The 115,343-nt window shown below is 47.6% G+C and carries 90 protein-coding genes (2 of these 90 running past the window's edge); 38 read left to right on the top strand and 52 right to left on the bottom strand.

What is annotated here, in order from left to right:
• Positions 1-646, top strand: the 3' portion of a protein-coding gene (locus H6G50_RS01770) for a SpoIIE family protein phosphatase (RefSeq protein ID WP_190712649.1). It extends 4,718 nt beyond the left edge of the window; the window shows 646 of its 5,364 coding nt (coding positions 4,719-5,364); its start codon lies beyond the left edge, outside the window; its stop codon occupies positions 644-646.
• A 46-nt stretch (positions 647-692) separates the two neighbouring features.
• On the opposite strand, the gene H6G50_RS01775 is transcribed toward H6G50_RS01770, so the two are convergent.
• On the bottom strand, positions 693-1,589 hold the full coding sequence (locus H6G50_RS01775; protein ID WP_190712651.1) for a BadF/BadG/BcrA/BcrD ATPase family protein: 897 nt from the start codon (positions 1,587-1,589) through the stop codon (positions 693-695).
• Entirely contained in the window at positions 1,586-2,569 is a 984-nt protein-coding gene (locus H6G50_RS01780; RefSeq protein ID WP_190712653.1) for an alpha/beta hydrolase, read from the bottom strand. Before H6G50_RS01780 ends, H6G50_RS01775 begins: the two co-directional genes overlap by 4 nt.
• Positions 2,570-2,788: 219 nt before the next feature.
• Between H6G50_RS01780 and H6G50_RS01785 the strand changes: the two genes are divergently transcribed.
• The 3 genes from H6G50_RS01785 (at position 2,789) to H6G50_RS01795 (ending at position 4,782) form a co-directional block, all read left to right on the top strand.
• Entirely contained in the window at positions 2,789-3,769 is a 981-nt protein-coding gene (locus tag H6G50_RS01785) for a hypothetical protein (RefSeq protein ID WP_190712655.1), read from the top strand.
• A gap of 10 nt (positions 3,770-3,779) precedes the next feature.
• Positions 3,780-4,043 carry a hypothetical protein gene (locus H6G50_RS01790; protein ID WP_190712657.1) on the top strand — a complete coding sequence of 88 codons (264 nt, stop codon included), beginning with the start codon at positions 3,780-3,782 and terminating at the stop codon, positions 4,041-4,043.
• 295 nt (positions 4,044-4,338) lie between these two features.
• Entirely contained in the window at positions 4,339-4,782 is a 444-nt protein-coding gene (locus H6G50_RS01795; protein WP_190712659.1) for a SufE family protein, read from the top strand.
• 36 nt (positions 4,783-4,818) lie between these two features.
• On the opposite strand, the gene H6G50_RS01800 is transcribed toward H6G50_RS01795, so the two are convergent.
• From H6G50_RS01800 to H6G50_RS01820, 5 genes are all read right to left on the bottom strand, one after another.
• Positions 4,819-6,126: an ABC transporter substrate-binding protein gene (locus H6G50_RS01800; RefSeq protein ID WP_190712661.1), complete on the bottom strand. Its 1,308-nt coding sequence runs from the start codon at positions 6,124-6,126 to the stop codon at positions 4,819-4,821.
• Between the two features lie 52 nt (positions 6,127-6,178).
• On the bottom strand, positions 6,179-6,805 hold the full coding sequence (locus tag H6G50_RS01805) for a Uma2 family endonuclease (protein WP_190712663.1): 627 nt from the start codon (positions 6,803-6,805) through the stop codon (positions 6,179-6,181).
• A gap of 69 nt (positions 6,806-6,874) precedes the next feature.
• Positions 6,875-8,224, bottom strand: coding sequence for a serine/threonine-protein kinase (locus H6G50_RS01810; protein ID WP_190712664.1), 1,350 nt, complete (start codon positions 8,222-8,224; stop codon positions 6,875-6,877).
• Between the two features lie 37 nt (positions 8,225-8,261).
• A complete protein-coding gene (locus H6G50_RS01815) occupies positions 8,262-8,675 on the bottom strand; it encodes a DOMON-like domain-containing protein (protein WP_199302654.1) in 414 nt (137 codons plus the stop codon).
• 119 nt (positions 8,676-8,794) lie between these two features.
• Complete coding sequence (locus H6G50_RS01820) at positions 8,795-9,895, bottom strand: aminoglycoside phosphotransferase family protein (protein WP_190712668.1); 1,101 nt, start codon at positions 9,893-9,895, stop codon at positions 8,795-8,797.
• Between the two features lie 317 nt (positions 9,896-10,212).
• Between H6G50_RS01820 and H6G50_RS01825 the strand changes: the two genes are divergently transcribed.
• Together H6G50_RS01825 and H6G50_RS01830 are read left to right on the top strand one after the other, a co-directional pair.
• The gene (locus H6G50_RS01825) at positions 10,213-10,710 is read left to right on the top strand and encodes a 2TM domain-containing protein (protein ID WP_190712670.1); all 498 of its coding nucleotides are present in this window, start codon (positions 10,213-10,215) and stop codon (positions 10,708-10,710) included.
• A gap of 99 nt (positions 10,711-10,809) precedes the next feature.
• On the top strand, positions 10,810-11,505 hold the full coding sequence (locus H6G50_RS01830; RefSeq protein ID WP_190712672.1) for a hypothetical protein: 696 nt from the start codon (positions 10,810-10,812) through the stop codon (positions 11,503-11,505).
• A 133-nt stretch (positions 11,506-11,638) separates the two neighbouring features.
• Here H6G50_RS01830 and ndk read toward each other — a convergent pair whose 3' ends face one another.
• Complete coding sequence (gene ndk, locus H6G50_RS01835) at positions 11,639-12,088, bottom strand: nucleoside-diphosphate kinase (RefSeq protein WP_190712674.1); 450 nt, start codon at positions 12,086-12,088, stop codon at positions 11,639-11,641.
• A gap of 521 nt (positions 12,089-12,609) precedes the next feature.
• On the opposite strand from ndk, the gene H6G50_RS01840 reads away from it, so the two are divergent.
• Positions 12,610-12,753: an isochorismate synthase gene (locus H6G50_RS01840; RefSeq protein WP_190712676.1), complete on the top strand. Its 144-nt coding sequence runs from the start codon at positions 12,610-12,612 to the stop codon at positions 12,751-12,753.
• Positions 12,754-13,103: 350 nt separating this feature from the next.
• Here H6G50_RS01840 and polA read toward each other — a convergent pair whose 3' ends face one another.
• Positions 13,104-16,022: a DNA polymerase I gene (gene polA, locus H6G50_RS01845; protein WP_190712678.1), complete on the bottom strand. Its 2,919-nt coding sequence runs from the start codon at positions 16,020-16,022 to the stop codon at positions 13,104-13,106.
• Between the two features lie 209 nt (positions 16,023-16,231).
• Positions 16,232-17,221: a phosphotransferase gene (locus H6G50_RS01850; protein WP_190712679.1), complete on the bottom strand. Its 990-nt coding sequence runs from the start codon at positions 17,219-17,221 to the stop codon at positions 16,232-16,234.
• 282 nt (positions 17,222-17,503) lie between these two features.
• Here H6G50_RS01850 and H6G50_RS01855 point away from each other — a divergent pair, with 282 nt between their 5' ends.
• Positions 17,504-17,941 carry a ferritin-like domain-containing protein gene (locus H6G50_RS01855; protein ID WP_190712681.1) on the top strand — a complete coding sequence of 146 codons (438 nt, stop codon included), beginning with the start codon at positions 17,504-17,506 and terminating at the stop codon, positions 17,939-17,941.
• 231 nt (positions 17,942-18,172) lie between these two features.
• Here the strand turns inward: H6G50_RS01855 and ftsH4 are convergent, their stop codons facing one another.
• The 4 genes from ftsH4 to H6G50_RS01875 form a co-directional block, all read right to left on the bottom strand.
• Entirely contained in the window at positions 18,173-20,053 is a 1,881-nt protein-coding gene (gene ftsH4, locus H6G50_RS01860; RefSeq protein WP_190712683.1) for an ATP-dependent zinc metalloprotease FtsH4, read from the bottom strand.
• 72 nt (positions 20,054-20,125) lie between these two features.
• A complete protein-coding gene (locus H6G50_RS01865; RefSeq protein ID WP_190712685.1) occupies positions 20,126-24,271 on the bottom strand; it encodes a PAS domain S-box protein in 4,146 nt (1,381 codons plus the stop codon).
• A 245-nt stretch (positions 24,272-24,516) separates the two neighbouring features.
• A complete protein-coding gene (locus H6G50_RS01870; protein ID WP_190712687.1) occupies positions 24,517-25,818 on the bottom strand; it encodes a hybrid sensor histidine kinase/response regulator in 1,302 nt (433 codons plus the stop codon).
• A 599-nt stretch (positions 25,819-26,417) separates the two neighbouring features.
• A complete protein-coding gene (locus H6G50_RS01875; RefSeq protein WP_190712689.1) occupies positions 26,418-28,625 on the bottom strand; it encodes a DEAD/DEAH box helicase in 2,208 nt (735 codons plus the stop codon).
• A gap of 317 nt (positions 28,626-28,942) precedes the next feature.
• On the opposite strand from H6G50_RS01875, the gene H6G50_RS01880 reads away from it, so the two are divergent.
• The 5 genes from H6G50_RS01880 (at position 28,943) to H6G50_RS01900 (ending at position 34,006) form a co-directional block, all read left to right on the top strand.
• Positions 28,943-29,119, top strand: coding sequence for a hypothetical protein (locus tag H6G50_RS01880; RefSeq protein ID WP_206756557.1), 177 nt, complete (start codon positions 28,943-28,945; stop codon positions 29,117-29,119).
• Positions 29,120-29,183: 64 nt separating this feature from the next.
• Positions 29,184-29,750, top strand: coding sequence for a photosystem I assembly protein Ycf4 (locus H6G50_RS01885; protein ID WP_190712693.1), 567 nt, complete (start codon positions 29,184-29,186; stop codon positions 29,748-29,750).
• A 116-nt stretch (positions 29,751-29,866) separates the two neighbouring features.
• Positions 29,867-30,511 (top strand): peptidylprolyl isomerase, encoded by a 645-nt coding sequence (locus H6G50_RS01890; protein ID WP_199302671.1) that lies wholly within the window; start codon positions 29,867-29,869, stop codon positions 30,509-30,511.
• Positions 30,512-31,014: 503 nt separating this feature from the next.
• Complete coding sequence (locus tag H6G50_RS01895; RefSeq protein ID WP_347239857.1) at positions 31,015-32,124, top strand: beta-ketoacyl-ACP synthase; 1,110 nt, start codon at positions 31,015-31,017, stop codon at positions 32,122-32,124.
• A gap of 415 nt (positions 32,125-32,539) precedes the next feature.
• A complete protein-coding gene (locus tag H6G50_RS01900; protein WP_190712700.1) occupies positions 32,540-34,006 on the top strand; it encodes a RecQ family ATP-dependent DNA helicase in 1,467 nt (488 codons plus the stop codon).
• A gap of 423 nt (positions 34,007-34,429) precedes the next feature.
• Here the strand turns inward: H6G50_RS01900 and H6G50_RS01905 are convergent, their stop codons facing one another.
• Positions 34,430-35,230 (bottom strand): PEP-CTERM sorting domain-containing protein, encoded by an 801-nt coding sequence (locus tag H6G50_RS01905; RefSeq protein ID WP_190712702.1) that lies wholly within the window; start codon positions 35,228-35,230, stop codon positions 34,430-34,432.
• Between the two features lie 240 nt (positions 35,231-35,470).
• The gene (topA, locus tag H6G50_RS01910) at positions 35,471-38,173 is read right to left on the bottom strand and encodes a type I DNA topoisomerase (protein ID WP_190712704.1); all 2,703 of its coding nucleotides are present in this window, start codon (positions 38,171-38,173) and stop codon (positions 35,471-35,473) included.
• A gap of 163 nt (positions 38,174-38,336) precedes the next feature.
• Between topA and H6G50_RS01915 the strand changes: the two genes are divergently transcribed.
• Positions 38,337-38,822 carry a M67 family metallopeptidase gene (locus tag H6G50_RS01915; protein ID WP_190712706.1) on the top strand — a complete coding sequence of 162 codons (486 nt, stop codon included), beginning with the start codon at positions 38,337-38,339 and terminating at the stop codon, positions 38,820-38,822.
• A gap of 41 nt (positions 38,823-38,863) precedes the next feature.
• Here the strand turns inward: H6G50_RS01915 and H6G50_RS01920 are convergent, their stop codons facing one another.
• Complete coding sequence (locus H6G50_RS01920; RefSeq protein ID WP_190712708.1) at positions 38,864-39,421, bottom strand: hypothetical protein; 558 nt, start codon at positions 39,419-39,421, stop codon at positions 38,864-38,866.
• Positions 39,422-39,713: 292 nt separating this feature from the next.
• Between H6G50_RS01920 and H6G50_RS01925 the strand changes: the two genes are divergently transcribed.
• The 4 genes from H6G50_RS01925 to H6G50_RS01940 all read left to right on the top strand — a co-directional run bounded on the left by H6G50_RS01925 (position 39,714) and on the right by H6G50_RS01940 (position 44,841).
• Positions 39,714-40,976, top strand: a complete 1,263-nt coding sequence (locus H6G50_RS01925) for an ATP-binding protein (protein WP_190712709.1) — start codon at positions 39,714-39,716, stop codon at positions 40,974-40,976.
• Positions 40,977-41,113: 137 nt separating this feature from the next.
• Positions 41,114-42,199: a tellurite resistance TerB C-terminal domain-containing protein gene (locus tag H6G50_RS01930; RefSeq protein ID WP_190712711.1), complete on the top strand. Its 1,086-nt coding sequence runs from the start codon at positions 41,114-41,116 to the stop codon at positions 42,197-42,199.
• Between the two features lie 763 nt (positions 42,200-42,962).
• The gene (locus H6G50_RS01935) at positions 42,963-43,598 is read left to right on the top strand and encodes a PEP-CTERM sorting domain-containing protein (protein ID WP_190712713.1); all 636 of its coding nucleotides are present in this window, start codon (positions 42,963-42,965) and stop codon (positions 43,596-43,598) included.
• Positions 43,599-44,208: 610 nt separating this feature from the next.
• Positions 44,209-44,841: a PEP-CTERM sorting domain-containing protein gene (locus tag H6G50_RS01940; protein WP_190712715.1), complete on the top strand. Its 633-nt coding sequence runs from the start codon at positions 44,209-44,211 to the stop codon at positions 44,839-44,841.
• Positions 44,842-44,846: 5 nt separating this feature from the next.
• Here the strand turns inward: H6G50_RS01940 and H6G50_RS01945 are convergent, their stop codons facing one another.
• Both H6G50_RS01945 and H6G50_RS01950 read right to left on the bottom strand, forming a co-directional pair.
• Positions 44,847-45,110: a Txe/YoeB family addiction module toxin gene (locus tag H6G50_RS01945; RefSeq protein WP_190712717.1), complete on the bottom strand. Its 264-nt coding sequence runs from the start codon at positions 45,108-45,110 to the stop codon at positions 44,847-44,849.
• Complete coding sequence (locus H6G50_RS01950; RefSeq protein WP_190712718.1) at positions 45,091-45,363, bottom strand: type II toxin-antitoxin system Phd/YefM family antitoxin; 273 nt, start codon at positions 45,361-45,363, stop codon at positions 45,091-45,093. Before H6G50_RS01950 ends, H6G50_RS01945 begins: the two co-directional genes overlap by 20 nt.
• A gap of 267 nt (positions 45,364-45,630) precedes the next feature.
• Between H6G50_RS01950 and H6G50_RS01955 the strand changes: the two genes are divergently transcribed.
• The 3 genes from H6G50_RS01955 to rnc all read left to right on the top strand — a co-directional run bounded on the left by H6G50_RS01955 (position 45,631) and on the right by rnc (position 48,192).
• Entirely contained in the window at positions 45,631-46,932 is a 1,302-nt protein-coding gene (locus H6G50_RS01955) for an ATP-binding protein (protein WP_190712721.1), read from the top strand.
• A gap of 5 nt (positions 46,933-46,937) precedes the next feature.
• Positions 46,938-47,375: a DUF2358 domain-containing protein gene (locus H6G50_RS01960; protein ID WP_190712723.1), complete on the top strand. Its 438-nt coding sequence runs from the start codon at positions 46,938-46,940 to the stop codon at positions 47,373-47,375.
• A 106-nt stretch (positions 47,376-47,481) separates the two neighbouring features.
• Entirely contained in the window at positions 47,482-48,192 is a 711-nt protein-coding gene (gene rnc / locus H6G50_RS01965) for a ribonuclease III (protein WP_190712725.1), read from the top strand.
• Positions 48,193-48,277: 85 nt separating this feature from the next.
• Here rnc and H6G50_RS01970 read toward each other — a convergent pair whose 3' ends face one another.
• The gene (locus tag H6G50_RS01970) at positions 48,278-49,789 is read right to left on the bottom strand and encodes a hypothetical protein (protein WP_190712726.1); all 1,512 of its coding nucleotides are present in this window, start codon (positions 49,787-49,789) and stop codon (positions 48,278-48,280) included.
• Positions 49,790-50,386: 597 nt separating this feature from the next.
• Here H6G50_RS01970 and H6G50_RS01975 point away from each other — a divergent pair.
• From H6G50_RS01975 to dndE, 6 genes are all read left to right on the top strand, one after another.
• A complete protein-coding gene (locus H6G50_RS01975) occupies positions 50,387-53,866 on the top strand; it encodes a response regulator (protein WP_190712729.1) in 3,480 nt (1,159 codons plus the stop codon).
• A gap of 365 nt (positions 53,867-54,231) precedes the next feature.
• Positions 54,232-54,699, top strand: a complete 468-nt coding sequence (locus H6G50_RS01980; RefSeq protein WP_190712731.1) for a hydrocarbon-binding protein — start codon at positions 54,232-54,234, stop codon at positions 54,697-54,699.
• 72 nt (positions 54,700-54,771) lie between these two features.
• Entirely contained in the window at positions 54,772-55,143 is a 372-nt protein-coding gene (locus H6G50_RS01985; protein WP_190712733.1) for a roadblock/LC7 domain-containing protein, read from the top strand.
• A gap of 54 nt (positions 55,144-55,197) precedes the next feature.
• Positions 55,198-56,097 carry a DUF4388 domain-containing protein gene (locus H6G50_RS01990; RefSeq protein WP_190712735.1) on the top strand — a complete coding sequence of 300 codons (900 nt, stop codon included), beginning with the start codon at positions 55,198-55,200 and terminating at the stop codon, positions 56,095-56,097.
• A gap of 6 nt (positions 56,098-56,103) precedes the next feature.
• Positions 56,104-56,652: an ATP/GTP-binding protein gene (locus H6G50_RS01995; protein WP_190712737.1), complete on the top strand. Its 549-nt coding sequence runs from the start codon at positions 56,104-56,106 to the stop codon at positions 56,650-56,652.
• A 210-nt stretch (positions 56,653-56,862) separates the two neighbouring features.
• Complete coding sequence (gene dndE / locus H6G50_RS02000; RefSeq protein WP_190712739.1) at positions 56,863-57,261, top strand: DNA sulfur modification protein DndE; 399 nt, start codon at positions 56,863-56,865, stop codon at positions 57,259-57,261.
• 281 nt (positions 57,262-57,542) lie between these two features.
• Here the strand turns inward: dndE and H6G50_RS02005 are convergent, their stop codons facing one another.
• Positions 57,543-58,940, bottom strand: a complete 1,398-nt coding sequence (locus H6G50_RS02005; protein WP_190712741.1) for an IctB family putative bicarbonate transporter — start codon at positions 58,938-58,940, stop codon at positions 57,543-57,545.
• A gap of 186 nt (positions 58,941-59,126) precedes the next feature.
• On the opposite strand from H6G50_RS02005, the gene H6G50_RS02010 reads away from it, so the two are divergent.
• The gene (locus H6G50_RS02010; protein WP_190712743.1) at positions 59,127-61,802 is read left to right on the top strand and encodes a DNA polymerase III subunit alpha; all 2,676 of its coding nucleotides are present in this window, start codon (positions 59,127-59,129) and stop codon (positions 61,800-61,802) included.
• Positions 61,803-61,875: 73 nt separating this feature from the next.
• Here the strand turns inward: H6G50_RS02010 and H6G50_RS02015 are convergent, their stop codons facing one another.
• The 5 genes from H6G50_RS02015 to H6G50_RS02035 form a co-directional block, all read right to left on the bottom strand.
• Positions 61,876-62,508: a FeoA family protein gene (locus tag H6G50_RS02015; RefSeq protein WP_190712745.1), complete on the bottom strand. Its 633-nt coding sequence runs from the start codon at positions 62,506-62,508 to the stop codon at positions 61,876-61,878.
• Between the two features lie 333 nt (positions 62,509-62,841).
• Complete coding sequence (locus H6G50_RS02020) at positions 62,842-64,053, bottom strand: MltA domain-containing protein (protein WP_190712748.1); 1,212 nt, start codon at positions 64,051-64,053, stop codon at positions 62,842-62,844.
• Between the two features lie 29 nt (positions 64,054-64,082).
• The gene (locus tag H6G50_RS02025; protein ID WP_190712750.1) at positions 64,083-64,334 is read right to left on the bottom strand and encodes a hypothetical protein; all 252 of its coding nucleotides are present in this window, start codon (positions 64,332-64,334) and stop codon (positions 64,083-64,085) included.
• A 98-nt stretch (positions 64,335-64,432) separates the two neighbouring features.
• Positions 64,433-65,188, bottom strand: a complete 756-nt coding sequence (locus H6G50_RS02030) for a hypothetical protein (RefSeq protein ID WP_190712752.1) — start codon at positions 65,186-65,188, stop codon at positions 64,433-64,435.
• Between the two features lie 151 nt (positions 65,189-65,339).
• Positions 65,340-65,717, bottom strand: coding sequence for a Mo-dependent nitrogenase C-terminal domain-containing protein (locus H6G50_RS02035; protein ID WP_190712754.1), 378 nt, complete (start codon positions 65,715-65,717; stop codon positions 65,340-65,342).
• Positions 65,718-66,593: 876 nt separating this feature from the next.
• On the opposite strand from H6G50_RS02035, the gene H6G50_RS02040 reads away from it, so the two are divergent.
• Together H6G50_RS02040 and H6G50_RS02045 are read left to right on the top strand one after the other, a co-directional pair.
• Positions 66,594-66,920 (top strand): hypothetical protein, encoded by a 327-nt coding sequence (locus H6G50_RS02040; protein ID WP_190712756.1) that lies wholly within the window; start codon positions 66,594-66,596, stop codon positions 66,918-66,920.
• Positions 66,917-67,357 carry a DUF202 domain-containing protein gene (locus H6G50_RS02045; protein WP_347239848.1) on the top strand — a complete coding sequence of 147 codons (441 nt, stop codon included), beginning with the start codon at positions 66,917-66,919 and terminating at the stop codon, positions 67,355-67,357. The genes H6G50_RS02040 and H6G50_RS02045 overlap by 4 nt, the downstream gene beginning before the upstream one ends.
• A 30-nt stretch (positions 67,358-67,387) precedes the next feature.
• Here the strand turns inward: H6G50_RS02045 and H6G50_RS02050 are convergent, their stop codons facing one another.
• The 5 genes from H6G50_RS02050 to purL form a co-directional block, all read right to left on the bottom strand.
• Positions 67,388-68,698, bottom strand: coding sequence for an O-antigen ligase family protein (locus tag H6G50_RS02050; RefSeq protein WP_347239849.1), 1,311 nt, complete (start codon positions 68,696-68,698; stop codon positions 67,388-67,390).
• Positions 68,677-69,522: a hypothetical protein gene (locus H6G50_RS02055; RefSeq protein WP_190712759.1), complete on the bottom strand. Its 846-nt coding sequence runs from the start codon at positions 69,520-69,522 to the stop codon at positions 68,677-68,679. The genes H6G50_RS02050 and H6G50_RS02055 overlap by 22 nt, the downstream gene beginning before the upstream one ends.
• A gap of 185 nt (positions 69,523-69,707) precedes the next feature.
• A complete protein-coding gene (locus tag H6G50_RS02060) occupies positions 69,708-70,058 on the bottom strand; it encodes a hypothetical protein (protein ID WP_190712761.1) in 351 nt (116 codons plus the stop codon).
• 266 nt (positions 70,059-70,324) lie between these two features.
• On the bottom strand, positions 70,325-71,815 hold the full coding sequence (gene purF / locus H6G50_RS02065; protein ID WP_190712763.1) for an amidophosphoribosyltransferase: 1,491 nt from the start codon (positions 71,813-71,815) through the stop codon (positions 70,325-70,327).
• A gap of 252 nt (positions 71,816-72,067) precedes the next feature.
• Positions 72,068-74,422 carry a phosphoribosylformylglycinamidine synthase subunit PurL gene (gene purL / locus H6G50_RS02070; RefSeq protein WP_190712765.1) on the bottom strand — a complete coding sequence of 785 codons (2,355 nt, stop codon included), beginning with the start codon at positions 74,420-74,422 and terminating at the stop codon, positions 72,068-72,070.
• 229 nt (positions 74,423-74,651) lie between these two features.
• Here purL and H6G50_RS02075 point away from each other — a divergent pair, with 229 nt between their 5' ends.
• The 3 genes from H6G50_RS02075 to H6G50_RS02085 all read left to right on the top strand — a co-directional run bounded on the left by H6G50_RS02075 (position 74,652) and on the right by H6G50_RS02085 (position 78,128).
• A complete protein-coding gene (locus H6G50_RS02075) occupies positions 74,652-76,037 on the top strand; it encodes a cytochrome c biogenesis protein (RefSeq protein WP_190712767.1) in 1,386 nt (461 codons plus the stop codon).
• Between the two features lie 334 nt (positions 76,038-76,371).
• Complete coding sequence (locus tag H6G50_RS02080; protein ID WP_190712769.1) at positions 76,372-77,364, top strand: glycosyltransferase; 993 nt, start codon at positions 76,372-76,374, stop codon at positions 77,362-77,364.
• Between the two features lie 95 nt (positions 77,365-77,459).
• Entirely contained in the window at positions 77,460-78,128 is a 669-nt protein-coding gene (locus H6G50_RS02085) for a DUF1345 domain-containing protein (protein WP_190712771.1), read from the top strand.
• Here the strand turns inward: H6G50_RS02085 and H6G50_RS02090 are convergent.
• The 3 genes from H6G50_RS02090 to H6G50_RS02100 form a co-directional block, all read right to left on the bottom strand.
• Positions 78,125-79,168, bottom strand: a complete 1,044-nt coding sequence (locus H6G50_RS02090) for a phage tail protein (RefSeq protein WP_190712773.1) — start codon at positions 79,166-79,168, stop codon at positions 78,125-78,127. The genes H6G50_RS02085 and H6G50_RS02090 overlap by 4 nt on opposite strands.
• A gap of 120 nt (positions 79,169-79,288) precedes the next feature.
• The gene (locus H6G50_RS02095; protein WP_190712775.1) at positions 79,289-81,592 is read right to left on the bottom strand and encodes a putative baseplate assembly protein; all 2,304 of its coding nucleotides are present in this window, start codon (positions 81,590-81,592) and stop codon (positions 79,289-79,291) included.
• The gene (locus tag H6G50_RS02100; protein WP_190712777.1) at positions 81,589-82,005 is read right to left on the bottom strand and encodes a GPW/gp25 family protein; all 417 of its coding nucleotides are present in this window, start codon (positions 82,003-82,005) and stop codon (positions 81,589-81,591) included. Before H6G50_RS02100 ends, H6G50_RS02095 begins: the two co-directional genes overlap by 4 nt.
• 395 nt (positions 82,006-82,400) lie before the next feature.
• Here H6G50_RS02100 and H6G50_RS02110 point away from each other — a divergent pair, with 395 nt between their 5' ends.
• Complete coding sequence (locus H6G50_RS02110; protein ID WP_190712778.1) at positions 82,401-82,988, top strand: hypothetical protein; 588 nt, start codon at positions 82,401-82,403, stop codon at positions 82,986-82,988.
• Positions 82,989-83,043: 55 nt separating this feature from the next.
• Here H6G50_RS02110 and H6G50_RS02115 read toward each other — a convergent pair whose 3' ends face one another.
• The 4 genes from H6G50_RS02115 to H6G50_RS02130 form a co-directional block, all read right to left on the bottom strand.
• Positions 83,044-86,004, bottom strand: a complete 2,961-nt coding sequence (locus H6G50_RS02115; protein ID WP_190712780.1) for a hypothetical protein — start codon at positions 86,002-86,004, stop codon at positions 83,044-83,046.
• Entirely contained in the window at positions 85,967-88,351 is a 2,385-nt protein-coding gene (locus tag H6G50_RS24520) for a hypothetical protein (RefSeq protein ID WP_190712782.1), read from the bottom strand. The genes H6G50_RS02115 and H6G50_RS24520 overlap by 38 nt, the downstream gene beginning before the upstream one ends.
• Before the next feature lie 51 nt (positions 88,352-88,402).
• A complete protein-coding gene (locus tag H6G50_RS02125) occupies positions 88,403-89,626 on the bottom strand; it encodes a DUF4159 domain-containing protein (protein ID WP_190712784.1) in 1,224 nt (407 codons plus the stop codon).
• A gap of 200 nt (positions 89,627-89,826) precedes the next feature.
• Positions 89,827-91,314 (bottom strand): pentapeptide repeat-containing protein, encoded by a 1,488-nt coding sequence (locus H6G50_RS02130; RefSeq protein WP_190712786.1) that lies wholly within the window; start codon positions 91,312-91,314, stop codon positions 89,827-89,829.
• A gap of 88 nt (positions 91,315-91,402) precedes the next feature.
• On the opposite strand from H6G50_RS02130, the gene H6G50_RS02135 reads away from it, so the two are divergent.
• The 4 genes from H6G50_RS02135 (at position 91,403) to H6G50_RS24525 (ending at position 94,983) form a co-directional block, all read left to right on the top strand.
• Complete coding sequence (locus tag H6G50_RS02135; protein ID WP_190712788.1) at positions 91,403-92,575, top strand: RNA-guided endonuclease TnpB family protein; 1,173 nt, start codon at positions 91,403-91,405, stop codon at positions 92,573-92,575.
• 211 nt (positions 92,576-92,786) lie between these two features.
• A complete protein-coding gene (locus tag H6G50_RS02140; RefSeq protein ID WP_190712790.1) occupies positions 92,787-94,469 on the top strand; it encodes a tetratricopeptide repeat protein in 1,683 nt (560 codons plus the stop codon).
• The gene (locus H6G50_RS02145; RefSeq protein WP_190712792.1) at positions 94,466-94,843 is read left to right on the top strand and encodes a phage tail assembly protein; all 378 of its coding nucleotides are present in this window, start codon (positions 94,466-94,468) and stop codon (positions 94,841-94,843) included. Before H6G50_RS02140 ends, H6G50_RS02145 begins: the two co-directional genes overlap by 4 nt.
• Before the next feature lie 50 nt (positions 94,844-94,893).
• A complete protein-coding gene (locus H6G50_RS24525; RefSeq protein WP_347239858.1) occupies positions 94,894-94,983 on the top strand; it encodes a hypothetical protein in 90 nt (29 codons plus the stop codon).
• 204 nt (positions 94,984-95,187) lie between these two features.
• Here H6G50_RS24525 and H6G50_RS02150 read toward each other — a convergent pair whose 3' ends face one another.
• From H6G50_RS02150 to H6G50_RS02220, 14 genes are all read right to left on the bottom strand, one after another.
• Positions 95,188-96,333 (bottom strand): YbjN domain-containing protein, encoded by a 1,146-nt coding sequence (locus tag H6G50_RS02150; RefSeq protein ID WP_190712794.1) that lies wholly within the window; start codon positions 96,331-96,333, stop codon positions 95,188-95,190.
• 161 nt (positions 96,334-96,494) lie between these two features.
• Positions 96,495-96,884 carry a hypothetical protein gene (locus tag H6G50_RS02155; protein ID WP_190712796.1) on the bottom strand — a complete coding sequence of 130 codons (390 nt, stop codon included), beginning with the start codon at positions 96,882-96,884 and terminating at the stop codon, positions 96,495-96,497.
• Positions 96,885-96,904: 20 nt separating this feature from the next.
• Positions 96,905-101,578: a DUF4157 domain-containing protein gene (locus H6G50_RS23775; protein ID WP_199302655.1), complete on the bottom strand. Its 4,674-nt coding sequence runs from the start codon at positions 101,576-101,578 to the stop codon at positions 96,905-96,907.
• A gap of 160 nt (positions 101,579-101,738) precedes the next feature.
• On the bottom strand, positions 101,739-103,781 hold the full coding sequence (locus tag H6G50_RS02165) for an AAA family ATPase (RefSeq protein WP_190712798.1): 2,043 nt from the start codon (positions 103,779-103,781) through the stop codon (positions 101,739-101,741).
• Positions 103,782-103,854: 73 nt separating this feature from the next.
• Positions 103,855-104,352, bottom strand: coding sequence for a PAAR domain-containing protein (locus tag H6G50_RS02170; RefSeq protein WP_190712801.1), 498 nt, complete (start codon positions 104,350-104,352; stop codon positions 103,855-103,857).
• Between the two features lie 146 nt (positions 104,353-104,498).
• Entirely contained in the window at positions 104,499-106,229 is a 1,731-nt protein-coding gene (locus H6G50_RS02175) for a VgrG-related protein (protein ID WP_190712802.1), read from the bottom strand.
• Entirely contained in the window at positions 106,229-106,765 is a 537-nt protein-coding gene (locus tag H6G50_RS02180; protein WP_190712804.1) for a hypothetical protein, read from the bottom strand. Before H6G50_RS02180 ends, H6G50_RS02175 begins: the two co-directional genes overlap by 1 nt.
• Positions 106,766-106,792: 27 nt before the next feature.
• Positions 106,793-109,939, bottom strand: a complete 3,147-nt coding sequence (locus H6G50_RS02185; protein ID WP_190712806.1) for a hypothetical protein — start codon at positions 109,937-109,939, stop codon at positions 106,793-106,795.
• 48 nt (positions 109,940-109,987) lie between these two features.
• Positions 109,988-110,521, bottom strand: a complete 534-nt coding sequence (locus tag H6G50_RS02190) for a phage tail protein (protein ID WP_190712808.1) — start codon at positions 110,519-110,521, stop codon at positions 109,988-109,990.
• Positions 110,522-110,673: 152 nt separating this feature from the next.
• A complete protein-coding gene (locus H6G50_RS02200) occupies positions 110,674-113,160 on the bottom strand; it encodes a hypothetical protein (RefSeq protein WP_190712812.1) in 2,487 nt (828 codons plus the stop codon).
• Between the two features lie 41 nt (positions 113,161-113,201).
• Positions 113,202-113,552 (bottom strand): hypothetical protein, encoded by a 351-nt coding sequence (locus tag H6G50_RS02205; RefSeq protein ID WP_190712814.1) that lies wholly within the window; start codon positions 113,550-113,552, stop codon positions 113,202-113,204.
• 6 nt (positions 113,553-113,558) lie between these two features.
• Positions 113,559-114,038 (bottom strand): phage tail protein, encoded by a 480-nt coding sequence (locus H6G50_RS02210; RefSeq protein ID WP_190712816.1) that lies wholly within the window; start codon positions 114,036-114,038, stop codon positions 113,559-113,561.
• 98 nt (positions 114,039-114,136) lie between these two features.
• Positions 114,137-114,595 (bottom strand): phage tail protein, encoded by a 459-nt coding sequence (locus H6G50_RS02215; protein ID WP_190712818.1) that lies wholly within the window; start codon positions 114,593-114,595, stop codon positions 114,137-114,139.
• 136 nt (positions 114,596-114,731) lie between these two features.
• Positions 114,732-115,343, bottom strand: partial view of a phage tail sheath C-terminal domain-containing protein gene (locus H6G50_RS02220; RefSeq protein WP_190712820.1) — the final stretch only. 1,080 nt of this gene lie beyond the right edge of the window; the window shows 612 of its 1,692 coding nt (coding positions 1,081-1,692); the start codon falls outside the window, past its right edge — the gene reads right to left on this strand; it ends in the stop codon at positions 114,732-114,734.

Genomic DNA, 115,343 nt, shown 5'->3' on the forward strand with positions numbered 1-115,343 from the left:
TATGGAACCGGCTGATGATGTCGGCGGCGATTACTACGATGTTTGGCAATACGATGGCGGGGTGAAAATTGCGCTGGGAGATGTCACCGGACACGGTTTAGAAAGCGGTGCTATCATGATGATGGTGCAAACCGCCGCCCGCAGTATCCACAACGATGGACAGAGCGATCCGGTGCAATTTATCAACATCCTCAACCGCACCCTCTTTGACAATATCCAGCGCATGAGAGCGGATAAAAGTATGACGCTTATCCTGCTGGATTATCGCGACGGAATGCTACAATTTAGCGGACAGCATGAAGAAGTAATTATCGTGCGCGCCGACGGAACCTTAGAACGATTCGACACGATCGATTTAGGGTTTCCTTTAGCTTTGGAACGGGAAATTAGCAATTTTGTCGGGTCAAATCAAACCCCCTTAAATTCGGGAGATGTCGTGCTGCTTTATAGCGATGGAATAACAGAAGCCTTCGACCTCGAAAATAAAGAATACGGAATTGAGCGCTTGTGCGAAGTGCTGCTCGCCCACCACCGCTGTACCTCCGAAGAGATTTGTCAAGCAATTGTTGAGGATGTGCGGCGATATATCGGCAAACAAAAAGTGTTTGATGATATTACAATGGTGGCAATTAAGGTTAAGGAATGATGCTTTTTAGGGTTAAATCGGAGTTCTTAAACTTTTCGTAACTCCCTCAATCTTTTTGCTTTTCGATCGCGCGACGAATCAAAATAATCGCTCCTCGTACAGAATTGTACTTCGCGGGGATGAGACGCGATCGCAACGTTTCTGAGAGCAAAGGTTCGAGAAACGGCGAAACGCCCCCTAATAAGCTGCACGGTAAAATTTGGCTTCCTTTATTCGCTAAAGCTGCCCCAATTTTATCGATTTCTGCCGCTGCTTGGGTCATTAACGCGATCGCGCGGGAATCTCCTTCTTTGGCTTGTTGGATGACGAACGGCGCGATTTGGGCGAAGTGGGATGATTGCGCTCGATTCGCCCATAGCAACATTCGACTAAAATCGCGATCGAAATGGGCAAAAACCGCCTCCACCAGCGGCGATGCGGGAATCCTCCCATCTTGCCATTGCAGGGTTAATCGTATCGCTTCCAATCCCAGCCAAGCGCCGCTTCCCTCGTCGCCTTGGGGAAAACCCCACCCGCCGATGCGCCAAACTTGTTCTCCTTCGATGCGATAAGCGATAACGCCAGTTCCAATCGAAATTACCTCGCCATCTTCGCCGTCATGCGCGCCGAGACAAGAAGTGTAACCGTCGGATTCTACAACGAGTTGAGTAAAGGGATGGGGCCAATCCAAAAATCGCTGGCGCGCGTCGGGAACCTGCGTTCCAGCCAGTCCGCAACCGACATAATAATCATACGAGTCGGGATCGAGGGGTAAATTCGCCTGTCGTAAGGCTTGCCCCAACGCTCCTAAGATCGATTCCCACGTCATTTCCACCGACAAGCGGACGTTAGCAGTGCCGCTTTTGCCCTCGCCTAAGAGGTTGCCTCGGCTATCTTCCAGCCGTACTAAGGTTTTGGTTCCGCCGCCATCTACGCCGATAAAGAGGTTGGGTTTTTCCGTCACGGTTGCTCTAAAATTTGCTGTCGGATGAAATGTTGCGATCGCGCCGTTGCCGTTTTCGCCAGCGCGAGTGGTTGCAGGGTAAAGCCGTGCGTCAGTTCTGGGTACAGCGCGACTTCTGCCGAACTTCCCGCCGCCGCCCAGCGCGATGCCATAAACAGCGTATCATCCAAAAGAATATCGCTGCGGCTGGCCGTCAAAAATGCGGGCGGCATTCCCCGTAAATCGGCATAAAGCGGCGAATATTGCGGTTCTCGCCGCGATGCGATCGCAACTTCGGGTAAAAAGCAGTTGATGTACCATTGCATCGCTTCGGGCGTAAGATCGAACTCTCGCGCCGGATTGCCCCGCCGACAGCTTGGCGTTCCTCCGAGGTCGTAAATGCCGTAAATTAAGTTAGCAGCCTTAAAAGGGAGCAGATTGTAGCGATCGCGCAGTTGCAATAGCGTCATTACTGCTAAATAAGCACCAGCAGATTCACCGCCAATTGTCAAGCAATTCGTCCCAAATTCCGCGATCGCATTATCCGCCAGCCACAACGCCGCATTAACGCAATCTTCCACCGCCGCCGGATAAGGATATTCCGGCGCGAGGCGATAATCGACGCTTACTGTAGCCACCTTCGCCGCTTGTGCCATCTCCCAATTCAAACGCTCTCCGAGGGTGGCATCGCCCAGAACCCAACCGCCGCCGTGAATATCGAGATACACTCCTCGCACTTCCGACGGTATTAAAACGCGCAAATTGAGCTCGCCGTCGGGAGTCGAAATTCGCCGCGTTTCGCCGACTGGGAGCGGTTTGGAAACAACTGGTGCTTTCCGCAACGCTTCTCGCATCGCGCCAGCACGCTCTTGGCGATCGGTGGGTAAAGCAGGGATTTTTTGTGCCGCTCGTTCTAACAACTGATTGTAAGTGCGGACTTCCTGAATTTCGACCGCCGTCGGTTGTACGACAGAGATTTGTAAAGGAAAACAAGAAGTCATCTCAAATGCTCCTCTCTGCTTTACAATCAACGGCAGGCGGGCAGCGAAATTGAAAATTTTTGCACGACTGCAATTTTTCTTTCTCCAAAAGTTTATGATGGGCGCAAGCCTAGCATACGCTAGAATGAAGGGGAAATTAGCCCCGTGCGGACTGTTCGGTTTAAGGCTTAAAGCAAGCGCGATCGCGGTGTCTTCTCGTTAAATCTTGGAGGATTGGCAATGCAGAAAACCTTATATATTCCATTGCTGGCAATGTTAACTTTTACATTGTCCGGTTGCGAGAATTTGCCATTTTTTGGCGGTGGAGAGGATGAAACCGCCAGCGAACCAGCCGCAGTCCAATCCGTTCCCGTCAAGCCGAAAGCTCAGACCGCTACCCAGAAAGCCGCAGCCCAAGCACCGCAAAAGACCGTCGTTGTCTCCCAGCCGAACGTTGCTGCCGGTTTGATTGCTTCGACCGATCCCAACAAGCGCGAAGACGATATTAAACCCCGCAATTCAGACCCTTTTTCCGCTTTTCCGGCGCGCGCGACCATCAAACAGGCTCCAGGCGGCGTAGAAGCTAAAAAAGCTAAGCCAACGCCCAAACGATCCGTTCCTTCCCTCCCGCCCCTCCCGCCCATCGAAAGACCCGCTCGTTTTCCGGGACTGCCGCGCTTCCTGCGCCCGCCCGTTCCCGTCCCCGCTCCTGGAGGAGGAGGTTCGCAACAGGCAAAAGCAACCGAACAGAAGGTTCAAGGGCGCTCGGTTCCAGAACTGCCTAACTTACCGCCGATTGAGAAACCGCCTTCTGCCGGTTCGAGTGGAAGAGCGGGCGGTTCGAGCGGCGCTCCCGGTTCGCCCAACTTTAACCCTCCTCAACTGCCTAAAGCGCCCGACCCGACGAATGCTAAAGCCGTGAAGGTAACGGGAGTCATTGAAATTCGCGGCGTTCCCCACGCGATCGTTCAAGCTGCCGGACAAGAATCGCGCTACGTTAAAGCCGGGGATTATTTGGCGAACGGACAGGTTTTAGTGAAGCGGATTATTACCAACAAAGGCGGCAGTCCGGTTGTCATTTTAGAAGAAAAAGGCGTTGAAGTCGCTCGGCGCGTTGGCGAAGGTGGCGAGACAGCCGCAGCCCCCACTTCTTCCTCTGGCGGTTCGCCGGAAGCGGCCCCGCAATCGACTCCCTCCCCGAATGGAGCTTCTGAGGGATAGGCGCGCTGAGATGCAACAAGAACGAATTTGCTGTCCGGGTTTGCCTTTAGCGGTGTATCGAGAAGTCGCCGCTCATCTGCGTCAAGTAAGTGGGGTTGAAGTTGAGTCGATCGCGCGCGTGCCAACCGAGTTCGACTACCATCAAAGTCAGGTGGATTCTTTGGTGCTGCGCTATCCCGACGCAGAAGGGCAGCGCGATCGCATTGATGCAATTTTAGGGTACTACGCGCAACGTCATAGTCCCTGGCAGCGGCGGATAATGGATAATGGATAATTGATAATTGATAATTGATAATGGATCGGGATATTAAACTCAAACAATCTCATCGAGATATCCCAAAAATCTTTCCCCCCGTCACCCCCTCCCCCCGTCACCCCTCATTATTCACCACTCACCATTCATAATTCACCATTCCCCCCTCACCCCTCATTATTCATTACTCACCACTCACCATTCATAATTCATCACTCATCATTCATAATTCACCATTCCCCCCCTCTCCCCTCTCGCACGCGCTCCCGACTGCGATAAACTAAACGAGTCTTGCCGATCGCGATGCTTTTCTACCATGTCATCTTCTGAAATTCCCGCCAAACTTTCTACCCTCGTCGCACGCTTCAAACGCCATAGCGATCCCAAACTTCGCTATCAACAACTCCTCAGTTACGCAAAAAAACTGCAACCCCTGCCTGAAGAGGATAAAGTTCCAGAAAATAAGGTTAAGGGTTGCGTCTCCCAAGTCTATATTTCGGCGCGTATCGAAGATGGAAAAGTTGTGTATTCTGGCGATTCAGATGCACAACTCGTTAAAGGATTAGTCGCCTTTTTAATTGAAGGACTCAACGGTTTAACGCCCGAGGAAATCCTGAAAGTTAGTCCCGATTTTATTGCTGAAACAGGGCTAAATGCAAGTTTAACGCCTTCGCGCGCTAACGGTTTTTATAACACTTTTCAAATGATGAAACAGAAGGCGCTTAATTTTCAAGTGGCAACGACTACAGAACAGAATTAAAGCTAGGGGAAGCCTTCGAGCCTTTTACAGCTTGAATTAGTTGCGATTAACTGCCAAATCGAGACGTTTTTGGGAGGCGGTTAATGCTTCTCGCGGCGGCGTTCCGAGTAAGGTTGCCTCGATCGCGCGTCCCAAGTTATCCGATAATCTGACATAAGCGGGAACTAAAGGGCGCGATCGCGCATTTTTCGTCTGTTCGATGAATACTTGCAAAGCTGGATTTTTAGCTAAATACGCCTGATAAGTCTTACTTTGTTGGGCTTTTAGATTAACAGGTAAATATCCCGTTTCTAATGCCCATTGCGTTTGAAATTCTTCGCCTAGAATGTATTCAAGAAATTCTAACGCTGCCTTTTCGCGATCTCTTCGCGATCGAGGAACGACATCGCGCGTCGTTTTCATCACAAACAAATTTTCTCCCCCCAAAACAGTTGCCGCTTCTCGGTTTTGCGGAATGGGCATTACCCCGTAATCATTCTTAATCGGCGTTTCCTTTAAAAAGCCTAAAGTCCAAGGCCCGGTTAATTGCATTGCCACCCGCCCCGCAATAAAATCGTCTTGTTCGTAACCGCGTTCTGGTGCAGAAAGAATAGTCGAACCATCTTGCCTTAAATCTGCCCAAAATTGCAACGCCGCGATCGCTTCTTCACTCAACAAATTAACGCTGCCATCGCGCACTAACTCTCCCCCCGAACTGTAAAAAAAGGGCAACCAAGTAAAAACCGTCCATTCACCTTTTCCAAGCGATAAAACCAAACCATAACGCTTGCCATTACCGCCACTTTCTCGCGTCAACCGTTGCGCTGTCTGTCGCAATTCCGCCCAAGTTTTTGGCAACTCAGTAATTCCCGCTGCTTTCAACAAACTGGGACGATAAAATAAACCTACATTATTCGTCGCCATCGGCACCGACCAAATTTTTCCATCTAACTGCATGGTCGGTAAAAGTGCGGGATTTAATTCTGCTTTTAAGGGCGAACTATTCCACCAGTCATCGAGAGAGCGGATCGCACCTAATTCTTTTAACTGCCCTGTCAGCGTCGGCGCAAACCATAATAAATCCGGCGCAGCATTCCCAATAACTGCTGTTAGAATTTTTGGTAGTTGTTGGTCGGCTTGACCGACATATAAGGCTTCAACTTGAATCTTTTCATGAGTTTGATTGAAGCGCTCGACTAAGCGATTGAAAACATCGCGGTTAGGCGGCGGGTTAATTCCGTGCCATAAGGTTAAATGAACGACATCGGTATTGGTGCGGGATTGAAGCTGACAACTTGTAAGGAGAAAGAGGTTAAAACAGAGGAAGATAATTGCGAGCAAGCGAGCGTAGGTTCTTGTGGTCATTCAATATAGAGAAACACGGTAGGGCGGTACGCTTTAAATGATTATTATCGGTTTACTGAATTATGCCTTGAAGGTGTTGTCGAAATGCTTTAACTGCTAAAAGTGGGTTAGAGTGTCGGACATATTCAGAAAGCAAAGTTAAATCGAGATCGGGAAGTAGTTCGCTGTGGGGTATCTCTTTGTAAGATTCCCCTTCCAGACGATATAAGGAGAATCGCTCTTTTTGCCAAAACCAAACTTCTAAAATACCAAGTCTTTGATACACGGCTAATTTATCGATACCACCACTGGTAAAAACAACTTCTATTGCTAAGTCAGGCAGCGTTTTTTCCTCACCAATGCAATAACTTTCATCGGGTTCTGTTCCTCCAAGCCGTTCTTGTTGGCGCAAAGTGGTGGAACCGAGGGGATAATATTGAGTATCTGTTTCTTCAAAATACACTTCCAATAGCGTTGCGATGCGCTTTTTTACGCCTTCGTGACGACGACTGGGCGACACAATTTCTAAGACTCCATTCAGATAAGTGACGCGATAATAAGCAGTATCTTGCAATTTGAGCAGAAGCATTTCGTACTGCTGCCAACTTACCGGGCGAGCATTCGCACGTTCCTCGATTTCCAGCTTACTGGAAATTTCTGGCTCTAAGGATTGGATGAGTTCGGCTAAGTTCCCAGACATCGCGAGGGATAAAATAACTTTATGTAATCTTCCTATTATAGTAGCGATTTGCCGTCTCGTTTAAGCCATTTAAAAGCGATCGGGATTTGCTGCCGGATTTTTGCTTCCAAAAACACAATAACTCTCAGGATTGCGAAGTCGATAACTTTCAATGAACTTAGCGCAAGAATCTCTATCTACAAATTTAGCCGGATAGACCTGCAAAAGGTTTTTCCCCGATAGATTTGGATATTCTCTAATCCAGAACATCCCGGCTCCCTGATAGCCCAATCTTTGCAAGTTTTCAACTCTTTCACTAGCAAAGTTTATATTCGAGTAAGCATCATCTGCAACAAAATAAAATTCTTGAGGTTGCTTATTAATATAATTAAAATTTCTTGTCTTAGATTGATTTAAAACTAACCCTCCTGTCAAAAATATCCCCATAACACTGCCCGCAATACCTGCTTTTTGCCAGTTGTTTAACCCAGTGCTAGATAATTGTTCGGGCGGAGAGGATGTAGAAACTGGGCTTTGAGAGAAACTGGTTATAGTTGGCAAAAACTGAGGAGATTGAGAAGGCAGAACTGTTGTTGGAAAGGGAAGATCTATGGCTAGAGGTTGGAGTGCATCGAGCATTTCTCTAGCGCTTTGGTAGCGATCGCGCGGATGCGGTTGAATAACCTTATCGAGAATTGCCGCTAATGTCGCACTTACCGTTGGTGCATACTGCCGCCATAATATTGTTCCCGTGACCGGATCGGTGGAAATTTCCTGGGGAATTTTACCCGTTAATAAATAGATTGCCGTTAGCCCCAAGCTATATAAATCGCTAGCAAACATCGGTCTTCCGATCGCTTGTTCGCTCGGCATGAAACCCGGAGTTCCAATGATAATAGAGCTACTACCGTTTCCCGAAGTTGTTATCGTCGTTCCCATGATTTCCTTGACGGCTCCAAAATCAATAAGAACGGGAGAGTTATCTCGGTTTCGTAAGATAATATTATCAGGTTTAATATCGCGGTGAATAATACGCTTATAATGCACGTAATCTAATACAGGTAGGAGGCTGCATAAAATTTCGATCGCGGCACTTTCTGTAATAGTCTTCTCCCGCATCAGTTTGTTGGTTAATGTTTCCCCCTCAATCCATTCTTGCACTAAGTAAAATTTTCCATTGGATTCAAAGTAAGCATAGAGTGAAGGAATTTGTGGATGAGAATTTCCTAACTCTTCAAGGATTGCAGCTTCCCGTGCAAATCGTTCTTGCACCAGTTGATGAACGGTTGGATTGTGTGCTATTGGTTTAAGTTGTTTGATAACGCAGCGACGAGCGGATGGCATATGCAGATCTTCAGCGAGATATGTTTCGCCAAATCCACCACTGCCCAAAGATCGGATGATTCGGTAACGGTTTTCCAGGATTTGCTCGGTTGTCATTTTGACGTAGGATTATTTTATCCTTACACTTCTATTATTACGCCAAGTCAACAAAGCTATCGCGACGATGAAAGTCGGCTTCTGTTCCGCAATGTTTCAATGCCCAATAAGTTACCCCGCCGGTTTGGGTTTGAATAACGCTCGCGATCGCGATTTCTAATGCTTCAGGTTCGCTGACAATTGCTGCTAAATCGAATTCCAAGCTAAGAGCAACATAATTATCGCGCGATCGCACCTCAAAGGGCAACCTCGAGATTCTGCGTTCTTCTTCCATTCCGTGGCGATAGTCCTCGAAGCGATAAACATTCCAATCGCCGCTCGGAGATAGATTGAATTCCCAGTAGCGGGACGATTTTTTCATGCCTAAAAAGAACTCAAAACAAGTGGTTTTCCACAATTCATTTTTACGTTCTGTTTCAATCCTAAATTCTGGCAATTCGATCGACTTCACTTCTCCTGATAGGATATAATCAATTTTAAAAAGATAATTGGAATGTCGAATTTTTCCCTCGATTTTTACTCTTGGGCTATCTATTATCTCGAAAGGTTGTAGGGAAAAGGTAAATTCGCTCATTGTAATGCTCGGATTGCTTGGCGTAACGATTCTTCCTGCTTTTCGATACTTTCTGCGAGCCGCAATTGAACTAAAGCTCTCCTTAAATTGTGTTCGGGATCGGTGGTTTTAAAGTAAATATTCCCAGCGAGATAATCGCAGAAGAAGCGCAGCCCAAGTTCAAAGGCGATAGTAAAAATAGATTCGTAGAGGTAGCGATAATCATTTTCGGTGAGAAAGTTGTTCGCGACGGAAAGATACCCTTGTAAGACAGCGTTACAAAGATCGCGATCGAATTTAACCGCTTCCCAATTGTGAGTTTCTTCTCCTAAAGGATTGCAACTCGATCGCAAACAATCGCCGATATCGTAATGAATCAGTCCGGGTTTAACGGTATCGAGATCGATAATCGAGATTGCCCGTCCCGTTGCCGTAGCGATCGCGACATTATTGACCTTCGGATCGCCGTGAATCGGGCGCAGTTGCAGCAATCCGCGCGCTTTCGCCACTTCTAAGACCGTTGCTTTTGGGGCGCGATCGCGGATAAACTGCAAGCAATAATTCACCTCCGCAGAGGGTTTAAATTCCGCCGCCGCCAAAACCTTTTCGTATTGTTCCAAATAGTTGGGCGTAATATGAAATCCCGGCAGCGTATCGTTGAGTTTATCTGCCGGTAAATCGCTAATTAAGGTATGAAAAGCGCCCAGCGCAAAGCCAATCTCTTCAGCTAGCGCCGAATTGTCAATCGTATCGACAAAGTGCGCCCCTTCAATAAAACTCAGCGCCCGCCAGAAACTTCCTTCCCCATCAATAACGTGATTTTTCCCCTCCCGAGTCGGGAGAACGCGCGGCACTTGCCAAACGCGATCGCGCAAAAAAGGACTTTCCTGCACCCTCGCTTGCATATGCTGCGTCACCCGCTCCATATTATCCATCACCTGCTCCGGTTGGCGAAAAATATCCGTATTCAGGCGTTGGAGAATGAAATCGCTTTCTGGGATGCGATCGCAGCTAACGCGGTAAGTTCGATTAATATTGCCATTGCCCCATTCCCGAATTTCAACAAACTTTGCTTCGGGTTGAAATTGACGGGCTAAGTCGGTTAGAGGAAGATTCAAGATTGAATGAGAGAGATTGATTAAAGGAGTTGCTTAGCGATCGCAAGCATTCGAGTATATCCCAATTTTAAAACGATCGTCTCTCCCCTCGTACTCCTAACCGGCAGAAGCGAGCGATCGCGTTCGTATACCAATTCTCCGAGTTCGGACGACACATCTTGAGGCTGAAACCCCTAATATATCTAGGTTTCTTCATTTTAAATTTTGAATTTTTAATTTTGAATTGGTATTAAGAGTGGCTCCCGACGGCGGCAAAGCAGTTTCTCATAGAATAGAGTTAGCCCAACTCACCTACTGAATGGCTTGCTTCTGGAATCATGAAAGCTTCAGACCTCGATCTCCCTCGTACCTATCAACAAGAGGAAGCCCAACAAATCCTGCAACTCGCCTTTGCCCGCCAAACCGAGGAAGGCGAACTTTCGCGATCGCAACTCTTAGAAATTGCCTCAGAACTCGGTATATCTGCGGATTGCCTGCAAGCCGCAGAGCAAGACTGGCAACAGCAAAATTCCCTCACCCAACAACATCTCGCCTTTGATACCGCGCGGCGACAACAACTCCACCATCGCATCGGGCGATATTCGATCTTCAATATCTTCTTAATTTCCTGGGATAGCTTAATGGGAGGGAACGTCTCTTGGTCGCTCTACATCTTGCTGCTGTGTGCTTTATTCGTCTCCCTCGATGCTTGGAAAGTCTATCAACTCAAAGGCGATGCTTACGAAGAAGCCTTTCAAAATTGGCAGCGAAAACGTCAAATTAAGCGGTCTTTAGGAGAATTGTGGGAGAGCGCGCAAAAATTTTGGCAAGCCTGATCCCGCCATATTAAAAATTCAAGGTGGGCGGCGAAAAACTACAATGGAAAGGGTACAGATAACAATCTCCTGTTTTTTTAAGTTGTTGTTCGCGATCCCATGTTAGAACAAGTATTTCAGAATCAGATTGCCATCGATTTTACCGTTCCGTTCATTTTACTGCTGCTGGTCGTACTAGAAGCCGTTTTATCCGCCGATAACGCGATCGCGCTTGCCTCCATTGCCCAAGGCTTAGAAGACCGCGCCATGCAGCGCCGCGCCCTTAACATCGGCTTAATCGCCGCCTACTTCCTCCGCATCGCCTTGATTTTAACGGCAACTTGGGTCATCAAGTTTTGGCAGTTTGAAGTTTTAGGGGCGCTGTACTTGTTGTGGTTGTCCTGGAAATACTTTAGCTCTGGGGGAAACTCACAAGATAACAGCAAAGGCTTTCGTTTTGCCTCCCTTTGGCAAGCCATCCCCATGATTGCCGTGACCGACTTAGCCTTTTCCCTCGATAGCGTCACCACGGCGATCGCCGTCGCCGACCAAACCTGGTTGATCTTAGCAGGGGGTACTATCGGCGTAATTGCCTTGCGCTTTATGGCTGGATTGTTCATCCGCTGGATTGAAGAATACGACAACCTCGAAGATGCAGGATATATTGCCGTCGCCGTTGTCGGTGCGCGCCTGATGATGAAAGCCCTCGCTCCAGCTTACGTTCCTCCAGAATGGCTGATGATTGTCGCGATCGCGCTTATTTTTATCTGGGGATTTTCCCGGCGCACCGCCTCAGAAACTTCTGCATCGGATTGATGCGCTCTTCAAAATTCAAAATTAAATTTTCATCAAGACTTTTGCTAAACCCCGTCATCTTGCGAGTGGGAGTTATTAAAAGCTTGCAGCCCGAAAAATGAATTTCGGGCTGCACTCTAGCGTCAAATTCGAGTTACTCGTACAACCAAGCTTTGTTACAAGGTTCCCAACTCACTAACTCGCTGTCACTGAACCACAACTTAATTTCCGTTTGCGCCGTTTCAATCGCATCGGAACCGTGAATGATATTCCTGCCAACACTCACGCCAAAATCCCCCCGAATCGTTCCCGGTTCCGCATTGAGAGGATTCGTCGCCCCAATCAGTTTGCGGGCGGAAGCCACTACGCCATCACCCTGCCAAACCATCGCCACCACGGGGCCAGAGCAAATGAAATCCACTAAGCCCCCAAAGAAAGGTCTTTCCTTGTGGACACCGTAATGCTTTTCGGCTAAATCGCGCGACACCGATACCAGCTTCAGTCCGACTAGGGTAAAACCCTTCGTTTCAAAGCGCCGAATCACTTCGCCCACCAAGTTGCGTTGCACGCCGTCAGGCTTAATCATGATAAAAGACCGTTCCAAGATTCCCTCCTGCAAATTTACAAACGGTTACATATAGACAAGATTAGCTTAGAACGCGGCAGGTTCGGTTCGCATTTAAGAAGATTGCGCCAAATTGCCGTTTCCAGCCGTCTCGTGCGTCCCCTCGGTCAAATGCTAGCGATCGAGGCAGTTTCCGACAGCATTCGAGGAAACTTTAATTTTTTTTAAGTGCTGAAAGTGCAAACAAACTGTAACATTCTTGTTAATTTGTGCGAACTATATCTCCTTTTTATCCGGAGTGGGTTTTAAGATCGAGACATGAGGATTTTATCGATATCCTCGCGTTGAGTTGGCATCGACGGTATAAGTTACGATCGGTTTCCTCTCGTGCAAATTTGCGAAAACGCGCTGGCAAGATTGAGGCTCTTGCGATTGATAAAGCAAGAAAAATTGAGATAAATCGAACTGGGATCGAATTTCAAGAGAAAACCCGAGCTATTAAACTGTTGCCGTATCGAGTTACAACCAGGGCTTAACCAAGTTCAAAAAAAGAGGTAGTTATGGAAGGACTTAAAGACACGCTACTTTATCTTTGGAACGGAATTAAACGGATATTCAGTCCATCAGACGATAATTATCCGGCAACAGGCGTTCAACCGTTTAAAGGCGAACCTTTTGACGAGAGCAAGCAGCAGTCGCTATAGCGAATAGTGAATATCGCCTTTTTTTTGAGGCGTGAGGTACAAATTTCAAAATTGAATTTGTAGGGGCGCGGGTTTCGAGACGGGGCGGCTCCAATTTTCGAGGGAACCTCAAGGGGCGCGCTAGTCGAGGTTCCCTCGACAATCAAGCGCCGCCCCGTGAAAACAGCGCCCCTAAAACCTCGAAATTCAACGCCGCCCCGTAGGGGCGAATGGTATTCGCCCTTCTTTTGTATAGCTTTTAAAAAGAGCGTACCTCACCCCTATGAAAAACGCTATACCTCTATTCATTATTCATTATCCATTATTCATTATTCATTATCCATTATTCATTATCCATTATCCATTATCCATTACTTAGCTTCCATCCAGTTTTTGCCAGCGCGAACTTCTACCACTAACGGAACGCTTAACTGAATTGCACCTTCCATCGTCGCTTTAATTTTGGGTTCTAATTCCTGCCATTCTTCCGGCGGAACTTCAAAAACTAATTCATCGTGAACTTGCAATAATAGGCGCGCGCGATAGTTTTGTAAAATCGGCTCCAACTGAATCATCGCCAGTTTAATAATATCAGCGCTCGATCCTTGAATCGGTGCATTGGCGGCAGCCCTTAATAATTGAGAGTCGCCTTGCCCGACGTTGGTAAACTTATCGAGTTCGATGCGATCTGGAGCGCTCCCGCGTAATTTTTGTAAACTCGGACTGGCGAAGTTAAAATAGCGGCGGCGCTGGAGAATCGTCGTTACATATCCTTGCGCGATCGCGGCTTTTTTCATGCTTTCTAAAAACTCAAACACTTTAGCATAGCGCGCGCGATATTTATCGATAAAGATTTTACCTTCTGCACTACTTACGGCAGCTTCTCGCGCAAATCGTTGCGCCCCCATCCCATAAATTACCCCAAAATTAATCGTTTTCCCTAAACGACGCTCGTCTGCCGTTACTTTCTCTTTATCGAACACCAATTGCGCCGTCACAGTATGGACATCTCTGCTATTTTGGTAAGCTTCGAGCAAGACAGGTTCTTGACTTAAATGCGCTAAGATGCGTAGTTCAATTTGCGAATAGTCGGCAGAGACTAAAAGCCAATCTGATTTGGGTAAAAATGCCTTGCGAATTTGTCGGGAAAACTCGCTGCGAACAGGGATATTTTGTAAGTTGGGATTGGAGGAAGAAAGCCTTCCGGTTGAAGTAACGGTTTGATTAAAATCGGTATGAACGCGATGAGTTTCTGGATCTGCGAGGGCGGGCAGCGCATCGACGTAGGTCGATTTTAACTTGGAGAGAGTACGATGTTCCAGGATGCGATCGATAACGGGATGATCGCCTTGTAATTTCTCTAAAGTCGCATGGTCAGTCGAATAACCCGTTTTGATTTTACGCGATTTTTTGCGGTTTAAATTGAGTTTATCGAATAACAGTTCGCTCAACTGTTTGGGCGAACCGAGATTGAACTTTTCGCCTGCTGCTTCGTAAGCGCTATCTTCGATTTCCTGTAAATCTTTTTCGAGTTGCTGGGAAAGATCGCTTAGGTAGGGAATATCGATGCGAATCCCGCGTTCCTCCATCGCTGCAAGAATCGGTTCTAAGGGTTGTTCGACTTCAAGCAGAAGTTTTTTCAGTTCGGGAACGGCTTCAAACTCTGCCTGAAGTTTTTCAACTAAACAATAGGTTGCATAGGCATCCATTCCGCAGTAATCTGCACCAGTTGAAATGCTGAGATCGGCAATCGTTTTTCCTTTAGGAATGCCCAAATCTTTATAACTTTGAGATTCAATCCCCGATAGGTAACGTAATGAGAGTTCGCTGAGACTGTGACCGCGATCTGGGTTTAAGATATAGCTTGCCAGCATCGTGTCAAAAACGACACCCCGAAGCTGAATATCTTGGGCAAATAAAACTAAGCGATCGAATTTAGCATTTTGGAACGCTTTGGGATATTGTTCGCTTTCAAGAAAGGGGCGCAAAGCCTCGATCGCTTGTTGCTTTTCGAGTTGCGTTCCGAGGGTATGTCCGAGGGGAATATAAGCGACATTATCCGTAGCGGTTCCCCAAGCGCAGCCGAGTCCGACTAAATCGGATTGCAACGGTTCTAAAGATGTCGTTTCGGTATCCCAAGCAACGGGATTTTGTGGATTAACCTGCTGTTTGAGTTGTTGAATGAGTTGCTCTAATTTTTCCGGCGTATCGACGATAAGCGGCTCGATTAGGGCTTTTTCTTCTTTCTGGGCTTGGCGCGTATCTTCGGCGCTAAAAAACCATAACGCTTCGTCTTCAAATTCTTCGTCCGGTTCGGGCGCAATTGTCGTTTCTTCTGGCGCTTCGGGAGGGGGTTCGATTGTACCGCCAAATTGCTCTTGGATGCGATCGATCTGTTGAATAAAGCGTTTAAGTTCTAACTCTTCGAGGATGGGTTGAACTGCGGTTGTGTCGAACCCTCGCAGTTGCAATCTTTCTAGAGGGATTTCGATGGGAACGTCGAATTTGAGTTGCGCGAGATAGCGAGAATTTTCTGCGTCTTGTTTGCCGGAGTCGAGTTTCTTTTGGTTTGCTCCTTTAATGCTATCGAGGTTTTGATAAATCGCTTCTAAGTTGTCATATTCTGCCAGTAGCTTGACGGCAGTTTTTTCGCCAATCCCTTTAACGCCGGGAATGTTATCGGATTTATCGCCGCAAAGGGCTTTGTAATCGACAATTTGAGTGGGTTTTACGCCTAATTTTTTCTCGACGGCGGCAGCGTTGAATTCGATCGCGCCGATCGCGGAATACCCCTTAATCGCACTATTATCGAAATACAAAATGCTCACATTCCGTTCGTCATCCACCAATTGAAACAAATCGCGATCGCCGCTAGCAATTTTGACGCGATACCCCGCCTCCCTCCCCAGCGTCGCCAAGGTTGCGAGAATATCGTCCGCCTCGTAACCCGGAGCGGTAATCAGCGGTAATTCGAGCGCTGACAGCAGTCTTTGCAAGTTTTCGAGATCCGGGGCAAAATCTTCCGGCGCGTCGGGTCTATCCGCCTTATAGGTCGCGTCCGCTTCATGTCTGAAGGTGGGTGTAGCCAGATCGAAAGCCACCGCTAAATATTGAGGCTGTTCTGCTTGCATGACTTGCAACAACGACTTGAGAAAGCCGAAACAAATATTCGTCGGCGTACCGTTAGAAGTTCGCAAACCCCCATCGCGCCCCTTCGCGAAAGCAAAGTAGGAGCGGAATGCGAGGGAATGTCCGTCGATGAGGAGAAGCAGGGGGGCGGTGGAAGTCATTTCAGTTATCACTCATCAGTCATCCGTTATCAGTCATTGAAGCATCAGATTCAAGCCGCAAGTAATACATTTGCACTTTAAGCCTTGAGGTATTCTAACGTAAATCCTACCAGTACGATGCTGCCAGTCATCGCAGATACTACTGCCGGATGCTCGAGAAATTGTAGGTTATATAACTCTAGGTTGCCCAGCGATCGGCTCGAGTCCACCTAAAACAAGGGACAATCGGGGGATGCTAAATGTTTGAGTTGTTCCAAGCGCTGCCGAAAGTAATAGTCGTCCAAGCGGCACCAGTTATGCACGACGGCCATGTTGATATTAATCGACCATACCCAAATATGAGCGACTTTTGTGAAAGCGCGCAACGCATTAATTTCGATTTCGGTTAAGGGTTGAACGCTTTGATAGCCCGCCATGAAAGCTTCTCGCACCGTTTTGCTCAAACCAGCGCGGGCGGAAACTTGTAAAAACTTCCCTAAATCGAAGGCGCGCCAACCGTAACCGCATTGGTCGAAGTCAAAGAGGGAAATTTGTTCGTCTGGGGTAAAATGAGCGTTACCGCTGTGAGGATCTCCCCAACAGATGCCCCAAAATGGCGGTTCGCAGGGGAAATCGCCTAACTGAAGTTTAACCCGAGAGATCGCGCCCTCGAGATATTCTAAGTCTTGGGAGCGCTCTTGCAAAAACGGCGCGATCGCTCCAAAAGAGTCATCCAGCAAATACTCGAGAGTTAAAGCTTGGCGCGGTGCCGTGCAGCGAAAATCCAACGCTGTATTATGCACTTTTGCGAGTGTCTCTCCTAATTGCCAACTTTGCTTCGGGTTGAGATCTCCGACGGGGATTTGTCCCGGTGCGTAAATAAACAAGGCTGCATAACGCTGTCCTTCCGGCGCATCAATCGGCACAAACAATTGCCCGTCTGTGGTGCGCAACGGGTAAGCAATAGGCAAATGGCGCTGTCGCAAAAAATCGAGCAATTCAAGCTCAAACTGGATATCGGACTGGGAACGCCAATGGTGGTGAGAAACTCTTAAAATGTAGGGTTTCCCGAGCGTTTCCACTAAATATACATCGCTCAATCCCCGATTCCAAAACTGACAGTTCTCAATCGCTTCGATTTTGTACTGCGTCAGCACGCGGTTAACAAGCGCCGAACTCTCGAGGGTTGAATAGGTTACGGGAAACACATTGTCCTTCATGAAATCCTTCGGGGCAGGTGGTCAGCATTACCCACAATGATTTTGAGGGGGAATCCCGCGATCGATCTGTAGCCTGTCGAACGACTCTCGATTTTTCTTCTATGCTTAAGTACAGGTAGAAAATCCCTTCTTACTTGACAATAATTCTCAAAAAGTGTTTGATGGAGGCAGAGATGCCGCGCGGTTTGAGAAGAAGCCGCAAGGCGCTACAGGCAGTTTGTTTGTCCGAACAACTTCTGCAAGCTAACCCAAACCCTTACTCAATAACGTTGAAAAGAAGCCATGAAAGAACTCGATCGCGAAAAAACAATCCACCTCCTCAATCAGATTATGGAGTTTGAATTGGCTGGTGTCGTCCGCTACACGCATTATTCCTTAATGGTGACGGGGCCGCATCGCATCCCCATCGTCCAATTTTTCCAAGCGCAAGCGAATGAATCGCTGATGCACGCCCAACAAGCAGGAGAAGTGCTAACCGGACTGGAAGGACATCCCAGTATGCGAATTGCGCCGATTGAAGAAACGAACCGCCACGATCTCAAAGCCCTTTTGACAGAGAGTCTCAACCACGAGCGTAAGGCATTAGAGTTGTATAAATCTTTACTCGATGTAGTCGAAGATGCCAGTGTTTATCTAGAAGAATTTGCACGCGGCGCGATCGGTCAAGAAGAGTTGCACAACGTTGAGATCCGGAAAATGCTGCGAGATTATGTTTTTTAAGGAACCCTAAAAGCATAATGTATCTCGAAATTCCGGCACGGCGGCTCTCCAGCGCATTTTAGCGATAACATAACTGCTCCAAGGCTTCGATCGCAAACCCCAAATTTAAGTTTGCCGGTAACTCCTAATCTCCCAAAGAATCAATCGTTTTTCACAAAAAAGAGCCAAGTTTATAACAACTTGACTCTTGTTAATTTAGGGATTGCTGAATAATTGCTAAAGCTCAATTATTCAGGAATGACTCGCTAATTCCAACCCTTTAACTTGACCGAGTAATTCTTGCAAAGTATCACCTTCAATCACTTCAACTTCGAGAATTTTTTGAGCGATACTTTCAAGCAATTCTCGATTGTCATTCAGAATTGAGAGCGCTTTTTGATGCGCCGTTTCGACAATTTCCTTAACTTCTTCGTCGATCGCCTTTGCCGTGTCATCGCTGACCATGCGTCGGGGATTCATCCCATCGCCAAGGAAAGTATTTTGCTGCCCTTTTTGATAAGCGAGCGGTCCTAGAACCTTACTCATTCCGTAAGTCGTGACCATTTGTTCCGCCATATCGGTGGCCCGTTGCAAGTCGTTAGAAGCGCCCGTAGTAATGCTACCGAAAACAATTTCCTCCGCCGCGCGCCCGCCGAGGAGGGTGGCAATTTGACCGCGCAGTTCCGATTCTGAGAGCAGGAAACGGTCTTCGGTGGGCATTTGTAAGGTATAACCCAGGGCAGCCATCCCGCGCGGCACGATCGAGATTTTCGCCACTTTGCTGCCGCCCGGTAAAGTCGCGCCAACTAAAGCGTGACCGACTTCGTGATAAGCGACAATTTTCTTCTCTTTTTCATTAAGAACGCGGCTTTTCTTCTCGAGACCGGCGACGACGCGCTCGATCGCTTCGTTAAAGTCCGCTTGCGCTACCTTCTCGTGTTTGCCCCGCGCAGCGAGTAAGGCCGCTTCGTTGACCAAATTTGCTAAATCCGCACCGGCAAAACCGGGAGTGCGCGCCGCGATCGTTTTTAAATCGACTTCAGAATCCAGTTTGATTTTTTGGGCGTAAATTTCGAGAATTTTTAAACGACCGGCGAGATCGGGGCGATCGACGAGGACTTGGCGATCGAAACGTCCGGGACGCAACAACGCCGGATCCAGCGTTTCCGGTCGGTTAGTCGCCGCAAGAACGATAACCGTCGCGTCGCCCGCACCGAAACCGTCCATCTCCGTCAGCAATTGGTTGAGAGTTTGCTCGCGTTCGTCATTACCGCCGACAAAACCGCCGCTACCGGCGCGAGACTTACCGATCGCGTCTAACTCGTCGATGAAAATAATACAAGGTGCTTTCTGCTTCGCTTGCTCGAACAAATCGCGAACCCGCGCCGCACCCGCACCCACAAACAGTTCGACAAACTCCGAACCCGAAATGCTAAAAAACGGCACGCCTGCTTCACCCGCTACGGCTTTCGCCAACAGGGTTTTACCCGTTCCCGGCGGCCCGACCAGCAGTACGCCGCGAGGAATGCGCGCGCCGATATCAATATAGCGTTGCGGCGTTTTCAAGAATTCGACAATTTCTTCGAGTTCCGTTTTCGCTTCCTCCACGCCCGCGACATCATCAAAGGTAATCTTGCCCGAGTCGCCTTCAACGTAAACTTTCGCCTTACTCTTCGTAAACGAAAGCGCGCCTTGCGGACCGCCGCCCCCAGCACCGCGTCCGAGGAAAAACCACCAAATCCCGACAAAAATCAGGGGAGGAACCACCCAACCGATGACGCTGCCCAACCAGCTATTACGAGGCGGCGGCGCGGCGGCAAACTTCACGCCCTTAGCTTCTAAGCGTTTCGGCAGTTCGAGGTCAAAAATCGGGGTAGTCGAAAGAATTTGACCGGGCTTTCCTTCTTCTTCGCTTTTCAGGCGGTAGCGAATTTCTTTATCGCCTACTAACACTTCTGTTACCTCGGCTCCTTCAACTTGGTCGATAAAGAGGCTGTAGGGAACGCGGGGAATAGCCGGACCAAACAGTTGCGGTAACAAGAGATTGGCCAGCAGGAACAACACCCCCGACACAAACAGAATGTTGCCGATGATGCGAGAAATTGGAACTTTAGGTTTATCTTTGATGCTCATGGATTTGTCTAAACGTTAAGCCATTACCGGCTTTTTCAAGGCAGTAGATTTCCCACAAGGGATACTATCAGTTTATTCGTTTTGCCGGAGAAAAGGTTCGCTCAGCCGCGCAATGCTGGGAAAGTCGAAGTTTTCGATCGCGTCCTCAATCTGGCGGCGCAAGCTGTGGCGCTCGGGAGGAATCTCCTCGAGCAGGTGGGAAATTTCATCGCGATCGCAAGCCACTGCCGCCCAATGCAAAGGAGTCAGCCACGCGATCGGCATTTCCTTAAAGCTGTCCTCTGTCAGCGTCAGCGGTCGTTCGAGGGGCTGAGAATTTTTGCAGGCGGTCGTTTCGTACAAGTATCGAACTCCTAAAGATGCCGCGATCGCTTCGAGCAGTTCTTCGACTTGAAAAGGCTTAGTCAGGTAGTCCCGACAGCCCGCCGCCAACACCTGTTTGCGCTCGCTCTCAAATGCCGCCGCCGTCAGTGCAATAATCGGAATGTCGCGGCCGCCGGGAGCGGATTGAATTCGTTGAATCGCTTCGTAGCCGTTCATCACCGGCATTTGTAAATCCATTAACACTAAATGCGGTTTGTATTTTTCCCACATCTGCACGCCCTCTAAACCGTTACTGGCTTCTAAAACCTCAAACCCGAGAGGCAACAGCAATTCGACCAGTAATTTTCTGTTATCCCAACCATCCTCGACAGCGAGGATACGATATTGAGATTGATGGGGGGCTAAACCGCAAATGCGCTGGCGCAGTTGCCCGCAAGCGACGGTTTCCGAAGCGCTGGGCGCAATCTTGATGTTAAAGCGAACCCTTGTCCCGACATCCAACGTACTGTCAATCTCGATTTGCCCCCCCATCAGTTCGACGAAGTGCTTGCTAATCGCTAAACCCAAGCCCGTCCCGCCTTCTAAAGCATAGCGTCCGGCTTCGCTTTGCGCGAACGCCTCGAATAAGCCATCGAGTTCGCGCTCGGCAATACCGCATCCGGTATCGACAACCTCGAACCGTAGGGACTCGACTTCCGTCGATTCTGAGTTTGGTTCTTCCCAATCTCCTAGAGCGACTCGCACTGTAATGAAACCCATTTTTGTAAATTTGATGGCATTGCCGATCAGATTGATGAGGACTTGGCGCAATTTTTGTTCGTCGGCGCAGAGATATTGGGGAACCTCGGGAGCGACTTCTACGCTCAGCGCTAATCCCTTCACTTGCGCTTTAAACCTCAACATCTGCTCGAGGGTATGGATCAAAATGTAGAAGTCAAAATGAGTGAGGTTGAGTTCGACTTTACCGGCTTCAATTTTGGACATATCGAGAATATCGTCAATTAAAGTTAAGAGGTGTTCGCCGCTGCTGAGGATGATTTCTAATTGCTGGTATTGATCGGGTTGGAGATTTTCAGCACGGGTGAGGATTTGCGTAAAGCCTAAAATGGCGTTGAGCGGCGTGCGCAATTCGTGGGTCATTTTTGCCAAAAAGTCGCTTTTGGATTGGTTAGCAGCCTCGGCGTTTTGTTTGGCGCGTTCGAGTTCGACGTTGGAGTTGCGCAGTTGTTGGTTGAGTTCTTGAAGTTCGGTTTCGGCTCGCTTGCGTTCGGTGATATCCATTGCAATCCCCGCCGTACCGGTAACTTGATTGTCGTCGTCAAAGATGGGGCGTTTGTAAGTTTCTACCCAACGATATTCTCCTTCAGGGGTAATCCAGTCTTCTTCAACGCGCTGTTGTTTGCCGGAGGCGATAACGGCGCGATCGCGTTCTTTGTACTCTCGCGCCAGTTCGGGCGAACAAATATCATCGTCGGTTTTGCCGATTAGCTCCTGGGGTTTGAGTCCGAGCGCGTCGCAGAATGGCAGATTGACTGCGACAAAGCGACTTTCTCGATCTTTGAGCCATGCTTTATGGGGGATATTGTTGAGAATGGCGCGGAATTTGGCTTCACTGTCTTTGAATTGCGCGGTTCGCTCCCGCACCCGCTCTTCTAAAGTTCGGGCGAGTTGCTGGAGTTTGTCTCGATCGCGTTTGCGATCGCCAATGAATTCGCTGCCGATCGTCAAGCCGCCGATCTTGCCAGTACGATCTTGCCAGGGATGAATTTCATAGCGCAACCATTCTTTGCTACCGTTGGCTAGGGTCACTTCCACTTCTTCAACATTGACAAATTCGCCGTTTAATGCTTTATTATGGAGTTCTCGCCAACCTTCGTCGAGGTTGGGAAAGATTTCGTAGTAGGAGCGTCCGATGACATCGCGCTCGTTTAATTGATAGTTGCTCAGCCAGCGACGGCTGACGGCAAGGTGGCGCATTTGACGATCGAACATCGCGATCGCGCTCGGGGCGTGTTCGACAAACAAATGTAACACTCCCTGGCTCTCTCGCAATTGCGCTTCCACCTGTTTGAGTTCGGTGATATCGGTAGACAGACCGCAGATGGCGTAGATATTTCCGCTCTCATCGCGCAGGGGCGCTTTAATCGAAATATAAGAATGCTCCTTCCCGTTGCTCAGGAGAACCCGTTCTTCAAATTTTAAGGGAATTCCAGCCTCAAGAACCTTGCGATCGTTTGCCATAAACGATTCAACGAATTCTGACTGCAAAATTTCGCGATCGCTCTTTCCTAATAGTTCTGCTTCGGAAAGATTAAAAATTCTTAAAACTTCCGGGTTAACCAACAGATAGCGGCCCTCTAAATCTTTGACATAAATGGCTGAGGTCGTATTATCCAAGATAGCTTTCAAGCGCTGTTCGCTTTCTTGGAGGGCAGCGGTGCGCTCCCGCACTCGTTCTTCTAAGGCTTCGTTAGCTTGACGCAGTGCAGCTTTTGTCTGTTTGAGCCGCGTAATATCGCTGACGGAACCGGCCATGCGCAGCGGTTTCCCGTTTCGATCCCAGGTGGCTTGTCCCCGCGAAGAAATCCAGCAATATTCGCCTTGTTTGTTGCGAAGGCGGTATTCAACGCAGTAGGGCGCTTGCTCTTGGAGATGTGCTTGCACGGCAGCCATGATACGCTCTCTATCTTCTGGATGCAGCCAGTTTAAAGAGTCTTCCCGCGTATAGGGGACGATCTCATCTTCGCTATACCCTAAAATTTCCGCGAAGCGCGGGGAGATATAAATTCGATCCGTAACGAGATCCCAATCCCAAATCCCGTTCCCGGAAACGCTGGTTGCGAGTTCGTAGCGCTCCTGAACTTGGCGCAAGGCAATTTCGGCAGCAGTGCGCTCGCGAATCTCCAGAAGCAAATGTTCGTTAGCCGCATTAAGAGCAGCCGTTCGCTCTGCCACTCGCGACTCTAACTCTTCTCGATATTGATGGAGTTCTGCTTCTGCTTCTTTGAGGCGAGTAATATCGCTGATGGAGCCAGCCATGCGCGCGGGAGTGCCGACTTTATCCCAAATGACTTGCCCGCGCGAAGCCACCCAGCAATAATCTCCATTTTTTTTGCGCAAGCGATATTCGATGCGGTAAGGCTCCCCAGTATTGAGGTGGCGGCAGCGCGCTTGCCAAACGCGAGGGCGGTCTTCGGGATGCACCCAACTGGTAAACTCCGCACAGGAGACGCGATCGATTTCTCCGGGTGCATAGCCCAAAATTTCTATGTAACGCGGCGAGATATAAGCTTCGTCGCTCGCCAAATTCCAATCCCAAATTCCATCCCCCGAACCCTGCACTACTAATTCGTAACGCTGTTGCGCTTCTTTTAGGGCAGCTTCTGCTTCTTGACGCTCGGCGATTTCTTGCCGCAGTTGCGCGTTTGCCCGTTCTAGTTCGGCAGTTCGTTCGGCAACCCGCAACTCTAACTCAGCATTTTTGCGATCGAGTTGCGCTTGCAGCGATCGAATCGTAAGTTGATGGCGAATGCGCGCTAGCATTTCTTTTAGGTGGAACGGCTTGGCAATGTAATCCACACCCCCCACTTCAAAGCATTTGATGCGAGTGTCTTCATCATCGTAGCCCGTCATAAATACGACCGGAATTTCTCGCGTTGCAGGCTTATTTTTGAGCGCGGCGCATAGCTCGTAACCATCGAGTCCCGGAATATGAAGATCGAGTAAAATTAGGTCGGGCTGTTCGGATTCGGCAACCTCCAACCCTCGATTTCCAATTTGTGCGGTTAAAACGCTAAAGTTAGCGAGTTCCAAGCACTGCTTCAACACCTCTAGGTTGCTAGGATTGTCATCGATAATGAGGATGACTCCAGCCTTAATGGTTGCGAGACTCATACTTCTCTGGAGACCGATTTTAAATGGGATTAATTATTGTTGATGGCTATTCCACCCAAAAAAATTTTAAAATCACCCTGAATCATGAAAAAGAGAGCGACAGCATCCTCTGAGAAACTTTAAATTGATATCTCTTGTTTCTACGGTTGAGGAGTTGGGCTAACGCGCAAACTTTCTCTCTAGAGTAGCATAAAGTCTGAGTTTGTATTGCTTGCTACGGTTATTAAAACTGAAGGGAACGGGATTTAAAAGGCCGCTTGTCGGGGAAGACGCAGGAAAAATTCAGTTCCTTCCCCCACATTTGAGGAATACTGTAATTGTCCGCCGTGGCGCTCGACGACGATGGAATGCGCGATCGATAAGCCGATCGCATTTCCTTTTAGAGGAGCCTCACTGGCAAAATAGCGATTGAATAAGCGATCTTCTACTTCCCCGCTGCTGCCATTGCCATTATCGCCGATCCGAATCTCGACTCCGGGAAAGGGGGACTCAATCGCCTGCGTTGAAACTGCGATCGTTGGGGCAAAGTCTACTCCCGCTTCGAGCTTTTCCTCTAGCTTATCGATCGCGTTACTTAAAAGCGTCAAAAAAACTTGATTGAGTTGTCCAGGATAGCCTTCAATCAAAGGAATATTTCCATAATTTTTTCTAAGCAAAATGGGGGGAAGTTCCTCGCGGGTTTGCAGGCGGTTTTGCAGGATAGTAATCGTACTTTCTAAGCCTTTATGTACGTCTAACTGCTGCATCTGGGCGCTATCGGTACGCGCAAAATAGCACATCGAAGCCATAATGTCTTCGATTCTAGCTGCATCGCTTTTCAGGGTCGTTACAGCTTTTGAAAATCCTTCGATTGACGGTTGAATTTTATCTCTATCTAATTGCGCCAACCCGTCAGGATTGGTATTGAGATCGGTTGCAAAATAGGAGGCGAGCGGCTCTAAGATTTGACTGGCTTCTTTGACAACTCGATTGATATTTTGATGAATAGAATTCATCGGTTGTTGAACTTCGTAAGCAACGCCTGCTGCTAACTGCCCCAAACTCGACATTTTTTCGGCATGGATGAGTTGCAGTTGCATATTCTTTAGCTGGCTAAGCGTTAACTCGAGCTTCTCATTTTTTTTCTGCAATTGACGTTGAAGGGAGCGAATTTTGAGTTGATGCTCGATTCGCGCGATCGCTTCTTGAGATTGGAACGGTTTAGTAATATAGTCAGCACCGCCTACTTCAAAACCTTTAACTTTATCGTTGGTTCGATTTAAGGCACTTAAAAAGATAATCGGAATTTCTGCCGTTGCTGGGTTCTGCTTCAACTGTTGGCAGATTTCATAACCGCCAATATCGGGGATAATAATGTCTAAAAGAATTAAATCAGGTGGTTCGACTTCAATCGCTTTTAGTGCAGTCCTCCCATCGATCGCTTGTCTCACTCCATAACCATACGATTGGAGAATTGCTGAAAGAACTCGCAAATTATTCAATTCGTCATCAACAATGAGAATATCGCCAAGCGGATGGGTCTCTGAGTTGTGCAGGTCAGGATTCATAAGTACGCGAGCGTAAGGGGGCTTCCAGGGGGCGTAAGACTCACTTCAGATCGGCATTTAAGCTTCTACTCTAAACGCTTTCCTCTAACTCCTTAAGGGAACGGTCAAATAAATTCCACTCAGCTAAACAGGGTAAAGAGGGGCTGCATATAGGAAGAACTTCAACCTATAATATCTCTCTTTTTTGGCGAACTCTGCGGACGTGCATTACCCCTACCCCCCAATTGACGTTAAACTGAGTTGTTGCGGGGGGAGTGTTGATTGTATGCAATCGCCCACTGCATCAACGATCGAATTTCTCCATCTCGGACTGACAGCGGACAATCTTTATTGTAGCCAAAGTTGATTTAGAAATTCGTTTAAACGGTTGCTTGTTCTTTCTGAAGACGTTCCCCTCTCTCGCTACTCCCCAAAATCTCAAACTCTGCGATCGCGTCCTAGAAAGGTCGATTCTAGTTCGCTCCCTTCTATTTAAGCAAATAGCGAGCCAGATGTCTGCATCTTAAGAATTTATTTGATTTCCCTAGCTCGGATGAATTCTTAAAATGAGCAAACGATAAAACTCGCTTAATGCCCAAATAATTGGCTCATTGTTAGTTCTACCTTGCGCTCCAGTCTCGGCAAAATTGTTTAACTTCTTCCAGGTCTAAATTGTCAGCAGCAAAAGCTTTTCGCAATAAATAATGGGGAATAAAGGCATCGTATTTCTGCAATCTCGGTGCTTCTTTTGCAGCAACCAGTTCTTCATTTGTCAAGTCTTGTTCGCAAAAATATATCATTTGCTGTTGAAAGTCGTCAATTGAAGTTTTATTCCCCAAGCGAACCCAAAAATAATAGGGCGAAACAATTTGTAAGCGTTGGATATCCACCACTTCACGCACAAACAACTGAATTAAACGTTCCAGAGTATTGCAACCCTTCGTTCCCAGCCAAGGAAAAATGCAGTAAGTTCGCTCGTCGATCTCAACTAAATTTTCTCGTTCTAATCCTGCTAACTTAGCGGTTTGACGTGCTTTCGTTAATCGCTCTTTCGCCGACTCTAACAAATAAGGATATTGAACCTCAGAACACAACACTTGCCGCATTTTTTGCAAGACTTTTTTATGGACTTCACCACGACTTCCCCCTCGTCCATACCAAGCAGGATTGGCAATTCCTTCAACGGGTTTTACAAACAAGCTGCGGCGCTGTTCGTCAATATCTAAAACTTCCCAAGTGCGACCGGCGAGAGCAAACTGTTGACCCAACATGGGCATAATTGGAATCGTGCCGATCGCGCCCACTTCTCCCCGCACCGTATATTCAACCGTATCGGCAAAAACTGCATAAAAACTAAAGTGACGCACGATTTTTTCTCCTTTTACCCCAAGAATATACCTGCCTCTCTCTGTTTTTTCTAACTGGTCATTATTCAGCCAGTATTGTAAAAGTTCTTTGAACATTTTTGGAGTAATTTTAGTAAGAATGGGAAAACTCAATATTTCTCCCATTAATTTTGATTCGGATAGTTCTCCTTTTGTTGCTAAAATACTCAGCGTTTGATGAAATAACAAGCTAAAGGGATAACTGGGAAGAGATACGGGTTCTATCCAACGTTCTTCAACATAAAGTTGAATGACCGCGATCGATTGTAACAAATCCCAAGGAATACTTTCCGGGAGCGATTCATCCCCCGTTAATTCTGGTTCGCGACAAATAAACCGCATATCTGCCGGGGTTCCGCGCCGTCCCGTTCTGCCCAAACGCTGAAGAAAACTCGCCACAGATAGCGGAGCATTAATCTGAATAACTCGTTCGAGTTGCCCGATATCAATTCCGAGTTCGAGGGTTAAAGTAGCAGCAATAACTGCCGCACCGGGTTCGCGCATTGCTGTTTCGGCATCTTCGCGTAGCAGTGACGAAATGCTGCCGTGATGGACGTGATAAATATCGGGAAAGTTCTGAGTTTTAGCGATTTGCCGCAAGTTAGCCGTAATCGTTTCGGTTTCATTACGGTTGTTGGTAAAAATCAGGCATTTCTGGTTTTTACTGCTCTCGAAAAGATATTGATAATAAGGAGCGGTAAAGTCTTCGGCTTCTGTTTTTGGGAAATGCGCGATCGCGAGCCGAACCGGACGCTTTGTATCTGCCGTCTCTGGCGCAAGCGAATCTTCATCGACATAACGCAATGCGGGTAAATTTGTCCCCGCTTCCAACCATTGTTTCGCTAACGTATAATCCCCTAACGTTGCCGATAATCCGATGCGGCGTGCTGGTTTTTGAATTAAGGGGGCGAGGCGCGATAATTGACAGAGAATTTGACCTCCTCGCTGCGAACCCATAAAAACGTGAAGTTCGTCAATAACAATAAAACGTAAATCGCCAAATAAACGCGGTAGTTCTTCAGTTTTGTTGATTAACAAACTTTCTAATGATTCCGGAGTAATTTGCAGAATCCCTTGCGGTTGTTTGAGAAAGCGCCGCTTGCGACTTTGAGAAATATCCCCATGCCACGCCCAAACTTCGGTATGCGATTGTTTGAGTAATTCGCTGAGACGCTCGAATTGATCGTTAATTAAGGCTTTAATAGGACTGATATAGAGAACGCCCACCGTACTGGAAGGTTCGCGATCTAAAATGCTTAAAATGGGGAGAAATGCGGCTTCGGTTTTTCCCGATGCTGTCCCCGACGCGATCAAAAGATGGGCATTAGTTTCAAAGATGACGCGACAAGCTTCAACTTGAACGGGACGCAGTTCCGTCCAACCGCGATCGTAAAGATATTCTTGAAGAAAAGGGGCTAGTTTTTGGTAAACTTGAGAGAGCATAAAATAATGAATAATGAATGATGAATAATGAAGATGATAAGTAATTAAACAAAATTGAATGGCACTGAAATAAGAGTTGAAAAATCGCCGTAGAGACGTTGTATACAACGTCGTTATTGATATTTCGTAGGGTGGGCAGCGCCCACCAGCCTTAAGTCAGTGCCATTCAAACAAAATTAATTACATACGAACTACCATGAAACCATTAGAGGACAAAGAACCTGATTGTAAATAATTCTGTGTAGGGACTTACCAATTCCCAATCCCGATCGCTAAATTTTAATCGGTAGGGGCGGAATAGTGCAAAATCAATGAGAATGGGGATAACGCACCCTACCCAAGAGCTTAGTACGGCGCGCAGAAAAAGCGATCGCCTCTCAGTTCGATGTGAGGGCGGCGCGATGCAGCAAGTCCGAATCTATTATGAGGCTTCCGGAGAGGGGTTTATCGGTTCTGGCGCAAAGTCCGAGCTTATCCACGGGTTCGAGCATTGAATTTCGAGCCAAAGAGTTAGAGTATAGAGAGATCGCAATTCTCAAATCGAAACGCAAAGTAGTAATGTCAGCACAGACTGAAACAAAAGACGGACTGGTACTTCGGCAAGAAGTCCTGGGTTCTCGTCGATTGAGTAATTATTTTTGGGCAGTCATCTCCGCAATTGGAGGAGTCGGCTTTCTCTTAGCCGGACTGTCAAGCTACCTCCAGACTAACTTGTTGGTGGTCAGCGATCCTTCGCAGTTAGTTTTTATCCCTCAAGGGGTGGCGCTACTGTTTTATGGGGTTGCGGGTTCCTTGGTTGCACTGTACCAAGTGCTGCTTATTGTCTGGGATGTGGGCGGCGGTTATAACGAGTTTGATAAAAAAACGGGCAAACTCACAATTTTTCGATCGGGATACCCCGGTAAAAATCGTCGGATTGAGTTCGTTTCTAAGCTCGAAGAGGTGCAATCGGTGCGCGCAGAAATTCGGGACGGATTAAACCCCAAGCGCAATCTTTATTTGCGCGTGAAGAAGCGGCGCGATATTCCGCTGACTCGTGTTGGCACTCCGATTTCGCTGTCGGAACTGGAAAATCAAGGGGCGGAACTGGCTCGATTTTTGAACGTCCCCTTGGAAGGTCTCTAGAACTTTAACATTCAAAAGCAAAAATTCAGATGACGTTTAAGATGCCATCTTGGTTAAAATTAACGCCGATTGTTGCGATCGCTGCGAGTGTCTCGCTCTTAGTTGGATGCGCAACGATGCAGGCAGATTCAAATCAGCCCACAGAACAATATTCCATTACGGCTCAAGCGAGCAATCAAAATATGAGCGAATTAGCCAAACTTGAAGGCACGGCGACGGTAGAAATGACGATTAACGGCAAGCCCGTTACGATTGAGTTAGACGGAAAGAACGCACCGATTACGGCGGGAAATTTTGTCGAGTTGGTCAATAGCGGTTTCTACAATGGGTTAAAATTTCACCGCGTCGTCAAAGATCCGGGTCAACCGCCCTTTGTCGCTCAAGGGGGCGATCCCCAAGGTACGGGAATGGGCGGATTTGTCGATCCGACGACAAAGCGTTCCCGCTATATTCCCTTAGAAATTACCCCCGAAGGAGCCGATACGCCGGTTTATAGTAAAACTTTACCGCAAGCCGGTATTAACAAACCGCCCGCTTTAAGGCATACGCGCGGTGCGGTAGCGATGGCGCGATCGCAAATGCCCGATTCTGCTTCTTCTCAGTTTTATTTCGCCCTTTCCGATCTCTCTTTCTTAGATGGCAATTACGCTGTTTTTGGTTACGTGAAAGAAGGAATGGATGCGGTCGATAGCATCAAGCAAGGCGATAAGATTGAGTCGGCGAAAGTGGTTTCCGGTCTGGAAAATTTGAAGAAACCGTAAATAATTCTCAAGCTAAGTCTTGAAATTTTGAAAGGGAGAAACGACGAAGGAGATCGCTTCTCCCTTTTGTTTTGACGGCTCCTCGCCCTAAAGATGCGAGGATTCTTGGATCGTAGGGAGTCTAATGACTTTACCCTCACCAAAATTCACGGCGATGCGCCCCACCGCTGTATGAGAAAATTCTTCCTGCTCCCTTGGAGCCAAAACTTTCCCAGGAAATTACGCCCATTGCGAGACAGGTTCCTCCGCTCTTGGCGCGAGTCTCTGACTGTGTGGCGGATGTCTTTATCCTACCATCAGGCATCCGCCCTAGAAGGGCGTAGCTCTGTATCCCATATTTTCGGTCAGTTAAAATTCAAAATCAAAAATTACGTTGAATTAACGTTAGCAAATCCCTTTTCAGCTAATCAGTTGCACCCCCTATTGTGTCTCCTCCATTCCTCCATCTCCCCCTCTCCCAGTCCCCCAGTCCCCCAGTCCCCTTCTCTCCCAAGCCGGTTGTCGTGACGGGAATCGGCTTAAATTCTTGTTTGGGTTCGCTGCGGGAAAGCTGGCGGCGTTTATTAGCCGCAGAGTCGGGAATTCAGTTTCATCAACCGTTTCCGGAACTGCCGCCCTATCCTTTGGGACTTATCGGGGCGAAACCGGCGACTTTTTTGTCGTTGGTGGAGGATTGCGCGATCGCGGCGTTGGCAGATGCGGGGTTGCAGTCGCCTTTACCCGATTGTGGCGTTGTCGTTGCTTCGAGTCGCAGTTTTCAGGCGCAATGGGAAGAATGGCGGCGTGGGGAGGAGAAAGCGAGGGAAAATTGGCTGGAGTTGCTGCCCCATTGCGGCGCGATCGCGGCGGCTGGGATTGTCGGTTCGAGGGGGCCTGTGTTTGCGCCGATGGCGGCTTGTGCGAGCGGAATTTGGGCGATCGCGCGCGCTTTTGAACTTATCCAAATGGGAGAGTGCGATCGCGTCCTCGCCGGAGCCGCAGAAGCGCCCATAAGCCCCCTTACGCTCGCTGGATTTCAAAAAATGGGTGCAATGGCTCGAACGGGCTGCTATCCCTTCGATAAGCACCGCGAGGGGCTGGTTTTGGGGGAGGGTGCAGCCCTGTTTTTATTGGAATCTGCGGAGGCGGCGATCGCGCGTAACGCTAAGATTTACGGGCAAGTTTTAGGGGTGGGTTTAACCGCCGATGGGTATCACGTTAGCGCGCCAGAAATGCAAAGTCGCAGTGCCGCGATCGCGATTAAACAGTGTTTGGAACGCAGCGGTTTGCAACCCGCAGAAATCGACTACATTCACGCCCACGGAACCAGCACGCTGTTAAACGATCGCAACGAAGCCGAGTTAATTCAAGCTTTATTTTCTCATCCCGTTGCCGTCAGTTCGACTAAAGGAGCGACGGGACATACATTAGGCGCATCCGGCGCGATCGGAATGGCTTTTTGTTTGCTGGCTTTAACGGAACAAATCTTACCCCCATGTGTGGGCTTAAAAACATCTGAATTTAACTTAAACTTGGTTCGAGAATCGCGGAAAACTTGCCTCAAAAATCTTCTTTGTTTGAGTTTTGGGTTTGGCGGACAAAATGCTGTATTGGCATTAAGCTTGCCGGTCTAGTAGGGTGGGCAGCGCCCACCAGCTAATACTTTTATGCGTTTCTAAACTTATACCAATTCTCAGTTACGATGCACTAAATTTTTCGTCGTAGGGGCAGCCACATTATTCATTGTTGTCAACTTAAGCTTAAACGCTCGCACAGACCGCCTTGGGTTCAAACCCAAGGCTAATAACTCAAGTCCTCATTTATAGGACTGGGAAATTCAGATGTATCCAACCCGTTTCAACGGGTTTCAGCTAATCGCTGTAGAACTTGAGTTCTTGGCGGGCTAAGTGTTTCACCTTAAGTTGACGCTAATGAACATTGTTATGCCCTCTTCGGGAATCGTGCAAAATCAATGAGAATTGGTATTACATTCACGCTTCAATGCAGCGCGATATCGGTACAATAAAGGAACTCTTTTTCTAACCTAAAGTGCAGCCATCTACATCATCCGAAGAATGGGAACGAGTCAAAGCCACATTCCAGAAGATTTGGGGTTATGCTGATTTTCGTCCGCCCCAAGGTGAAATTGTTCGCGCAATTTTAGCGGGAAAAGATGCGTTAATCGTGCTGCCGACGGGGGGCGGAAAATCGATTTGCTTTCAGTTACCCGCGCTGCTGAAAACGGGGTTAACGTTGGTGGTTTCGCCGTTGGTGGCGTTGATGGAAAATCAGGTGCAAGAATTGCGCGATCGCAACCTTCCGGCGGCACTACTGCATAGCGAAGTTCCCAAATTACAACGCCGTCAAACCTTAGACGCGATCGCGAAACAAACCCTTCGCTTACTCTACCTTTCTCCGGAAACGTTATTAAGTCCTCCCGTTTGGGAAAGACTCTCGCAACCGCAAGTTAAAATTAACGCTTTAATCCTTGATGAAGCCCACTGTTTGGTACAATGGGGCGATACCTTTCGACCGGCTTATCGACGTTTAGGGGCAGTGCGTCCGGCGTTATTAAAAGGGAAACCCGAGGGCGAAAAAATCGCGATCGCAGCCTTCACCGCTACCGCCGATCCTCGCGCCCAAACTATTATTCGCAACACCCTCCAACTCCACAACCCCCAGCCCTTTCTCCTCAGTCCCTATCGCCGCAATCTCAACCTGAAAGTACAAGTGATTTGGACTCCGAGGGGGCGACGACAGGAGATGTTAAAGTTTATTAAAAACAAAGGCAAACAAGCCGGTTTGGTGTATGTGCGATCGCGCAAAGATAGCGAAGAATTAGCTGCCTGGTTTCAAACGTTAAGCTATCAAACCGCTGCCTATCACGCCGGATTGAGTGGAGAAGAACGGCGTAAAATTGAAGGAGATTGGTTGAGCGGAAAAACGCAATTTGTCGTCTGTACTTGCGCCTTTGGCATGGGAATTAATAAACCCGACGTGCGCTGGATCGTTCATTTCCAAGCGCCCTGTTTGCTCTCAGAATACATTCAAGAAGTCGGGCGCGGCGGGCGGGATGGAAAACCCGCCGATGCGTTAACCTTAATGAGCGAACCGAGTGGATTTTTAAACCCAGAAGATAAACAGCGCAACCAATTTTTTAGCGATCGCGCCCAACAACAATACCAACAAGCGCGAGAAGTAGCTAAAAAGTTACCCCCCTCCGGAGAAATTGCCGCAATTTCCCGACAGATTCGCGGCGGCGATATTGCCCTTTCTTTACTCCACAGCGCCGGTCGAGTTATCTGGTCGGATCCGTTCCATTATCGCCAAATTAAAAGCAGTTCGGCGCAAAACTTAAACGAATTGAGCAAGCAACAACAAAAAGCTCAAACACAAATGCAAGACTATTTAATAACCCGCAAATGTCGCTGGCAATTTCTCTTGGAAGCCTTTGGACTTGTTCGCGAAGCAACGGGGTTGAAATGCGGTCATTGCGATAATTGCAATTCCAGATAACTCGGATCATTTGAGAATTGGTATTAGATTAATATAATATGTCATAATGAGTTTCGTAGCGCTATATTAGTTCGGGTTTAGAAGCAAGTTAAGTCAATCCTCACTCTATTGAAACGATGTCTGAAGCAGGAATCGATAAGTATCCAAGCAAAATTATTTACACATCGCCCTGCATCAGAACCTTTGTAAATCAAGGATTTCAGCGATAGAGAATAGGTAATTTATTTTGCATGAGTGCTTATTAGCAATCAAACATCAAATTCAACTCTTACTGTAATATTCGCTGCCTTTGCCTAGCCTACTACCGCAACTGTCTTAGAATCGGGGGGGCGCGATCGCTGAAATACCTTCTAAATCTTGACTTTGGCGAGCGCTTTTTCCCTCATTAAAAAATGCTTAAAGATGGTTGCGGTAATACAAAGCTTAACCCACTTTTCGACGCAACAATGCGAGCGAACCAAGACCGAAAACTATCAGCGATGAAGCCCATCCTGTTTCGGGGACAGATACAGAAGAGGGGTCAGAAGGTTTAATAATACCATTATACAGTCGCAAGGATGCGATGCGACCGTCTGCAAATTCTAATTGCGCCGGACCGCGAAGATTGTCAACAAAAAAATGCAATAAATGCCCGGGGTTGTTAGGGTTATTCAGGTTCAATTGGTCTGTATTTGAGACAAGCTCCAAGTTTCCGTCTAAATAAGCTTTGACTTCCCGAACTCCATCCACTACAAAATTTGTCAATACAACATTGTGAAATCCCGGCGTTGTAAAGGTAGTAGAACCCGTCACAACAGGGTAGACTTGCAAAGCGTTATTAGGAGATACATAGAAGCCGTTGTCAGATTGACGATTCTGAGTGTCCATGACTCGACGCCAGCCACCGCCATAGGCAGCCCGAGACTTAAACTCAAAGGTCATTTCGACCGAGTAATTGCTGTAATCTATGAGTCCAGTCGTGTCAAGTGACAATCCGGCATTCAAAGTTGGACTACTTCCATCTCCCGACCATCTGAACACTCGTTGGCTCTTCCCATTAACCGATGCGGTTTCAAAGCCATTTAGACCTAGCGGATCGATGGAGATTAAGGCAGGCGCTGATGCTTCATTGGCAGCAAGTGTGTCATTGAAACCATAGGTAGCAACCAATGATGCTGCTTGTGCTCCAGTTGCTGACAATCCAAGTGATACTGCCAAGAAGGTCAGTGTTTGTAGAGTTTTCATTGCTAACTTTCTCCTATCTAGAGTAGACATCTCCAAAATATCCCGTAGAGAGCCTAATAGACATTATATATCCAAAATAACTGGAAGTATTGTGAGCGGGGGAGAGGGGGAGAAAAATTTGACCCGCAGTGCGTTAGGTGCGCGCCGAAAAATCTGTTCCTCCCCTCCAAAGTCTACAAAGCGCCTAACGCACCCTACCTAGGAGCTTAGCAGAAACTGATATGAAATGACTGGTGGTTCTCAACCATCACTAACACTCGACTTCTTACTCTTAGAAGTCGTTTTTTTCGTTGTAGTTGTCTTCTTTTTCGTTGTTGACTCCTCGGCAGTTGTCGCCTTCTTTCTCGTCGTTGATTTCTTCGTTGTAGTTGTCTTCTTTTTCGTCGTTGATTTCTTCGTTGCAGCTTTTGCCGACAGCAGTTCTACTGCTTTTTCTAAGCTAATACTTTCAACCGTTTCGCCTTCGGGAATGCCGACGTTAACTTTACCGTGCTTAATATAAATACCGTAAGGCCCTTGGTAAATATTCACAGGTTCGCTGTCCGCCGGATGCGCTCCCAATTCTCGCAGCGGAGTTTGAGTTTTGCTGCGACCGCCGCGACCGACTTTCGGTTGGGCAAGCAACTCTAATGCACGTTCCAGGGTAATTGTCAAGGGGTCGTCGGGGGCTTTAATCGAGCGGTAATCCTTTCCTTCTTTGCCTTGGTCGTGGACGACGTAGGGGCCAAAGCGTCCGAGGCTGGCTTGGACTTTTGCGCCGGTGGCGGGATGCTGCCCCAATAGGCGCGGCAAAGCGAGCAAACCGACTGCCATTTCTAAGGTTGCATCCTCCGGTTTCACGCCTTTAGGGAGGGAAGCGCGTTTGGGTTTGGGGTTATCGTCGGTTTTCTCGCCGAGTTGGACGTAAGGGCCATAGTTGCCGATTAAAACGAAGATGGGTTCGCCGGTTTCGGGGTGGAGTCCGAGTTTGTCGGGGCCGTCGATTTTTTGGCGCAGGAGTATGTCTACTTGTTCGGGGTTGAGGTCGGCGGGGGTTAAGTCGGGGGGAATGGAAGCGGTGAGGGTTTCTTCGCCTTTTTGGACTTCGATGTAAGGGCCGAATTTACCGATCTTAACTTTACCGGGGAGGTTTTCGAGCGCGATCGCTTTAGCCGCACTCGGTTCGATTTGCGTTTCTCGGACTTTAATTTGCGTTTCTAGGCCCTGTTCCCCGGAGTAGAATTTCTCTAAATAGGGCAGCCATTTTACTTCTCCCGTCGCGATGTCATCAAGGGTTTGTTCCATTTTCGAGGTGAACCGAGTATCGACGAGATCGGGGAAATGTTCTTCGAGTAGGGAAGTGACGGCAAAGGCGGTGAAAGTAGGAATCAGGGTTTTATTCCGCATCTGGGCGTAACCGCGATCGATAATCGTGGCGATGATGCTGGCGTAGGTACTGGGGCGACCGATGCCTTCATTTTCCAGCGTTTTCACCAGGGATGCTTCGCTATAGCGCGCGGGCGGCTGGGTTTCGTGCTTTAGGGCTTCAAGATCGACGCATTCGGGCGTATCGCCGACTTTGAGGGGCGGCAAGATGGCATCTTTATCTTCGAGGGCGGCTTCGGGGTCGTCGCTGCCTTCGACGTAGGCGCGGAAGAATCCGGGAAAGTCGATGCGTTTGCCGGTGGCGCGGAAACTGGCATCTTCAACATCAATGTTGACGGTGAATTGGGTTAGGCGCGCGTCTGCCATTTGGCAGGCAACGGTACGTTTCCAAATGAGGGAGTAGAGGGAGAATTCGCGGCCGCCCAGTCCGGTTTCTTGGGGGATGCGGAAGCGTTCGCCCGCCGGACGGATGGCTTCGTGGGCTTCTTGCGCGCCTTTGCTTTTGGTGGTGTATTGTTTGGGTTTAGGGGAGAGGTACTCTTTGCCGTATTTTTCTTCAACGCAAGCTCGGGCTGCCGCGATCGCTTGAGCGGACAGATGCACCGAGTCGGTTCGCATATAGGTAATGTAGCCCTCTTCGTAGAGTTTTTGGGCGACACGCATTGTATCTTTGGCAGAAAGACCGAGTTTGCGGTTGGCTTCTTGTTGCAGGGTGGAGGTGGTGAAGGGCGGTGCGGGCTTGCGAACGGTGGGGCGTTCTTCGGTATTCGTCACCGTCCAGGTTTTATCGGCGATGCGGTCTTTGAGCGCGATCGCGTCCTGCTCGTTCAGCAACACGACTTTACGCCCTTTAATAATCTTCCCAGTGTTAGGATCGAAATCGCTCCCGGTTGCCAGTTTTTGCCCCGCTAAAGCCACTAATTTCGCCTCAAAGGGATTTTTATCCTGCTCTAAGGTAGCCTTTAAATCCCAATATCCCCCCGATTTAAACAAGCGCCGTTCTCGTTCCCGCTGCACTAACAAGCGCACGGCGACGGATTGAACTCGTCCGGCGGAGAGTCCGTAGGAAATCTTTTTCCACAGTAAAGGCGAGAGGGTGTAACCGACGAGGCGATCGAGGATGCGGCGCGTTTCTTGGGCGCGCACGAGGTTTTCATCAATCGTGCGACAATCCTTAAGAGCCTGCTGAATCGCTTCGCGCGTGATCTCGTGAAATACCATCCGCTTGGTGGGAATTTTTGGATTGAGAACCTGCGCCAGATGCCAACTAATGCTTTCTCCTTCGCGATCTTCGTCTGTGGCGAGAATTAGCTCGTCTGCGACTTTGAGGGCTTCTTTGAGTTCTTTGACAACCTGTTTCTTTTTTTTCGGGACGACGTAAATCGGCTCAAAATTTTCGCTGACGTTTACCCCCAACTGAGACCACTCTTTTCCTTTATGCTGAGCGGGAATTTCGTCGGCTGAGGAGGGTAAGTCGCGCACGTGACCCATCGAGGCTTCGACGCGATAGCTCGAAGGAAGGTAGTTACGAATTGTACGAGCTTTAGTGGGAGATTCAACGATAACGAGCGTTGGCATAGCGGATAGTAGGGTTCTCAAAAAGCAATTTTAATGAAGCACTCGGAGCGGAATCCTTGAGAAAGGCGGGACTCTCCCAACACCAGAATCTAGCAATGATTTCTTTTTAATCTATACTTTAGCTTCTTCGATCGCAATTCATACTCTTCCACTCTCCGAGTCTATGGTACTTATTGCTACAGTACAACAACTGCAACTCCTGTGCGATCGCGCCGAAGCTACTTACCCGGAAGAGTGCTGCGGTTTGTTGCTCGGTACGATTTCTGGCGAGATTAAAACGGTGCGAGAGGTGGTTCCAACGGAAAATAGCTGGGACGGGGACGCAGCAGCAGCGTTTGGCGAAGCGCTAGGGTTATCCGCGCGCGCGACGGGGAAAGAGCGAAGTTTTGCCATTGCACCCCAAATTTTACTGCAAGTGCAAAAACAAGCGCGCGATCGCCACCTTAATATTATCGGCATTTACCATTCTCATCCCGACGCTCCCGCCATCCCCTCGCAATTCGATCGCGCGATCGCATGGCCCCAATACTCCTACCCTATCATTTCCGTCCTCGCAGGCAAAGCCGAAAATCTTTTCAGTTGGACGCTCGATAATGAAGGAAATTTTCAAGCCGAAGCCATCCACATCAATGTTGTATTAGAGCGTTAAAGTTCTTTCGTTATCCATTATCAATTGTCCATTATCCATTATTAATCCTCCATCGTTGTGCGCTTGAGTTTATCGTAAAAATCCGAACTTTCTTGCGACGGTGTGAATTTGTGAATCGGGCGATAGTGCGGTTTCTTAGGCAAAGATTCCGTCGCTTGAGCTTCTTGAGAAACCGAAGGCGAGGGCGGTTCCACGTTCAGAAAATCTTCTAGAAACTCAGCCGGAGTTACTTCGGCTTCGGAATGAGTTGAGGGAGCAATTGTCGCTGCTGCTAAAACCTCATTTAATTTATCCCATTCCTCATCTCGTGTCGGAAACAATGGAATTTTACGACAAACTAAGCTTTCAAATTCGTGATTAAAGTGATAGGTGGGCTGTCCGCGTCGCACCCAAAACGCCAAAATTTGTTCGACAGAAATGTCTTTATAGCGTCCTTGATAGAGTGCTTCAATCGTTGCTAAACGCACCCAAATCGGTGGAAAAACCTCTAACCAACCGCTCACTAATTCCAGCGCCGTCAAAGATCCCGTTTCAAAGCCATAATAGCGAATTAATGCCACGGTTTGATTGATGACGGCCTGAGTGGTGGGATCGGTCATTTCAGTGATCGGTTATCAGTCATCTGGGGTGGGGAGTCGTCGTGCAGTATTAAATGCTAGCCCTGACCGAGGAAAATCTTCAACAACGCGATCGCATCCGCCGTTTAAACTTTCTTCAAGGTAAATTTAACCTATTTAGCCTGCGGTAAATTATCTAAATCTGAGTTGCGAGAAAGCATCGGGTAGTAGGCAGCCGTCAATAAAGAGAGTAAACTACAGCAGAACGCGCTTTTGGAATTCTAATTCCCCATTCCGTGCCGTTAAATCGACTCTTGCCCGATAAATTTTACTGATGTCGTCCAATCCTCCTTCCGTTCAACTTCTGCGCCAGCAAGCTGCATCGTTATTGCTGTATCAATCCGTCTTTTCCGGTGAAGTCGGGGCAACCTTTCTCCAGTTACTGCAAGCCCTACAGAGTGGCGACGTACTCGGTAAAATCGAAGCTTACGGGCGTTGGTTTCGGGGCTTAGCAGCGCGCGATCGCAGTTGGTCGGATTATCTCATCGAACAAATTTTACAGGACGATAACCCTTTTTCCCAACAAGCACAACGCCTTCCTTTCGATCGCCTACCGCCCGCCCTCGTGCAAGCTGCCCGCCACGATTTGCAAGCGCTGCAACTCCTTTCTCGCTGCGGGGGCAAACAATTAGCAGAATGGGTGCAAGCGCTGGCGTGGGTTCGCGACAGCGAGGACGAAACGCTGTTGCACGGGTGCGAAAATTGGGCAGATGCGATCGCCGATTTAGCCAGCCATTACGCGCGCTGCGGAACCGGGATTTTCGCCCGCTATCGCGTCTTCCGCTGGCATCAAGGCGAATTCATCGGCATTGCCTCCCCCGACCCCGTACAATGGTCGGAATTAGTCGGTTACGAACTGCAAAAAGCCGATCTCGCGCGCAATACCGAATTTCTGCTGGCGGGAACGCCCGCTTTGCACGTCCTGCTTTATGGCAGTCGCGGTTCGGGAAAATCCTCCCTCGTTAAAGCGCTTGCCAACAAATATACTCAGCAAGGACTGCGACTGATTGAAGTCAATCAAGCCCAGTTAGCCGAACTCCCGGAAATTGTGGAACAGTTGCGCGATTTGCCGCAAAAATTTGTTATTTTCGTGGACGATCTTTCGTTTGAAGAAGATAATGCCGTTTTTAAAGCCTTAAAAGTTGTATTAGAAGGTAGCACCACCGCTCGGGCGCAAAACGTCGTCGTCTATGCGACTTCTAATCGACGGCATCTGGTGCGAGAATATTTTAGCGATCGCCCCCGCCCTAGTGATGGCGATGAAGTTCACGCTTGGGATACACTACAAGAGAAACTCTCCTTTAGCGATCGCTTCGGTTTAACTCTTACCTTTGAACCCGCTAACCAGGATACCTACCTTGTTATTGTCCGCCACCTTGCCGCGCGATCGCGTCTCGACTTACCGACAGAAGAGTTGGAATTTCGCGCCAAACAGTGGGCAACTCGCCATAACGGACGTTCCGGGCGTACCGCGCGGCAGTTCGTCGATTTCCTGCAAAGCGAATTGGCATCAAAACGCGAGAAACAAAATTCTTAAAAATCTTTGCATTGCCCGAGCCAGTTGTAAGAAAATGAGAACAATCGCCAAGGATTGCTGGCTTGTTTCAAACTCCCTTGCCTCGAAGTTAAGTTAGAAAAGGAGTAAAGTCCTTGGATTGCTATAGATTGTAGGGTATGAAATTCTTTCGTTTTACGATCGTCATTGGGGTTGTAATCTTTATTGTCAGTTTTGGCGTGACAATCGCGATCGCGCGAAACTCCCAGCTAGCCTTCCTCAGCGCCAGTCTCAGCGTCATCGCCAGCTACATCGGCGGCACGTTCTTCTACAAACGTCGCCTCCTCGAACAGCGCACCCTTCGCAACTCCCTCTACAATCAAATCGAAGAACTCGAGCAAGAAGAAGAACAACTCTATCATTCCCTCTACGAAGCCACCGCCACCCAACAAAACCTCGAAGCCCACATTCACGCCCTTCAATACGAATCGGAACGGTTGCGGTTGCGCGTCGCCGAACTCCACAACCAGCGCAGCTTACTGCACGAAAGTTTAGTTCAACTCAAAAAAGAACACCAAGAACAAGTTGAACCCCTACACCAACTCCAAAAACAGATTCAATTCCTCGAACAACGCCAAACTCAAGTTAAACATTCCCTCGAAATTAAAACCACCGAAGTTCAACAAGCTGAAACAAGACTCGGTGCCTTGAAACTCGAAATTGAAACCTTACAAAATCAACTCAACAATCGCAGCAAGCAAGAAGAAGAAATCGGCGATCGCACATTTCTGCTCGAACGCAAGCGCCAAGAACTCGAACAACAAGTTCGACAACTTCAAGAACGGCTCCAAAATGGAACGGCAGTAGCAACTCAAGAAAGCGCCGATGAAGCGAAAGAAAGTAACATTCCCGCCCAACTAACACCCCTCCTCCCCAAAGAATGGTTTGACTTACTGACCTTTATCGACGGATTGAGCGATCTAGAAAAAGAAACCTTTGAAGCCATTATCGATCGCGACGAACAACGCCTTAAAGAAATTGCCGATCGCCACACCACCATGCCCGAAGTCCTCATCGAATCCCTCAACGAATCCGCACTCAGCATCTTAGGCGATACGCTTTTAATGGGCGGTAATGGCTCCCTAATTCCCGAATTTCACGAAGAATACTCGAACTTCCTGAAACAGCCCGTGCAACTCCACTTCAAGGAATTTTTATCCGTTTCCCAGCATCAAACTGAAGAGAGCAAGACAATTAATTATTAAAAGTTTATAAGTAGCGGGGCATAAACAAAGTTAACAAGACCTGTAGGGGGGTTAGCTGAAACTGTTGTTATGAGAGCGAGCTAGAAATCAAAACCCGCCCTCCCCGCATTCTATTTAATTACAACCTAGCATCAAGTAGGGTGCGGAGCGCGATCCTCGTAATACCAGTTCTCATAAATTTTGCACTGTTCGGCAGAATTAGGGCATTGCAGTGCAATGCCCCTACAGATAAAATTTAGTGCATCAGGATTGGGAATTGGTATAACGCACCATCAAGATATCTGCCCATTCAAATATTTCTCAGCCAGTAGTAGGGACGTTGTATATAACGTCCCTACTGATATAGCTTACCAATAATGTCGCAAGCCTCCACACTCAATGTCCATTCACATAACTTATGATTTGTCAATCCCTCCTAGGCAGGATTTTTAAAAAATTGATGGAGTCTTTACAGAGACTTTTACGCATTATTACTGAGTAAAGCTACCAGTTTTCATATCCTGACTGGATTTACGGATTTTTTGGCTTTATTTTTATCTATCTGTAGATATATTTTTTTGACGAAGATGAGCTATAGCAGTTGACCCTGCCGATTGGCGTATGTCAGTTTATTTATAGTGAAAACACTCAGAAAAGCGCGAAGTTACCACAAGTTATACAAGATTGTTAATGGGTAGTTTCTACGAAAAATAAGGTTATTGGTAATCTCCCTTTCAGAGGATTCCTACTATCAACCGTAACTCCTTTAGGAAATCTTAGCATCATGGCTATTTCAATCACGCTCGAAAAGTTATTTATCGTTCCTGCTGGAGCAGCAATTATAGCGTTGGGAAATGCTGGAGCGTTACAGGCAGCGGTCTTAACATTTGATGATGTTTCTAACACAAGCAGCGCTGATTTCATTAATAGCAACTATGGTGAATTCAACTGGAACAACTTCGGGGTAGTCAACCGTATTCTTCATCCTGGAAGTGGTTACGACCGAGGAACTGTTTCAGGAAACTACACGGCATTTAATGCTTTCGCAGACCCTGCTTCCCTATCAAGCCTTAATCTTTTTGATTTTAATGGTGCTTATCTAACAGCCGCTTGGAATAATGGTCTTTCTGTGGTCGTTGAAGGTTTAAAGAATGGAATTTCTCTGTATTCAAAGACCGTAGTTGTCGATACGACAAGTCCAACTTGGTTTGATTTTAATTTCTTTGGGGTTGACCAATTAAAGTTTAGTTCTTACGGCGGAACTAATCCAGGAAATCTCGGAGGCGCTGGTACGCATTTCGCGATGGATAACTTTACCTTCAACGAGAAAAAATCTGTCCCCGAACCTGCTTCCACTTTAGGCTTGCTAGCATTGGGTGCAATGGGAGCCGGTTCGATGCTCAAGCGCCAACGGAAATAGAAAGCGCTACCCAAAAGCATAACCCAGTGGCTTCACTTCATTCAATTAAAGCAAAGTCCGTGTTTTCTTCAGTGGAAAGCACGGTTATTTTTTTATCTAGAAGAATATTATCTAGCGGTTTTCGATGGGATAAGGTTCATTTCCGCGATCGCAAACATTGCACATCCCCACTAAAAACGATCTAGCTCCTAAATACGATCGCTACTACTACTACTCGTAATGTATACCGAACTCCTGCGATCTAAATCACATTGCTCGAAAATTCATAAAGTCTTCCGTCAAGCTTTTTTATCTTTCCATGCCTAAAAGCTAGAAATAATCGGAATCTTAGCCTCTTTCGCTAACGGACTGAGAGTATTTCTACTTATCCTCAGAATTTGATGTTTCGATGAAGATTGCGTGAAACTGATGACAGTGAGAATTGAGCTATGCCAAGCTTATTTCAGTGAGAACACTCCGATGAGCGCGAAACTACCCCCATAAATTCGGTTTCCTAACAAGTTACGAAAAACAATGAATGGGCGGTATCTACTCAAAAGAAATAGATAAAAAATCGCACCTCTAGAGTATTCCTACTCTCAATCTCTACTTGTTTGGATAGCTCTGAATTATGGTCACTTCAAAAACGCTCGAAAAAGTATTCATGGTAGCGGCTGGAGCAGCAATTGTAGCAGTTATAAATCCCACCGCATCAACAGCAGCCGTCTTGACTTTTGATGATGTTTCGACGACAGCCAATGCTGAGCTTATTACTAGCAACTATGGTGGATTTAATTGGAACAACTTTGGTGTAGTAAATATTAACCACGCTCCCCAAAGCGGTTATAACAAGGGGACAGTTTCAGGAAGCTACACAACTTACAACGCTTGGGGAAATCCTGCTTCTTTATCAAGCCTTAATCTTTTTGATTTTAATGGTGCTTATCTAACAGCCGCTTGGAATAATGGTCTTTCTGTGGTCGTTGAAGGTTTAAAGAATGGAATTTCTCTGTATTCAAAGACCGTAGTTGTCGATACGACAAGTCCAACTTGGTTTGATTTTAATTTCTTTGGGGTTGACCAATTAAAGTTTAGTTCTTACGGCGGAATTAATCCAGGTCTTGGAGGCAGTGGTACGCATTTCGCGATGGATAACTTCACCTTCAACGAGAAAAAATCTGTCCCCGAACCTGCTTCCACTTTAGGCTTGCTAGCATTGGGCGCAATGGGAGCCGGTTCGATGCTCAAGCGCAAACAGAAATAACCTACCTAATCGTAATGTCCGCCGATCGCAAAAATGTAAATGTATCGGTCATCAAATTTGTAAATCAGACGATCCTTTGAGGATAGTCTGCGCGACCAGAATCCAGAAAGTTGATACTTGAGGGGTTCTGGTTTTCCCGTACCTTTTGCCGGATCGTCCCTTAGCATTTCCTTAAGAACCCGACATAGAACGCGATGCTGTTTGGCATCTTTTTGTCTGAGTTCCTCATAGGTTAGCCAAGTATCTCCTTCAAACACCAAAGATCTCATCGATCTCCCGGGCAGAGGGTTGGTAGCCTTTGCCAGTTACGTGAGTTGTTAAAGAAGCAGAGATTTGTTTCATCAGAGCGCTATTCTGGAGGACGTAGAGCGTTTCTTGGGTTTGTTCCCAATCTTTGGCGCTGACAACGATAAAGTCAGAACCGCTCTGTCCGGTGACTTTAAGCGGTTGATGGCGGTCGATAACGCGATCGATCCAATGTTGGAATCTGTCGCGAAATTGGTCGATTCCGATACTATCCATTACAGTTTCGGGGGCAATTTATTCAAGCTTAACCGAATCGCCGTATTTTCGCGCCCACTCTTCAACCCATTTCAACGGGTTAAGGGAAAACGCGGTTATTTTTTTTAGATTCAAAGCGTCTTCCCAGACCTCTTCAATCCTGACTCCTAAACTCCTGTATTCTTTTCCAAGAGAGTTTCACACCCAGACAGACTCGCTATAGTAGTCTAGTAAATCAGATTGTCCGCAGTGTCGATCGCTGTCGATTGTGTCTCATTCTCAGGATAGATGTCTTTACCCAAACGAGTTTCAACCGCCCTCATCAACGCCCTCGCCGCCGGAGTCGTCCCCAGAATGGGATTGGAAAGCATCGCTGTCGGGAGAGAACGCGAACTTACGGCAATGACACAAGACTTAGAAACGATTGCCGACGGCGGTGCGGCGTTTCGCTTCGTCGTCGGGCGTTACGGTGCGGGAAAAAGCTTTTTATTGCAACTGTTACGCAACCGCGCGATGGAACAAGGATTCGTGGTTGCCGATGCCGATTTATCCCCCCAATTGCGCCTCGCGGGTAGCAAAAACCAAGCCCTGGCAACCTATCGAGAGTTGATGAAAAACTTAGCGACGCGCACCCATGCAAACGGCGGCGCGAGTGCTTTGATTTTGGAGAAATGGATTAGCAGCATTCTCAATCAAGTGGCGCGAGAGACGGGAAAACAACCGGGAGAACCGGAATTCGACAGCAAAGTTGAAAGTAAGATTCGCGAAGTTGTCGAAGATTTGGAAGGGTTGGTTCACGGTTTCGATTTTGCCAATATTATCGTTGCTTACTGGCGGGGCTATCGCGAAGATAATGCGGCGCTTAAAGATGCAGCGTTGCGATGGTTGCGTGGCGAGTATTCGAGCAAAGCTGAGGCAAAAGCGGCGCTGGGAACGCGAGTGATTATCGATGACGATACTTGGTACGATTATATCAAATTATTTGCCAAGTTTTCTGCGGATTTGGGCTATAAGGGGTTGATTATTTTCCTCGATGAAGCGGTTCATTTATATAAGGTATCGAATGCAAAGTCTCGCCAAGCGAATTACGATAAACTCTTGGCGATGTTCAACGATTCGATGCAGGGGAAGGCAGAATATTTAGGAATTGTCGTGGGCGGAACGCCGGAGTTTATTGAGGATAAACGTCGCGGTTTGCAGAGCGATGAGGCTTGGAAAACTCGTTTGGTTCCCAGTCGTTTTTTAAAGAGCGGACTGCGCGATTTTTCAATGCCTGCGGTGCGTTTGGAGCCGCTAACCGCCGCCGAAGTGACGCAACTGTTGCAGCGTCTCAATCAAGTTCGAGTCGAAAGCGATCGCTCGATTCCGCTGTTATCTGCCGCGCAAATCGAGCAGTTCCAACAAGCGGTGATGAATCGTTTGGGAGCGGATAAGTTAATTACGCCGCGCGAAATTGTGCGAGATTTTATTACAATTTTAAACCTTTTGCAACAGAACCCGGAAGTGCGTTTAGAACAATTGCTTTCGAGTTCGGATTTCCAAGTTTTGGGAACGGATGCAGAAGAAGATGATTATACGCTCTCGCTGTAATAGGTATGTTAATTGAAGCAGAATATCAAAATCGAGTTGAAAACGCGATCGCGACACTCCAGAACGATTTACCGACGTTGTTCGAGCGGGATATTGACTACAGTATCTATACGGGCGAGATTGAGTTTAAGGATCCGGTGAATGAGTTTAAAGGGAAGTTCAATTATCGGATTATTTTTTGGACGCTGCGCTTTCATGCGGCTTTATTTTTTACCCAAATCTTTTTTGATGTGCATCGTATCGAACAGACAGCCAAGGAGACGATTCGGGTAGAATGGACGGTGCGAGGGCGGTTGCGATTGCCGTGGGAAGCGAATTTATTTTTTAATGGCGATTCGACTTATACTTTAACACCGGAAGGATTTATCGATCGCCATCGGGATACTTGGGATCGGAAACCAATCGAGATTTTGAAACAGTTTCTCCCGCAGAGTAAGTCGTAGTCCCTCCGTCCCCTGGTACGCTGAGTCTCGACTTCGCTCGACTGCCGCGAAGTCGAAGCGCCCTCACCCCCTCTCCCTATCTCCGACTTGACTGATAACTGCTTTTATGCTCGATCCCAGACGAAAAAAAGAACTAAAACGACTGATTGAAAAGCTAGGATTGCCGGACAACGTGCGGGTGGATTTTAATTTATTGGATTTAGCTTTAACGCATCCGTCAATTTCAAAGACGGCGAATTACGAGCAACTGGAATTTGTAGGCGATGCGGTGGTACGTTTGGCTTCTTCGGAAGTGTTGCTAGAAACTTATCCCGAAGCCACGGTGGGGGAATTTGCGGCGGTGCGATCGATTTTAGTGAGCGATCGCGTTTTAGCCTCCTTTGCCGAAATGTACGGACTCGATCGCTATTTACTCGTTTCAAACGGGATGATAAGCGATCGCGCGGGTAGAACTTCTCGTCTTGCCGATGCTTTTGAAGCCATCCTCGGCGCGCTATATCTCAGCACCCACACGATGGAATTGGTGCGTCCTTGGCTGGATCCTCTCCTCAAACAAAAAGCTGAGGAAGTGCGCCGAGATCCGGCACGCGAAAACTATAAAGATGCGTTGCAAGAGTGGACGCAGGCAAAATACAGAGTTTTGCCCGAATATCGCGTACAAAAAAATGAACTCGAAAGTAACGAATTTCACCGTTTCAGCGCTGAAGTTTGGCTGCAAGAACGCTGTTTGGGACAAGGAACAGGAGCGACAAAAAAGGCGGCAGAACAGGCTGCGGCAAAGCAAGCCTTTTTGTCAGTGTGTCCGAATAATGAATAATGGGGAAATTATGAATTATGAGTGATGAATTATGAATTATGAATTATGAATTACGAATTACGAATTACGAATTACGAATTACGAATTACGAATTACGAACAACGCTTTCGGGTTCGCTCGTTCCTTCCGCTGCGATCGCGGGTAGCACCTCAAGCCGATCGCGGCGTTCCGATAGAGAGTCGCTTTGCAGTCCGCGTTGCCTCCCCTTACGCTGAGACAAAAACAGCGCCCCCAGCCCCAGACAGATAATCGTAGCGCTAAAAATTTGACCGAGGACGGGAATCGCCGCGATCGCGACAAACAGCACTAAACCGACGCACAGTGAAATCCAGTTCCGCGCCGACCACTCCGGTTTAAAATTTTGCACGAGAACGCGCCCGCCCCAATAACTCATCGCAATTTGGGGGACGAAACTCACAAAAATTCCAAAAGCGACCAGTAAAGCAAGGTTGGCAACCATTCCCACCCCCAGAACGGGCAGCACTAAACCGCGAAGGGTGTACCCAAAAAGGACAGCTAAGACAAAGGCAACGAAGGCAATCGCGATCGCGATTCCTCCGACCGCCAGTATCGTCGCTGCGCCCCAACCCAAACTCGCCACGGGGCGATCGCGAACCGTCCGCGCTAAACTTTGCGCCCAATGCGGTTTCAATCCCACCAAAAGGCTACCGACTAACGCCAGCGTTGCAAAGCGCTGCAATTGTCGCCAAAACGCGCGCGCGGGATTCACCGGCACTCCCGTTACCTTAGACTCGCTCTCGAGCGGTTCTCGAACCGTACTGCCTGCAATCCAAGCTTTTTTGCCGAGTTTTGCCGTTTCTGGCGAGCGATAAGTGAAATTACCGCCGATCTGGGCGGAGTCGGCAACAGCGAGACCATCGGGAACATTCGGCGGCGCGATCGCGGGTTCGGGGAGGAACGGAATCGTTAGGAAAGAGCGGTTCCCAACCCCGATCTGAACGTTGCCATCGAAGATACCATGCAACGCTACCGCTCCGGCAGACGCGATCGCGTTCCTCTGCACCGTTCCCGCCAGTAAAGCGCGCGCCCCCCCAAACATCATATTCCGACCGACGCGACTGCCGACGCGACTTTCCAAACTCTCCCCTAACCCTGCCACATCTTCGCCAATCTCTGCCCGCTCGTCGAGCAGTAAGACTTCTCCGACTAAGCGTAAATCTCCCCCAACCTTGCCGTTCGCAACCACCGTCTGAGCGATCGCGATCGCGTCCCCCGATACTTCCCCGTTAATCCGTACTTGCCGCGCGATAATCACGGCATCGCCGCCGATGGTTCCATTCACTGTCACCGTCTCGGCCGCGAGGTAAGCATCATCCTCAACCGTACCGTTAATCGTAATCCTTTGCGCCGCGATCGCTGCCGTTCCGCCCACCGTTCCTTCAATCGCTACCGTTTTCGCCCTCAAATACACATCCTCATTTACAATCTTTTTCGCCTCAATCGTCGCGTTCTGCGGAACGTTCGCCGCCCCGACCAGCGTCGTACCCAACGCGAAGATTGCTAGTACCAGTCCGAGGAATTTGAGCAGGCTTCTTCGGGTAGCCCATAAATTGGAGCGCAGTCGAGAACGAAACATAGCGGGGGTTTAAAGTAGAAAATCGGCAGCCGCGAATGCAAGAATAACAGAAGGGACGAGCGAAAAGTCTACCATTTAAAAATTTTGGTCTGTAACTCCATTCATCGCAACCTGCACCCTAGCAGCTTTGCAATCTTAGTTTAACGTTCCTCCCATCTTCATTTTCCTACTCGATCGCTCAAAATGGTACTGCGTTCCACAACACCGAGCGTAATCCCTGGACGCTCTCCTAAGCTTAAGAGCCGGAAAATTCTTATTTCACAGGGTATTCCGAAATTCTCATCGGTAATATCGCTGAATGGTCAAGTGCGAGAAAGCCGCCTTTTTCCGGAATCTTAAGGCATCCGGACGTAAAATATAAAACCTTCTCCTTAAGCTTTAAGCCAGTGGGTAGTTTTTCTACCCTGCGACAGTTACCTAAAGTGAAAAGGAAAGACCGATTCATAACCCAATCGCTCGCTGCAAGTTTCACAATGGCTATCATAGATGAAGATTAGACTCGAATAGCTTTCGGATTAGAGGAGAATGCGCGCTCAATCCGCCGCCTACGCCATGTTGTGAGCCTAAAAGTCCGATCTCCTTTACTTTTCTGCTGCTATGTCTCTCAAAGCAATCAAGCAATTTGCCACCCGAGGGGTCGGTCGCATCCCCCTCAATGCCTTTCTCGTTGTTCCTTTTATAGTGCAAATTGCAGGCATAGTCAGTGTTGTGGGCTACCTTTCTTTTAAAAGCGGTCAAAACGCCGTTAACGACCTCGCCGCTCAACTCCGGCAGCAAATTAGCGATCGCACCGAGCAAAAATTAGACGCATACCTCTCCATACCCCGTCAACTCAACCAAATTAACGTCGATGCTGTCGAACTCGGGCTGCTAAAACTCAACGATTTTACCACCACGGGTCGTTATTTTCTCAAACAGATGCAAGCTTTTGAGATTGGTTATAACAACTTCGGCAATATCAAAGGAGAATTTATTGGTGTCGAACGGCTTAATAGCGGCAAACTCCTGATTAATGAAGTTTCCGAGTCAAAGCAATTAGGCAAACTCTACGTTTACACCACCGACGCAAAAGGAAATCGCACCCGCTTAAAGGAAATCAAAAATTACGATCCGCGCAGTGAAGCTTGGTTCTCAGATACATTCAAAGCTGGAAAACCAACCTGGAGTCCGATTTATGAATGGGAAGATAAACCGGAAATTCTCTCGGTTTCTTATAACTACCCTCTTTACGATCGCGAGCGTAAATTTATCGGCGTTATCGGTATCGATCTTATTCTCTCCCAAATTGGCGAATTCCTCCGCACGCTCAAAATTAGTCCCTCTGCTAAAACTTTTATTATCGAACGCGATGGATTTTTAGTCGCTACCTCAGCATCAGAAGCGCCCTACACTCTCAAAAATGGCAATGCAACGCGCATTAAAGCTTCCCAAGGGCAAGATCGCCTCATGCGAGAAACCGCCCGCTTTCTCGAGAGAAAGTACGGCAATCTCCAGCAAATCCAAAAAGCTCGATTCCTGGATTTCAAGCTGGAAGGAGAACGTCAATTCGTACAAGTCACGCCCTGGCAAGACAAATTCGGCCTCGATTGGTTGATTGTGGTGGTCGTTCCCGAAGCCGATTTTATGGGTCAAATTAATAATAATATTCGCACGACCATTGTCCTCTGTCTCGCCGCTCTCGGAGTTGCGGTTGTCGTCGGCATTCTTACTGCCCGTTGGATTATCTTACCCATTCTCCGGCTTAAGGATGCCGCGATCGCGCTCTCCCAAGGAAATTTCGACTCCATTGTTCCCCTCAATCGCAAAGATGAATTAGGAATTTTAGCCAATGCTTTTAATAGCATGGCCCAGCAATTGCAAGCCTCATTTGCAACCTTAGAAACCCAAAACGCCGAACTGCAACGCCTCGATAAACTCAAAGACGAATTTCTCGCTAATACTTCTCACGAATTGCGCACGCCCCTCAACGGAATTATCGGTTTAGCCGAATCGCTCGTTGATGGCGCGACGGGCGAACTTCCCGATACAACCAAAGCCAATTTAAATACAATTATTGCCTCCGGTCGCCGACTTGCCAATCTCGTTAACGATCTTCTCGATTTCTCTCGCTTGCGGCACAAACATATCGAACTACAACTCACGGCGGTAGGTTTGCGGGAGATTGTTGATTTGGTATTAACCTTTTGTCAAACTCAAGTCGGTCAAAAATCGTTGCAACTGATTAACGCGATCGATCCGGAAACCCCTTTAGTTCTTGCTGATGAAAATCGCTTGCAACAAATCCTCTATAATTTAGTCGGAAATGCTATCAAATTCACCGAATCTGGCATCGTTGAAGTCTCGGCACAATTAGTTTTTCCCGAACCGCCTCCGAGCGATGATGAGCGTTTGTTTGCCACGACCGGAAACCTTGCCATCTCTGTTAAAGATACCGGCATTGGCATTCCCGAAGATCGATATGAGAAAATTTTTGAATCTTTTGAACAAGCGGATGGTTCCACTGCCAGAGAGTACGGCGGAACCGGTTTAGGACTCGCCGTTACCCAAAAACTGGTCGAGTTGCATGGGGGAGAAATTCATCTTACTTCTCAAGTTGGCGTTGGCTCGGAGTTTGTGTTTACGCTGCCCTTAGCTCGGTCGGCAGACAGCAAGTTACAACGCTGGGAAGATCGAGAGCGAAATAGGTCGCTTTCCTTAAAAGATTTGCGGCAAGCTCAAGACTTGCAAGCGACAAAATCAACCGCACAAATGATTGCCAAGCTAAGCGATAGATGCCCTCTTATTTTAACAGATAATAAGCCCAAGGTTAACAGTCAATTCAGGATTTTAATTGTCGATGACGAACCCGTAAACTTACAAGTTCTCGCCAATCATTTGTTACTAGAAAATTACGCGATCGCGCAGGCGACGAATGGTTTTGAGGCACTGGAAATTCTCAATAGAGGGTTTAAACCCGACCTGATTCTGCTCGACGTGATGATGCCGCGCATGACGGGTTACGAAGTTTGTCAAAAGATTCGAGAAAGCTTCCCCGCTCTAGAGTTACCAATCGTCATGCTCACTGCCAAGAATCAAACCGAGGATTTAGTGCAAGCCTTTAATCTCGGGGCTAACGATTACTTAACAAAGCCTTTCGTTAAAAAAGAACTGCTCGCTCGCATTAAAACTCATATCAGTTTGTCTAAGATTAACGCTGCTTACGGTCGCTTTGTCCCGCACGATTTTCTCAAGTTTTTAGGGAAAGAGAGCATCATCGATGTCGAACTTGGCGATCATACCTACAAAGAAATGACAATTCTCTTTTCGGACATTCGCTCGTTCACTACCCTTTCCGAGCAAATGTCCCCAGAAGATAATTTCAACTTTATTAACAGTTATTTGAAGCGCGTCAGTCCGGTCATTCGCAATCGCAACGGCTTCATTGATAAATATATCGGCGATGCGATTATGGCTTTATTTCCCCGCTGCGCTGATGATGCGGTTAAAGGTGCAATTGAAATGCAGGAACAAATTCGGCTGTATAACGCACACCGCGAGATGCAAGGATACGTTCCGATTTCAAGCGGTATGGGGCTGCATACTGGAGATATGATGTTAGGCACGATTGGCGAAGAACAGCGTATGGAAAGCACTGTAATTTCCGACGCGGTGAATTTAGCCTCTCGTTTGGAAAGTCTGACGAAACCTTATGGGGCAAAAATTTTAATCAGTCAGGAGACGCTATACTCGCTGGCTGATATGGAGAAGTTTCACTATCGATTTCTCGATCGCGTTCGCGTTAAGGGCAAAAATCAGGCGATCGCGATTTTCGAGATTTTTGACGGCGATCCTGAAGAAGTTCGAGCGCTCAAGCTGCAAACCAAAAGCGAGTTCGAGCGTGCAATTGTTTATTACTACCAGCAACAGTTAGAACCCGCCGAGCAAATTTTCCAAGAAATCTTGCGCCTCAACCCCGAAGATCGCGCCGCCGCCCTCTACCTGACGCGCTGCACCCAAAACCCAGATTCCCTCCCCATCGAAGGCGAGCTAGGTACAGAAATCTTAACCTCGAATTATAGCGTCACCCTAGGCGAATAAAGAATTGAAACGGGAAAATTAAAATAATTGGAAGAGCAGTTAGACCCGCTCGAACTTTGGATTCCGGTATTCGGTAAGTTTTAAGGCGCGCGATCGTCAGCAACAAGTATAATTACTCAATGCCACACCTCATTATTCGTTAAGTGAGACTTAATCGCTTGACAAGCTTAGCTTTCCGAAATCGTAAAAATCAAAAATAGAATTAAGAAGAGAATTTCATAAGTGTGAATTTTTGATGAAAAGCTTGAGACTTCTAAGCATTTATCGGGTCAAAAAAATAGGTATTATCCACGTTTAATTTCAGCCATTGAATGCGTTTATAATACGAGCTAGAAATCGAAACTAACACTGTGTTGGAGAATCAAATGCAGCTTACACGCCGTCAACAACTGGGTGATTTCAGCAGTCTGGTCTGCTTTAAAGCAGCAATTGCCGGAATGGAAGAAGCCTTGGGCGAAAAAGCAACCGCGATCGCGCTGACTGCGGCCGGTCGCAAGCGCGGGAAATCTCTCGTTCAAACACTGGGGTTAAGCCATACTTCCCTACCTAACGAGGAAATTGTCACCCAACTCCAAAAAGCTCTCGGCATAGAAGGAACCCGGTTGTGCATTGTTGAAAAGATCGAAACAGAAGGAGACAAATATAAAGTTTATGTCTCCGAAGCCCTCTGTAGTGCTGGCGAACCCGACGGAAGCGATCGCAAATGCTTATTTACCCTAGGAGCCGTCTGGGGCGCAATGGAAGAAATCTTAAACAAAAAATTCCGGGGCGTTCATACCGAAAGCGTATTGAAAGGCTCTCCCTACGACATCTTTGAACTCACGCCCATGTAAACTAATGGGCATCCTGCCCCTAGGGGCGATCGCTTGCTGTACTCGTTTTGAAATTATTAAGGAGAATTCAGAATGCCACTCAACGTCATGAGCCTTGAATCCACGCTGCAAAACTTCGTCGCTCAAACCAACGATATCCAAGGAGCCGCCCTCGTCTCTCCCGACGGTCTTCCTCTGGCTTCTAACCTGCAAGGCAACATGGACGAAGAACGAGTCGCAGCTATGTCTGCAACCATGTTGTCCCTCGGCGAACGCATTGGGATGGAACTCGCTCGAGGTAGCATCGATCGCATTTACGTTGAAGGAAACCAAGGCTACGCCATTCTGACGGGCTGCGGCGAGGATGCTGTCCTGCTTGTTCTTGCGGCTGCATCGGCAAAACAAGGCGTGCTAATGCTCGAAATCAAGCGCCTCGTTGCCGAACTGAAAGGCTATCTGAGCTAAACGGCTCCAACTCGGACGGGATTCATTGGTTGTCAGGAAAGAGGGAGTCATAATATGGGGATTTCGGGTCGTTTAATTACATTTTCTTTAGCAGAAGTTCTGCAAATTCTCGCTCGCGGACGAAAAACCGGATTGCTAACCATTCAAGGATTAGCTGACGAACAATGGCATCCCGCCCATTATATTTGGTTCTACAACGGCCGCATCGTTGGAGCCGCCTCCTCGCTCGATTGCCAAGGACTATTACTCATGATGCACCAGCGCAAATGGCTGAGTCCCCAAGCGCTGTCCGAACTCAACCAATTACGCGAACTCGACACTCCCCTCGGCTCTTACTTAAAAATCAAAAGTCACCTCCAAGGCGAACAACTCAAACTCCTGTTCCACGTTCAAGTGCTTCAACGAGTTTGCACGCTGTTTAAATACAAAGACGGACGCTTTAAATTTGACTCCCAAGCGCCGCTTCCCAAGGCCGAAATGACAGGAATGAGTATCTCCGGAGTTGAAGGCATTTTATTAGGACTGCGCGTTCTACGAGATTGGAGCGCGCTAACGGACAAACTTCCCAGCCCGAAAATAGGGTTGATAAAACCCTTGGGGGCTAAGCTGACGTTGAGCTTAGATAGCTTAGAACGGAAAGTTTGGGACTTGGCAGATGGAATGTTTTCCCTCGAGGAAATTGCCGTTCGTACCGCCCTGCCTATTACCGCGATCCAACAGACAGCTTTTCGGTTAATATCGGTTGGATTGGTCGAAGAAGTCGCGATCGAAGCTTACCTCCCCACACTGGAGATCGTCGCCCCTCTGCCAGAAGAGCCGAGCGATACTCCCAAGCAAGAAGAAATTTCCCCTTCGTTTCTCAAAAATTTAGTAGGCTTTTTAAAGAGCAAAGTTTCATACCCAGGAGTTTCCTCATCAGTTCGCCAGAATTTACTCAACATTCAGAGGAGTTAACACTTAATGGAGTTAATGCGATTAGTCGTAACGGGAGCCGTCGGAGCCGGGAAAAGTACCTTCGTTCGCACTGCCAGCGAAATTGAAGTTGTCGATACCGATCGCACCGCAACTGATACAACCGCTCTCCTCAAAAAAAGCACTACCGTCGCGATGGATTTTGGCAAATTTACCTTCGGTTCCGACAGAACCTTGCACGTTTATGGAACTCCCGGTCAAGCCCGCTTTGACTTTATGTGGGATTTGTTAATCGCCAAAGCTAACGCTTATATTTTGCTTGTCGCCGCCAATCGCCCCGAAGAATTTCGCCACTCTCGACAAATTCTCACTTTCATCAATCGGCGCGTTAAAATTCCAATGGTACTCGGCATTACCCATAGCGACTGCGAAGATGCTTGGGAAGGTGAAGATATTGCTTGCGCCCTCGGATTTCCGTTTGAAAATTTTCCACCCATCTTAACCGTAAACCCAAACGATCGCACCTCCACCATTGAAGCGTTAATCGCCCTCGTCGAGCATTGTTTGTTGCACTCACCTCAAACGGTTCGCCGCTAAAGGATAACAGACAAGCTTGCAAAAATTAATCGCTCGTCAAGTTAAACGGCTGCCTCTCATCAATTCAGTTCGTTATCCATTAAGCACCTATGTAGAATTATTTACACATCGCCATGAGCTAGAAGCACTGTAAGCCAAGGGTTTCGGTGCTTAAAAATTGGTAATTTATTTTGCCTAGGTGCTTATCCATTATCCATTATCAATTAAACTGTGGAACCCCCTCTCGAACGCTTCAAACTCTCTCAAACGGCGAAAGACCAACTGGTTAAACTCAAACGCCATACCAAAATCGACCAGTGGAATATTCTCTGTCGCTGGGCTTTTTGTCGCTCGCTTGCCGAACCAACCATTCCTTCTATCATTCCAATTCCTGCCGATAGTAACGTCGAGTTGACTTGGCGCGTCTTTGGGGGAGAGTTAGCCGATCTGCTTGCGATTGCGTTAACACAACGCTGCCATAACGATGGTTTAGCGACCGATAAAGAAACTCTCGCAACCCAATTTCGCCTGCACTTGCATCGCGGTATCGGATATTTAGCAGGCGATACAAATTTGCGAAAAATTGAGGATTTGGTGCAACTCGCCGCTTTCGTAATTCGTAATTCGTAATTCGTAATTCGTAATTCGTAATTCGTAATTCGTAATTCGTAATTCGTAATTCGTAATTCGTAATTCGTCTCACCTGGTACGCTGAGCGAAGTCGAAGCGCCGCCCCCTCTACTCCTCTCCTCGTCAGCCTTAACTTAGGTCATTCAACCGATTTTATCAGAAAAATGGGTTTAAAACCCTGCCCACTTCGGCATTTCGGCAAGCTCAATTCGCCGACCGGCAGGGGAGTGTCAAATAACGTCCCGACTGAAGAGAGGAGGGGAGGGATTTCTGGGAAGATTTCAAGCGCTGGGCAAAGAATCGGACGAGTCTTTGGGTTCCTCACGATTCCAGTAACTCGCGACTAGCGCCACCATTAACCACCACACGCAGTTAATTTGGGGACGATACCAAACCGTATCTACCATACCGTGAGTAAGGAGACCCGCGATCGCGGCTAGTGCTGCCATCAACCAAAAAGCTTGAACCTGACGCGATTGGTATAACTTCCTTAACTGTTGCACGCCTTGGTTAAAGATTGTCACCATTGTCCAGATAAAAGCAGCAAACCCCACGAAACCGACTTCTACAATCGTTTCTAAGAAAATGGAGTAGGAGCTTAAAGCCGTGTAACCCGTTCGCATATAGCGGGGATAGACGGCGTTAAAAGCGCTATTTCCCGGGCCGATGCCGAATAGGGGATAATCGCCAATCATCCTGAAAACGGCTTGCCAAACGTTGATGCGGAAGTTATTGCTGCTGTCACCGCGTCCGGCAAAGATGCTGAGAACCCTCAGCCGAAACGGTGCGGCGACGAGTAAGGCGAGGGCGAGAAGAACGAAAAAGGAACCGAAAACAATGGGTAATAGCCAGCGCTGCCAAAAACTCGGCAAGTAGGGCCGCCACCAATAGTACAGCGCCAAGCCGAAAACCGCTAATAAACTTAGCGTTGCTAGCCAACCGCCGCGAGAGTCGGTGAAAAAGAGACAAGCAATATTGACAAAAAACATCAAAGCTGCTAAAGCTTTTGGCAGTCGTCTTTGCCAAACAAAAAAGGCGGCAATGCTTAGCGCGATCGCGGCTAGCAAATATCCAGCCAGTAAGTTAGGATTGCCTAAATAGCTATAGACGCGCGTATCGCCCGCCATCGCGGAGGTGGGGTCGTTCCAGGTTGCCAACTGTCGGACTCCAAAAATTTGCTGGCGAATCCCATAGCTGCTGACGAGAAGGGCAACGAGTAGGTAGAGGGTAATCAGCCAATTGCGAAGTCGGGGCGATCGCAACACTCTAGCCGCTAACAGGAATAAGAATAAGTATAGGGTGAGTTTAACGAAGCCCGCGAGCGCTGCGGTTTTCACCGGGGAGAGGGCGGTTGCGATCGCAGCCAGTCCCCAATACGCAAACACCATATAATGAATGGGCGTGGCGGCTGCTGCCCTGCCATCATCAGCCAGCGTTACCAACAGCCAGTACGCCCCCACCGCCGCCAGCAACGCGCCGATTAAGCCCGTCGAAACAAACGGCCCCAAGGCTAAAACAACGGCAATTAACAGCGCCCCTATCGCCTCGCTGCCGTGGGTTAGCAGCCAACTGCCAGACTGCCAGCGATTGACAAAACTTAAAAGTCTGAAGAGATAGCTACCTTTGCGCCATTGGTAAGGCGGTAAAGTAGAAAGAGTTAACTGTTGCCAAACGGTCATACCAATTTTAAAGTTGAATTGATTGAGATTTTAAGCGAGGAGCGGGCGGCTCCAACCCTCGATCGAACCCAATCATAGCTCAAAACGTAATTTGTAATTCGTAATTCGTAATTCGTAATTCGTAGTTCGTAATTCGTAATTCATAATTCATAACTCACCATTCATAATTCATAACTCATAATTAATATGACTTTCGTCGGTCTTCATATCCACAGCGACTATAGCCTGCTCGACGGTGCATCTCAACTCCCCGCTCTCATCAATCGTGCGGTCGAACTGGGAATGCCCGCGATCGCGCTTACCGATCACGGAGTTATGTACGGCGCGATCGAACTGATTAAAACTTGTCGCCAGCATAACATTAAGCCGATTATCGGCAACGAAATGTATGTTATTAACGAAGACAATATCGAAATCCAACACAGACGCATTCGCAAATACCATCAAGTCGTTCTCGCGAAAAATACCCTCGGCTATAAAAACCTTGTTAAACTCACTTCAATTTCTCACCTCCAAGGCTTCCAAGGCAAAGGAATTTTTGCTCGCCCTTGTATTAATAAAGCCCTATTAAAACAATATAGCGAAGGATTAATTGTTACCAGTGCTTGTTTGGGCGGTGAAGTTCCCCAAGCCATTTTAGCCAGAGACTACGATCGCGCGCGCGAAGTCGCAAAATGGTATCAAGAAGTTTTTGAAGACGATTATTACCTCGAAATTCAAGATCACGGTTCGCCCGAAGATCGCTTAGTGAATGTCGAAATCGTTAAGATTGCCAAAGAACTCGATATTAAAATCGTTGCGACCAACGATTCTCACTTTATTTCCTGCTACGATGTCGAAGCTCACGATGCGTTACTCTGCATTCAAACGCAAAAATTAATTACCGAAGACAAACGCCTGCGCTATAGCGGTACTGAATACTTGAAGTCAGCGGACGAGATGAAGGCGTTATTCCGCGATCACCTCAGCGATGAAATTATTGAAGACGCGATCGCGAATACCCTCGAAGTTGCCGAAAAAGTTCGTCCTTATCAAATCATGGGCGAACCGCGCCTCCCGAATTACAACGTTCCTCAAGGACATACCGCCGATAGTTATGTCGAAGAAATCGCTTGGCAAGGACTACTAGAACGGTTGAAATGTCGCGCGATCGAAGAGATCGAACCCGTTTACCAAGAACGGCTAAAATACGAACTCAAGATGATCCAGCGCATGGGATTTTCTACTTACTTTTTGGTCGTGTGGGACTTCATTAAATATGCACGGGACGAAAAAATTCCCGTTGGCCCCGGGCGCGGTTCTGCTGCTGGTTCTTTAGTTGCTTACACCCTTCATATTACCAATATCGATCCAGTACATCACGGTCTTTTATTCGAGCGTTTTTTGAACCCAGAACGCAAATCGATGCCCGATATCGATACCGACTTTTGTATCACCAAACGAGAGCAAGTCATCGATTATGTAACCCAAAAGTACGGAACCGATAAAGTCGCTCAAATTATTACCTTTAACCGCATGACATCGAAAGCGGTATTAAAAGATGTCGCGCGTGTTTTAGGTGTCAGTTATAAAGACTCCGATCGCATGGCAAAATTAATTCCCGTATCGCGCGGAAAACCGACAAAGCTGAAAGTCATGATCTCAGCTGATACGCCCGAACCGCAGTTCAAAGAAGCCTACGAACGCGATACCGTTGCGATTAAAAACGAGCGCGACGAAGAAGTCGGACAAATGCCCGTCCGCCGCTGGGTTGATATGGCAATTCGCATCGAAGGGACGAATAAAACCTTTGGCGTTCATGCGGCGGGTGTTGTTATCTCTTGCCTGCCTTTAGATGAAATCGTTCCCCTACAACGAAATAATGAAGGAGCGGTCATTACTCAATATTCGATGGAAGAACTCGAATGTTTGGGATTATTGAAAATGGACTTTTTAGGTCTAAAGAATTTAACGACAATTCAAAAAGCGATCGCGCTAATCGAGAAAAATAATAATACAGTTCTAGACCCTTACGACTTCCCGTTAGAAGAGCGAAAAGCGCAACGAATTCTCGAAAAAGGGACAGCAAAAAAAGTTCCAGAAGGCGTAAAAAAAACTTACGAACTCTTCCGAGATGGCGAACTTGAAGGAATATTTCAAGTCGAATCGGAAGGCATGAAACAAATCGTTCGCGACCTCAAACCTTCCTGCTTAGAAGATATTTCTTCCATTCTCGCGCTCTATCGTCCCGGCCCGTTAGATGCAGGACTCATCCCCGATTTTATTAACCGCAAACACGGTAGAGAAGAGATTAGCTACGAGCATACTTTATTAGAGCCAATCCTTAAGGAGACTTACGGCGTACTTTGCTACCAAGAGCAAATCATGAAAACCGCCCAAGATTTAGCGGGATATTCTTTGGGACAAGCAGATTTGTTGCGCCGAGCGATGGGGAAAAAGAAATTATCGGAAATGCAAAAGCAGCGTTCGGCATTTCTTGATGGTTCGGCTAAAAATGGGATTTCGTCTCAATTAGCGAACGCGCTGTTCGATAAGATGGTTAATTTTGCCGAATATTGTTTGAGTTACAAAACGTTGATTTTAACGGAAGAATATGGCTTAATGCCGATCGGAAAAATTGTCGAAGAACGGATTAAATGTACGGTTTATAGCATCGATCGCAATGGTTTTGTCCGCACGCAACCGATCGCGCAATGGCACGATCGCGGCGAACGCGAGATTTTCGAGTATGCTCTAGATAATGGCTCGACGCTGCAAGCAACCGCCGATCATAAATTTATGACCGAAACTGGCGAAATGCTGCCTATTGACGAAATTTTCGAGCGGGAATTGGATCTATTAGTCGTGCCAACTCCCGGTTAGTTAGCCCGTGCGTTGATTAGCGCCCGTAAGCCCTTCAAGGAGTGTCGTTTTGCCGATAAGCGCGATCGCGCAATCAGTTACCATTGTTGCTTACTTCCTCAACAATGAGCGCGTCAGCCTCCTGTTTTCGCAAACTTAAATTGAAACCTCGCACGTTGATTTCAATCAGATCGCCGAGTGGGGCGACGCGAATCAGCAAGAATTCCGTCCCGGGAGTCAGTCCCATCGATACCAACTTTCCTTTGTAACCGCCGAATACTCTGTCATAGCCGATTACGCGCCCCTGCGTTCCGGGAGGCATTTCGCGCAATAGCATCGTTGTTTCTGTTCCCATTTTCTCTTCCTCCTTTAGATTGTTGGGTTCGCAATCGCTGACGACTATCTTTCCCGCAATCCCAGCATCGAGTCCCAAACGGTTGTCGCCAACTGCGATGACAACCGAACCACTCGGCTGGCGGCTAATCACTCGTAGTTCCATACCCGTTGCCAATCCAATCCCTAACCGGCGATTGATTCCGCTTTCATCTTTGAAGCTAACAATCCGAACGGGCGTATTGACGGGGGCGCGAGATAAGGATAAGTCAGCATGGGAATCGGAAGATTTTTCGTCAACTGTCGGACGGGGCGTTTCCCCGAAAAAGCTGAACTTCCAAGCTTTACGCTGTTTGGGGAGGTTGCGATCTAATTCTGAGGTGTCGTACTTCAAGGGATTTCTCTAGTCTAAGAATGAGCAAGCGGGAATTGTTTGTTGATAACTATTTTCATTAAATAGCTCAAATTAGATATAACTCTTCTGCTTAACAATTAAGATTTTTCTTAACAAAAATTAAAGATTTAAAAAAAAAGGGGCATAAAGGCTGTAAATAGGGGGCTAAGAAAGCACCACGCATCGGGAACGGCGAGTCTTCTTAGAAAAGTCGCTGAGGTATTGCGAGCTTTATTGAGAAAGATTAGAATTGAAGTTTGGGGCTGGGGGCGCGATAAAAAAATCCCCCTCCAAACAGGAGCGGGATTAACGTCATTTTTAGCAGCGATCGCGCTAATTTTTCAACAGCGGGTAATATAACTCTCCCGTCCAACCGACTACGCCCGCGCGCGCTCCGGCAGCCTGCCCAGTCCCCAAGAACAAATCAACGCGCCCGGGGCTTTTAATCGCGCCGCCCGCATCTTGGTCGAGAACAAAACGGTTAACAGTGGGAGAATCCATTTGGCCGTTACCGGCGCTGTAAGGAATGCGCGTGCGGACGAGGGCGAGCGCGCCGGGAGGCATCAGGGCTTTATCCGTCGCGATCGAGCGATCGGGGGTCAGGGGTACGCCGATCTGCCCCGTCGCTGGCGCGCCGAAGGTTTCTCGGAAGAAAATAAAGCGATTGTTGCGGGGAATAAATACGTCTAAATCTTCTGGAACCCGTTTGAAATAGTCGATCATCACCGGGAGCGTCAACCCACTGAGGGGAACGCGCCCTGCATTCGCCATCTCTTTGCCAACGCTGACGTAAGGATAGTCTGTATGTCCGTCGTAGCCGACGGTCATTTCTTGACCATCGGGAAGGGTCAGTCGGGCGGAACCTTGGATGTGAACGAGGAAGGCTTCAAAGCGATCGCGCAACCATACCAATTCGCCCCCTGCGATTAAACTATCGCTTCCCGTTCCGTCGATTCCTTCGAGTTGAGCGCGAGTCGGATGCGGTTTGGGCCAAGCACTCAAATCTGCCGGTTCGCGATAAAGGGGATAGCGATATTCCGCCGTGCGAACGCGACTCGCTGCATAGATCGGTTCGTAGTAGCCGGTAAAGAACACCGTTCCATCGTCTCGTCCGACAGATTTGTAGAAGGCGAATTCTTTCCGAACGGCAGCTTGGAGTTGTTGGGGAGAGCGGGAATTAGCGACGAGTTGACGAAAGCGGACTAAGGAACGACGAACGCGATCGCGAGTAATTCCAGCAACGGGATAGTTGCTGTAAACTTCTGCTGCCGAATTACTATTGAGATAGCGCAAGCTGTTATCAATCGATTGCAGAAGCGCTTGTTTATCTCCCGCCGTTCCCGAATACCCTTGAAATAACTGTTCGTCCAGTCCGAGGGAGGTATCTTGCGGCGAGACTTCAACCAGACGTAAGGGCGTTTGGCTCTGGGTCGAAGCTTGTGCGACATTCGTCTGACGGGCGGGCGGACGAGCTTCGAGTTTAAAAGCAGGCAGAAACAGTGCCAATCCCAATCCCAATCCCAGTAAAGCTGTTTTTTTCTTCACGATCGTTCGTAATAAAACCCAGTAAAAACTTAATAGCGATCGACGCTGCCTGCAAAAACTGGCTCGACCCGGATTGCCGCGACGCAACTCGGTCGAATGACCATATATTCGCCTTGCAGGTTTTTAATCGGTACGCTAATGAAGTTATTGTCGTTCGCTTTAGGCATTAGTTCCCCACTATACCATTTCTGAAAATCTTGAATGGTGGTAAAGCGGACTTCTTCGCGGTGGCCGCTCGATAAGAGGATATAGACGGCGTATTCGTCAGGCGTTCTCGGCATAAAAAATTTCCTCGATCCCAAGAGAAATGTTTTTAGGGAACTGCGCGCTTTGAACGCAATTAACCCCATCGCAAGTTAAGGTACTGCAAAGTGGGACTCTAAGACAACATTTTAAATCGCGCGAGGAGCGTTTCTAGGGTTTCGGGCAAGGTTTTTTGGAGGTCTTCGGCGCTTTTGAAGGTGAGTTGCTGGCGATTGACGAGATCGAAGGGAAATTTGCCGTCGAGATGTTCTTGTTGGATGAATAAGATTTGCTCGGTGCGTTTGTGTTGGAGGGCGAAACCGATTTCGACGCAAACGTTAGGACTGGGAAGGAGGGCGTTGCTATCGGTTTTGGCGATGGGGGTTGTATCGGCGATGAAGAGCAAGCTTTTGCGGATTTTCCGCAGTTGGCTGGCGCTGAGGCGTAGGGGCGCGTTGTGAGGGCGGGGGGCGAGTTCGAGTTTGAGGGGAAGGCGCGATCGCGGGTTGAAGGAGGCGATCGCTTCTTGTAAGCTTTCTTGTAAGATTTCAGTGGAGTTAGGATATTCCGTCTGATGGCTTAAATAGATGACGGGATCGAGGAAAGCGTTGATTTCCTGCTTGGTGAAGTAGATTTCGTGGGATACGAGATCGATATTGGAGATGGCATAACCGCCGCTGCCTTCGATGTAAAATTCGATGGTTTCTCCGTCTAGGTAGCGGGCGAACCAACTCGAGGTTTCGACAACGGCGCGATCGTCGAGAAAGTCGGCGCGCATTCCGGCTTTGAGCAAGCTATTCTGACTCAAACGCAAGTCGTGCGGGCGCTCGATTAGTTGCGCGATCGGTTCGTACCGTTCTAAATACCAAGCTTTCAGCGCGATAATTGCCACGATCTGCGATCGCCCCTCATCAATATCAATAAATGGGTACTGAAAATCTTATCATCGACCGCCCCGAATCCCAAGACAATGAGACGGATATGAAAAAACCGGGTTTCTCGAGCGGCAGAAAACCCGGTTTCTCAAATGCCTTGACCTTTCATCAACAGTAGGCACTGATATCTTCGCCGCATTCATCCGCTAAGTAACACAGCGCTCGGAAACGCAGCATCACTAACTCTTCGTAGAAGGGGTTGAGCTTGCACATTGGCGGGATGTGAAATAGGGTGCGCCCGAACAGTTTTACATCCCGCTCGAACGGACATTGCGCGGGAATCAAAGAGCATAAATGGTGCGCTACGTCAACATCTTGTACTTTGATATTGTTGAACCACTCCCGCATCGGACGCAACGGCGCAAACTTGGAGCGCGGTACTCGATGCGCTGGCGTTGCGGGCTGCGATTCGGAGGCGGTAGAGTCAAGCCAACTCCAACGGGAGGCGATCGCGGATTTGGTGACGGATTCGATTACATTAGCCATAACTGATTTGGGTATTCCCGGCTCGGGATAGTCTTGCTCGATCTCGATCTACAAAGATTCAATGTTGTTTTCCGGTAGAAACGATAGGCCTGTCCCACCTCGGATTTTTACACCGATAAACTCACCGAATCTGTTTTATCACTCAGTTTAATTTATGGGAACTTTATTTAGATGAAGCAAGCTTCAATAAAGTCGATAACCCTTTAAACTGACTTTCTATATTTTAGCTTGTATTTAAAGTTTAGCACGCGATGCGATCGAGATCGTCAATCGCAGTGACTCAGCGCTTAAGATAGCTAAAGTCCTTGTGTGAAAGGCTTTCAAGAGCTTAAGCAACGCTTATATTGTTTTAAAATAGTACCGATATTATTTCAAAATCAATACGGTTTTCCGTAGGGGATAGAAAGACTTTCAAGTTGAGAAGCCGAAAAAAAATTAATGTTATCAAGGATACAAAAACTATAAAATCATCGAAGTATCTCGAAGCTTCCTTAAACTGACGCTAGTATTTTCCTTTCAAGGCTTGTTTGTTTGATGGCGGCTCGGGAATGAGCGATGCTAAAGCTTCAACGAGCCACAATTTGTCCCTCCTTCACAGGCAGCAGGGGGATTTGTCGAGAACTGCGTCCTTTAATGTCATTATGTTAACTTTGTTGTGCTTTTGCATAGCCTTCAACCCCTCCTCGAAAACGATCTGTTAGTATGCGTAATACTGCTGAGAGGAGGCTATGCAAAAGCACTTTTAGCGTCGGGAAGCTGCTGGTTTCACAACCGCCGACTATTGCAAGCATGAGAATCTCAGAAATAAAGTTCCCTTTTGCCAAAGCGAACGAAGGCTTTGGGTTATTTCTAGCGTGTGGATTTCGGATTACAAAGATGAGACATTACAGGGATGAATGGATTGCGGAATGGTGCGGCGAACATGGATGGACGGATGCGTTCGCCGAGCGGCTCAATCATTACTGGGCGTTTCCCCCCGGGGCTGTTATCCCGGAACCGATTCCGACTAAGGAACTCAGAATGATTAAAGAAACAAAGGGTTTGTGTCGAGAGGAACGTTGGTGGATGGGCAGCGCGATCGCCATTACTGCGATCGCGGCAGCCTTATGCGTTATCCTGAAATCCCCCATGCCCCTCGTTCTTGCTTTTGCTTGGAGCGCGATTACGGTAGCGCGCTTAGAGGTGGAAGCGCCTTATCAGTGACCAAAATTTCGCCAGTAGATAGACAGCGAGAACATCAAGCCAACGAACGCACCTTTTTAGCCTGGTTGCGAACTTCTATCGCGCTGATGGGTTTTGGGTTTGCCCTAACTCGTTTCAGTCTCTTTTTGCGTCAGTTTCAAGTCGCGACGACGCATCAAGCCGCAACCCATCGCTCGATTTTCAACTCGGAAAACTTGGGGTTGAGTTTGGTTATTTTTGGGATTGTCGTTATCGTCTTAGCAGCTTGGCATTACAATCGGGTTTTTTGGCAAATCGAACGGGGGGACTATCGCCCCAATCGCACGATGGTTTGGATAACGACGGCAGCAGTTATCGTTTTAGGGCTTCTCAGTCTCCCGGTTTTGCTGTGGCGCGAGGTAACGCCGAATCCTTCTGTCTCGCCTTCCCAATTGCCAAAAGATGGGCAATCGTTTTAGGAGTCAACGCTCCGCTCAAAGTGCGTCGTTTCAAGCATTTTCAACATCCCGCGCAGCTAAACTGGAGGACGATCCCGCGCCGCACAACGCTCCAAGTAATAGCCAACCGTAGGTATTGAGACGGGGATCGAAGATCGTCACATCTAAGCCGTTCAACAGCATTAAACTTGAAAAGGCAAGGATATAGCTGAAAAGGAGAAAGCGTTCGGTTTGCCATTGCTGCAAGCAAAGAACGGCACGAGCGAGAATCCATCCCGCGATCGCGCAAAATAATAATAGTGTGGGAATGCCGGTTTCTGCTGCCAGCATTAAATATAAGTTATGGGGATGGCCGAACCAAAATTGCGTTTTCGCTTCGTATAAGGGCGTAAAATTCCGCAACCCCCAACCCAAAAGCGGGCGGGCGCGTGCCATCTCTCCAGCGAACTGCCATTGCGAAGCTCGCAACGCTGGGAGAGGCGGCGGTGCGTACATTTCTCCCGATAGCCGCCGCCAGAAAAAATCAGGTACGACGTTACGCAACGGTTTGCGCCCCCAACTCGGACCGAAAGAAGCCCAAAGTACGCTTCCCGCTGCCGTTCCTGCCGCCAATCCCAGCCAGTACCAACCTCGATAGAGGATGAAGGCGAGAAAACAAAGCGCGATCGCCCCCCAAGCATTGCGCGAACTGGTCAAAACTAAGGCAATAAGGCATCCGGAGAGGAAAAGAGTTAAAAACAAAAGTTGTCCGCCTTTTTGACGGCTTCTGCGCCAATTTTCGTAGGTGGAGATTGCCAGACCCAACCCCAGGATAAAAACAAAAGTTAAGTAAGCGGCTAATAAATTGGCATACATAAACGTCGAAGCCATGCGCCCGGAGGGGTTCCCCTGCGGTTCCAAATGCCAACCCGCCACCGCCCACACCCATTGCGGACTTTGCCAGCCGCCCCACATTTGCCCCAAACCGAGAATCACAACTGGAACGGTAGAAATGGCGAGAATCCAAGCAATGCGGTGCAACTGCTGGGGGGTTCGCAGCAGTTGGCTGAAGGCGACGAAACCGATGAAAAAAGGCAGAAAGTTGGCTAAACCAAGAAAGGCTTCGGCGGGTTTGTTCGCGAAGCAAGCGCTGAGGATTAGGAGTAGGGAAAGTATGCCCAGAGCGCGATTGACGGGCGATCGCGCAATGGAGCGAAACTGCTGTTTCCAGACGATTAAGATTGCGATCGCGATCGCAACCGCTCCCAAAGCCGGTAGGAGGGGAAAAATCAGCAAACCGCTTTGGAGCAATTGCCAGGGCAACGTTTGCCCGGGATTAGCCGCGCGAGAAAACCAGGGAATTAATAGGCGGGTTCCAAACACTCCGAACGAATCAAGCGAATTTGAGCGAGGGCAAAAATAGCGGGGATAATGCGGCCGTAGTTGGTTGCGATCGCTTTCCAGCCCAAATCGGCAACGAACGAAGCCCACAAAACCGGCCCCAAGAAGGCAAAAGCCGATCGCACCGCAGCTTGACGCGATGCTGCTACTACCATACCGCGTCGCGCCGCTTGGACGGCTAACTGTTGCTGAATTTGTACCGCAGCAGCAGTTCCCCCTTCAATGAGGGCGGTTTTTGCCATCTGATACTGACAGAAGTGGAGGGCAAACTGACGCGCAATATGCTGAAGGATTAGGGGCTTCACGGCAAAATTCACCGCCATAATACCGCCGCCCTTGAGCAATAAGTTAACGGGATCGTGCTGGAGTTGGGGGGGTAGAGGTTCGGAGTAGTTGGACTGGGCGAGGGAACGTTGAATGCGCGCCGTCAAAGAACGCTGTTCCGAGGCGGGTAAATGTTTCCAGGCGCGCTGCACTAAATGTAAGAAGATTTCGGATTCTAACTCCACCGCTGACATTTTCTGCGCGTAGGGAATTTTGAGATAGCGGCAGACTTGAATCAACGTGGTGCGGTAGCTGACTTGATGGGTGCGCCCCCGTAAAACGGTCAGTCCGTCGGCAGCGAGGTAACGAAACCGTTCCTCGATCCCATCAAGTAGTTCTTCGCGATCGCGGCTTTGAACCTCAATAACATCCGGCATTTGGATATAATCCAGCGGGTTGAGTCCTCGGCTAAATAAAATCTTCGTGAGTTGGTGAAGCTCGTCTTCCGTTGCTAATTCCAGGGCTACCCTCAATTCGTCCAAGGTCTTTTCCTCCAAACACCAAACTTTGCAACCTTACCTCAACCATTTTAATATCTGAATTTTTGATTTGAACGCTTTTGAGAGGGGATCGTTGCTGGGGAAGGGTTTGGCTGAATGGATGATTGATGTCTGCGGGAGCGACAAACTCTGTTTTTGTTGAGCGCGTGCGCCAGCGAGTGCTGCTATTACTCAGTCAACTGACCGCGTTTGAGCAAATAAATCGAGATTGGAAGTATCAATAATGCGTTCGGAAGTAGAGCGAGATTGCGAGTGCGAACCCCATCCACCAGCGTAAAAACACATAGTCCCATCAAAAGAATTCCGAAAATTCTTAAGGTTATCCAGTGACTTTGAGGAAAGAAACATAAAATTGCTATCGTCAAACAAAAAACTACAAAAGCGGCGGTTCCATAAATGAAGGTTTTATGTCCTTCGGGGGGTAATTCTGCCAAACGTTCGGGAACCGCAGAGACAAGCAAAAAGACGCAAACTAGGGAGGCAATTCCTGTGAAAATAAAAATAGGTTTATCCGTCATCGCTTTCCTCTTCAAGCCTAAACGTTTTGACAAAAGTTGCCCCTATCTTACCTTTATTCAAGAATAGTAGGGGCGAATGGCATTCGCCCCTAAGTCAACAATTCGCCCCTAAGTCAACAATTCCCACCAAGCCCATTTTGTTAATCGCGAGTTATTGACTGGCTCGCCAAAAGGAGGTAATCGTAGCGCGCTTGTAGGATTTGCGTCCGAATAATGCTTGGAGAAATCGTCGCTTTTTTGGGTTTCTGCTGCTAGTTAACTCAGCATTAAACGACAACCTCTTCCAACATTAGCTTAGAGCGTTTGATGCTTTCGGGAACCGCGATCGGATAGTCGCCGGTAAAGCAAGCCGAACAGAAACTATTCGGATCTGCGCCGGTTGCCTCCAGCATTCCGCGCCAGCTTAAATAAGCAAGGGAATCAACGCCGATATGTCGGGCAATTTCCTCAACGGATTTAGTAGCGGCAATAAGTTGATCTTGGCTGTCGGTATCGAGTCCGTAGAAGCAGGGGTGGGTGACGGGCGGCGAGGAAATTTTCATGTGAATTTCCTTAGCCCCAGCATCGCGCAAGGCTTTAACGATTTTGCGGCTGGTGGTTCCGCGCACGATGGAATCATCGACAATTACAATGCGCTTGCCGTTGAGAACATCTTTGAGTGGGTTTAGCTTCATGCGGATGCCGGATTCGCGCATATGTTGGGTGGGTTGAATGAAGGTGCGCCCGACGTAGCGATTTTTAATTAAGCCTTCGGCGTAGGGAATGTGGGAAGTTTGGGAGTAACCGATCGCGGCGGGTACGCCGGAATCCGGTACGCCGATGACGAGATCTGCTTCCGTGGGCGATTCGCTTGCCAGAACCGTACCGAGGCGCAGGCGATAGCTGTAAAGGGTTTCGTCGTTGGCGATGCTATCGGGGCGGGAGAAGTAAATTGCTTCAAAGATGCAAAGCTTGCGTTCGGGTTTGTTCGCCCAGTGGAAGGAGGCGAGTCCTTCTTCGGTAATCCAAACCAGTTCGCCCGGTTCGACATCGCGCAGGTATTCGGCTCCAATAATATCTAAGCCGCAGGTTTCGGAGGCGAGGACGTAGCGTTGGGGGCTGCCTTCGAGAATGCCGAGGACAAGGGGACGCACGCCGTTGGGATCCCGCGCGCCCATTAAGCCTTCGGGCGTGCCGATAACGAGGCTATAGGCTCCTTGACAGAGTTGGAAGGCGCTGATGGCTGCTTCTAACCAGCCTTTGCCACTATCGACTTCGTTACCGATCGCGAGAGCGATCGCTTCGGAGTCGATGGTCGTTTCAAAGCTACAATTGCGTCGGTGCAGTTCTTCGCGCAATTCCATTGCATTGACTAAATTTCCGTTATGTGCTAGCGCCAATGTCCCGGCTCGCGTTTCTACGAGGATGGGTTGAGCGTTGGCAACCCGACTCGAACCTGTCGTTGAATAGCGCGTATGGCCGACGGCTAACCGTCCGGGTAATTCATCGAGAATGGTTTCATTAAAAATCTGCGAAACCAAGCCCATATCTTTATGCAGGTGAACGCGATCGCCATCAAAGGTGGCAATTCCTGCCGATTCCTGACCTCGATGCTGCAAAGCATACAGGCCAAAATACGCGAGCTTGGCAACATCTTCTTCGGGGGCATAAAGTCCAAACACCCCGCAAGCTTCTTCTGGCTTGTCAGGGCGTTCGTTAGCATTGGCGGGCGATTCAGTCGTATGCAAATCGAAGTCAAGGGATTCGTTAGGAATCATAATGGGGGGTTATTCTCCTGGTAGGGCAGTAAACGCGGTCAAAACTGGCTCGGTAGCAGCATAAACAGGTGGGGGACTCAAACGGTTTTTGCCTTCAATCCTTAAGAAATTTTAACATTTCCTTAACTTCATTTACAACGAGAGCCACAAAGCGGATTCCTTTGGATGCGCGTCGTCCCTTAAATCCCCGAAAATACAACGAGCAGTTACACAGTAATCCGTCATCCGTGAAGTGTTGACCGCTCTCTACAACTACATCGCCCCCGCTAAGCGTCTTTCGATCGCTTTGCGCCAGCGATCGCCAGCTTCACATATCTTAACCTTAAGCAATAGTTTTTGCCCAGCCCCCAAAACCTTTAATCCCTCATCTTTTGCAACTACGCGACCGATGGGCTGAAAATCTGCGCCCAACTGCTCGCGGGCGTACCCTTCCCAAACCTCCTTATCCTCTGGTTTCACGGCAACCACAATACGAGCGCCACCTTCACCAAATAGCGCCTCATCCCAGCGCCCCTCGTTCGTGGGTAAAGTGACTTCTGCCCCCAACTCGCCGCCAATGCAGCATTCCGCGATCGCCACCGCCAAGCCGCCTTCCGAGCAGTCGTGAGCGGAACGAACCCATCCTTTGCGAATGCCCTCGCGACAAGCGGCTTGCACCTTCCGTTCCGCTGCAAAATCGACCTTCGGCGGTTGTCCGGCTACAATTGCGTGAATCGCTGCTAAATACTCGCTTCCTCCTAAAGTGGGGGAGGGGGAAACGGGGAGAGGGGGAGATTCTAATAAATAAATCAAGTCGCCTTCTTCCTGCCAAGCCAGCCCGCAAACCTTTGTGACATCCGGGACTAACCCCACCATCCCGATAGTCGGTGTCGGATAAATCGCCTGGGGGCTGCCCTCTGCGTCCAGCGTTTCGTTGTAAAGCGAAACGTTACCGCCCGTCACCGGAGTCCCCAACTCCCGGCAAGCTTCCGCAATTCCGCGACAAGCTTCCGCCAGTTGCCAGTAACCCACCGGCTTTTCGGGGCTGCCGAAGTTGAGGTTATCGGTAATTGCAAGCGGTTCTGCGCCCACGCAACTTAAATTGCGCGCTGCTTCAACTACGGCCGCTTTTGCGCCTTCGTAAGGGTTGAGGTAGACGTGACGCGCGTTGCAATCCGTCGTCGCCGCTACGCCGGTTAAATATTGCGAATTTTGAGGGTTGAACTGCGAATTTTGAATGGCTTCCTGCGGTCTGACTCGAATAACTGCCGCATCCGCACCACCGGGGAGTATTACGGTGTTATTCTGCACTTGATGGTCGTACTGCCGATAAACCCACTGTTTTGAGGCAATGCTGGGCGTTTCGAGCAATTGCAGCAAAATCTCGCTCCAACTGCGATGTTGAGCGTTAATTTCAATTCCTTCGGGAGTGCAAGGCGGTAACGCTGCTGATGTCCAAGCCCAAGCCTTTGCTGCATACTCTGGGGCTTCGCTCAAGAGTTCGCGATGATAAATGGGGGTATTATCGGCGAGGGCAGTGGCGGGAATTTCGGCGGCAATTTCTCCTTGATAGAGGATGCGAACAATCGGTTCCGCGATCGCGCTGCCCGCAACAACTGCTTGCAATCCCCAGCGATGGAATATCTCGATTAACTCTCCTTCCCGCCCCTTTTCGGCAACGAACAGCATTCGTTCTTGCGACTCCGACAGCAAGTATTCATAGGGAACCATCCCCTTTTCCCGCGCCGGAATTTTATCCAAATCCAGTTCGATCCCGATCCCGCCTTTAGCAGCCATTTCTGAAGTCGAACAGGTGATCCCCGCCGCGCCCATATCCTGTGCTGCAACCACTGCCCCCGTTTTGAACGCTTCCAAACAAGCTTCCACCAAGCATTTTTCGAGAAACGGATCCCCGACTTGGACGGCGGGGCGATCGTCCATTGATTGGTCGGTGAGTTCGGCACTTGCAAAACTCGCGCCGCCCATACCATCGCGTCCGGTGGTGGAACCGACATACAGGACGGGGTTGCCAATTCCCGCCGCGCCGGACATTACAATTTCTGGGGTTTCCATCAATCCCAACGCCATAACATTGACCAAAGGATTGCCTGTATAAGCGGGATCGAAGTAAATTTCGCCGCCGACGGTGGGAACGCCGATACAGTTGCCGTAATGGGAGATTCCTTCGATAACTCCGGCAAAAATGCGCCGGGTTCTGGCATCGTCGAGGGAACCGAAACGGAGGGAATTGAGGATGGCGATGGGACGCGCGCCCATTGTGAAGATATCGCGCAGAATGCCGCCGACTCCGGTCGCAGCGCCTTGGAAAGGTTCGATCGCGGACGGGTGATTGTGAGATTCTATTTTGAAGGCGAGGTGCAAACCGTCGCCCAAGTCTACTACGCCAGCATTTTCGCCCGGGCCGATGAGGACGCGATCGCTGGTGGTAGGAAATTGCTTCAGCAGCGGGCGCGAGTTTTTGTAGCAACAGTGTTCCGACCACATTACCCCAAACATTCCCAGTTCTGCCTTATTGGGATGGCGGCCGAGACGTTGGACAATTTCTTGATACTCTTCCGGTTTAATGCCTTCAGCAGCAATTTCTTCAGGAGAGAAGGGGGTAGACATGGTGATTTTCGCGCGAGAACGGATCGAGGTTTATTCTCTATGACTTTTCAGCGTAATTCAACTCTTTGCTCAAATGAGATCGAACCGCTAAGGGCGTTGATGCTATCGTTGACGCGATCGCTGTGGGTTTTGAGGCTAAGCTCGGTACTTCTATTGAGTCTATTGCTCGAGCGAGCTACACTGAACAGGCAACCCCTGTTTAAGCGCCGACCGACCGCCGCACCTCGCAATGACCGCAGACGTTCCCTCCCTCAAACAGCAACTCTCCATCCTTCCCAAACAACTCCTGAAAACGATCGCGGATTTGCGCCTCGCTATCCTCTTATTGCTTGCGATCGCACTTTTCAGCATTATCGGCACTGTCATCGAACAAGGACAATCCGCCGTCTACTACCAAGCCAACTATCCCGAACACCCCGCCCTCTTTGGCTTCCTCACCTGGAAAGTTATCCTTGCCTTTGGATTCGATCGCGTCTACCGTACCTGGTGGTTCCTTTCCCTCCTCGTCCTCTTCGGTAGCAGTCTCACCGCCTGTACCTTCCGGCGACAACTCCCCGCCCTCAAAGCCGCCCGCCGCTGGAAATATTACACCCAAGTGCGACAATTCGAGAAACTCGCCCTCAGCGCCGAACTCGATCGCGGTTCTCTCGACTCCCTCACCCCTTTTCTCCAGCAAAAAAACTATAAAATCTTTCGCGAAGGCAACGCACTCTACGCGCGCAAAGGCATCGTCGGACGCATCGGCCCCATTGTCGTTCACGCCAGTATGCTTCTCGTTCTCATCGGCTCGATTGTCGGTGCAATGACGGGTTTTCTCGCCCAAGAAATGGTTCCTTCCGGCGATAGTTTTAAAATTCAAAATATCATTGATGCAGGCCCCTTAGCCGCCCCGCAAGTTCCTCAAGATTGGGGCGTAAAAGTCAATCGGTTTTGGATCGATTACAGCGCTAAAGGTAACATCGATCAGTTTTATTCTGACTTATCGGTTATCAATAACGACGGTAAAGAACTCAAACGCGAAACCATCCACGTCAACCAACCCCTGCGCTATCGCGGCGTAACCCTTTATCAAACCAGTTGGGGAATTTCCGGAGTAGAAGTCCAAGTTAATAATAGTCCGATTTTCCGCCTGCCAATGGCACCCCTGGATACGAAAGGAAACGGACAACTTTGGGGAACATGGGTTCCCATCAAACCCGATCTGAGTGCCGGAATCTCGCTGCTGACGCGGGATCTACAAGGAACGCTGCTCGTTTACGATGTTGAAGGGCAGTTAGTTGGGGCAGTGCGCGCGGGTTCGTCGATTGAAGTTAACGGCGTGACGCTGAAAGTTCGCCAACTGATTGGCAGTACGGGGTTACAGATTAAGGCAGATCCCGGAATTCCCCTGGTATACGCCGGATTTGGCTTCCTGATGTTAGGCGTAGCGATGAGTTATTTTTCTCACTCGCAAATTTGGGCGTTGCAAGATGGCGATCGCTTCTATCTCGGCGGACGAACCAATCGCGCCCAAGTTGCCTTCGAGCGCGAAATCTTCGATATTTTGGAACGGTTTAACCAGGGGAAGGAAAATAGCGCGATCGAGAGTTCTCCAACTATCTTAGAAGTAAAGTAAGGGTTTGTTGGGGCAGGGAGCAAGTCAAACTTGCGCCGCGATCGCCCTCATCCCCCCGCCCCTAAAATCCCCCTTAATAAGAGGGACTTTGAATCCGGTTCCCCCCTTTTTTAAGGGGGGCTAGGGGGGATCTTCAACCGTCATGCTAGATTCGATCGCTTATGTGTACACCGTAGCCCAAAATTGGGAGAGGGATTTAGGGAGAGGGCGACAAAAGTGACTTGCTTCCATCGGGACAAGTGTTACCTAAAATCTTGATAATTCTAAGATTAAACTTGAAATCCTGTCTCTTCCCCCACTACAAAGATACAAAAAACGCCAAGATTATTTTGAGATGAGGAAACTCTATTTCTTATTACCGGGATTGGGTGGGAAGTTTGCTTGCGGCGGCTTGTGGGCAGAGTTAAAAGCTGTTAACCTCGCGCGGCAAATTTGCCCCGTAGAAGTCGTTACTTATCGCCAGCGAGAAAAAGAAACGCTCTTTCTCGACGATATCCTGAAGCAAGAGAACTTAGCAGACAAAATCTTCGTTTTGAGTTGGGGTTTTGATGTCCCCAAACTCGCCGCAAAATTAAAAAATTATCATCTCATTTATCACGCCCATAGTGCGAACTACGGCTTTACCTTGCCCGCTGAAGTTCCCATCATTACCGTCAGCCGCAATACCCTCGGATATTGGGGACAAAAAGCCCCCCATTCGCTAATTTATTACCTTCCCAATCAAATTTCGGATGAGTTTCGCGATTTAAACTTAGAGCGCGATATTGATGTTTTAGTGCAAGCTCGGAAATCTTCAAGTTATTTATTAAAAGATTTGATTTCGACTTTACAAAAACACTGCAATGTGCAGTTAATCGATTATTACGTGGAAGATTTACCGGGATTATTCAATCGAGCCAAAGTGTATCTTTACGACTCAGCAGAATATTGGGCGTTGCAAGGAGTCAGCGAAGGGTTTGGCTTGCAACCGTTGGAAGCCTTAGCGTGCGGCTGTCAGGTATTTTCTAGCGTGAATGGTGGATTGTCGGATTATTTGGATCCGGGATTCAACTGTTATAAAATTGCTGGATATTCAACGGAGTTCGATCGCGATCGCATCCTTGAAATTCTCAAGCGTCCTGTCCTCCCCGCCATCAACGAGCAGCAACTTGCAGAATATCGCAGCGAAAATATCCTTAAAAAGCTGTTAGTTATATTAGAAGAAATCAATACTTTTTTTGATAAAAAAGAGTCATACACTGACAGAATAGAAAGTTTAACTCCTTTGCGAATTGCCACCTTACGAGCAGCAGCCTTTAAGCAAAAAATAATCAAACGCTTGAGATAAAATTCAATTGAGTGCATAAACAATCTTATCGAACAGTGAGTTTAAAATAAATGGCTAATTTCACCCGTTGTAAACCCTTCAAAGCTTGCTAGATTATGACTCTCAAGTGGTTCGAGCGATTAGATGCAAAACCTCGTTTGCTTCTCTCTATTGCTGTTACGGGATTAGTTTATTTTTTCCTGTCGCACGGATTAACCGCGATCGCGCGTGTTATTATTTCTTGGGATGCGGGCGTTATCGTCTTTTTAGTCTTAGTATGGCTGATGACGAAGGGTGCAACCGCTGCAATGATGCGAAAAAATGCCCAACGCCAAGACGAGAATCGATTGACGATTTTGAGTTTAGTGGTTGCTTCGGCTTGCATTAGTTTGCTCGCGATCGCGTTTTTATTGAAAGGTAGCAAAAATCTTCCCGAATGGCATCTCGAACTGCACGTCGCGCTCGGTGTCATTACGATTGTAGCTTCTTGGTTGCTCGCTCACACGATGTTCGCCCTTCATTACGCCCATCTCTACTACAATAGAGCTAATAATGACTCTCTCCCCGAAGGAGTAGAAGCGCTCGATTTTCCTCAAGAACATCAACCCGATTACTGGGATTTCTTTTACTTTTCCTTTGTTATTGGGATGACGGGACAGGTATCGGATGTTGCGATCGCTTCGCGCCCCATGAGACGATTAGCCTTAATCCAGGGAATTATGAGTTTTTTCTTTAACACGGTAGTATTAGCCCTCACAATTAACCTCGTCGCCGGATTAATCTAATCCCAGTTAGTAGATTGAACTTTTAAGTTGAGTTCATAGGTAGAAAAAGCAGGCTTTTCTCTCTCAATAATTTCTCGAACTAATTGCTCGTCAAATTGAAATGAAGGTGGATAACAAATCTTCACAATAAAGTGATAGGGACGACCTCCCCCTAACATTGAATCCGTACCCATCGAAGCTTTGCCTAAAATGAATCCTTGACTGGACACTTCTTGAATTGAAATTTTCTGTTTTTCTTCCGGTAAATCGGACAAATCTAAGTCGATGTCAAAACTAGCATCCTCTAAATCTAATCCTGTATAAAGGCGTAGATAAAAAAGTAAACCTCGTCGCGTTCCCCGCCAGCGATAAAGTTTAATTGCATTCCGAATGAGACGGCGCTGTTCTTTAATATTCCAGCGTGGATCGAGCGGAAAAGCCACCCAGTATTTCGCTAAAAAAGGAAGCATCGCTCTCGGAGCAGTGAGGGGATCGAGGTAAGCCCACAGTGTATCTAGGGTTTGAATAGTAGGATCGAATGCTTGCTCGAAAAGACTGATTAATCGCCTAACAAAATCGATTTCTCCGTATAACGCTGGCAAATAGTTGATGTAAACAGTGGGAGGGCGAATAACAAGCTTAAAAACCTGGTACGCTACTAACCCTTTTTCACGGGTTTCAACAAAAACCTCAACTTGATAGTCGAGTTTAAGCTTCCAAAGTTCATTTTTTGAATCGGCTCGTTCTTCAAAAAAATTTTCAGGAACTTGAAAAACGAGAGTAAAATAGATTGTCTCTTTCGCCTTAATTTGTTGATAAAAATCTTTTTCCCATTTACACCACAGTGGAGAAAAATCACCTTTGAGATTAACTTTCCAATGGATAGGGGTGTCCCCAGAATTTTCTAATTTCACTAACATTTCAGCGGGTACGCCGGGACGCAATGAAAGATTATTAGAAGCGTTATAGGTCAATTCTCTAGAATTTATTTCAACGGCTTCTAGCGGTCGCATTGAGGAGAGTTTAAAATCAAGGGTAGGTCGAGAAGGCGATGAGGTCATTTTTAATCGATGATAAACAATGACTAGGCGATCGGGAAATGTTTTGAAATTACCATCGCACCCCCGTAAGGGTCAATTTTCGTTTAGTCGGATTTAAATTTCTCTATCGAACGATAAGAGCTAGTCAACAAAATCAACTCTATGACCATACTTATCTTCATTGTGAGGCTCTGCCCAAGAGCAAATTAGTTCGTATTTAGACAACGCTATTTCGGACTCCGGTAGATTCATACAGAGCCAGCCTTGGAGGTGATCGATAATTCGGAAGAGTTTTGCCGAGCGGATGCGGACTTCCGGCACTTTTTGCTGGCACCAGGTAATAATATCGGCTTCGTATAGCGTTCTTCCCCATTCCCATCCTTTCTCTTTAAATCCTCCGACAGTTGGATTGAGAAAGCGATAGAGTTGAGTCAATATCTCTTTTTGAAAATTCTCCCGTTCGAGGAGAGAAGCATAGCGAACTGTTCGGTCTACGATCGCTTCTATTTCAACTTTTACACCGACATAGGTTGGAGTATCAAAAACAACTTGGATCCCTAAAGGTTTGCGATCGCTAATATATAGCTTGAGTTCGGGTTCGATCTTTTTAAGATTAAAATCTTTCGGATGGATGCCGCGAGAATCGAGGTAACTGCGATCGGCATCGGGAACGACGAGTAGGCGCACCATTCCCGGTGTTGTTTGCTCGGAATCGCTAACGCAGCGCGCGCGAGCCACGCCCTTAAATTGCTTAACCACGCGCTGGAAATCCTCTGGAGTGACGGCACACTCGCGAGTCCGCAGCAATTCAGGAATCCGAATAATCGCTTGTTCCAGGGATTCCGCTTCTTCTCCTCTCTCCGCTCCCTTGGGATTGATAACACTTTTCACGTAAGGAATCGCTGACTTCAGAACCGTTAACGTTCCCGCCCGCACATTACCGCGCTCTCCGCCACCAGAGCGATACTTGGTCATGTAAATTTCGGCTTCCGGAGGCGGCACTTTCCCGTACTGCCAGGAAGATACGGGAATATTATTGAGATCTAACTCGGTCAGAGGGGCGGGATCGACCAAATGAACGGGCTTTCCGGTAGAACGCCGCACTAAATTTCCTCCTCCTTGGGTCATCCGACGCTCGCGAGTCAGTTGTTTTAGCTGTCCCGGTTCGCGAACCAAAGGACCGAACTGAACCGTTCCCGATAGTGAATCGATCGTATAGTGCGGATCGTCGGGACCGGAGTTGGCGAAATTAGCAACCTCTTGCCAAGCTTCTTCTTGTTCGAGTTCTTGACTGAGGAGTTGCACGGCAATATGTTCGTCAACTTCCCGCATCAGAACGGGTTGACTCTTCAGTTCAAAGGTTTGACCGGGTTTACCGTTACTGATACCGAGTAGTTCTCTGACAATTTCGATACACTCGGTTGCATCTACCGAACCGCCAATGGCGCGAACAGACAAACCGGTAATTCTCGGCGAACTAATATAACAACTTTGTCGTTCTCCTGAGACTCGTCGATAAACACAACGCAACCAATGCCCGGTATATTGGGTATCGAGGTTCGTTTTCGGCCAGTTTTGCGGAAGATGCAAGATAGCATCCGCCCCATCGGTTAAAGAATTAGCGCCTTGCCAGCCGTCCTTACTATCAAAATTAAATCCTTTGGTGCGATCGTCTTCTTTATGGCGGAGAATGTCAGACTGCCATTCTCGACCGTTCCACGCTTCCCACTGTAGTGGAGGATTGTCGGGATTAATTCCCGTTCCAGTGGCGGGTTGACCTTTAAACGTCACAGCCAAGACATTCCCCGCTAGCGATTCTCGCTCGTCTCGATCTTCGAGAACGAGATAGAAGCAGTCGTAGAGCGCAGATTGCTCGAAAAGTTCGACCTCGCCGATATCGTCCCACTGACGATTTTGTTCGTGCTGCAAGTTAACGAAGGGATTGCGGAGGGTGTAAGGTCGATCCTTTTGGGGAGCGTCCTCTAGCCTGTCTTCTGGTTGAATTTGAGAGGTGAGGAAATGTTTGATTTGAGGATTGCCGACGAATAGTTCTCGATCGGTGGTAAAAATAATGGCTTCGTCGGTTTCCGTGCGCGTGGTAGCCACTTCAGTCCTAATCGGAATCCGAACCGGGTTGGGTTGGGCGGCGGTTAAATAAAAGGTGAGTTCGGTTTGGGCGGCGTTAGGAGGACTCAGGCGAATGCCCAATAATTCTAAAAAAACAATATAGTTTCGGAGGGGAACTTGATTGAACCGCAAGAGCATTTGGTCGGTCAGCCATGCGAACAGTTCAATTAGAGTAATTCCGGGATCGCCGGGGTTGTGATTCGTCCATTCGGGACAGTATCGAGGAATCCGAAGCAAGCATTCTTCGAGTAAGTCTTCAAAGGTGCGATCGTCGAGGTTAGGTTTATCGAGTTTGGGTAAAAAGTTATACTCTCTCATGGGGATAAATTTTCTTGGGGCATGAGATAGAAGGGATAGACCAAACTGCGGCTGTCCGGGCTATTTTTGGGGCGGTATTGAATATGAATCCCTACAACCCCTCGAATGGGATCTGGATCTGTCCGCACTTGCTCTAAAATAATTCGAGGTTCCCACATTTCCAAGGCTTCTTCGACATAAAGGCGAATCATGAGAAGGGTTTGGATGTTTAAGGGTTCAAAAACCAGTTCGGAAAGACGGCAGCCAAAGTTGGGTCGGTAAACGCGCTCCCCCAAACTGGTTCGCAGAATAATAATAATCGATTCGTCGAGGTTTTGTCCGCTGTCGCTGAGTTGGAGGCTTCCTTGGACGCTGATGCGAAGGGGAAAAGCAACTCCAGCACCGATATAGTCAGATGGGGTATTTTGGGGCATATTTCCGTTCTGTAGGTTCGATCGCTCGAAAATAACTGGGCGAGCTTTGGATTCGGTAAGTTAAGAAAGCAGTTGTCGAGAAAATTGGCTTAGAAATGACAGTTTGAAGGATTAAAATACTTGAAAAAAGCCATCCTTTTGGAATGTGCGATAATGCTAGCAGGCAAAAAGCCGATCGCTGCGGTTTATCGGGGACTTTCGCTTCTGTGCTGTTTCTGATGAGGGAGAGCGGGTGGTGTACGGTTAGTATACAACAAGGCTTTAGCCGAACGCATTCAACGCAAGGGACTCAAAATATCTGACCTGTTAAAGTGATGGATCGTCTAAAAAGTTCGCAATTTCTCAATGCTTTTGATAACCAAATGAATCATTTGATGAATTTGGGAAGTGAAAGAATGGAGCAACAGTCGATCGATCTGATTATCGTGGTGGCCGATGCGATCGCAGCCCTCGAAAAGGAGTGCGATCGCCTCCAAGAACAGATTAATAGCGATTTAGCCCCGACAGCGGAAGCGGTGGCACGAGAGAGCGAGTTACAAGGGGTTAGGGAGGAACTAATCCGAATCGTCCAACAATGTCAAGGAATTTCTCGTCCTTCTCCTTCCCTTAAAGAGTTGAAAGTTTCTTTAGGGAATTGGCGACAGCGTTTTTTGGAGGTGTTTGGCGCGATCGTGTTGGCGAAAACGCGAGAGGAAGCAAGACAGCAACGCAATTTGCTCTCGACGCAACTGAAGCTGACGCAGGAACGAGTTCTCAATAGCACTTTGGACAATAGCGTTAAACTCGAATACCTCAAAGAGTTATTGAGTTTGGAAGATCGCCTGCAACCGATGAGTGGGTTTCAAGGGGAAATGAATCAATTGACTCAGCTTAAGCGAGAGTTAGAACGGGTGTGGGAGGGATTGAAGGGAATTGAGAGTCGCTTGGGGCTAAAAGGTCTACCGATGGAAATACGAGGCTTTACCGACGATGATAAAGATTAAATGAATTAAATTAAAGTTTAAAAATGTTTCGCTCCGAAACGAAAAGAACAAAAACTCAGTTCGCTACCGGAGGTTTCTCTAAAGGCTCTAGCTTAGAAGGTTCTGCGGTTGATGGCGATCGCCGCTCCCCTTCAGATTTTTCCGAGGGTGACGATTGGCTCGGAACAGAACGATTGGGATCGTAAGTTTGGATGGACAGGGGAAACTTAGCTAACACGCCAAATTGATTGCTAACTTGCAAGATCAAATTTTGCTGCATAACTTCGGGTGATAGTGTCAAGCGATAAGAGTCGCTTAAACCGAATTCTCCTGCAAACGGGAGTAATTCTACCTTCGTTCCTTCACTTCCTGGTCCTTTTACCACCCAAGAAATATCGAAAATTACGGGAAGACCGAATTGAATGGGGTAAAGGCTCGAGGAATTGGGGAGAACCGGCTGGTCGTTAACTTTTACCTCCATTGTATAAGGAGCTTTGTTAACTTTAACCGTGCCGCTATTCTGGCTTAATGTGCCTGTTTTTCCGTCCGCACTCTGAGTTTCCAGAACCAGTTGAAAGGAGTATTCTCCTTGCGGTAATATCCCAGTTGGCACATTTTTACACTTCATCGATTCGCCCGGTTGGCGAGGAAACTCGCAGAATTGACGAAGATCGTTAGGATATTGATATCTTTTTAGATCGACGGATTTTCCGTCCGCAGAAATAGCTTTAATTGTTAAAGATTGAAGGTTTTTCGGGTTCCCAATCTCCCAACTCAAAAGCGAGGAACTATTTGGAGAAGCTCCGCTAGCTTGACTCACTCCTAAAGATGAGATTTTGAAAGGAGGTTCGGGCTTAGGGATGATTTTTAGCGGATTGAGCGATTCGAGAGTATCGAGCGTTTTTTCGTTTTTCGATAGCTCGATTTTGAATTGATAGTCTTCAGCAGCTAAGGCAATACTATTAATTTGAACTTGACAAACTAAATTTTTTGGGCTAGATAAACTACAGTCAAGATTGGGAGGTTGAAGCGAGTTTTGTGCTTCTAAGATTGGAGAAATTGAGAGCGTTTTACTAGCTTTTTGCTCTTCAACTTTGTAGTTGTACTTGTAAGCATTATTTTTACGATCTGTCAAGAGGACTTGAAGGGTTGAAAGCGGCTTTAGTTTGTCGATATTGAAGATATCCCAAGTAGCGATAATGACCTCTTTAGTCGCCTGCTGGTAAACCGAGCGATTGAAAAATAAATTTTGTAGGATTTTTTTCGGATTAGCGATTTCGATAATGTCAGTCTTTTTTGCGTCGGCAATTTTGCGATCGCTTCTTTTTCTAAATCCTAACAGCGATCGGCGTTCTATCGGAAAAAGTTCGAGTCGAAAATTATACTTGCCTGCTTTCTCGATCGTCGTCGAAAGATCGCAACTCAGAAGTTCGCGACGAGGGGAGATACATTGAAGTTTTTCGACTTTCTCCCGACTCTCGACACGCTCTACTTGCTCTGCATTATCTTTCCCTAAAGCGATGCTTTGAGAAGGCAGTTTTTCCGAAATAGATTGACTGCTAGCAGACGTTTTGCGGGTATAACTTTGAGGAATTGCAGCGTTAAATACATAGGTTGCTTTACTCGCTTCTTGACCTTCTCCATCGATCGCCGTAACCTGTAACTGACTCAGTTGGCTCAAACGCTCGATTTCCCAATGGAGTTGTACGGGAGTATTTTCGTCTTCTTGAAATTTTTGAGAACTTTTTCCTTCGCTACTGTAAGGATAAATTTTGGAAATTTTAGGAAGAGGAGGAAGATATAAGAGCTTCCAAAGCAGTATGCCAAAACCTAATAAAATTAGAAAGATTATTAAACTGATGACCCAAAGAGGGCGTGCTTTCCAAATTAAGCGACCCGGCGGTAAGGATGGCGCAACTCGAGGCGGTTTATTAGTTTTAGCTAAGATGAAAGAATTCGCATTTTCGAGTTCCACATCAAACGGAATTTCCCATCCTTTCCCCCAAAAAGGGCGAAGCCAAGATTTCCAGCGGCGCAGTCGAGCGACTAAAACAACAGTAGCTTTTGTTCCAGGCGAAGTTTGAAGGGGGCAAGGTGCAAAAGTATAAGTAAACATTGAGGCTAAATCCTTAGCTCGCATTAGGATTTCTCTCTCGATATTGCCCTCGTTAGAGATTTGAATAACAAATTCAGCCTGATTAGAAAAACGTCGGTGCTTTTGTGGAATCGTTTGAACGAGCGGTGACATCTCGACTTCAAGACTGTCATCCGGTTCGATTTGTAAATAAATGATATCCAGCATAACTGCATCGCTTTTATTATTAGAAATTAAGCGAAGAGTCGGGTTATAAATTCCTGCTGGGGTATAGCGAGGGGGAGACAGATAAAGTAGCAGTTTTCCAGTTTGCCCGGGATTAAGTTCTAAACCTTGAGTTTCTCGGACTAAACCCGGTATATCGAGATCGCTTTCTGGATATTTGATAGCGTACCAATGCTTATCTAAGTCCGGACAAGTTAAATAAAATCGATCGGTGCGATCGGATAAATTTCTTACTGTAACCGTTACTTCTAATCGCTCGCCAGAGTTTAAAAGATGGGGGTTGCTCGCATTTGTAGCGGGTTGTACGATGAATTCAGATTGATTGAAACCTGTGAGATCTTCCTGAATTTGGAAAACTCGAAGTTGCTGGGAACGACGAAAAGGAGGAGAATCGGGGTAATGAAGGGGCGCTTTAATTAATATTTCGTAGTTGTAAGTAATGGCTTCTGCGTAAGCGGGGACATCGAATATTAATGTGACATTTCCCGTCTTTCCAGCTTCTAACTCTAAAGAAGGGGGATCGAAGGTAGACCATTTTTCTAAGGGCTTAGATTGTAAGTCTAAACTAGAAATCCATAGGTTAATATTTGCTTTTGTTTTACCTAAGTTTTCAATGATATACTGTCGTTTTTTTCTTTCCCCTAGTTTGGCTCTTTGACTTTCTATAGAAAGCTCTTTCTCATCTAAAAATAGTGGATTTTGAGTAGCACTCTGCATTGTCTTTCATTAATTCTCTACGATTTAACCGAACTCGACCATCTTCTGCCCCGCTCGTCGCAAAAATATAATGATTATCGGATTTAAGATCGACGGTGTTAAACTTTGAGTCAGGTACGCGATCGAGCAAGATTCCTACTTTATTGAGCCGCTGACCTTGGAGGTTAAGAGGCCATAATATAACTCTACCATCGTCTCCGGCGCTAACTAGATAGCAGGCGTTAGAGGTTAAAGCAACGGAGCGAACGGCTGCTCCTTGATGTCCGTCATTCCAACGCTCTACAACAGCAGAACTGCATTGAACTGATAGCGGTGAGATAATTCCACCATCAGCATAGATATTTGATTTGCGAGACCCCAAATTAGGGTCTTGTTCCTCGATACACTGAAATAAGCGCTCGGAATTCCAGAGCGTTATTGTTCCGCTATTATCGGCGACTGCTAAAATTTCTTTTTGACTATTATTTTGAGCCACTGCTAACGCTTCAATATAGTTTTCTTGACCCTGAATCTGTCTAAACGGAAATCGTTTTTCTTCTGAATATGAATTGTCTACAATTTGATAAAGTCTAAGTTTTTTAAGGAATCTGTTGCGCTCATTATTGACGTTGATAAATAAAAGAAATAATTGATTGTATCGCCCAGCCAAAAAAATCACTTTGAGATTGTTAGGAAAATTTATATTACTGAAGGCTAAAGATGTTATCGTTCTTTCGAGATTGACAATCGTTTGAGGCTGTGGGGTTGTCTGGAATAAGTCCCACTGATACAGAAAACCGCTTCCATGAACGCTAAAAAGGTGCTGAAAGTCATCGCTAAAGGTAATATCAAAGAGGCGATCGCTTCTTTTTTTCCCCGTTGTATCGGTTAATGTTAATCGTTTTTCCGGAAAATCGGATGAGGATAACATATCCCAAAGTTGAATTTCTCCATTTTCTAATCCAACGGCAAATAAATCTTGCTTTCTAGCCTGTCCGGGTTGTTCTCGAACAACTTGTATCGCTTTATCGTTGGTTTCTCCTTTTTTACCTTGACTGATGAGACGATTGCGAAAGAGGCTGAATAATTGCGTTTTATCAACTTGCCAGCGACGCAAAGTTTTATCGCTAGAGCCGCTGAGAACGGTGCTAGCATCGCGATTAAAGCGAACTGAATTTACTGAGGCAGTATGATAAGATTGGAAGGGTAAACCCCATTGCCATGCGCTAAAAAGGAGGAGGAGAAGTGCTAGCAATCCGACTCCAAGCTGCAAAACAAAGGGAATTATTGGTTGAATTTGTAATTCAAAGATTCTGCTGTTCGGGCGAACTGGAATTATTTGACTATTCTGTTCGGAGTTCGGTTCTGATAAGCAAGGTCTGACTTCAAAGTTTAACTTTTTTCCAGCACCCAACCAAGGACGATTTTTGCGAGCGATTAAGTCGGTTTCACCTTGTTTTCCCGATAGTAGCGTTAAGGGTTCGGGAAAATCCAAACCGCATTTCTTGCGCTCTTGTGCTGCAATATCGAGATGGACTTGGCGATCGAGATTACTCGAATTGATAAATTCTAAAGTATAGATAGCCGTATTTGCTCTTCGTTGGCGCTCTGTTGATTTTTTGTGTTGGGGAATGCTTTGCTGGGGGCGATCGCAGTTAAATTCTACCTCCCCTTGGGGCAATATTTCTAAGGTTCCCTGTTCTTTCGCTGGATATTGATTCTCAGTTCTAGCTTCGACCAGAAAATCATAGGTTTTACTGGTGGTGAAGGGGCTGCGGGGCGGCGTACAGCGAAATATTTTTTCGACGTTTTCACCTGGATCGAGCGAGAAAGTTTGAGTGGTACTTTCTTCAAGCCATTCACTTTTTAGTTTTGAAATTTTAAGGTTGATTAATGTCGATTGAGAGCTAAGATTATATGCAAAAACAATAATATTAATTGCATCTCCTGGGTAGGTTTTTAGATTTTTAAGCGGCACATAAATTCTAAGCGGAATGCAAGGTTTTTCAATGGTTAAGCGAAGGTTTTCAGTGGCAAATAAACTCGGCACTTCTATAGAAAAAGCTTTGAGAGTCAGGTCAATGGTTGTATCGTAAGCGGGAATGGGTGCTTTGATAATATAAATATCAAATTCCGTTACATCTCCCGGTGGCTTTTTAGCGCTCACTTCCGGCTCGACTTTATACCATTCTACATTTGAACTTGGGTCTATTCCTGCTGTTGTCAGTTCCAAATGAAAGCTGGCAAATTCGCGACTTCCATTTTTAATTTTTACTGTTAATTTATTCCGATCGCTAGAGTCATTTGGAAGGTCTGGCGTGAGCTTAAGCTCTTTTTTGGAGACGTTAACCTGAATCGAATTATTCACTCTGATTCTCCTTTTGGAGCGAGTCTGCCTAACCTCGCTCTGACTAATGTTTTAGCTAAGTAATTGACGTAATTCTCGTCGCTTCCAAGCAAAGTGAAGAAGATTAATCCCAAACTCTTGGGCTGTCCGAATTTCGCTGCGGGGAAGCGATAAACGTTCGTCTAATCCCCAAGCGGCGGAGAGTTCGCCTTTAAGCAGGATAATGCCATCTCTGTACCAAACTTCGATCGCGCCTTGTTCGAGTTGAGGGAGGGCGGCAAACAGGAAAGGATGATTGCGGATCGGATGATCTCGCGGAAGTTGGGTTTGCCAACTCGGTGCTTGGGATTGCGTTCGTCCGTCATACAGCAGAACTAAATAGTCGGGAGGCGGGCAATCGCTCGGAATTTCCACTAGAATAACTCCTCCAGCATTCAAGTAATACCTCAAACAATGAATTTGCTGCATTGCGAGATTAGAATCCAAGCTGGGCGGAAGATAAAGAATATCGTATTGTTTGAGTTGTTCTAGGAAGCTATAACTAGCATCAATATCAAGTTCTACTCGAGCGATCGCGTCGTCCCCGACTAAATTAGGATAAAGTACCGCTACCGATCGCATCAAGCAAGCCCAATTTTCATTGTAAATTTCGCTCCCGCTCGCATTCACCGTTCCCACGCGCACGATTCCTTGAGGATGAAGTTGGGCGCGCAGGCGATAGCGCAAATCTAACTGGTTGACTTCAGGATCTAAAACATCGCTGGGCGCAACAACAGAATTCGCTCCCTGACTCCAGCGAACCCGACACAATTCCAGTTCTCCCGGATTCGTTAACTCGGTTTTTTGATCGATGCGAAAATATTCCCGAACAACCGCACTCTCCCGAGGAGCATTTAATTCTTCCGGATCTCGATAGCTAATTAATAAATAAGCGGGCGGCGGATTCTCCACCGAAGCTTTGGGAACCCGAATAAAAAACGTAATCGGTTCGGAAACAATAATCGGATTTCCTTCCCAATCTACGGCAACACCCGGTTGAATTTCCACCCAACAATCCGAACGCGACTCGCGAATGACATCGGCGGGAATCGGAATCGGTTTAACCCCTAATCCGTAAATGATGCCCGGTTGATGGAGCGCTTGGTAATGCAGATTCTGGCGCTGGCGCAGATATTTATGAGCGACATTCCACAGTTCTGCGGTAATCATCAGACTGTCGTAAACCTGCAATCGCTCTAAGGGACGCAGTTTTTGTTCTGGATCGATCGACGGCGGCGGGAAAAAGGAATGATTCATTGCAGGTTTGGGTAAGCTGCCACGCATTTAAATCGCGCTCTGGGGGACGCTTTTTTCAGTCATCCGTTAGGGAAAGACGAATTACCAATTAAAACAATTACGAATTACGAGAGCGTGGAAAGGTTTCTCTTGCCCAATCTACGTCAGTTTTAGCTTGAATTTTGAGAATTAATGCACCTTCCCAACCCAAATATTACAGATTAATTGTGCTTTTGTACCGTCGAATCGGGCGATCTTTGCTCGCTACAAGCGAATAAGCTCCCATCGGGCATTGTTGTATCGCACAACAGGGCTTTTTGAAGATTTGTTTCAGTTACCGTAGCACCGCTAAGATTCGCATTGGCGAGATCCGTTTCGGTGAAGTCAACTTCGCTGAGATTCGCGCCTTGAAGATTTGCCCCCCTCAAATTCGCCTTACTAAGATTGACTCCTTGCAAATTAGCACCACTGAGATCGATCGCGGTTAAATTAATTTCACTGAGATCGAGATTGCTTAAATTCGCCCCCCTCAAATTGGCATTATTCAACAGCGTTTCTCTCAAAGGCGTACTGGTAAGATTAGCTTCCCGGAGATCCGCGCCTTCCAGACTTGCCCCTCTCAGGTTACTACCGCTCAGATTCGCTCGCCGCAAATCCGCACCTTTCAAACTAGCATTCTCTAAATCGCTTCTACGCAAATCCGCCTCGGTTAGCACGGCGCGCTCTAAATTACTCTCGCTAAGATTTGCCATTATCAGCGTTGCCGCGTTCAAAATCGTATTTTGCAAGTTCGTTCCCTGCAAATCCGCGCGGTTGAAGTCGATCCCGCTTAAATTCAGCCCGTTAAGGCGGGTATTTTGCAAGTTAGAACCTTCGAGGCGAGCTTCGCTGAGGTTAATTCCGTCGATCGCGACATCGAGTAAGAAAGCGTCTTCGAGGTTGGCTTTGCTAAGATTGGTATCGCGCAGAATCGCTCCCTTAAGATTCGCGCCGATCAGATTGGCTTCTTGAAGATCCGCCCTCTCCAGATTGGCATTATTGAGTTGAGATTGACGAAGATCGGCTTGAGTGAGGTTCGCGCCTCGCAGATCCGCCAGAGAAAGGGAAGCGTTCTGAAGATTGACTCCTCGCAAATTGGCATTTTGTAACCGAGTATTGGCGAGGTTTGCCCCTTCTAGATTGGCTCCTTCCAAGTTAAAATTGCTGAGGTCAATTTGACTGAGATTCGCCCCGGCTAAGTCGCTGCCGTTTAAATTCTCGGTGGGGATGGGGACGCGATTGACGATCGCCCAAACGGTGTACCATTTTTTATCGAATAGGGTTTTGTCGTCGATAATTGCGTCTTTAAGGTTTGCGCCTTGGAGTCGTGCGTTACGCAGATCCGCGCCGCGTAAGTCGGCTTCGCGCAAATCTGCGCCGACGAGGTTAGCTTCTCGCAGGTAAGCTTCCCGAAGATTTGCTCTTCGGAGGTTGCCGCGTTCGAGGTTAGCATCCCGCAGGTTCGCACCTTGCAGGTAAGTGCGTTCGAGGTTAGCATCTTGCAAATCGCAGCCCGGACAGATGCGCTTTTCTTTCAACTCTCGGAGGGGTTCTGGCTCTTGGGTTTGGCTGGGAATGCCGAGGGAGGGGAGGGGACGGGGCAGGGGCAGAGGGAGTTGAGCGAGGGTCGCGATCGCGGCGAAATTCAGCACTAGGAGGTTAAGATTCATCGAAAAATTGGGTAGAAACCCCGTCCTTCTAGGACGGCTCGATCTTAAAAGTTTAACGCCATCACAGAACTGACGCTATAATGTGAGGATGGATAAAGCCTATCGCTACCGTTTCTATCCTACCACCGAGCAAGAATCACTCTTGCGACGGACAATGGGCTGTGTACGGCTCGTCTACAACAAGGCTTTGGCTGCTCGCACACAAAGCTGGTACGAACGACACGAGAGAATTGACTACGTTCAGACTTCCTCGATGTTGACAAATTGGAAACAACAGGAAGAGTTGGATTTCCTCAACGAGGTTAGTTGCGTTCCACTTCAACAGGGATTGAGGCATCTGCAAAAGGCTTTTACTAATTTCTTTGCCGGACGCGCTCAATATCCCAAATTCAAAAAAAAGCATCACGGCGGTAGCGCTGAATTCACGAAGTCGGCTTTCCGATGGAAAGATGGACAAGTGTTTTTGGCTAAATGCTCTGTTCCATTGCCGATTCGCTGGTCTAGGCAGATACCTACGGGTTGCACTCCGTCTACCATCACTGTCAAATTGACCCCTAGCGGTCGTTGGTACATTTCTTTGTTAGTAGATGACCCGACTATCAAGCCACTCCCCAAGACCGATAAACAAATCGGATTGGATTTTGGGGTGACGAGCTTGATTGCTACTAGCGATGGGGACAAGATTGCTAACCCCAAACACTTTAAACGACTTTACAAGAAGTTGAAACGCCTTCAAAAGGCACTGTCTCGGAAACAGAAGGGGAGCAACAATAGATACAAAGCAAGGTTGAAGGTGGCTAAAGTCCACGCGCAGATAACCGATGCTAGGACAGATTTCTTGCACAAGCTGACGACTCAACTGGTACGTGAAAACCAAACGATTGTGGTTGAGGACTTAGCGATTAAAAATATGGTCAAAAACCACAAGTTGGCGAATGCAATTAGCGATGCCTCTTGGGGGGAGTTGACCCGACAGCTTGCCTATAAATGCCAGTGGTATGGTCGAGAACTGGTAAAGATTGACCGCTACTTCCCTAGCTCTAAAAGGTGTGGGAACTGTGGGCATATAGTGGACAAGATGCCGTTGAATGTCAGGGAGTGGGAATGTCCTGAATGTGGGACTCAACATGACCGGGATATCAACGCATCGAAAAATATTTTGGCGGCAGGGCTTGCCGTGTCAGTCTGTGGAGCGACCGTAAGACCAGAGCGGAGTAAATCTGTGAAGGCTGGTGCTATGAAGCAGAAACCTAGATCGTAGCGTCCTCGTTTTTGAGGTCTCCTCAAAAATATGGACGGGCGCGTGAGGTTTAGGAATCCCCGCGCCTTTAGGTCGGGGAGGATGTCAATGAACTAGCCTACTTGCGAGCCGAGGGTCTTAGCGAACTCTTTTTAGAGTAGCCGAAGGAATCGACTCCAAGCAAGGCACGACTGGGCATCTTTTTCGGACTGGAGGACGAGGAGGAGGGACGATGGGGAAGCGGTGGATTTTAATCGTTATAAGCCTGAGTTCCGTCTTTTGGGGAGGGGCGGTTCGGGCGCAGGAAAATGGCGGCGAGGAGTTTAAGTACCCGAATCCGGCGTTTTGGGCGGAGCAGTGTTTGTTTTTGGGCGGGCAGAAGTTGTATGCTGAGGCGCTAAAGGCGTGCGAACGGGCGATCGCGCTCGCACCGGAGGAGGAAAACCGCGAACTCTGGCAAGCGCGCAGTTATTCGCTATTTCAACTGGAGCGCTACGCTGAGGCGGTGGTGTCTTACAATCAATTTCTGCGGTTGTCTCCCGAGGATTCTTTGGCTTGGACGAATCAATGTATTGCGCTGTATCGTTTGGAACGCTACGACAGCGCGATCGCGTCTTGCCAGCAGGCGCTATCGACGAATGGGAATTGGGGGATTGGCAGTCCGGTGCTGGCTTGGTATCATCGGGGACGCACGTTACAGGCGTTGGGCGGGCAGCAGCCAACGCAGGAGGGGGCGCTAAACTACTATCAGCAGGCGGTGGAATCTTACGATCGCGCCTTGGAATTGGCTCCGAACGATAGTTTGGCGGCGGCTGGACGTTGCGAGTTATTATCGGTGTTGGAGGCGGGAGGGGGCTGCAATATCGAAACTGCGATCGCGGCTTACGAAACGGCGGCAGCGCGATCGCCCCAAGATGTAGATTTGTGGAAAAATCAAGCCATTGCCCTAGAACGCCTCGGACGCGATGAAAAGGCGTTGGAGTCCTATATGCGCGCTTTAGCGATTCGTCCGACTTATTCGCTGCTTCTGGTTCAACAGTGCGCGGTACTCAATCGCCTCGGACAATATCAGGAGGCGCTGAAGGCGTGCGAGGCAGCGATTGCAGGGGATGGGGTTTGGGGCGATCGCAATCCGGCTTATGCTTGGAGTCAGAACAGTCGCGCCCAAATTGGTTTGGGGCAGTACGAAGCGGCGCTGGCGGCGGCGGAACGGGCGACGACAATCGATCCGAATTATTCGGAAGGGTGGAATAATCGAGGGGTGAGTTTGTGGTATTTGAATCGGTTGGAGGAGGCGTTGGCGGTAACGGAACGGGCGATCGCGCTGGTTCCCGATTCCGCGATCGCGCTGTTCAATCGCGGTAGAATTTTGAGTAGCTTGCAGCGCTATGCCGACGCGATCGCTTCCTACGATAGCGCGATCGCTGCCTACGACGTTCGTCCCACCGATCCCTTAAGCTGCCAAAACCTGAAGCCGGATGTTAAAGATATTCGCCAAGACGCGCGAGAAATGTGCGCTTCGCTCTGGAATCAAAAAGGAGTCGCCCACCTGCGGTTGAAGGAGTACCCCTTAGCGAAAACCTCGCTGCAAATGGCGGCGGCTATTTTGCCGGACTTTTTTGAAGCCTGGTACAATCTAGGGATTGCGTTAGCCTCCGCCAACGAAAACGAAGCCGCCCTAGAAGCCTACGCTCGCGCCGATCGCCTCCGCCCCAACCAACTGGATATTTTGCTGGCGAGAGGGGCGATTTTGGAGAAGCTGGAACGCTACGAAGACGCGATCGCGCTTTACGATGCTATTCTCGCGATCGCGCCCCAATCCACCGCAGCGCGCCAAGGACGAGCCAGAGTCAGCGAAATATGGCTCCAGCGAAAGCTTAAACCCCCTTCCCCTCCCCAAACCCCGCCGCCATGAACCCCACCGAATTCAACTTCACCCTTCCCAAAGGTTTAGTCGATGCCGACGGACACCTCCATCGCCACGGAACCATGCGCTTAACCACGGCAAAAGACGAGTTATTCGTGCAACGGGACTATCGCGCGCGCGAAATTCCCGGTTACGGGTTTTTGCTCCTCCTCTCGCGCACCATCTCCCGTTTGGGCAATTTAACCGCCCTTCCCCCCGAACTATTAGAAGAACTATTTACCCTCGATATCGCCTATTTGCGAGAGTTTTATAACCGCATCAACCAGCAAGGAACCGCCGCAGTTCCGGCGCGCTGTCCTCAGTGTAATTGTACCTTTAGTACGGAGTTAATTTTAGCGGGGGAGCCGCAAGCTACCCCCTAGAAAACTTGCAGGAGGAGGTAGCTTGTATCGCGTACAACTTTCACTGGTCTTTGGAAGAAATTCTCAGCTTAGACCATTCTAGTCGGCGCATTTGGGTGCTAGAAATTAATAAATTGAGAGACAACTCTGTCGGGGCATAGCAATGCTGGTTGGTGTCAACTTAAGCAACCAGCCAGTAGAGTGCGTTAGCGGAGCGTAACGCACCATTCTTCTAACCGGGAATTGAGGGGAGTATAATATAGCGATCGCCAAGGCAGTTAGGACAAATTTTGGTAGGGGCGAATGGCATTTGCCCAGTCAGTGTACCCCATCCAATTGAAAATTTCTATACCTTATAATTAACCCTAATTTTCCAATTCTCTCCCTTCAATCCGCGCTATTGCCTCCTTCGCTTCCACCTCTCCTTCAATCACAGATCGAATTCCGGGCAAATATTCATCCATCATCATCACATTGGTATAAACCAACTGTTTTATCTGAGAAAAAGTTAAGGTAGAATCTTCTACATCTATGCTAGTTTTGTAGCGAATTTCCCCATCATTAAAATCGAGTTCAAAATTGCCGATAATTGTGCCATAGTTTGCCCTAGCAATAAACTCTGCCATATCGAGTCGCCTATCTTCTGGTGCGTTAACTGGGCAAATTGAGTAAAATACAAATTGCTCTTGTTCTTCTCTTACTCTTGCAGAACAATTCCATTTGCCGCTTTCACCTTGGAATGCGGTCAGTAAGACTGCCTCTCCTTGAATCTTGGTATAATGCCAGTCGTCTTTTGTGAAGAAGCCAACTATTTCTTCCAAAATTCGTCCACTTGTAAAGAGATTTTGCTTAAACTCCTCTACTTTCTTATCCAAATTGACATCCGTTAATTCATTAAATAAATTGGTCATTCCCTCAAGCATTTGGGAAGTGGCTTTCTGTGTAACTTCAGATAAATTAGCCTCTGTCCAATCTCTGAAGAAGTGAACAATCGCCTCAGAAATTTCTTCGTTTGAGTCTGAAGTAGCGGCTCGAGCAAGAGCGGTTGGACTAATATAATCCCAGAGGGTGCGGTAGCCCGTCTCGCCTGATTCCTGTAGCTGTTTTACGGACAGTGCTAACCAATTTTCAGTAAATAGCAACGGGTCATCGGGTTGTTCTTGGCTTAGATTCAGGATGTAAGTTACAGCCTCATCAATATTTGCAGTGTGTCCTGCTAGGCGCGGCAGCAAATCGGGCTTTAAAGTGGTTTCGATTTTGATATCGGGTTCTGGTAGAAATCCCCCAGACGAGAGGGGGTTACGCACTTCCTGCTTGAGATTAAATAATGCTTCTGTGTCGATGCGCTGGTAGAGTTCGGGGTTGACTTGGAAAGTGAGACGACATTCGATGAGTTCGTCGTCTTGTTTGGTTAGGGCTAGGGTGACGGCGTGGATGGGTAGGGGGGATTGAGTCCGATCGAGTAGCGTTAATTCGCTACCCAGTTGATAATTTTCAGTTTTCGTGGTCATGCCGAGTTAGCGCTAGACTGATAGCTTTTTGTTTTTGGTAAGGCTATACAATATTGCTCTGTAGTTACAAATCTAATTGCCTGTTATTCCCTCAATCACAACAATTTATTCCTAGTTCATAATTTAATTACATCAAGAAAGTTTGAGGAAATTAAGAGCAGTCAATCGGAGAAAGATAAGCCTGCCTCTTGATGTAATTCTTTCAAATCAGCTACATACCAATCCCCTTCGTCAGATTTTTTTAAGACACCAAGGATATATTGATTTATGCTAATTGTTTGAAAATCATCTTCCCAGATTGCATCTAAGTCCCCTTTCAACATCCCCATCAAAAGATAATTATGCACCCCATCTCCCGATGCTTCAGGATCACAGCTCAATGTAATCCATAATCCTAAAGCTGTTGCTTCCAAAGCTTCATCCCCATCAAAAAAGTTTGAATATGATGTTGTAAATCGACATTGTAGAGTTTTTTCTACTCTTTCCTTTATCTCTGATAAACTTGCACGTGTATTGATACGAACTTGAAAGCTTAATTGTGGATAAGTCATATCAACAATACTCCTTAACTTTAATCCTTAGCGGGTGGTTTTATCTTTAGGGAATTTCCTCTTGAGGGAGGAAGACCAAGATTCTCAACCTCTTGCTTATCCTTTCGACTAGTAAAATCGGCATTTCTCGGACTGCGTATCACAACATTAAATTTCCACTCTTGACCCCCAGTATCTCTGTTTCCAGCGATATCGGCTAGCACCGTGCGCATATCCTTAATGATCTGCCGTACCTCTGGAATTTTGCTGCCAATAATTTTTCCACGTACAGCAGCATCTTGTTGTCCAGTAAGTCTAAGTCCTTTTCTGTAAAGCGTCTCACTGACAACATAAGCATCTATGTCAAAATCTGTAGGATTAAACAAATAACGTTCTCCATTCTTCGCACGCTTTTCCGGGTTCATCTTGACCCCTGTAGCCAAACTTCCCCTAATCTTAACTTCAGCGTTAGGATCTAATGCTATAAACTGGGGAACAAATTTTTGCATTGCATTATGTACTTCTTCCTGCTTAGCTTTCCAGGCTTTTTCCCAGCCTTCATTTGCCTGCGATAGAGTTATGTCGGGAGTTTTATTTTCGGGGTTGACCTTGCCTTCTACATGATATGTGGTATCGCCAGTCTTCACTAATTCAAGTGAAGTAAGTTTATACTCCGATTGAATAGCAGGTAATTTTGCCTTGATGGTATCAGGCGTGGCATCGTTTTCTCGCATTAGTTGAGTTGACTTGTTCAAAGCCTTTTCAAGATCAGCTTCCTTCTCCTTCTTGGTTCGCTCGTCCGGCTTACCATCTTTACCCTTCTTATCCTTCCCAAACCCAAGCTTACCGCCAATCTTCTTGGCAAACTTCACTGCCTGAGAAATCAACCAATCGATCGCCTTATCAATCGGCGATCGCACCTTCTTAATAATTCCCCCAATCTTCTCGCTGATGCCGCCTAAGCCCAACAGACTCGCCATAAAGCTGATAACCACTGGCAGCGCTGTACCTAGGGCATTCTCAATCAACTTCGCTGCACCACCAACAGCACCCGACGCGATCGCTGCTACCGAATCCGTAACCGCACTGACCAACTCGGCAATCTGACTGCCACGCTCAATGAAGAACATGATAATGTCATAAATCGCCTTACACGCCCTGACAAAAGCACTAGCCGGGTTCAACAAACTCAGAACCCACATCACCCCAGCCTTAATCACACTCTCAACCACAAAGGTCTGGATACTGTCAATCACCATCGCCTTCAGATCGCCAATCTTATCCTGGACGAACTTCCACAGACCCTCTATGCCTTCATTCTTCAAGATGACGAACATCTCAAAGCTTGTCTCTAAAACCCTAAAAATCTTCTCTCCGTTCTTGCCCAATGCCTTGACAACTCGTGATTTAATCGCTTCATAAACCACACCCAAAACTTGCATTACCAAATTAAAAATGCCCTTGAGGTCAAAATTTTCGGGCATTGTAATGCCAGCCCCCGCTAAAGCCCCCGTTAGGAAAGCCAGCATCCCCTTCTTCAGATGCTGCCAAATGTTGCCAGCAAAGTTCTGGAAGCCTTGCTTGATTCCCGAAATCAGATTCCCTAAGAAACCAATTGGGTCTTTGATAATCTTGTCAATAGCACCCGCTGCTTTAGACAGCACGCCCATCAACAGGTTCTTCATTTCTAAGATGGTTTTGATGACCCCACCCATTGAGTCCATCGCTTTGTCTACCAGACCGCGATTGGCTGCCTTCATTTCAGTGATACGGGCATCCAGCGCTTGCAGATTCTCGTTGTACTTCTGCGCTAGCGAGTCAATCAACTCATTTTGCTTGTTATCGACACTTTGCCCTAACTCATCAAACTTACCCTGAATATTCTGTGCGGCTTCTTGCCCGACTTGCCGCAGCGATGGGTCTAAAGAAGCAACGTATTGCTGGATTTCTTGCTTGCCCTTGGCAATTTCAGCTTTCGCTGCATTCAGCTTGCTAGCAACATGGTTAGCAATCTTGTCAATGGTTTGACTCATGTTGGCAAGAAACTGAATCTTGCCTTTCTCGTAGAAGGCGTTTACATCGCTAGGCAGTGACAAAAATAGGTCTCTCACCCATCTTGCCGCGCCATCTAAACCGCTATAACGCTCGTCTTTATAGCTCTTCATCTGCTGGGCAACATCATTCTCAAACTGCGTCTTCGCAGCAGCAGCACCCGAGTCGAACTGTTGATTGACTTCTCCATCCAGTTGACTGAGTAGGGTTTCGACCTTCTGCTTCGTATTGTTGTAAATTCCTTGAATGTTGCTAGCCACCTCAGAGCGTTTTTGCTCGTCTTGCCCCTTAGTGTTCGTCTGAAGCCCAAGAACCTGAGTTAACAGTTGTGCCTTCTCGCCGTGCATTCCCTGCAACTGAGTTTGCGCCGTCGTCTGAGCTTGAGCTTGTGCCTGGGTAACGATTCCCTGCTCTTGCTGGCGATAGGCGCTTGGCGCTGTATTGGCGTTAGTTTGGGCGGTTGTCTTAGTTTCTAATGCCGTCTGGAATTGCGGTTCGTTGGACTTTGCCAGTTGTTCGTCGGTAACGTCGGCATCTGCCATCTGCTTGTCGATGGATTTGCTACCTTCTTGCAGAGAAACCTCAGATTCCGACTTCGGCTTCGGGGCTGCTCGCTCGGCACCAATATCAGACGGTGCTTTACCTGTTTGTTGCGGCGGGAGTGGGGTAACGGGTTTGGGCGCAATTCCGCTAGTATCCGGCTGTTCCTTCGTTTTCTCTTCGATGGGGTTCGCGGCTTGCTTCTTCTCTTCTCCAACTTGGGAGGACAAGTCACCTTTGACCGCATCGAGTTTATTTTGGTCTTTGAAATTGTCCGCTTGTTCCAAAGTTTGAGGAGTCGCAGCAGCGATTCTTGCCATCAGCGCCGCTTTGAAAGCACCAGCATTGAATTGTCCGGGCGGCTGCTGGTTCATCTCCTGAACCTGCTTGTCCTGAGCTTGGCTTTCTATCTCATTGGCTGGAGATACGGCGGCAGCTTGTGCCTCTGCTGATTTAGCCCCTGCTGGAGGATGATTTTTTTCCTGAGTCGCGACGCTCTTACTGCTATTGACTACCGCCTGAAAGCCCGGATCGCTTTGAGCAGCCAGGGGTGAATTTCCGCCCCCTCCACCGACTGCCCCTCCAGCAGCACCGCTGGATAATGCCCCAGCCCCACTACCCCCAGCGGGTGCTGTTGGCCCACCATTCCCGCCACCTGCTGCTGGTTTCTGGGCCGTTTTAACTTGCGTTCCTCCTGATGTTGTGCCTGCTGTCGGTGCGGAAGCAATAGCCCCAGGCGAAGGTGCTGCTGCCTTCACTGCTGCTGGCTGTTCTTGAGGATTTTCCTTCCGCTGTATCTTGGGTTGCAAGACAGGCAACAAGCTCAAATCTGCTTTCGCTTGCAGTTTGTTGTCCTTTTTATCCCCCTTCATAACTGATTTAGTCCGAACCGCACCACCCTGCTGTACGGTATGCGTCAACTCATGCGCCGTTAACTCATTCTTACCTGGCGACTTCCCTGCCCCATAGTAAATATCGCTACCATGAGCAAACGCCTGCGCCCCCAACTCCTTATTCATCTGCACTGCTTCGGAGCCAGTATGCACCCGCACGTTGCTAAAATCAGCCCCAAAGCGCGGCTCCATGAAACTCCGCACTTCATTGGGTAAAGGACTCTCCCCACCCTTAGAACCGGCGAGACGACTTTCGAGGCTGGCATTCGCTCCGTTACTGCCTTCAGATGCTTGTTGCCCCCCAGACTTCATCTGAATATCCTCTTCTTCCCCCCCCGAAGAGCGTTGTACCAGTGGCGTGATGGAATTTGCCAGCGGTTGCATCTGGACTGCCTCTGCTCCTTCTGTCCCCTCCTCCGTCTGACGTTGAATCGGTTGCTGGATAGCGGAATCCGGCATCGCCATCACTTTCGACGCTGTACTGTCCGCTTCTTGCTCGTATTTATCTCCCCGCGTACCGATGCTTAGTTTAGGTTGAATGCTCTCAGGAGTCTCGGATTTCTGAACCGTTTCTTCGCTTTCGCTCTCTGGAGTCTCGGATTTCTGAACTGTTCCTTCGCTCTCGCTCTCTGGAGTAGCGGATTTTTGAACCGTTTCTTCGCTTTCGCTCTCTGGAGTCTCGGATTTTTGAACCGTTTCTTCGCTCTCGCTCTCTGGGGTAGCGGATTTTTGAACTGTCTCTTCAGTTTCGCTCTCTGGAGTTGCAGATTTTTGAACTGTCTCTTCAGTTTCGCTTTCAGGAGCCTCGGATTTCTGAACCGTTTCTTCGCTCTCACTCTCTGGGGTAGCGGATTTTTGAACCGTTTCTTCGCTTTCAGGAGCCTCGGATTTCTGAACGGTTTCTTCGCTCTCACTCTCTGGAGTAGCGGATTTTTGAACTGTCTCTTCAGTTTTGCTTTCAGGAGTTGCAGATTTCTGAACCGTTTCTTCAGCTTCGCTTTCAGGAACAGCAGATTTTCGGCGTAAGGCTTTCAGGCGTTCGGCATCTGGAGGCAACCCCAGCCCTCCCAAATCGGCACTCCAAGAACGCGCGCCCGCCGATCGCTTGGCATCTTGGGGCCATTCCGACTCTCCAACTTCGGGTTCCCAAGCGCGCCCGCCCGATGAAGAACGTTTTGAGACGAAGTTTTGGGCGGGAAAACCTTTTTTCTGGAGCGCTCTTTCTGTCATGGTCGATACCAAGAACCTTGCCAATCTTAAGTTTACTTCTTTCCCAAGAATCAGCCACTAAAATTCAAGAAATTTAACCCCTAAAAACTCTCCCCTCCCCAACTTTGCTCGAATTGAGCGCCACACCACGCCAAACCCAAATAATTGCTCTTTAACCTCTCTACTGCGAACCTTCCGTCACGCTCGTCGGTAACTCCACCCAGCCCCGAATTTCCGCATCCGTCAGCGGTCGCTCCAACTTCACATACTCGCTTTGCGTCGCCCGCAACAACCGCTCCATCGTCACCGCCCCGCCCTCCTGCGCTGCTAAAAATGCCGCATTCAGCGCAATATTGCGAATATTTCCGCCCGCCACATTCAACTTCGCCAACCTTTGATAATTCAGGTTCTCCGTCGGCAAATCTTTAGGGAAAATTCGTTCCCAAATTTGGCGGCGCTGGCTATTATCGGGAAAAGCAAATTTAACAATAAAACGAAGGCGGCGCAAAAAGGCAAAATCAATCGAATCTTTCAAGTTCGTCGTCAAAATCGCCAACCCTCGATAAGCCTCCATGCGTTGCAACAAGTAACTGACCTCCATATTGGCATAGCGATCGTTGCTGTCTTTCACATCGCTGCGCTTGCTAAACAAAGCGTCCGCTTCATCAAACAGCAGGACAACTCCCCCCATTTCCGCCGCATCAAACACTCGCCGCAAATTTTTCTCCGTTTCCCCAATATATTTACTAACGACCGCACTGAGGTCGATGCGATAGAGGTCGAGTTGCAACGCTCCAGCGATGACCTCCGCCGCCATTGTCTTTCCCGTCCCGCTTGCCCCCGCAAAAAGAGCGCTAATCCCCAAGCCCCGCTGACTCTTGCTCCGAAATCCCCAACGTTCGTAAACTCGGGCGCGCTGGCGGACGTGGGCTACAATTTCCTCCAAGGTCTGGCGTTGCATTTCCGGGAGTACCAAATCTTCCCAGGTGGCTACCGTCGCGATGGATTGTGCGAGTTCGTCGAGTTGGGGGCGGGCTTGGCGGCGACAGGTATCCCAAAGCCGATCGCTGACGGAGAGTTCCCCCGCAGAACTCGTTGCATCAAGGCTTCCGAGCAGACTAGCACTCGCCGCTTGAATCGTAGGCGGCGCGAGGTCGAACTGAGAAACGAGGGTTTCAACAAAGCCGTTGAGCGCAAAAGCTTGCTCTCCCAAGGCTTGATTCCAGAGCGCAACTTGTTCCCCAGGCGTAGGTTTAGAGACATCGAAGGTGATAGTCGGTCGATGGGAGGAAACAGCACGTTCTCTGGCGATGACGAAGATGGGGGTAGAAAGTTGGCTCGGAAAAAGCGCGAGCGGATTGGCTTTTCCCATCTCGCTTGCCACGAATTCATCGGCATCCAGTAACAAAGCCAATTGCTTGCTGCGAGCTTCTCGTTCCCACAGCTTGACGATTTGCGGCAGGTTAGAAGGATTCGCTAACAGCGCTGCACCCGAGAGGGCATACAACTTCAAACCGAGTTGCTCGCAGGCAGAAGAGGCAATCTCGCGATTGCTGCTTCGGTCTTGCCCGCAAAGTTGGACGATGGGAAAAGGAAGCCTGCGCTCTCTTTGACCCCACAGCGCTACGACTTGGCTCGCAAGCTGTCGATGGGACTCCGCACCCAATTGGACAGGTTCTACGGGAGCGACGAGCGGGATGAGTTCCTCGTCTAAACTGGAAGTTCCTCGTAAGTAGTGCAGCGTCCACTCGTTAATCCGCAAAGGAGAGTGAATTAAAGTATGTCCTCCCTTAAGTTCGATGAAGTTCCACTGACGCAAAGGCGCTTCGGGAGAGAAAGCTTGCCAATCGGGTTGAGAACTGAGATTGAACGCTAAATCCCAAGTGGGATAAGCCAGTTGCAGCATTCCAGCACTAGCGCATAAAGTTCCCCAGTCTACGTCCCACTCCATCCCCAAACATAAAATCAATACGTCTTTTTCAAACGGGGAGAGGTTGAAGGTAGAGGCGAGTTGTTCGAGGGCGGGCGTTGCGGAGCTTGTTGTCTGGAGAGCTTCCCAGTGGGGCTTGAGGTCGGGAAATTCGGGGAGAGGTTGACCTTGAACGCGAGCGGCGCGAGCTAACAGTCGCTGGCGCATTTCGATGATAGCTAACTCTAAATACTCGAAGTTTTCTCTTTGCCAGGTTGAATTCTGGATTTCCTTGATTGCTTCTCGTCTCTCCATCTCCCTATTCCCTGGTACGCTGAGCCTTAGTCGAAGCGCTGTCTCCCCCTCGCCCCATCTCCCCCTATCCCCACTAGCCCCCAATCAATACGGTCGGGCAGCCTGCTGTAATGGTATTTGGTGGCCCAACTGCTTCGACAATGGTATCTCCGGCGCGACAAGCTGGAAGCCCATTAATCAAAACTGTCGTACTCCCATTAATGACAACGCCAGGACCATGCACGGGAAGAGGCAAAGGTGTCGCGCAATTATGAATATCGGCTCCACCAGCACTGCTTAGAATGGTACTGCTCATTGTTGCAGCAGCCGTTGCTTTGGTTGTTTCTTCCGCTGTTTTAGCTGCTGGCAATCCCGGCGTTCCTACGGCGGCTAGGGTAGAAGCTTCGGCAGCTAGAATCGCTGCGTCGCTCGTTCGCCTTGCCGCTTGGATTGCCCCGGCTGAGGCTAAAGGAATTCCCCGCCAAGCCGGTAAATTGCCGATGAGGACATTCGGGCTACCCGGCCCTCCGGTTAGTACGGGTGGGAGGGGATGGGCTACAGGGTCAGTTATTCTGGCGGCTGGTCTGCTCATAAGCTGTTTGGGATTTAAATTGTGGTGTCGGACTGACGGGGGGATGGGGGACAGTTATCAGTCATCAGTCATCAGTTATCAGGGGAGAGGGGGTATTGAATATCTCCAAGTTAGATGCGTCTTAGCTTACAGAAATTCCTTAACCTTTAGTTGAGTTTAATCAAACTCCCTCGAATCGTAATGATGCCTGTAGCATTGATATCGAGATTGCCAGTAGAACTTATCGTAATGCTGCCATTACTATCATCTAAACGCAATCTGTGACCGCCCTGAGTTTCAATTTCGACAACTTTTTGACTGTCATTAATTCGTAATTTATGCCCCTCTGCGGTCTCAATATAAGCCCCTTTCTTACTCCCTCCTTTATCCTCTTCGACAAACTGGATTTTATGCCCGACGCGGGTTTGAAAAGTTCGCAAGCGCACCTTTCCATCTGTCACGTCATCGGCTACTCGATTGGGAGTACCATCTTTACCATTCCAAACTCCCCCTAAAATGTAGGGACGATGAATATCGCCGTGTTCAAAAGCAACTAACACTTCGTCATTCACTTCCGGCAAACAAGAAAAACCTCGTTCTTTTCCCGCCCCCATGCTAACCACCCTAGCCCAATGACTGGTATGATCTTCAGTCAAACTGGGAAACTTGACCTTAACTCTACCTAAGTTTTCCGGATCTTCGTTATCGGTAACAATCCCAATTAATAAAGTTTGTCCGGGAGTAAGATGAGTCGCTGGAGATAGCGTATTTAAGAGATTTCCGCCTCGCAAACCGCGCACGCTAAATTCAGTCGTATAAACTCGTTCTTGGAACGTATGGCGCGTATCCGTCACGTAATACTGACCGCTATATTTTCCCAAATCCTTAAGCTCTACTACTCGCCCCGGACGGATATCCGGATTCCCTTCTCCTTTAGCATCTGCCAAGATATACTGCCCTCCCACTTCATCGCAAATTGCTTGGGCCATAATATCTGCCTCTTTCGGAGAACAAACAGGGCGATCTACGACATATAATGTCGGACTTACGGGATTTTTAGTGAAAAACTTCGTACTGGTATCACTCCCTTTACCATTGTCGGTTTTAGTGATTAATTCTTCTGTTTTTCGAGAAGAGACAATTGCCCGCTTTTCTTTGTAATCCCAGGATCTGACTTCAACCTCCTTGACTTGTTCCGCACTTGACAACCGGACTCGAAAGTTATGGATATCTGTTAGCCATTTCAACTCTACGTTTTTGTCGGACTTGGGCTTTCTAAAGTACAACTTTCCATCTTGTACGAAGAGTTCAAAGCCAATCCGCGCTGCCCTCTCGCGCAGGAACTCCATACTCGTTTGGTTGCTTTGAAAAATATACTCGTAGGGACCTCCACTGGGGTCGATTTTACCAATCGGAATATCGACTTCTTCAGCAATTTTTTTGACAATATCGCTATCGGTCATATTTTGAAACGAACGATTCCAGCGTCCTCGATGGAGGCGATGAGAAACATCATAACCGCGAATAATAATCGGTGCTTGCGTTCGTTCGCTAAAGTGGGTTTCAAAAGCAGTAATTTCTCCTTCTATAACATTGCCTTCTTTATTTTCTTCAAAATCTTGAGATGCTGTAGTGCTGGCAACGAACCCAATCTTCACCTTTTTTCCCATTTCCAGCAAATCTTGGTGCTTCCAGGGTTTCTCGTTTACCTTTCCAGATTGATAGTCATTTTGAATCACTAAGGTAAACATGGCGGGTAAGTTCAGGCTTTCTTCAACAATCACTTGAAGAATATCTTCCATAAGTTCAGGAGGATTTTGTTTCCCATCAATAGTGATGCTGGGAAGAGCTTGGTAGTTTCCTTGTGTTTTGTTGAATGATAGAGTATTCTGGCTCATCACTTATTATTTCTTTTGTCAAAACTATCGTTCCGGCGATCGCGCATGACAGCCTTCATGCTATTATCGGGCTTAGGTGCTTCAGCTTCTTTAAGGGTCAGACTATCAATAACAGCCCGAACGGGGGTCCCATCGGGCAAGAAAAGAGTTAGTTTATAATTAAGCTTTTCGATAAAGCAAGATCGGAGATAAACTCTTTGTCCCCAAAAAAAAGTGTAGAGAGGAGGTCTTTGATTATCGCTTCCACCGCCTTCTTTTCCAACAAATTCGAGCGCTCTCTTAAATTTCTCTATGTGGTCTTTAACAACATCCCTTCCTACTTCATAAGTATCAAATACAATATTATTAATAGTAATCGTATAAGCTTTTACATGAGAAAAACTGACTTTAGGCTTTCCTGATTGCTGAGACCTTGCTCCCGCACTTTCCGAGGTTTCCATAACACCTTCAAAAACCAACTCAGAAGGATTGAACATAAATTCAATCGTAGGGATACCAGGATCGTTAGCTTTAAGAGTTGCTTTAGTGAGTGTCATTGGGTTTCAGAATTGATAGCGTTATTCTTACCAAGGCAAGCGCCCAGTATAAAGATTATTTTGGCGCTCTTTGTCGATCGCGAGTCGTTGCAGGAGAAAAGAATAAACTTCTCGGTTAAGTTCGTCCAAGATGCGGTCTAGGGAGTAAGGGCTATTTTCCGCATCAGTTTGAAGTCGTCCCGGTGCAGACGGTGAAGAATTTTCACGAGCTTGCGGCGGCAGCGCATGAGTCAGGTCGAGTGAGTCCAACCAAGGCAGGGAAGTTCCCGAAGCGCGTACCGCTACGCGAATTTCTGCGGGATCGCGGCGTTCTCTTTCCTGCTCTAATTGGAATTTTATACAACTGTAAACCTTCCGAGCTAAAAATTCCAACGTTTCTTCATCAACAGTCATATTTTTAGAAGTTTCCTGAGTTACAGGAATTGATGCGCTTGGAGTCGAGGGAGAATTAGCAAAATCGTCTTTACGATAAGATGAATTTGTAACGCTATGTAAAGTTGAACTTGGAGGAGAAGCAGCGCTTTCAATAGGTTGATAATCTTGATTAGCTGTAGCAGAGGAATCTGCGCCAAGCAGTTCTGAAATATTTGACCAATTCTTAGGAACCGTAGCTTCTGGGGCAGGAGGTTCTCTTAATAAATCAGCAATATTTGACCAAGATTGAGGAACTTTTACTGAAGTATTGAGGACTTCTTTGACAGAGTTATTCGATAGCGAAGAGGGAAGAGAAAGTCTATCCGAGTAAGGAATGAGAGGTTCTGTAAGTCCTAAAGGTTGGAGTTGAAGAACAGATTGAGGTTCGACTGCAAGTTCGAGCGAGGAAGTTTCTACCTGTCTTTGAACTAGGGCAGTTTCTGGTGCTGGTTCAACCGTTGGAGATTCGACTTGCTTTTGAAGGGGTGCGACATCTTCTGTCTGTTCGGAAGCAGTATTTTCTACCTGCTTTTGAACTAGGGTCGTTTCTGGTGTTGGTTCAACAATTGGAGGTTCGACTTGCCTTTGAACTAGGGCAATTTCTTGTGTTGGTTCAACCGTTGGAGATTCGACTTGCCTTTGAACTAGGGCAATTTCTTGTGTTGGTTCAACCGTTGGAGATTCGACTTGCCTTTGAACTAGGGTAGTTTCTGGTGCTGCTTCAACAATTGGAGGTTCGACTTGCTTTTGAACTAGGGCAGTTTCTGGTGTTGGTTCAACTGTTGGAGATTCGACTTGCCTTTGAATAGGCGAGACATCTTCTGTCTGTTCGGAAGCAGTATTTTCTACCTGCTTTTGAACTAGGGTCGTTTCTGGTGTTGGTTCAACCGTTGGAAATTCGACTTGCCTTTGAATAGGCGTAGTTTCTGGTGCTGGTTCAACAATTGGAGGTTCGACTTGCCTTTGAATAGGCGTGACATCTTCTGTCTGTTCGGAAGCGGTAGTTTCTGCTTGCCTTTGAACTAGGGTCGTTTCTGGTGCTGGTTCAACCGTTGGAGATTCGACTTGCCTTTGAATAGGCGTGACATCTTCTGTCTGTTCGGGAGCGGTATTTTCTACCTGCTTTTGAATAGGCGCTGTTTCTGGTGTTGGTTCAACCGTTGGAGATTCGACTTGCCTTTGAATAGGCGAGACATCTTCTGTCTGTTCAGAAGCAGTATTTTCTACCTGCTTTTGAATGGGTGCAGTTTCTGGTGTTGGTTCAACTGTTGGAGATTCGACTTGCTTTTGAATAGGCGCAGTTTCTTGTGCTGGTTCAACCGTTGGAGATTCGACTTGCCTTTGAATAGGCGAAACATCTTCTGTCTGTTCGGGAGCGGTATTTTCTACCTGCTTTTGAACTAGGGTAGTTTCTGGTGCTGCTTCAACCGTTGGAGGTTCGACTTGCTTTTGAATGGGTGCGACATCTTCTGTCTGTTCGGAAGCGGTATTTTCTATCTGCTTTTGAATAGGCACAGTTTCTGGTGTTGGTTCAACCGTTGGAAATTCGACTTGCCTTTGAATAGGTGTTGTTTCTGGTGCTGGTTCAACCGTTGGAGATTCGACTTGCCTTTGAATAGGCGAAACATCTTCTGTCTGTTCGGGAGCGGTATTTTCTACCTGCTTTTGAATAGGCGCTGTTTCTTTTGTTGGGGCTAAAGTCGGGGTTTCAACTTGCTTTTGAATGGGTGCAGTTTCTTGTGCTGGTTCAACCGTTGGAGATTCGACTTGCCTTTGAATAGGCGAGACATCTTCTGTCTGTTCGGGAGCGGTATTTTCTACCTGCTTTTGAATAGGCGCTGTTTCTTTTGTTGGGGCTAAAGTCGGGGTTTCAACTTGCTTTTGAATAGGCGTGACATCTTCTGTCTGTTCGGAAGCGGTATTTTCTACCTGCCTTTGAACTAGGGTAGTTTCTGGTGCTGCTTCAACCGTTGGAGGTTCAACTTGCTTTTGAATAGGCGAGACATCTTCTGTCTGTTCGGAAGCGGTATTTTCTACCTGCCTTTGAACTAGGGTAGTTTCTGGTGCTGCTTCAACCGTTGGAGGTTCGACTTGCCTTTGAATAGGCGAGACATCTTCTGTCTGTTCGGAAGCGGTATTTTCTACCTGCTTTTGAATAGGCGCTGTTTCTGGTGTTGGTTCAACCGTTGGAGGTTCGACTTGCTTTTGAATAGGCGAGACATCTTCTGTCTGTTCGGGAGCGGTAGTTTCTACCTGCCTTTGAATCGGTGATGTTTGTCGCTGTGTCCGAACAGATTCTTTTGATACCTCTCCAGAAAAAGCTGATGAAAGAAGGTTGGGGGATTGAGTCAATGGCTGGGAAAAACCCAGTGGCTCCAATTCAGAATAGTTTTGATTTACACCCGTCTTGTTACTGATGGTAACTGAAGAGTCTACTCTCTTCGCTTTACCGCTTTCTTCTGGTACAGTAGACTGCGGCGCTACTGAAAAGGTTGAAGGATCGCTGAAACCCTGCAAAACTTTCAACTCTTCAGGTATTCTCTCGATTGAATTTGGAAAGGCGAACTCCAGGGAATCGAAGGAGTTAGAACTTTGAGTATTTTCTGCTGAAGTTCCTAAAGGCTGTTTGTTTTGCCCTAAAGGAGAATTTGACTGTCCTAAAGGCTGTTGAGTGGATGGAGTCAGCGGTCTCCTAATCCCTAATGGAGAAGCAAGACTAACAAAAGTCTTTAAACCTAAATTTGGTAGTTTTTGAGTCATCACTGCTTCTCGTTATAAATCAGTAAATTGCTGAATTAAGTTTGAGTTTTACTCGATAAAATACCCAGATGAATGACGACCTGCTTTAAGTTCTATCGCGCCACCTCCTGAAGATTCTGATGATTTCAGTATCTTTAACCCTTCGTAGGCTAAAACTAACTCTTCAATGGCTACACTATTAGAGTTGGCTTGGAGTGCTGGAGCTTTCCAACCCACCGGAACTGCTCCCAAAAGCGTCCAACACTGCATTGTTTCACCTGCTTGATTAAAGAGCAAGATATTTACGTTACAGCGACGTTTGGGGGTTTGACTGAGAATGCCGCTAACCCAATCCCAAAAAATTAGGTCTTCTGTCATTCCTCGTTTTAGAGTTACATTTGAAAACTTGGCTTGCCCTAAGAGAATTCGCTGTTGGTCGTTAACTCCACCTTCAAATCTTGTCTCATGCTGAATTTCCACTCCTAAACCCGAGCATTCGCTAAAGGATGCTGTAATACTACTTTCTATTTCGACATAAAATCGATTTGAGGTTATATAATTAAGTTCGTGGGTTATTTTGCCGTTTTTTGAGTTATTTTCCATAGATTATTTCCTCAAGTTTCCAACGCGATCGCGCTGATTTTGTAAATCTTCTAGCATGAGTTGATAGACGCGATCGCACAACTTACGCAGTGAGATCGGATCTTTCAAAATTTGTTTAGCTAGTTTGGATATATTTTCTGAATTACTCATCGTTAATAACGCCGTAGTTCTCGCACTGGAATTAAACCCATTTCTCTGATTAAATACTGACCTTCATCCGTTTTTAGCATTTCTGCAAACTTTTTACCGGCTTCTGCTCCACTCCCTTTCTTTGGATAAACAACGGCTAGAGAATAAACTAAAGGAAATTCCCCCGACTCTAGGGCTGGGGTGTACGTTGGAAAATAGCTCCCTTTATCGTTACACAAATCTATTTGGGGCGTAATGGGTTTGTTATTGTTTTGGACGACAGATTGAAAAATACGCTCTCCCTCAAGGATGGCAAGAGGATAAACCGAACATTGAGCAAAAACGCTACTTAAAAATGTCAATGCAATACTTGTTTTTCCTTCGTTTTCAAAATCGCTAAGAATTCGTTCGAGTAACATATTTGTTGTTAAGTTTCTACTCTTTTTAACTATTTTAGAGTATTTATTTCTGAAACTTGTTACGTCCTGGTATGCGAGATTTGGAGTGGATTTTTTTTGCAAAAACTCTTCAAATAATTGTCTTATCTCTAAGTCATATACACCCGGAGAGAAATAGATATCTTTTATTTTTTGACCTGGGAGGGTATTACTTTTTTCAGTATAGAGCGATCGCAATTGTTCGCTGGATATTTTCCCTTGTAAAGATTGGGCAATACCTTTATCCCTTGTATAGGCGCTGAAAGCCACGACAGGAACGACAACATCATAAGCAATAACCTGCCGAGTGAGTTGATTTGGTAATTTTTCGCTGCTGCGAAGCAGGGCAAAATCAAGTTTATTTGAAATTAGGTCTTGAATAATTTTTGCTGTTGTGCGATCGCAATAATCTTTTGACTTTTTAGTTCTTTCCTTACTACACTGATAAATATACTGTTTGGAGAGAGTCGGATAACGTTGCTCGATCTCATCCTTTAAGGTCTTGCCATCAGGGTACTTTTTATAATTTGGCGGCTCTATCGGGAAAACTCCTGTTGTTTCCACGAAAAGATTATGCCAATGACTCCCTCGAACTGTTGCATATTTAACTTTTTGTTTCCCTTGACTTAAGCTAATCTTGCTGAAACAGCATTCGTAGCGATCGTCTTTTTGAACGGCCACTTGTTGTTCTGGCTTTTCAAAAATTTTTTCCCAGAAAAATTTCAGAAATAGTGCTATAAGCCCGATCGCACCCAGGAACAACAACAGTTTAAAAATAAAACGAAAGATTTTACGATCCGCTTCTCGATTTTCTTTTTTTTCTTCCGCTTCCTCTGGGAGAGAGACAATGGGTGTATCCTCGATAGTTCGGAGGTATTTCCGTGCCTCTTCAGCGCTGGAAAATGGCTCTTCTAAACCTAACAGCTTCCGAATAAAAAATTCTAATGGAGAAGGAGAAATTAACGCTATTTTATCTTCTATTGTCTGGAGATCGACAGCCCGACCAAAATCGCCATCTATTCTTCCTCTCGAAAGAAGATAAAGACATAAGTAACCTAAATCGATTAGGTCTTGTAATGTAGGATCGTCAAAAATAGGATTAAACTGATTTTGAGGAGTGGCACTCGAAAGGATAAGATTTTCCCATAACGCGAGATCTGCCAGGTACACGGAGAATGGTGTTTTACTGATAGGCTCTTGAGTACGATGAATAACAATTTTAATACTATCTGGAGTCAGATTTTTATGCGCTAAACTTGGCTTAAGATTGCCCCCAAAACGAAATTTATGATTGTGAATAAACCATAGCGTTTGCAAAATATCATCTAAAATTTTAATCGTTTGATGGAAAGTTATTGTTTCAGTTGCATTCAGCCATTCTCGAAGTGTTAGGCAATTTTCAAGAGGCTCGGAAACAAGATAACATCTTTTTTCCTGACGATCGACAATAATATCTTGAGGAACAATAATGCGAAATCTTTTCCCTTGTTCTTCACTAATATTTAAGTTTGATAAATCTTCAAATCTGTCAAGAGATTCTTCGACTTCGCGACCGCTCAAATTTTCTTTTAATAATAAATATTCTTTCAGTAAAACGATCCGTTCGCTTAAAGCTTGAACGGCTTGATAAATTCGTTTTTTTTGCCCTCCTTTATCTTCGAGAAGTGCTACAATTTCGTAACGCTTGCCTCGGCCCCCTCTAATTTCTTTCCCGATTTCTAACGGTTTTGTCTCCGTCAAATTCATGAAAGATGAATAAAAAGGTGAAGATATACCAGGATGAGAGCGGAGCAAGGGCTGTTCGGAAACAATCGGTTGTCCTGGAGAGACTCTATTGCTTTGAATAAATTCCTGAGACGATGGCGCTGTTACGGGCTGCGTTACGCTTGCTTCAGATTCTGGCGAAGCTAAATCTTGAGAGCGCTGTCCGAGTTTTGGAAATTCTGCTTTCTCATAGACATCTTGAGCTTTTCGTCGTCCCGTTTGCAATAAAATTTGGTCGGGATGACGAATAAACGTTATAACTTCTCTAACACGACTGCCAACGTGATTAACTACATCAGTGAGTCTCACAGGAATTGATTGGGTTTACACCCAGATAAAGGGATTTTAATCTAGGTTTCTTGGAGCGATATTGCTTCTGCTTGAAGGGGTTCTGTTCGCGATTGTGCGTTTTCTTCTAATTCATTAATTTGACGGTAGAATCCGTGTAAGTAATTTAAATCGCAAGCGTATAATCCTTCGATTGTTGCGGGGGTGATTTCTTCTAACGCCCCCAGGCGAGTAATGACTCGAGCGAGAATGATAATTGTCGAATAAGCGGGATTAGACTTAACGCGCGGGTCGCGCAAGGGAATAATTTCATCAGCCGCTTTAGCCAAACGCATTATGCCCTTGCGGTGCAAATTTCCACTGCTATCGAGATAGCCTTTCGGTAGCGTAAATTCAAATTCAGTTTGGAACATTTAATTTTATTTCGAGCGAGTCAGCATATCTACAGCAATTTCGAGTTCTTCAATTTCCATTTCACTACTGCTGGCATTAAAACCAGAAGCTTTATATCGCGTCGGCCAAGCGCCTTGAAATTCTAAAATTGCCTGGGCTTCTCCAGCTTGGTCGTAAATGGTCAGCGAACCTTCACGAAACTGTTTAGCCCAGTTTCCTTCTTCTACCGCCTTAAACCAATTCCATAGGGTTTTGGAGTTTGTCATTCCTCTACGCAACGTAATATTACTGGTTTTGACGTTGCCTGGAATTTTAGTCCGAACCATTCGACCGGATTTAGCTTCGCCCCATTGTTGGGGAGTCACTTCGCAAATCTCAATGACTTCTTGGCTGCGTTCGATGCCTTGACATTCGAGGAATGTTGCATCTACGCTGTCCTGACTGCCGTCGAGTTTAAGTTCGACGTAGAAGCGATTCGCTGTTAGCCGTTCGGTAAATGCTGTCATAATTCCTCGTTCCTAAAAATCTTACGGATTCGGAAGCACAAAGACGGGTTAGCTGACCTCGCTCGAACCAGTTGCAAACAGAATTTGAGCCTTATCGATTACTGGACGCGCTTAATTCCTTCATGGACTAATTCAATGGTTTCATTTGCCATGTTTCCATCCCCCGAAGTGAAGCTAGGACCTTCGTATTTACAAGGGTAGGCTTGGACAATTTCCCACCGCGCTTGAATGCTTCCCCCTTGGTCGTAGGCACTTACCGAAGCGGCTTTACGATTGCTTTGCCACTGCGAGCTTCCTGCATCATTGGTGTTACAGTTTTTGTACCATTCATAGAGGTCTTTATCGGTGGTGGCAACCACTTTAACCTTAACGTTGGTAAATTTTTCGTTGGTTGGGGTTGCTTGGCGCAGTTTGGTTCCTCCTTTACCAGAACCGAGAACGCCACCACTTCCAGCAACGGGAGATTCGACGGATAATCCTCCAACTTCCAAAATTTGCTTTTCGCCTACACCGTCTGCTTCAAAGTAAAAGCGACAAGCTGTTAATAGTTCTGCCATTGCTCAACTCCTAAGATTTTGATGATTTTCCTTGAAATTTTAAAGCTTTTGCTAAGCTAAGACGCATCTAAATTGGGTATCCTCGATCTCCCCGTCTCCCCGTCAGACTCAAATCACAATTTAAATGCAGAACAGCTTATTGATTGGGAGACCACTGACTGACTCTGAAGATAATAAATTCAGCCGGACGAACGGGACAGACTCCTACTTCGATATAGAGGCGACCCAAGATCATTGTTTCTGGGGTATTAAGTTCTTTGTCGCACTTGACGTAGAAAGCTTCGGCGGGCGAACTGCCAAATAAGGCTCCTTCTCGCCACAGTCGTTCGAGAAAATTGCTAACGGTTCGCGTGACTCGCGCCCATAAATCTTCATCGTTGGGTTCAAAAACTGCCCATTGGGTTCCTTGTTCGATTGACTTTTCGATGTAGCTCATCAAACGACGAACGCTGATATAACGCCATTCGGTGATTTCGGGTTCGACGAGGGTGCGAGCGCCCCAAATTTTTAGACCTCGGTTGGGGAATTTCCGGATGCAATTCACGCCCAAGGGGTTGAGCAGTTCTTGTTCGCGAAAGTTGGTTTCGTAGGCGAGGGAAAGAACGCCGCGAGGGGTCACGTTAGCGGGGGCTTTATATACGCCTCTAGTTTCGTCGGTTTGACACCAAACTCCCATCATGTGGCCGCAGGGGGGAACGTAAATTCCTTTGCCGTTGGCGCGGGGATTGGGAACTTTAATCCACGGGTA

Origin of the sequence: Oscillatoria sp. FACHB-1406 (assembly GCF_014698145.1) — a bacterium.
Classification (GTDB): domain Bacteria; phylum Cyanobacteriota; class Cyanobacteriia; order Cyanobacteriales; family Spirulinaceae; genus FACHB-1406.

Excerpts from the sequence above, each read along its gene's own strand:
- H6G50_RS01780 (WP_190712653.1), bottom strand. The coding sequence starts at position 2,569 with ATGACTTCTTGTTTTCCTTTACAAATCTCTGTCGTACAACCGACGGCG.
- H6G50_RS01785 (WP_190712655.1), top strand. The coding sequence starts at position 2,789 with ATGCAGAAAACCTTATATATTCCATTGCTGGCAATGTTAACTTTTACA.
- H6G50_RS01790 (WP_190712657.1), top strand. The coding sequence starts at position 3,780 with ATGCAACAAGAACGAATTTGCTGTCCGGGTTTGCCTTTAGCGGTGTAT.
- H6G50_RS01795 (WP_190712659.1), top strand. The coding sequence starts at position 4,339 with ATGTCATCTTCTGAAATTCCCGCCAAACTTTCTACCCTCGTCGCACGC.
- H6G50_RS01800 (WP_190712661.1), bottom strand. The coding sequence starts at position 6,126 with ATGACCACAAGAACCTACGCTCGCTTGCTCGCAATTATCTTCCTCTGT.
- H6G50_RS01805 (WP_190712663.1), bottom strand. The coding sequence starts at position 6,805 with ATGTCTGGGAACTTAGCCGAACTCATCCAATCCTTAGAGCCAGAAATT.
- H6G50_RS01810 (WP_190712664.1), bottom strand. The coding sequence starts at position 8,224 with ATGACAACCGAGCAAATCCTGGAAAACCGTTACCGAATCATCCGATCT.
- H6G50_RS01825 (WP_190712670.1), top strand. The coding sequence starts at position 10,213 with ATGAAAGCTTCAGACCTCGATCTCCCTCGTACCTATCAACAAGAGGAA.
- H6G50_RS01830 (WP_190712672.1), top strand. The coding sequence starts at position 10,810 with ATGTTAGAACAAGTATTTCAGAATCAGATTGCCATCGATTTTACCGTT.
- H6G50_RS01840 (WP_190712676.1), top strand. The coding sequence starts at position 12,610 with ATGGAAGGACTTAAAGACACGCTACTTTATCTTTGGAACGGAATTAAA.
- polA (WP_190712678.1), bottom strand. The coding sequence starts at position 16,022 with ATGACTTCCACCGCCCCCCTGCTTCTCCTCATCGACGGACATTCCCTC.
- H6G50_RS01850 (WP_190712679.1), bottom strand. The coding sequence starts at position 17,221 with ATGAAGGACAATGTGTTTCCCGTAACCTATTCAACCCTCGAGAGTTCG.
- H6G50_RS01855 (WP_190712681.1), top strand. The coding sequence starts at position 17,504 with ATGAAAGAACTCGATCGCGAAAAAACAATCCACCTCCTCAATCAGATT.
- ftsH4 (WP_190712683.1), bottom strand. The coding sequence starts at position 20,053 with ATGAGCATCAAAGATAAACCTAAAGTTCCAATTTCTCGCATCATCGGC.
- H6G50_RS01865 (WP_190712685.1), bottom strand. The coding sequence starts at position 24,271 with ATGAGTCTCGCAACCATTAAGGCTGGAGTCATCCTCATTATCGATGAC.
- H6G50_RS01870 (WP_190712687.1), bottom strand. The coding sequence starts at position 25,818 with ATGAATCCTGACCTGCACAACTCAGAGACCCATCCGCTTGGCGATATT.
- H6G50_RS01875 (WP_190712689.1), bottom strand. The coding sequence starts at position 28,625 with ATGCTCTCTCAAGTTTACCAAAAACTAGCCCCTTTTCTTCAAGAATAT.
- H6G50_RS01880 (WP_206756557.1), top strand. The coding sequence starts at position 28,943 with ATGGGGATAACGCACCCTACCCAAGAGCTTAGTACGGCGCGCAGAAAA.
- H6G50_RS01885 (WP_190712693.1), top strand. The coding sequence starts at position 29,184 with ATGTCAGCACAGACTGAAACAAAAGACGGACTGGTACTTCGGCAAGAA.
- H6G50_RS01890 (WP_199302671.1), top strand. The coding sequence starts at position 29,867 with ATGCAGGCAGATTCAAATCAGCCCACAGAACAATATTCCATTACGGCT.
- H6G50_RS01905 (WP_190712702.1), bottom strand. The coding sequence starts at position 35,230 with ATGAAAACTCTACAAACACTGACCTTCTTGGCAGTATCACTTGGATTG.
- topA (WP_190712704.1), bottom strand. The coding sequence starts at position 38,173 with ATGCCAACGCTCGTTATCGTTGAATCTCCCACTAAAGCTCGTACAATT.
- H6G50_RS01915 (WP_190712706.1), top strand. The coding sequence starts at position 38,337 with ATGGTACTTATTGCTACAGTACAACAACTGCAACTCCTGTGCGATCGC.
- H6G50_RS01920 (WP_190712708.1), bottom strand. The coding sequence starts at position 39,421 with ATGACCGATCCCACCACTCAGGCCGTCATCAATCAAACCGTGGCATTA.
- H6G50_RS01925 (WP_190712709.1), top strand. The coding sequence starts at position 39,714 with ATGTCGTCCAATCCTCCTTCCGTTCAACTTCTGCGCCAGCAAGCTGCA.
- H6G50_RS01930 (WP_190712711.1), top strand. The coding sequence starts at position 41,114 with ATGAAATTCTTTCGTTTTACGATCGTCATTGGGGTTGTAATCTTTATT.
- H6G50_RS01935 (WP_190712713.1), top strand. The coding sequence starts at position 42,963 with ATGGCTATTTCAATCACGCTCGAAAAGTTATTTATCGTTCCTGCTGGA.
- H6G50_RS01940 (WP_190712715.1), top strand. The coding sequence starts at position 44,209 with ATGGTCACTTCAAAAACGCTCGAAAAAGTATTCATGGTAGCGGCTGGA.
- H6G50_RS01945 (WP_190712717.1), bottom strand. The coding sequence starts at position 45,110 with ATGAGATCTTTGGTGTTTGAAGGAGATACTTGGCTAACCTATGAGGAA.
- H6G50_RS01950 (WP_190712718.1), bottom strand. The coding sequence starts at position 45,363 with ATGGATAGTATCGGAATCGACCAATTTCGCGACAGATTCCAACATTGG.
- H6G50_RS01955 (WP_190712721.1), top strand. The coding sequence starts at position 45,631 with ATGTCTTTACCCAAACGAGTTTCAACCGCCCTCATCAACGCCCTCGCC.
- H6G50_RS01960 (WP_190712723.1), top strand. The coding sequence starts at position 46,938 with ATGTTAATTGAAGCAGAATATCAAAATCGAGTTGAAAACGCGATCGCG.
- rnc (WP_190712725.1), top strand. The coding sequence starts at position 47,482 with ATGCTCGATCCCAGACGAAAAAAAGAACTAAAACGACTGATTGAAAAG.
- H6G50_RS01970 (WP_190712726.1), bottom strand. The coding sequence starts at position 49,789 with ATGTTTCGTTCTCGACTGCGCTCCAATTTATGGGCTACCCGAAGAAGC.
- H6G50_RS01975 (WP_190712729.1), top strand. The coding sequence starts at position 50,387 with ATGTCTCTCAAAGCAATCAAGCAATTTGCCACCCGAGGGGTCGGTCGC.
- H6G50_RS01980 (WP_190712731.1), top strand. The coding sequence starts at position 54,232 with ATGCAGCTTACACGCCGTCAACAACTGGGTGATTTCAGCAGTCTGGTC.
- H6G50_RS01985 (WP_190712733.1), top strand. The coding sequence starts at position 54,772 with ATGCCACTCAACGTCATGAGCCTTGAATCCACGCTGCAAAACTTCGTC.
- H6G50_RS01990 (WP_190712735.1), top strand. The coding sequence starts at position 55,198 with ATGGGGATTTCGGGTCGTTTAATTACATTTTCTTTAGCAGAAGTTCTG.
- H6G50_RS01995 (WP_190712737.1), top strand. The coding sequence starts at position 56,104 with ATGGAGTTAATGCGATTAGTCGTAACGGGAGCCGTCGGAGCCGGGAAA.
- H6G50_RS02005 (WP_190712741.1), bottom strand. The coding sequence starts at position 58,940 with ATGACCGTTTGGCAACAGTTAACTCTTTCTACTTTACCGCCTTACCAA.
- H6G50_RS02010 (WP_190712743.1), top strand. The coding sequence starts at position 59,127 with ATGACTTTCGTCGGTCTTCATATCCACAGCGACTATAGCCTGCTCGAC.
- H6G50_RS02025 (WP_190712750.1), bottom strand. The coding sequence starts at position 64,334 with ATGCCGAGAACGCCTGACGAATACGCCGTCTATATCCTCTTATCGAGC.
- H6G50_RS02035 (WP_190712754.1), bottom strand. The coding sequence starts at position 65,717 with ATGGCTAATGTAATCGAATCCGTCACCAAATCCGCGATCGCCTCCCGT.
- H6G50_RS02040 (WP_190712756.1), top strand. The coding sequence starts at position 66,594 with ATGAGACATTACAGGGATGAATGGATTGCGGAATGGTGCGGCGAACAT.
- H6G50_RS02060 (WP_190712761.1), bottom strand. The coding sequence starts at position 70,058 with ATGACGGATAAACCTATTTTTATTTTCACAGGAATTGCCTCCCTAGTT.
- purF (WP_190712763.1), bottom strand. The coding sequence starts at position 71,815 with ATGATTCCTAACGAATCCCTTGACTTCGATTTGCATACGACTGAATCG.
- purL (WP_190712765.1), bottom strand. The coding sequence starts at position 74,422 with ATGTCTACCCCCTTCTCTCCTGAAGAAATTGCTGCTGAAGGCATTAAA.
- H6G50_RS02075 (WP_190712767.1), top strand. The coding sequence starts at position 74,652 with ATGACCGCAGACGTTCCCTCCCTCAAACAGCAACTCTCCATCCTTCCC.
- H6G50_RS02080 (WP_190712769.1), top strand. The coding sequence starts at position 76,372 with ATGAGGAAACTCTATTTCTTATTACCGGGATTGGGTGGGAAGTTTGCT.
- H6G50_RS02085 (WP_190712771.1), top strand. The coding sequence starts at position 77,460 with ATGACTCTCAAGTGGTTCGAGCGATTAGATGCAAAACCTCGTTTGCTT.
- H6G50_RS02090 (WP_190712773.1), bottom strand. The coding sequence starts at position 79,168 with ATGACCTCATCGCCTTCTCGACCTACCCTTGATTTTAAACTCTCCTCA.
- H6G50_RS02095 (WP_190712775.1), bottom strand. The coding sequence starts at position 81,592 with ATGAGAGAGTATAACTTTTTACCCAAACTCGATAAACCTAACCTCGAC.
- H6G50_RS02100 (WP_190712777.1), bottom strand. The coding sequence starts at position 82,005 with ATGCCCCAAAATACCCCATCTGACTATATCGGTGCTGGAGTTGCTTTT.
- H6G50_RS02110 (WP_190712778.1), top strand. The coding sequence starts at position 82,401 with ATGGAGCAACAGTCGATCGATCTGATTATCGTGGTGGCCGATGCGATC.
- H6G50_RS02115 (WP_190712780.1), bottom strand. The coding sequence starts at position 86,004 with ATGCAGAGTGCTACTCAAAATCCACTATTTTTAGATGAGAAAGAGCTT.
- H6G50_RS02125 (WP_190712784.1), bottom strand. The coding sequence starts at position 89,626 with ATGAATCATTCCTTTTTCCCGCCGCCGTCGATCGATCCAGAACAAAAA.
- H6G50_RS02130 (WP_190712786.1), bottom strand. The coding sequence starts at position 91,314 with ATGAATCTTAACCTCCTAGTGCTGAATTTCGCCGCGATCGCGACCCTC.
- H6G50_RS02135 (WP_190712788.1), top strand. The coding sequence starts at position 91,403 with ATGGATAAAGCCTATCGCTACCGTTTCTATCCTACCACCGAGCAAGAA.
- H6G50_RS02140 (WP_190712790.1), top strand. The coding sequence starts at position 92,787 with ATGGGGAAGCGGTGGATTTTAATCGTTATAAGCCTGAGTTCCGTCTTT.
- H6G50_RS02145 (WP_190712792.1), top strand. The coding sequence starts at position 94,466 with ATGAACCCCACCGAATTCAACTTCACCCTTCCCAAAGGTTTAGTCGAT.
- H6G50_RS02150 (WP_190712794.1), bottom strand. The coding sequence starts at position 96,333 with ATGACCACGAAAACTGAAAATTATCAACTGGGTAGCGAATTAACGCTA.
- H6G50_RS02155 (WP_190712796.1), bottom strand. The coding sequence starts at position 96,884 with ATGACTTATCCACAATTAAGCTTTCAAGTTCGTATCAATACACGTGCA.
- H6G50_RS23775 (WP_199302655.1), bottom strand. The coding sequence starts at position 101,578 with ATGACAGAAAGAGCGCTCCAGAAAAAAGGTTTTCCCGCCCAAAACTTC.
- H6G50_RS02165 (WP_190712798.1), bottom strand. The coding sequence starts at position 103,781 with ATGGAGAGACGAGAAGCAATCAAGGAAATCCAGAATTCAACCTGGCAA.
- H6G50_RS02170 (WP_190712801.1), bottom strand. The coding sequence starts at position 104,352 with ATGAGCAGACCAGCCGCCAGAATAACTGACCCTGTAGCCCATCCCCTC.
- H6G50_RS02175 (WP_190712802.1), bottom strand. The coding sequence starts at position 106,229 with ATGAGCCAGAATACTCTATCATTCAACAAAACACAAGGAAACTACCAA.
- H6G50_RS02180 (WP_190712804.1), bottom strand. The coding sequence starts at position 106,765 with ATGACACTCACTAAAGCAACTCTTAAAGCTAACGATCCTGGTATCCCT.
- H6G50_RS02185 (WP_190712806.1), bottom strand. The coding sequence starts at position 109,939 with ATGACTCAAAAACTACCAAATTTAGGTTTAAAGACTTTTGTTAGTCTT.
- H6G50_RS02190 (WP_190712808.1), bottom strand. The coding sequence starts at position 110,521 with ATGGAAAATAACTCAAAAAACGGCAAAATAACCCACGAACTTAATTAT.
- H6G50_RS02205 (WP_190712814.1), bottom strand. The coding sequence starts at position 113,552 with ATGTTCCAAACTGAATTTGAATTTACGCTACCGAAAGGCTATCTCGAT.
- H6G50_RS02210 (WP_190712816.1), bottom strand. The coding sequence starts at position 114,038 with ATGACAGCATTTACCGAACGGCTAACAGCGAATCGCTTCTACGTCGAA.
- H6G50_RS02215 (WP_190712818.1), bottom strand. The coding sequence starts at position 114,595 with ATGGCAGAACTATTAACAGCTTGTCGCTTTTACTTTGAAGCAGACGGT.